The organism is Clostridium sp. K13, from assembly GCF_019734195.1.
Classification (GTDB): domain Bacteria; phylum Bacillota; class Clostridia; order Clostridiales; family Clostridiaceae; genus Clostridium.
This window is the reverse complement of record NZ_JAASHM010000009.1, coordinates 1-115,343: the sequence shown is the minus strand read 5'-3', so window position 1 is coordinate 115,343 and position 115,343 is coordinate 1. Positions and strand designations below refer to the sequence as shown.

Below are 115,343 nucleotides of genomic sequence, written 5' to 3'. Positions count from 1 at the left end.
GCAGCTGGCAAAAAAGTTTTTAACTGATAAATTAGAGCATGGAGCCATTAGTAATGATGGAGCTGTGGAGATGGTAGAGAAATATTTAGATTTTAATAAAGTTAAAGAGAAAAATAAAATATGTTATGCAGCATGTACAAAGTTACCTAATTTTAATGCTAAATATTTTAAAATAAATGATTATGATGAAGAAATAGCTAAGAAAATAGTATTAGCATCAGCTTCATTACCTTTGATATATGATAGTACTGAAGTTTTAGGAGAAAAATATATAGATGGAGGAATTGCTGATAATGTTCCAATTCAACCTGTATATGGAGAAAAGTGTGATATTATAATTGTGGTTTTATTATCTAAGGATGGTCAAATTGATAGATCACTTTATCCAAATTCAAGACTTATAATAATTGCTCCAGAGAATTTAGTTGAAAATGCTATAACAGGAACTTTAAATTTAGATACAGATGCAAAGCGTGTAAGAATAATAGAGGGATATAATGATACTATAAATAAAATAGAGCCTATTATGGAATTAATGAATTTTGTTCATAAGAAGGAAGAAGAAAGAAAAAATCCAACACTTTATAGAACATATAATTATTTAAAGGGTGTAAAAAGAAAAATAGATAAAAAGAAAAAAAAGAATTAATAATAGATTCTTAGGGAACAATTATTAAATGTGGAATTTTAAATTAAGCTTTAAAATATAAATTCACGATTGAATAAAACTGCGAAGGAAAATAAAAGTTAAAGGCCTAACGGCCAAGGTAAAGTGATTAATATAGCTCGCGCTAATTAATCATAGGTAAGGGTTTGTTAAAGCAAACGGTAAATTAAATATATATTTTAGAAACTTCTTATGAAGTTTCCTCCTTGTTCAAAAATATTTTGGAAAAATGTTGAAAAAGTATATCTTAAATAGTAAAATAAAGTTAAAAGAGAATAAAAATGCTAGGGGTGCCTTATGGCTGAGAGGGAGAAATCCTAACCCTATGAACCTGATATGGTTAATACCAGCGGAGGGAAGCGTTAAAATAAAGTATATTTAGAAATTTTATATTTGAGTTTAAAAGCTGTACCGCTATTGGTGCAGTTTTTTTTTGTTTACTAATATAGTATGCCCATGGGGCTAATGTAGATGGAGGTGAAGGTAGTGAAAGTAAATGGTAGTGAAATGAACTTTAAAAATATCAATAACATAATAGAGTTATTAGATAAATTAAAGGTAAATAAGGATAGAGTAGTAATTGAGCTTAATGGAGTGATAGTTTCTAAGGAAGATTTCGGTAATGTAAATTTAAATGAAGATGACACTATAGAGGTTATTTCTTTTGTTGGGGGAGGATAAAATCAGTTAGGAGGTGGAATGTGAGGATTAAGGTTAATGAACAGTATAGTGAAGTTTTTGAAGGAATTTCTTGTTTTAAGCTTAGAGAAGGAATTAAACCAGAAGCAGACATAATAATTTTAAATGGGTTTCCAATAAAAGAAGATAAATTACTTAAGGATGGAGATAGTATTTCATTTATTAAAAGAGGAGAGATACCTAAAAAGGAAGAGCTAGAAGCATTATTAGTAGCTAGGCATACACCAAAGGTTTATGAGATAGTTAAAAATATTTCTATAGGAATAGCAGGGGCAGGTGGGTTAGGTTCTAATATTGCATTATCTTTAGCTAGGCTTGGAGTAATAAATATTAAAGTTGTAGATTTTGATATAGTTGAGCCGTCAAACTTAAATAGGCAACAATATTATATTAAAGATATTGGGGATTATAAGGTCACTGCACTTAAAAGAACTTTAGAAGAAGTTAATCCTTTTATTGAAGTTATTCCAATTATAAAAAAATTAAGTAAAGAAAATATAAAAGAAACTTTCAATGATGTAGATATAATATTTGAAGCTTTTGATAATCCAGAATGTAAAGCAGAATTAAGTAATATTGTACTTACTGAGATGAGAGATAAGGTTTTAATAGCATCATCAGGAATGGCAAGTTATTATCCTTCAAATGAAATAATAACAAGAAAAATAAATAATAAATTTTATATATGTGGAGATGGTGTAAATGAGGCTAAAGAAGGAAGTGGTCTTATGGCACCAAGGGTAGCTATTTGTGCGAATCATATGGCAAATTGTGCACTACGAATTATTTTAGGAGAAGAGGGGGAGTAGAAAATGAGTGATAAATTAGTTATAGGTGGAGTTGAACTTAATAATAGACTATTTGTTGGAACAGGAAAGTATCCTTCAAATGATTTAATTAAAGATGTATTAGAAAATAGTGGATCACAGGTTATTACTTTAGCAGTAAGAAGAGTTGATTTAGATCATAAGGAAGAAGATATTCTTTCTAATATACCAAAGGATGTAATATTACTTCCAAATACATCAGGAGCTAGAAGTGCAGAAGAAGCTGTAAGAATTGCAAGAATAGCAAGAGCTTTAGGTTGTGGGAATTGGATAAAAATTGAGGTTATTAGTGATTCAAAATATTTACTTCCAGATAATGAAGAAACAATAAAGGCAACTAAAATATTAGCAGATGAAGGTTTTATTGTATTACCTTATATGTGTCCAGACCTTTATGCAGGAAGAAGACTTATAGAAGCTGGAGCTGCAGCAGTTATGCCTCTTGGGGCACCAATTGGAAGTAATAGAGGTATTAGAACAAAAGAACTTATTCAAATTATGATTGATGAATTAGATATTCCTATAATAGTTGATGCTGGAATAGGAAAGCCATCACAAGCTATGGAGGCTATGGAAATGGGAGCGGCAGCATGTCTTGTTAATACAGCTATAGCATCATCTAAAAATCCAGCTAATATGGCAAAGGCATTTTCAATGGCAGTTGAAGCAGGAAGACTTGCTTATTTATCTAAGTTTGGAACAGTATCTAAAGAAGCAAATGCATCATCACCTTTAACAGGATTTTTAGATTAAGGAGATGACTAAGTTTTGAGTTTTTATAGTGTTATAGAAAAATATAGAGATTTTGATTTTCAAGGATACTTTGAAAAAGTAACTCATGATGATATTAGAAGGAGTATTAATGAGAGAAGTTTAAGTCATGAGGATTTATTAAATTTATTATCACCTAAGGCAGCAACTCATTTAGAAGAAATGGCAGAAAAGGCTGTTCAATTAAGTTTACAGTATTTTGGTAGAACTGTTTTATTATATACGCCAATGTACATTTCAAATTACTGTGTGAATAAATGTAAATATTGTGGATATAATATTGAAAATTCTATTAATAGAAGAAAATTAAATATGGAAGAAATAAAAAATGAAGCAGCAGCTATAGCAGAAGAAGGATGTAGGCATCTTATATTATTAACTGGTGAAAGTCAGGAGCATTCACCATTAGATTATATAGTTGATGCAATTAATGTAATAAAAGAATATTTTCCATCAATAACTATGGAAGTATGGCCTATGACTGTAGAGCAGTATAAAGAAGTAGTTAATGCTGGTGCAGAAGGGCTTACTATATATCAAGAAACTTATGATGAAAAGGTATATGATGAAGTTCATTTAGCAGGACCAAAGAAAAATTACAAATATAGATTAGATGGTCCAGAAAGAGGAGCAATAGCTGGAATGAAGAGTATAAGCATAGGAGCTCTTTTAGGACTAGCTGATTTTAGAAAAGATGCATTTTTCACAGCATTACATGGAGAATATTTAAGAAGAAAATATCCACAGTGTGATATAACTTATTCACCACCAAGAATAAGGCCTTGTAAAGGTGGGTTATCAGAAATAAAAGGTGTTAATGATAAACAAATGGTTCAAATTCTTTTAGCCTATAGATTATTTGCACCACAGTGTGGGATGAATATTTCTACAAGAGAAAATGAAGATATGAGAAGACATATAATACCTTTTGGTGTTACAAAAATGAGTGCTGGAGTTTCTACTGAGGTAGGTGGACATACACTTAAAAATGCGGGTACAGCACAGTTTGATATAAATGATGAAAGTTCAGTACAAGAAATTATTACTATGATAAAAAAAGTTGGGTATCAGCCTATATTAAAAGATTGGGAAAGAATTTAGGGGGAGTGAAGAATGAATTATACAACACAAATGGATGCAGCCAAAAAGGGAATTATAACAGAAGCTATGAAAATAGTAGCTATTAAGGAAGGTAAGTCAGTAGAGGAAATAAGAGCATTAGTAGCAGAAGGAAAAGTAGCAATTCCAGCTAATAAAAATCATAAGACTTTAAGTCCAGAAGGAGTTGGACAAGGTCTAAGAACTAAAATAAATGTTAATTTAGGTATATCAAAGGATTGTTGTGACTGTGAAAAGGAATTAGATAAGGTTAGAACTGCTTTAGAAATGAAAGCAGAAGCAATAATGGATTTATCTAACTATGGTAAAACAGCAGAAATGAGAAAAACTATAGTAGAAATGTCTACTGCAATGCTTGGAACAGTTCCAATATATGATGCTTTAGGATATTATGATAAAGATTTAAAGGACCTAACTGCAAAAGAATTTCTTGATGTAGTTGAAAAACATGGACAAGATGGAGTTGACTTTGTAACTATTCATGCTGGTTTAAATAGAGAAGCTGTTGAAACAGTAAAAAGAAATAAAAGATTAACTAATGTAGTATCAAGAGGTGGATCACTTTTATTTGCTTGGATGGAGTTGAATAATGCTGAAAATCCATTCTTTGAATATTATGATGACCTATTAGATATTTGTGCAAAATATGATATTACATTATCTTTAGGTGATGCATTAAGGCCAGGTTCAATAAATGATGCTTCAGATGCATCTCAAATTAAGGAACTTATAACTTTAGGGGAGCTTACAAAAAGAGCATGGGAAAAGAATGTACAAGTTATTATTGAGGGGCCTGGGCATATGGCTATTAATGAAATAGAGGCTAATATGGTTATGCAAAAGAGATTATGTCATGGAGCACCTTTCTATGTTTTAGGACCATTAGTTACAGATGTAGCACCAGGATATGATCATATTACTTCTGCAATTGGTGGAGCTATTGCTGCAACTTATGGAGCTGACTTTTTATGCTATGTAACTCCAGCAGAGCATTTAAGGTTACCTAATTTAGAAGATATGAAGGAAGGCATAATAGCATCTAAAATAGCTGCCCATGCAGCAGACATTGCAAAGGGAGTTAAGGGAGCTAGAAATTGGGATAATGAAATGAGTCAAGCTAGAGCTGATATTAATTGGGAAAAGATGTTTGATTTAGCTATAGATCCAGAAAAGGCAAGAAGATATAGAGCAGAATCTAAACCACATGATGAAGAAAGTTGCTCAATGTGTGGAAAGATGTGTTCAATGAGAACTATGAAGAAAATATTAAATGGGGAAGAGTTAGTAATCAATGATTAGTATTCCTATTTATTTTATAACTAATAGAGCTTTAGCAAGTGAAGAAAAGTACTTTGAGGTAATAAAAAATGTTGCAGGTTATAATAATATAAAAATTATACTTAGAGAAAAAGATTTAAATGATGAAGAATATAAGAAGCTTTATTATAAGGTTAAGGAGTTAGCACCTAATACAGAAATAATAATTAATTCAAAGCTTAAGGTTTTTAATGAAGTTAATGAAAAGACAATTCAACTTTCATTTAATGATTTTATGGCTTTAGGAGAAGTTGATTACAATGTAGGAGTATCTGTTCATAATGTTGAAGAGGGAAAATTAGCCTATAGTAAGGGAGCTAAATATATTCTTGCTTCACATATTTTTGAAACTAAGTGTAAAGAAGGATTAGAACCTAAAGGAGTGGAGTTCATAAGTGAACTTAGAAAATATGTTAATTGCGATATAATTGCTTTAGGTGGGATAAATTCAGATAACTATATGAAAGTAATTGAAGGTGGAGCAAATGGAATTGCAGTAATGTCACTATTTTATAATGAGTATGAGTTTAGTAAATTTATCTATTAGGTAATAAACTTTGTATTTACTTATTATGTATATATTACATTAATAATAAAATCATTTAAAGTTGTATATAATAGATTTTGGATAAATTTGATTTTGAGTATAAAACTGGTATAATTTACTTAGAAGTATAAAGATGAAAGCGAGGGTAGGTTAGTTATAATAACTAACTATAATAAATATGTTAAAAGAAACATTAAAAAAAGACGAAATAGCTGCAATGAAAGCAAGAGATAAGGCAAGAGTAAGTGTTTTAAGATTAGTTAATTCAGAAATTAAAGCATATGAAGTTAATAACAGAGAAGACATTCCAGATGAAAATGTTATTAAAATTATAGAAAAAAGCATAAAGCAAACTAAAGAAGCTTTAGAATATGCTGTTAAAGCTAATGATGCAGATAAAATATCAGAAGGAAACTTTGCACTTGAAGTTTTAACTCCATACTTACCAAAGCAATTAACTGAAGAAGAAGTTAGTGCTATGTTAAAAGAAATTATTACTAATGGTAACTATACTGCTAAAGATATGGGTAAAATAATGAAAGAAATTATGCCAATGGTAAATGGTAAGTTTGATAGAGCTAAAATTAATCCTATGGTAAAGGCAATATTAGGATAAAATAATTGGTGTAAGAAGGTTGAGGATAGAAATATTCTCAACTTTTTACTTTAATTTGATTTATATTTTTAAAGATTATACAATTTAGAGGTAGATAAAAAAAGGAGATAAAATTATGAAAGGAGTATTATGGAAAAACTAAAAAAATACATAGAAAATAATAAAATAAAATTTATTATAAGCTTAATATTAGTAGTAATATTTATTGCTATATTTATATGGAGCAGTAATAATTACAATATGTATAAATCAGATATTGCAAAAGTTATAAGTATTACTGATGAATACTTAAAGGTTGAAGATGGACCTAATGGAAGAGAAGAAAAATATTTTAATCAGATTATTACAGCAAAATTAAAAAACGGAGAGTATAAAGGTGAAATTATTACTTTAAAAAATACATATTCATCATCTATGCTTAAAAATGAAAAATACAAAAAAGGTGATGATTTATTTGTAAGTATCAAAAAAGGTAATGAAGAGTTACAGGGAAGTATTAACGGTCTTAAAAGAGATAAGTATATAGTATTGCTTGTAGGAATTTTTATTATCACTATTATTTTAGTTTCGGGAAAATTTGGAGTTTATACCTTAGCCACATTAGTTGCTAATATAGCTGCATTTATATATTTTATAAAGTTATATATTAACGGAAATGATTTTATGTTGATAAACTTAATTATGATAATTTTCTTTAGTGTAGTAACTTTATTACTTCTTGGAGGATTTTCAAAAAAGAATATAGGAGCCATAATTTCAACTCTTATAACTACATTTTTAATATTTGGATTATATAAATTAGCTATTATTTATGGGGGCGATTTGCACTATGAATTAATGGATTATATTGCAGGGCCTAATGATATAGAAAATATATTTTTATCAGGAGTAATAATAGGTTGCTTAGGTGCAGTTATGGATGTAAGTATAACAATAAATTCAGCAGTTAATGAGTTAGTTAACTCATTAAATTCCATAAGTATAAAGCAATTAATTAAATCAATAAGAGAAATCGGACATGATATTATGGGAACTATGATAAATGTTTTAATGTTTTCTTATATAGGAGGAAGTTTATCAATTGTAATATTAAAGATAATTAATGGTTATAAGCTACCAAGCTTAATTCAATTTGATATTTCCTTTGAAATAGTTAGATTTTTAATAGGATCTATAGGAATAGTTATGGCTGTGCCAATATCTGCTTTAGTTGCAGTATTATTTTTTAGGAAAGGATTGAGTAAAGATGATACTGATATTAGCAGTAGTATTATTAATATTGATGATTCTCATAGGAGGGGATAGAGGAGCAAAATCATTTATTGCAGTAGTATGTAATATTATAGCTTTAATATCAGGAATTTATCTTATAATATCAGGAGTAAATCCTATATTAGTAACTATTTTAGGAACAATAGTGTTTTGTCAAATAACTTTAATATATCAAAATGGACATAATATGAAAACTTATGCAGCTGTTATTTCAGTTATTTGTGTTATTTTACTATTAAGTTTTATAATTTATTTTGTTGGGAATAAATCTAATTTTGGTGGATATAGTGAATTAGATTTAAGTTCAGATATAAGTGTTTATTTATCTCCAAATGTAAATATTAATATGAATCAATTAATGATATGTATGATTATAGTTAGCTTATTAGGAGCAATTATGGACACTGCGATGGCAATAACATCATCATTATTTGAATTTAATGAGATAAATAGTGAAGTTACTACTAATACATTAATAAAAATGGGATTCAATGTTGGAAGAGATATATTAGGAACAACAGTTAATACACTTTTCTTTGCTACCATAGGAGAAACTATGATGATTAGTATTTTATTCATGAAAAATAATTATACTTTTTCAAGTGTTATTAACTCAAAGGAGTTTTTTCAAAATTTATTTAGTTTAGCTATTTCTAATATAGGATGTTTATTCATAATACCTATAAGTATATTTATTGGAACATATATGTTAAAAGGTAATAATGAAATTATAAAGAAAATTAAGGTTCGATGCGATAAATTAGAAAGAGAAAACAATGGATAAATATAAAAAAGTAAAAAATATGTTTCCTAAAGAAAGAAAAATATTGTAAAATTGTTAGTGGAAGTAAAGATTGTGTAATATAATAATCTTTACTTTTTTTATAAGCAATAAGGGGGAAAAGACATGAGTAAACTTAATAAATTAAGAGAAATTATGAAAAAATATAATATTAATTATTATATAATTCCAAGTTCAGATCCACATCAAAGTGAATATGTAGCAGAATATTATAGAGGAAGAGCTGAAGTTTCAGGTTTTACTGGTTCTGCAGGTACATTATTAGTTGGAGAAAATGAAGCTAAATTATGGGCTGATGGAAGGTATTTTATACAAGCAGCTGAGCAATTAAAAGGCTCTGGAATTGATTTAATGAAAATAGCTACTCCAGGATATGACACTATTAATGAATGGATAGAAAAAAATGTTAAAGAGTCAGAGGTCTTAGGCTTTGATGGAAGTTGTTATAGTACTAATCAATATAAAGACTTACTAAAAATAAGTAAGAAAAATAAATTTAATATAAATATGGATAAGGATTTATTAGAAGAGGTTTGGAATGATAGACCAAGCTTGCCAGAAGATAAAATCTTTATTCATGATGAAATATATGCAGGAAAAAGTGCTAGTGAAAAAATAAGTGAAGTTAGAAAAGCTATGAAGGAAAATAATGTTGAAAATTATTTATTAACTTCTTTAGATGATATAGCATGGCTTTTTAATATTAGAGGAAATGATATTTTATTTAATCCAGTAGCATTATGTTATGCAATAGTTACAGAAGAAACAGCTAATCTTTATATAAATAAAGAGAAAGTTGATAATGAAGTAAAAGAAAAATTAGAGAGTCAATTAGTATCAATATATGATTATAATGAAATAGAAGAGGCTGTAAAAGGGCTTTCAGGAACAGTATTAATAGATCCAGCAAAGGTTAATGCTAAGTTATATTCTTTATTAACTTGTGAAATAAAAGAAAATTTAAATATAACTACTACTTTAAAAGCAATAAAAAATAAAGTTGAAATAGCTAACTTTGAAAATGCTCATATTAAAGATGGCGTTGCTATGGTTAAGTTTATAAAATACTTAAAGGAAACTGTAGGAAAAGAAAAGGTTACAGAAATAACTGCAAGTGAAAAGTTATCAGAATTAAGAAGCCAAGGAGAATTAGCAAAGGGTGATAGCTTTGGAACTATAGCTGGATATAAAGAACATGCAGCAATGATGCATTATAGTGCAACTCCTGAAAGTGATTATGAATTAAAAGAAGAGGGCTTATTCTTAGTAGACTCAGGTGGACAATACTTAGATGGAACTACTGATATAACAAGAACCTTTGTATTAGGTAATATTACAGAAGAAGAAAAGAGAGATTTTACTTTAGTATTAAAAGGTCATATTAATCTATCAAAAGCTAAATTCTTAAAAGGTGCTACTGGGTGTAATTTAGATGTTTTAGCTAGAGGACCATTATGGGAAAAAGGATTAGATTATAAATGTGGAACAGGACATGGCGTTGGGTTTTTCTTAAATGTTCATGAAGGGCCACAAGGAATAAGACCAAATGGAAATACGGTTCCTTTAGAACCAGGAATGATATTAACTAATGAACCAGGTATTTATAAAGAAGGTAAGTTTGGAATAAGAATTGAAAATATTATGGTAGTTGTTAGAGAGGAAAGTAATGATTGTGGAGAGTTCTATAGATTTGAAACAATATCATATTGTCCTATAGATTTAAATGGAGTAGATGTAACATTATTAAATAATGATGAGAAAGAATGGTTAAATAATTATCATAAAAAGGTTTATGAAAAATTAAGCCCTTATTTAAATAATGAAGAAAAAGAGTTATTAAAGATAGAAACTAGAGAAATATAAAAATAAAAGTTAGGATGGGAGATAACATCCTAACTTTTGTTTTGTAAATTATTATTAAAAGTTTTGTACCAACGATATAATATTTATAAAAATGTCATTTTGTAATTTAATATTAGCTTAGTGTAATTAGAAGCATAAGAATAGTAGTGGTAATATTAACCAATTACATCCCCAGCCACAATTTCCAAAACCACAATTATTATAGTAGCCGTGATTACCATAGTTATTATAGTATCCATAATTATTATATCCGCAGCAATTTCTATTACAGTTATTATAACATCTTCTCATAAATTTTTCCTCCTAATAGAATATGAAGACTTAACTCACATTCTGTTGAATTACTTTATAGTATAATATACTCAACATAAATAATATGGTGAATGATATTTTGAAATTTTGTATAAATAAACATATTTTAGAAAATATAATTTTGATATAATAATGATTAAGAATTTTAATTAGGAAGTGATACATATGGAAATTAGTGCTATAGGAACAAGAAAAAATGTTAGTGTTATTGATACAACTGAATATGCAGGAATGAAGGTAGAGATATTAGAATATAATAAGTTGCAGGGTTCCACTGATACAACAGCTGCAATGGATATGTATTTTATGGAACAACAAAATATAAAAGCAAGACAAGTTGCTATATACTTAAATAATGATAAGGTAAGGGTTGAACCTGGTGCTATGAGCTATTTTAAAGGGAATTTAGAAATGGTTTCTGGTGTTACTGCAGGAAACTTAATAGGAAAGATGTTTTCATCAGCTGTAACAGGTGAAGGTGTTGCTCAGCCAGAGTATAAAGGAACAGGAATGATAGTTCTTGAGCCTTCTTTTAATCATTACTTAGTTTTAACAATCGATGGTGAAGTTATAGTTGATAAGGGAATGTTTTATTGTGCACAAGGAAGTGTACAAGTTAAACCAATAGTTCAAAAAAATATATCATCAGCTTTAGCTGGAGGAGAAGGAATATTTCAATTATCATTAAAGGGAAAAGGAATAGTAGTATTAGAATGTAGAGTTCCAGTATGTGAGATTGATGAAATACATTTAGAGGATGAAACTTTAAAAGTAGATGGGAATTTTGCAATTTTAAGAAGTGGAAATATAAGCTTTACAGTAGAGAGATCAGCGAAGTCTTTAATTGGATCAGCTGTAAGTGGAGAAGGACTTGTCAACGTATATCGTGGTACAGGAACAGTATGGCTTGCTCCAACTATAAAAATTTATGATACTATAAATAGATCCAGAGCCTATGGAGTAAATAGTACAACTAGAATGGACATGAATACAAGTAATAGTAGATAAAAGTTAAAGCTATCATCTGTTAAATATAGTAGATGATAGCTTTTTTTATTTAAATCTAAACTGATATAGATTCTTTTAAGGTAGATTCTTGGAGTGATTCTTTAGATAGTTTATTAAGTCTTTTGAAAGTACTAATACTAAAGAATGCACATAATACCATTGTAATTAAATCAGCTAATGGTTGAGCAAGCATTACACCATATAATTCAGGTGCCATTGGGTTAGAACTAAGTAGTTCTAGCATTGATGGAACACTATTAGTAAATTTACAATTTCTTTATCATTAGATGTTGGTTTAAATATAGTTACAAAATTAAGTTTAATTTGTGATTTCTTACGTGCATAGAATAAAATCATAAGCACTGTTGAAATCCCTTGGCTAATAGCAGTAGCAATGGCAGCACCTTCAGTTCTAAGAAGGTTATTTAATACTAACTTAGAGATAGTGAATATAGCTCCAATTAGTAACCAGTTAGAATATGATTTGGCATAAGGTAATACTTCAGGTGAAGCACCCATTAGGAAATGAAACAGAAACAGCAGCCATAGAATTAGTATCATGTAACATACCTACAAATATAGTATCTACAAGATTATAAAGTGCAGATACAACCATACCTATCATAGAAGGAATTGCTAAAGTAAGTAGTATTTTTTTACTGGCCCATTTTTCATAAGATCCATTTTCTTATTATCATTGTTTTCCTTTTTCATATATGCCTCCTATTTATTTATTCTATAGTATAATATAAGGTGTGGGGTAACCCCAATGTCAATAAATAGATTTTATTAATTTATTATGAGGAGAGTAAAATAACATATTTAATCAAGAAGCTCTGTTAAGAAATATATATTTGCCTATAAAATCTTAAAAGCAAAGAAGAGATAAGTATATTAATAATGTTTATCTCTTCTTTTTTCGTTATTTTAAATTGATAAAGAAAAAAATACGAAAAATAATAATAATATAGTTGACAATGTTCGGCGCAGTGGGTAATATTATAGTATAAAATGTAGAAAAAGATTAAAAAAAGTCGAATTTATAGTGTTTCAGATGGAGGGAAAATATGAAAAGAAAAGGTCATTATTTACTATTTATTCCGTGTATAGTATTGGTAGCGTATTTTATGATAGTTCCGTTATTAGATATAATAATTCCTACATTTGCAAATACGAAAGATGGAATGTTCAGTGCATATAGAGAGTTTTTTACAGACTCATATATGATGTCGATATTTTGGAGAACTATTAAAATATCATTAATATCATCGTTAATCTGTATGGTTATAGGGGTACCAGTATCCTACTATATATCAAGAGTATCTAAAAAAGTAAGAGGATTATTTATAGCATTAACGGTATTTCCTATATTAACAAACTCAGTTGTGCGTTCATTTGCTTGGATGAGTATTTTAGGGAAGAATGGAATAATAAATAATTTACTTATCAAATTAAATATAGTTAATGAGCCACTTTCTCTTTTATATACAGAAGGGGCAATTATAGTTGGTACAGTATATATTTTCTTACCACTAATGATTATTTCTTTAGTAGGTGTTATGGAGAATATTGATAATGATTTATTGGAAGCAGCAGAGAGTTTAGGAGCTAACAAATTAAAAGCCTTCTTTAAGGTTATTTTTCCACTTAGTTTACCAGGGTTAATAGTTGGAACAGTTTTAGTATTTACAGGTTCTTTAACAGCATATACAACACCACAATTATTAGGTGGAAATAAAAATACAGTTTTAGCTACATTAATATATCAAAAAACTATGACACTAGGAGATTGGCAAGGTGCTGCAGTAGTTGCAACTATAATGATTGTAGTAACTTTAATAGTTATAAAGGGAATTAATTTAATAGCATCAAGTTTAGATAAGAGAGGTGTTGCATAAGATGAAAAAAAATAAATTTCTAACAGTATTTGTTATATTAACATACATATTCTTATTTGCACCATTAGTTATTATTGCTATGACAAGTATAGGAACAGAAAATTACATAGCATTTCCTCCAAAGGGATTCTCTATGCAGTGGTTTATGACAGTATTTAAATCACAGTCATTTATAAATAGCATTGGGACAAGCTTCTTTATATCAATGGTAGCTACTTTAGCAGCACTATTAATAGGGATGCCAGCAGCTTATGGATTAAGCAGATATAATTTTAAGGGAAAAGCAGCTATTAAAAGCTTCTTCTTCTCACCATTAATTGTACCTGGAATTGTAGTAGGATTTTCATTATTCCAATTCTTGTTAGTGAAGTTAAATCTTTCAGTGTATATGAGTTTATTTATTGGACATACTTTAGTAATTATTCCTTATATTATAAGAGTTGTTGGATCAAGCTTAGAAGGTTTTGATTACTCAATAGAAGAGGCAGCAATGAGTTTAGGATGTAAGAAATCTCAAACCTTCTTTAAGGTAGTATTACCGAATATAACTTCAGGAGTAATGGCAGCTTTTATGTTAGCTTTTATAAATTCATTTAATAATGTTCCAGTATCAATGTTTTTAACTGGACCAGGGGTAAGTACATTACCTATAACAATGATGAATTATGTTGAATATAATTATGATCCAACAGTATCAGCGTTATCAGTAATATTAATGATATTAACTATTGGAATTATGTACATATTAGAAAAAACATTAGGACTTAACAATTTTGCAGGATAAGGTTAGAGCTAAATAATAAGCTTGGAGGACAATAAAATGGATTTAATAAATTTACAAAATATAAATGTTTCATATGATAAAAAAAATAACATATTAGAAAACTTAAACTTAAAGGTTAAAAAGGGCGAATTAGTATCTCTTCTTGGACCAAGTGGTTGTGGGAAAACTACAACTTTAAGAGTTGTTGCAGGTTTTATTGAGCCAACAGCAGGTAAGTTTTTATTAGGAAATGAAGATTATACTAAGATACCTGTACATAATAGAAATTTTGGACTAGTATTCCAAAGCTACGCATTATTCCCACACTTAACAGTAGAGGAAAATGTAGCTTTTGGATTAAAAATGAAAAAGGTGTCTAAAGAAGAAATAAAGACTAAAGTGGATGAAATATTAGAAACAGTTGATATGAGCCACTTAGCTAAAAGATATCCTAAAGAATTATCAGGAGGACAAAGACAAAGAGTTGCTATTGCTAGAGCATTAGTTATTGAGCCAAGTCTTTTACTTTTAGATGAGCCATTAAGTAATCTTGATGCAAAATTAAGATTAAAGATGAGAGTTGAGATAAGAAAGCTTCAACAAAAATTAGGTATAACAACATTATTTGTTACTCACGACCAAGAGGAATGTTTCTCAATTTCGGATAGAGTAGCAGTACTTAACAAAGGAGTAATAGAACAGTTTGATACTCCAGAAAATATTTATTCAAATCCAGCAACAGAATTTGTTGCAAGATTTGTAGGGTTTGAAAACTTCTTTGAATTAAACAAGATATCTGAAGATACTTATGAAAACCAATGCGGAATTAAATTAAGAGTTACAAGAGCAAAAGAAAATACTAAATCTAAAGGAACAATAAGACCAGATGATATAAAAATAGTTGAAGAAACTTTAGAAAATACAATAGAAGGAACTATTGAAATAAGAACTTTCCTAGGAAAGGCTTATCAGTATGATGTAAAAACATCTATGGGCAACATTATTGTAAATAGTGAAAATACTGTTGTATATGAAAAAGGTAACAAAATAAAACTTCAGTTACCGGCAAATAAAATAGTAATATTATAAAATTTATATGAAGGCGAGGAATTAACTAATGAAAAAGAGAGTTTTAGCAGCATTATTAATAGGGGTATTATCTACGACTGCATTAATAGGGTGTGGAAAATCAGAAGATGAATCATCAAGCAAAAAGCTTGTAATTTCAACTTGGGGATTAAATGAAGATGTTTTAAAAGAAACAGTATTTGATCCTTTTGAAGAAGAACATGGAGTAGATATTGTTTTAGAAGTAGGGAACAACTCTGAAAGATTAACTAAGATGAAAAATAATCCTAATTCAGGAATTGATATAACTTACTTAGCAGAGTCTTTTGCAGAACAAGGAATAGATGCAGGAATATTTGAAGAGTTAGACTACTCAAAGATACCAAATGCTGAAAATATTAATGCTAAAGCACAAAGTACAGTAGAAAGAGGATTTGGACCAGCTTATACATTAAATAGTATAGGAATAGTTGTAGATCCATCTGCAGGAATAGAAATAAATGCTTGGGAAGACTTATGGAAACCTGAATTAGCAAATAAAATAGCTATACCAGATATAACAACTACTAATGGGCCTGCAATAGTACAAATAGCAGCAGAAAAAGCTGGTGTTTCTGTAGAAGATGATAAAGGACAAGCAGCATTTAAAGAATTAGAAGCTTTAAAGCCAAATATAGTTAAAACTTATAGTAAATCTTCAGATTTAGCTAATATGTTTGCAAGTGGTGAAATAGTAGCAGCAATAGCAGCAGATTTTGCTTATGGAAATATTGCAAAAGCAAAACCAGAAGTAAAGTACGTAGTACCAGAATCAGGAACTTACTTAAACTTTAATACAATTAACATAAATAAAAATTCAAATAACAAAGATTTAGCTTATGAATTCATTAATTATGCATTAAGTGAAGAAGTACAAGAAAGAACAGCTAAGGCATTAAGTGAATCACCAATTAATACACAAGTTGAATTAAGTGAAGAAGAAGCTTCAAACTTAACTTATGGATCAGTAGTTGATAATGCTAAAACAATTGATTTTAAATTTGTTAATACAGTAATAGATGAATGGGTTAATACTTGGAACAGAATAATGAACTAGTATTATAGGTATTAAAATGGAAGTACAATTAATTATTAAAAACTTAAATGTATATAACAGTTATTTTAAAAAGTTTATACAAGGTGATGTTGTAATAAATGATGGGAAATTTCTTCATATAGGAAGTAATTATGAAGAAAGGTTAACTTCTAAAAATATTATAGATGGTAATAATAAGTACATGATTCCAGGATTGATAGATATACATATGCATATAGAAAGCTCAATGACAATTCCAAGTGAATTTTCTAAAGCTGCAATAAAACAGGGGGTCACTACAGTTGTAGCTGATCCCCATGAAATTGCAAATGTTTTTGGAATTGAAGGAATAAAGGAATTTATTAAGTCTAAAGAAAAGCTTGATATTTTTTATGGTATACCAAGTTCGGTACCTTCAACTTGCAATGATTTAGAAACTACTGGAGGAGAAATAACTGTTAATGAAGTAGAAGAATTATTATCTTATGAAAATATAATTTGCCTTGGGGAAGTAATGAATTTTAAAGACTTAATAGAAGATGAAAATTCAGCTATAAATAATATTATTAATATTAGTAAGGATAAGAAGATTCCATTAGAAGGGCATTGTCCTAAAATAGATGGAGTTGACTTATCATTTTATATTTATAGAGGTGTTGATGGAGATCACACACAACAGTCAGTAGCATCTCTTGAAGAAAAAATTAGAAATGGTATGTTTATTGAAATGCAACATAAATCAATGACTACAGAAAATATTAAGTTTTTAGTGGAAAATAATTTATATGAACATTTTGCATTAGCTACAGATGATGTTATGGCTGATAAGTTAACTAAAGGACATCTTAATGAATTAGTAAAAGAAGCTGTAAAATTAGGGATGACTATAGAAAATGCAATATATGTAGCTACTTACACTCCTGCAAAAAGAATGAGACTTTTTGATAGAGGAACAATAGCGCCAGGAAAAATAGCAGATTTTATTTTACTTGATGATATAAAAAAAATTAATATTTATGAAGTATATAAAAATGGAGAAGTTGTATTTAATAAGTATAACGGCTTAAAAGAAGAGTATTTTATGAAAAAAAGTAATTTTCATAAGAAATTTTATAATAGTATAAAGTTCAATCAAATTACTAAGGAACATTTATTAGTTAAGGTACCCAAAAACCATAATAATAATAATAAAGTTACTTGCAGAACTATGAATATTATGAAGAACACTACATTTACAGAAGAAGGGGAAGTTTCTTTGGATGTAGTAAATAATCTTTTAAAATGGGAAAATAGTGATTGTGCTTTAATTGCTGTTTTTGAAAGATACGGAAAAAATAATAATGTAGCCTTTGGATTAGTAAAAGGTGAGATTATTAAAGAAGGAGCAGTGGCTACAACTTGGGCTCATGATCATCATAATGTTATGGTTATGGGAAGAAATGTTGAAGATATGGTTTTAGCCGTTAATAAGTTAATAGACTTTAATGGAGGATATATTGTTGTAAAGGATAATAATGTATTAGCAAAATTAGAGTTACCTATAGGTGGAATAGTTAGTGATGAACCAATCGAAGTTGTAGGAGAAAAATTAGGTGAAGTTAGAAGTGCTATGAAAGAATTAGGATATAATCATATGAATGAAATAATGTCATTTAGCACCTTATCTTTGCCAGTAAGTCCAGCTATAAAAATTACAGATAAAGGACTTATTGATGTGAAAAATTGTAAAGTTGTATCACTATTTAAATAAGTAAAAGAGACTATGTATGTGCATAGTCTTTTACTGCAGATTGGAGAATTTAAAATGAAAAAGAAGATTACTATAGTTGAAAATGCTACAGTTATTACTATGAATGAAAATAGAGATATTATAGAAAATGGAGTAGTAGTATTTGAAGAAAATAAAATAATTTATGTTGGTGATAATAAGGGAAAAGAAAATTTTATAAATAAATATAATTATGAAATTGAAATTATAGATGGTGAACAAGGTATATTAATGCCAGGAATGATAAATTGTCATACTCATGCTTCTATGGTTCCATTTAGGAGTTTAGCTGATGATTATAAGGATAGATTAAAGAGATATTTATTTCCTTTAGAACAAAAGTTAGTAGATGAAAATTTAACTTATATTGGCGCTAAATATGCTATAGCAGAAATGCTATTAGGTGGGGTAACTACTTTTTGTGATATGTATTATTTTGAAGATGAAGTTGCCAAGGCTTCTAAAGAGCTTAATATGAGGGGGATATTATGTGAAACAATAGTAAACTTTCCTGCACCTGATGCTAAAGAGCCTTTTGGCGGATTAGATTATTCAAGAAGGTTTATTGAAAAGTGGAAAAATGATAATCTTATAATTCCAGGTATAGCACCACATGCACCATATACAAATAATGATGAATCATTAAAGAGGGCATATGAAATAAGTAAAAAGTATAATGTTCCAATGACAATGCATGTTGCAGAGATGGACTATGAATATAAAGAGTGTATGGATAAGTACAATCTTACACCTGTTCAATATTTAAATAAATTAGGGATATTAGATTCTAATTTTATATCAGCACATACGGTATTAGTAAATGAAGATGATATAAAAATATTAAAGGATAATAAGGTAGGGGTATCTCATAATATAGGTGCTAATGCTAAGGGAGCAAAAGGGGTTGCACCAATAATAAGAATGAAAGAAGAAGGTATTAATATAGGTCTTGGAACTGATGGACCTATGAGTGGAAATACTTTAGATATAATTGGGCAAATGGTTCAAGTTGGGAAGATTCATAAGTTGTTTAATAATGATAGATCAGTACTACCATCAATAGATTTAGTAGAAATGGGAACTATTGGTGGAGCAAAGGTATTGGGATTAGATAAAGAAGTTGGTTCAATTGAGGTTGGAAAGAAAGCGGATTTAGCATTAATAGAAACTAAGTCAGTAAATATGCAACCAATATATGATTATTATGCAGCTATTGTTTATTCTGCAAATGCTAGTAATATTGATACTGTAGTTGTTGATGGAAAAATAGTTGTTAAAAACAAAATGTTAGTAAGTGGTGATTTTGATAAAATTAGACGAGATTTATTAGGGTTAAAAGATAAAATAAATATAATTGCAAAAGAACTATAATTTTTATATAAATAAAAAGTTAATAATAAATTGTCATATTTAATAATATAGCTGATTTTTTTGAAAATTTACTTATAATTGATTATTTAAAATAATCAATTATAAGTAAATTGCTATTAGGACAAAATAGTTATAAAATGAATTACAATCTAAATGAAAAGAATTACAATAAAAGGGGGTTAAGTGAAATCAAAATTTATTAAGGCACAGATAAGTTTATTATTAGCAGCAACATTTACTGTAACTGGGGTGGTATCCAATTTAAGTAGTGTTGTACAAGCTGCTACAATTGAACAGCAGTATTTAGAAGATTTTGAAGATGGTATAGAAGGTATAGACAAAGTTTATGGTGGGGGAATTATATCTCATGTTGATGGTGGCCTTGAAATTCAAGCAGCTAATTGGCCAGATCAAGGTCAATACACTTTAGCCGTTGACAATAATTCACCGGTTATAAAAGACGGTGTATTAGAGCTAGATATGAAAGTAAAAAGCCATGCAGGAAGACTTGGGTTAGTTTTTAGATATGTAGATACTAATAATTATAGTATGGTAGGTTATGATGTATCTGGGAAGTGGGTTTTAAAGACTGTTACTAATGGGAAAGAATCAGAAACAGTATTGGTTCAAAATGGTATTAATCTTAATAATGGACAAACTTATAAAATGAAATTAGTATTTGCAGGAACATTATTAGAATTATATGTGGATGGAAGTTTATTATATTCAGGAAATACTTTAGTTGATAGTGAAGGTGGTAAATTCGGTTTTAGACAGTGGGAATATACAGATAACTATTCTCATGCTAACTATGATAATATAAGATATTATTCTCAAAAGGCACCAGAGCAAACTGAAGATGGTCACTATTTAGTGTCATTTGATGATGATGATACTAGAGGTTGGGAAGTAAAATCTGGAGATGGAGCAATAAGTGCAGCTAATGGAAAATTAACAGCACAAGCAGATGGAAATAACTCAAATACAATTTCAAGCGATAAAAATACACCTGTAATAAAGGATGGATTTGTAGAAACAAAAATTACAGTGAATAATCATGCAGGTCGTGTTGGAGTATTATTTAGATATGAAGATGCAAATAATTTTGCTGGTATTGGTTATGATGTTGATGGAACATGGGTATGGTTAAATGGTAGCAATAATGGTAAGCTTCCATTTACTAAGGTATTGGAACAAGGAAGAGAATATAAATTATCAGTAAAATATGCAGGAGAATATATCACTGTATTAATAGATGATGAAAAGGTATATGAAGGTATAGTATCAGGAATTAAAACTACAGCAGGAAAAATTGGATTAAGAAACTGGGGATATCCAGGAAATTACTCCAATGCTACTTTTGATTATTTTGTAAACGGAGAGTTTAGTCCTGTTACTAATGCTAAGGCAAATAGCCATTTAACAGTTGAAGGTGAAAATGATGCTACAATAACTCAAACAGCAACAGGTTTAGTACCAGGACAAAGTTATTCAGCTTCAGTTTGGGTAGAAGTTAGTGATGGAAGAAAAGTAACTTTAAGTGTTGAAAATGCTAATGGTGAAGAGGTTTCAAACTATACAGATCGTACTAATGTAGTGTTTGGTGTTCATCATACAGATAAAAATAAGACAAATTATCAAAGAGTAAGAGTAAACTTTACTGTTCCAGAAGGAGAAAGTACTGCAAAGGTATCTTTAAAGGTTGCCGGTGGTGCAGGTAATTCATGGGCTAACTTAGATGGTGTAAGAATAATGAAGCTTAATGGAATTACAGATCAAGGAGAACATTATTTCTATGATGACTTTGAAAATGTTGATTTTGGATTTGGTCCATTTGTATCAACAGAATCTGATAATTCACATTACCAGAAGATAATAATCAAGGAAATAACGGAAACAATGGAAATAGGAATAATGGTGGAAATAATAATTCAGGAAATGGTAATGGTAAATTACCTCAAACTGGAGGAACTTCATCAGGAGTAGTAGCATTACTAGGTTTAGCTATAGGGGCAGTAGGATGCGTATTTTCAAAGAAAAAGAATAAATAATCATTTATAAGAAAGAAGGATTTTAATTAATCCTTTTTTTTTATTTAGAATAATAAATTGAATTCTAAGAGTTAGGTGGAATATTAAAATGGATCATTCATAGGATAAATTAATATGATATGTATAATTAGATTACATATAAGCAAGTATAAGAGTTAATTATGGTTATAATAAAAAAATAATAAATCCTACTATATTTATCTACTTTAAAATTTTCAAAAAAGTATTATAATAAATATAGGTAATAATTATTATTAAATAAAAATTACAATTAATAATGAAAGTAAAGGGAAATATTATGGAAGAATCAAAAGTTATTGAAATGATAAAGACTAATCCTATTATTATAAAAAATATAGATAATCCTACTGATGAAATGAAGTTATTAGCAATAAAGCAAAATGGGCTTTTATTGAGATATATAAAAAATCCAACACTAGAAATGAAAGAGATAGCTATGGAAAATAATCCTAGAGCTATTGAATTTATAGAAGAGCCAACAGAAGAAATGATGATAAAAGCTGTAGAAAATGGATGGAGTAATTTAAATTATATAAAAAATCCAACTGAAGCTGTTCTTAAATTAGCTATAGAGCAAAGAGGATGGGCTATTAGATATGCTAAGAATCCTAGTAAAGAAGTACAATTACTAGCAGTAAAAAAAGACTATGATTCAATAAAATATATAAAGGAACCTTACGAAAGTGTTCAAATAGAAGCTGTAAGTATAAGTTATGATGCATTAAGGTATATAAATGAACCTAGCTACAAAGCAGAGGTTATTGCTATTAAAAATAATGAAGCAGCAGTAAAGTTTATAATAAACTTAGATAAAGAAAAAATATTAAGCTTTTTAAAAGAAAATATTTTAGTTATTAGATATGTAACTAGAAATTTATTATCTCAAATATCACAAATGGAATTTGAAGAGATATTAAAAGAAGCATTATCTAAAGAAGATATAGAAGAAAAGTATGTAAGAGATTTTTTAAATTGTAGTGTTATTGATAGAGAATGTGATGTTTTATCTATGGATAAAGTTATGTTTATCTATAAGTATGGAAGCAAAAAAGCTAAAAAAATAGCTGTAGATGAAAAACTAAAGATGATGTAGGGGGAAATAAAATGAATTTTATAGATACTTTAAGAAGTGTTGAATTAGTATTAGCTACAGGAGAAGTACCTTTAGTAGTTGGGGAAAGTGGAATAGGGAAAACTGCTTTAGCAAATAGATTAGCAAAGGAAAATAATTTAAGTTTAATTGTTATAGATGGTAATCTTTTAAAAGAAGGAGAAATAGGTGGATTGCCAACAGTAGAATCATATTTTTCAATAGATTCTAATGGAAATAATATTGAAAAGAAAACAACTATATATGCTGTACATACAAAGCTTAGAGAAATCGATGAAGAAATTTCAAAGGGAAGAAAGGTTCTTTTATTTATTGATGAAATAAATCGTTGTGAACATACAGTACAGCAAGAGTTAATGAACTTAATATTAAATAGAGAAATTAATGGGTATAAATTACATGAAAATGTAAAAATATTAGCAGCAATGAATCCATCAAGTAAATATGGATCAGATTTTGATTATCAAGTAGTAGATATGGATGCAGCCCAAGAAAATAGATTTGTATGGCTTAATATGGAAAGTGATCATTCAGCATGGTTAAAATGGGCAATAGAAGCTGGAATTGAACAAAAGGTAATAGAGTTTATTTCAACGTTCCCAGAATATTTAAATAAAGTAAATGAAGATGATGTAAGAGCAACGCCAAGAAGTTATGAAAGAGTTTCAAAAGCTTATAAGCTTTATAAGGATAAAAAGGATACTATTCCAAGAGCAGTATTTTTAAATGTTATAAGGGGGAATGTAGGAAAAGTTATAGCAGAAGAATTTGTAACATTTGTAGAGTCAGAACATAATGCATTAATAGCTTTTGATGAAGTTTTTTCAGGAGATACTTTAAGTGAAGAAGTTATAGAAAAAGTTAAAAATGAAAGTCATACAAGATTATATTTAAGTGCTATTAATATTTTAAAATCTTTAGAAGAAAGTATAGAAAATAATCCATATGAATCAACTTATTATATAAATAGATTAATAGAATTTTTAAAGGATTATCCTATAGATTTAATGGTTGGAGTTATGAAGGATATGAAGAATAATTATCCTAAGACTTATAAAGAAGCTTTAGAAAATGAGGAGTTTGTAGAAGCGTATTTTGAATCTTATAGTTCAATAAGGGGATAGTGTATGGAAAGTTATTTTGAAATAGCAAAAAAAGAACTTTATAAAAAGGCAGAAGAATTTATTAATGTATCTTATATGTTTAAGGCCCTTAGAGATGGTGAGAAGTTTGATATAGATATAGCAAAAGAATTTGAAGAGGAGTTTTTTAAACTAATAGATAAAGTAAACTTAAGTCTTATGGAAGAAAAGGATAACTTTTATGGATACTTTTTATTTCAAATGGGACGAGAAATACGATTTGATATAAGCAGTCCAACTGCTGTGAATTTTAAAGGGGCTAAGTATGTTATTTATTTTAATCCAATAATATTTTTACAGCTTAATATAAAGCAAATGGAAAGTACTATTAAACATGAAATTCATCATATATTATCCTTACATTTAATAAGAGCAAAGGAGTTAAAGGGAAAGTTTAGTACACTTGCAATTAATTTAGCAATGGATATAGTTGTAAATCAGTATTTAAATAATTTACCTCCATATGCTATTACTTTAAAAGGTATAAATTTAAAATATGAACTAAATTTAGAGCCTTATAATACTTTTGAATATTATGCTGAGAATATACAAAATATGTTAAATGTATTAGAAGAAAGTGATGAAGGTGAGCTAGATGATAGCTGGGAAGATAATAGTGGATATAATCCAGAAAAAACTCATGATATATGGGATGAATATGAAGAGTTAGATGAAAAAATGCTTAAGGAGTTTACAGAGAAATTTGTAAGCAATGCTGAAAAAGGCAAACTTCCTATTTACCTAGAAGGTATGATTTCAGCCTTAAAAAATAGCAAGGGTGAATTGCCTTGGAATTTATATCTTAAGAAGTTAATGGGAACTGTAGAAAGTAATAAAAAGAAAACTATAACTAGAAGAAATAGAAGACAGCCTAATAGATTAGATTTACGAGGTGAACTTAGAAATCATAAGGCAGAAATAGCTGTAGCTATTGATATAAGTGGTAGTATTAGTGATGAAGAGTTTAAACAAGCTGTTAAAGAGGTTCTTGCTATTGTAAAAAACTATAATCATGAAATTACTATTATAGAGTGTGATAATGAAGTTAAACGTGCATATAAGGTAAAATCTATAAGAGATATAAAAGAAAGATGTTCAGCAGGTGGAGGTACTAAATTTACCCCAGCAATTGAATATGCAAATAATAAAAATATAAATTTATTAATATATTTCACTGATGGTAAAGGTGAAGAAAAACTAGGGGTTATACCTAGAGGGTATAGGACATTATGGGTTATTTCAGGAAGAGGAGATACAATTTCCTTAAAAGAACCTTATGGTGCTGTTAAAAAGCTTAGTAAGGTAGAAGTTAAAGATACAGTTGTTGATATGAAAGATGTTAGAAATGATGGATATTCAATGAATAACCAAGAACCTATTTTTTAAATAATGATATAGAGTATGCCTGATTAAAAAACAGATTTTTTAATCAGGCATATATTATTATTATAAATATTTTAAAGTGGTGTATAGAATGAAAGTCCTTTTTTTAGAGAGTTCGCAGGCATGGATTAATGGACTTCCAAATGGATTTAAAGATTTAGGGAATGATGTGAGGATCTCAGGAGAATTAACAGAAGATTCCCTTTCTAAAATATTGTCTGAATTTAAACCTGATTTAGTAGTTACGATGGCAATTAGTAATGAAATAAAACCAATAAAAATAGGTTTAATAAATAAATATATTAGACCTCTAAAAATTCCTATAATATATTGGGCTACGGAAGATCCAGCCTATACATATAGTATAACATTGCCAATAATAAAAAGATTAAGGCCAGATTTTATATTTACTATATGTAAAAGAAGAATTGATTATTATAAAAAGTTAGGTTTCAAAGTTGGTCACTTAGAATTTGGATATCATGAAAGTATTCATAAAAAAGTTGATATTTGTGAAGAATACAAAACTTCAATTGTTGTAGTTGCAAATGCTTATTATGAATTTATAAAAGAGAATCCTAATTGTTTCAGAGAGCATTCATTAAATACCTTAATAGTTCCCTTATTAAAAAATAATATAAGAGTTGATTTTTGGGGGAGAGACTGGGAAAAGATGAGTGAAATTTTAGATTTTAGTATACCTAAAGAATATATTCATGGATATTTACCATATATTGAAGCAAATAAAGTATATAGCTCAGCAGATATTGTTATTGGGTTACAGAATAAGCAAGTTACTCAAAGGACTTATGAAATTTTAGGGTCAGGGGGATTTTTAATAACTAATAATACACCAGAGATAATGGCAAGATTTAAAAATAAGGAAGGGTTAATTATATCTTCATCAGCAGAAGAAACATTGGATGCAGTGAAATATTATTTACATAATAGTGATGAAAGAAAAAAAATACGAGAATTAGCTCAAAAGGTTGTAAAACAGTATAGCTATAAAAATAGGGCTATACATGCAATTGAGATTTTAAAAAAAGAAGGAATGCTTTCTAATGAGCTTAATTAGTTGAAAAGAGGGGGTATTGAATGAAAATATTATTTTTTCTTACTGGTACTATTTGGAGGTATACATTTCCAGAAGGGTTTATAGACGCAGGGCATGAAGTGGAAATTACAGATACGATAGATGAGGATAAAATAAAGATTAAAATAAATAATTTTAATCCAGATTTTTTAATGAGTATAGGATGGGGAAGAGAGCAAAGTGTAGAAAATCAAGACATTCTTAGACGTTGTTCAAAATTTTCAAAAGTACCTCATGTGTATTGGTCTATAGAAGATCCAGCATTCACATATTCATTTTCATTACCGTTGATTAAAAGGATAAAACCAGATTTTATATTTAGTATATCACAGGATACAGTGAATGATTTTAAGAGATTAGGACTTAGTTGTGCCTATATGGATTTTGGAATAGCACCTAAAATCCATACACCAATACAAGTTGATGAGAGATATAGTAGTTCAATTGCTATAGTAGCTAATGCGTATCCGAAGGTGCTGAAAAATTATCCCCTTCATTATAGAAATAAATCTATAGAAACTCTAATAACTCCTTTACTAAGAAATAATATTAGAGTTGATTTTTGGGGACATGATTGGGATAAAATGAATTCATATTTTAATTATAATATACCTAAAGACTGGTTGCATGGGTATTTAGAATATAAGGATGCAAATAAAGTTTATTGTTCGTCTAAAGTAATACTAGGATTACAAAATTATGATAATCAACTTACACAAAGAACTTATGAAATATTAGCTTCAGGAGGATTTCTTTTAACAAATAATACAAAAGCAATTAATAATATGTTTAAGTCTAAGAAACAATTAATAACAACATCATCACAAGAAGAGACCTTAAATCTTGTAAAATATTATTTAAATAATGAAGCTGAAAGAGTGAAAATATCAAATTGTGGAAGAGAATATATAAGTGATTATACCTATAAAGAAAAAGCTAAGTATATAATAGGGATATTAAAATATAATAAGATAATTTAATAAATTTATTTATAAGAAAAAAAGTTGCTATAGAAATATATAGCAACTTTTATTTTAATATCTCACTAATTGTAACTAGATTAAAATGTCGTTTAGTCAAGTTAGAGATAGCTATGTCTGTTGCTTCAGCAGTATTTTTTCCGCCAATATGCATTAATATTTATACCTTCTAAAATTGTTATACAGGAATTTTCACCACCAATACCAGGGGAATCACTACCGCCATAAGCGTTTATAATACCTGTACCGCGAATAGTTATATTTCTACTGCTTCCACCAGAATTACTTTCGACACAGGCAGTACCAGAATTATGGAGGGATGAACCAGAGCCGATACCAGATACGTATTGTAAACCAGTAGCATTTATAGTTCCTGGAGCTAATAGATTAATTGATATATCTATAGTATCACCACCATATCCAGAACCAATGCCAGCACCACCATCATTTCCAACTGCAGTTATATTGGCAGAAGAATTTATTAATATTACTCCACTATCGCAATAACTACCACCACCGATGCCAGCACCACCATCAGCAATATTATTAGGAGATAAAGTTTCTGGTAGTTTTAATCCCCCAATGGCATTTAATTCACCAGGATATATTTGTAATAGTGAAATTGTTCCGCCATTACCGTTAGCACCGCCGCCAACACCAGCAGCATAACTTCCACCAGTAGAATTAATAGTGCCATTACCTTCAATTACAATACTTCCAGGAGTTTCAGATTCACCTGAGCCTATTCCAGAACCATGATCTGATGCAGTGCAAGTTAGGGTTGATGAGCTTGATGTAGATGTTATTATTAGGGAAGTATTAGAAGCAACTCTAATTGCTGGTTCATTAAGAGTAATATTATTTATAGCATTAGTACTAGAAAAAATTAATATATTTTTACCTAAAGTATATGAGTTGTTGTTGCCAAAATCAATAAAGCCTGAAGTAGAAGTGCCATTTCCAAATATTAAGTTATCAATAGTAAGAGTAAGGGGAGAAGTCCTATTAGAAGCAACAACAATTTTACCATAATAATCTCCAATGCCATTTGTTCTTATAGTAGCATTAGTAATTGAAATAGGAATAGTTATATCAGTGTTTTCATTAGGATTAATATCAATATAATAAATAGTATCAACCTCATAAAAATAATTATTATATATAGTATGAATATAGTATTTTTATTGATAGAATATAATTAAAAATAGATAAAAATATTAGGATAAGTAGATATAAAGTTGGATAAATTATATTTAATTAAATAGACATGACAGTTGTTTAAAATTATTATATAATAATAAATATTAGATAATAAAAAATAAATAAAAGGAGAGAAGTTATGGGGATATTAGAGAAAAGTATAAAAAATAAAGTAGTTATAGTAACTGGGGGTACTAGAGGGATTGGGTTTTCAACAGTAAAATCTTTTCTTGAAAATGGAGCAAAAGTTGCATTGTGTGGTTCTAGAGAAGAAACAGTAAATAAGGCTTTAGAACAATTAAAAGAAATAAATTCTGATTTTGAAGTTTTAGGATTTTCAACAGATTTATTAAATATAGAAGATATAAAAAAAATGATGGATGAAGTAGAAAATAAATGGGGAAAAATTGATGTATTGATAAATAATGCTGGTATAAGCGATAATGTAAGTATATATGATCAAGATGATAAGCATTTTGAAAATGTTATTGATATAAATGTGCAAGCTGTATTTAATTGTAGTAAGATAGCAGCTGAAAAAATGAAGAAGAATAATTATGGTGTTATTTTAAATACAAGTTCAATAGTAAGTATAAATGGTCAAAAGTCTGGAGTTGGATATCCAACATCTAAATTTGCAGTAAATGGATTAACTAAATCATTAGCAAGAGAGTTGGGCACAGATGGAATAAGAGTTAATGCAATTGCACCAGGAATAATTGCAACTGATATGGTAGCAGCTCTTGATCAAAATATGATAAAAGCAATGGCTGCTAATGTTCCTGTAGGAAGACTTGGAGAAGCTGAAGATATAGCAAATGCATTTTTATTCTTGGCTTCAGATATGGCAAGTTATATTAGTGGAGCTATCCTATCAGTTGATGGAGCAACTGTAATCTAAAGGGTATAATATATATTTAGGAAGCATAAGTATGGGGTTGTAAACTAAGATGTTTAGGACTCCTCATTTTTTTATTATTATATATGAAGAGTATTATTTTGTTGATAAAGATATATTATGAAAACAATACATTATGCTATAATTGAAATGTTTAAATAGTAATAAAAAGATACTATATCAATAAAATGAAGTTTTTATTTAGTTAAGTATATAGAGTATTAAAGAGGGAGAAGATATTTTGGAAAAAACATATATGTTTGATAATTACATATCAATAGGGCGTAATTTTATGACGGAAAAAAATTATTTAAAAGCTTTGAAATTCTTTAAAAAGGCATATAATTGTCCAGAAGGAAAAGAAGATATAGATTTAATTTTAGATTTAGCATTTCTTTATGATAAAATAGCAAATTTTGATTTAGCTGAAAATATGTACAGAAAAGTATTAGAATTAGATGCTACTAATGCAATAGCATATTATGGCCTAGGAATTATTTTAGATGATGACGGATTATATGAAGAAGCTATAGAGTATTATAAAAAAGCTATTGAAAATGATAGTAAATATGAAAAAGCTTATTTCTTTTTAGCTAATGCTTATGATGAATTAGGAAATAAAGATGAGGCTATAAAAAATTATAAAACTGTATTAAAGCTAAATCCAAAAGATTTATGGGCAAATGCTAATTTAGGATGTATTTATGATGAATTAGGAGATATAAATCTTGCTTTAGAATATATGGAAAAAGCACTTGAAATAGATAAAAATCATTTTAGAATACTTTTTAATATGGGAGTATTTAATAAAAAGTTAGGGAATTTAGAATTAGCAGAAGAATATTATAAGAAATCGATAGAACAAAATCCTTATTATCCATATAGTTATTTAAATTATGCTGTAATGTATAGGGAAAAGAATGATTATAAAAGAGCTATTGAAATAATTAATGACGGAATAGCAGATAATGAAGATGAAGGCTTCTTATATTATAATAGAGCTTGTTTTTATGTAGGAATTAATGAGTTAGAATTAGCTTTAGATGATATTCTTAAGTCTATAGAATTAAATGACTTCTTTGAGGAGTATATGAAGGAAGATGAGGAACTTAATTCTATTAGAGTTTTAGAAGGGTATACAAAGTTATTTTGTTAATTTATAAATAAAATCGTATATTATGTTAATAAGATATTCTAATAATAGAAATAATGATTTAATTGAAGAGATATAGATAGCATAATTAAAAGGAACATTTTAATTTGTATGAATTAAAATGTTCCTTTTGTTATATATTAATAAAATTATATTTTTATTATTTCTTAATAATTTTGTAATAACTTCCTTTTATAATAAAAATAAATTAACAGATTGGGGGAGTTATAATGAATAAAAAAAGCATTATATCAATACTAATGGCATTAGCAATGACATTAAATATAGGATGTACAGCAAATGGAGGAGGGAACAGTTTAAAAAGTAAGGAAATTGTATTTGAAGAAAATGTTATGGATAGTTCAAATAGTAGTATAAAAATAACTCAAGAGGAAATTAATTTTATCGTACCAGAAGGATATAAATTTGATTTTGGCTTTTATAATAGTGGAAAGCTTTATGGAAGTTTATCAGATGAAAGAGTTACTCCTTATAGAATAGGGGCAATGGTAAATTTACCTTTAGAAATTAGAGGAGAAGATCAAAAGTTATATGTAGCTAATGATGAATTTGAGGTAGAAGAAACAGAGCAAAGTATTCTTGTTTACAACGAAGATGAAGGTGTTAAAGGGTTAAATTCAGAATGGGTTGGGGAAGACAGACATTCTGTAAATTACTTTAATTATGAAACTAATGAATTTGAGTCATTATTTAGAAAAAAATATGAATCAAATTTAGGTAGAATGTACTATATACCTGATGGTAAGGAAACAACTACTGAAAAATTAATTGAAGGAAATAATAACTTTGGATATTCATTATATAATTATGCATTTGGTGATGAAAAGTTGGTTAGTATCAGAATTGTAGATTTAACTACAAAAGAAGTATATGAGTATGAAGATAAAGGTACTGAATGTAACTTTATAATTGACATATTATATGATAATGTAACAGAAAGCTTTTATGCTATTAATGAGATAGGAGTTATTTATGAGTTAACCTTTAAGAATAATGTAATTAATTTTAAAGAGTTTGATACAATAGATCTATCAGGAATAGCACTTTTATATGAAAATCAAGTTACTATAAATAAAGATGGAGAAATTATTTTAATGTATCAATTTAAATCAAATTCATTTATTTCAGATGGAAGTACTACATTTAAGCCATTATATGATGAGAAAATTATGAAAAATGCAAAAGATAGTAGTGAATTATTAGTTATATATAAACCATCTGTAAAAACAATTGAAAGAATAATGCAAGGTGATAGTAAGAATTTTGAAGTTGTTGAATTCTGGAGAGAATCTAATCTATGCTTACTCGAAAAAGGTAAACAGGAAGGGCAAGGGCAAGAATACTACATTGGAGAGTTAAAAGATGATAGAATAGATATATACCATAAAGTTGAATTAGATGTAAAAGAAGATGATTGTATATGGATATATAATGTGCTTATGAATGATGATGATACAGAATTAATAATTCAGTTTAAGGCTACAGAGAGCCTAAATGGATCAGAAGAATATTTTAGTGAATATTATTATCCTTATGGTTACAAAGATTATGTTGTTAAATTAAATATTGAAAGGTAAAAATTAAGGGGAATATGAGGAAAATACTTATAGTAGAAGATGAAGTATCAATAAATGATATTTTGACAACATCTTTAAAAAGAGAAGGATATGATGTAGTATCAGCATTTACAGCTAGAGAAGCATTAATATTATTTGATGGTTTTAAGCCCGATTTGGTCTTATTAGATTTAATGCTACCAGATGGTAAAGGTGAGGAAATTTGTAAGGAGATTTATAAGAAAGCATGTGTAATTATGATTACAGCAAAAAGTAATATATTAGACAAGCTTAATGGTATGGAAATTGGAGCTGACGATTATATAACAAAACCCTTTGATATTAGAGAGGTAAAAATGAGAGTTAAAGTGGCTCTTAGAAGATTAGAAGATACTGCAGTTATAGAAAATAATAAAAACCTTGAAAAAGGATTGTTTATAGATATTCAAAAAAGAGAAGTAAGAAAAGATGGAGAAGTGATTAAGTTAAGTAAAAAAGAATTTGATATTATTTGGTTGCTTTATAGTAATAAAGAAATGGTATTTTCTAGGGAGCAATTATTAAATAATGTTTGGGGAATAGATTATTATGGAGATGATAGAACTATAGATGTTCATATAAGAAGGCTTAGAGAAAAGCTTGGTGAGGAAAAAGGACAATCTATAATAGAAACAGTATTTGGGGTTGGATATGTGATGAGGTAATTATGAAGATAACTTTAAAAGGAAAAATTTCAGCTGCATTATTTGCTGGATTAATATCAATAATAACTATTTCATATATAGTTATTAATATAGTTTTAAATAATAATTTAGAAGATTATATAAATAACGATATGAGAGGAATAATTACTTATGCTAAAGAAAGTTGTTCTTCATTAGTGAAATTAGAAAATACTAATAATGCATGGCTTACGTTGAATAAAATAAGTTCATTATTTGATATATATATTAGTTGGAATGATGAGAATGTTGGGCAAGTTATCTATGAAGATGATATTGAAATGTATAAGGGGTTAGAAGGTGATAATAAATCATTATTAAGATTAAGTTGTGATGATGATATGTTTTTTGCAACTTTATATTATCCCTTATATGTTAATGGTGAACATGAAGATAATTTAATTATACAGAAAGATTATTCTAAAATCTTTATGACAAACAATAGGGTTTTAAAAATAGTTATAGGGACAGAAGCTATATTACTGTCTATTCTATTTATAGTAATATACTTAATAATAAATAAGTCTACTAAACCATTAAAGAAATTAGTAATAGCCATGGATTCTTTAGGAAGGGGAGAAGTTGTAAGTAATCTTCCTATAGAAACAAAAGATGATATTAGCATTATTACTGAAGGTTTTAATGATATGAAAAATAATATAGTAGAAATGAAAAATAATACTAAAGAGTTTTTTAATAATGCAACTCATGAACTAAAAACACCTCTAACAGCTATAAGGGGATATTCTCAAATGTTACAGGATGAGAATTTTGAAGATGAATTTGTACTTAGAGCTGTAGAGAGAATTGAAGAAGAAAGTATTAAGATGAATAAGTTAGTAGAAAAATTACTAATGATTTCAAGAGAAGAAGCATTAGTTCAAGTATATTCTGAAGAAGTAAATATTAATAAAATGACTAAAAGGATTATAGAGGCTTTCCATAATCAAATTAGAGATAGAGGTTATAATATCTCTTTAAGTGAAAAGGCTGAAATTAAGATTATTGTAATTAAGGAAGAGGTTGAAAGTGTATTAACTAATCTAATAGAAAATAGTTTAAAGTATTCAACAACTAAAGATATTAATATTGAAATAGGAATAGATGAAGGAAAGGGTCATTTTAAAATTTATAATGGTGTTGATAAGATAAAAGATGAAATAAAGGATATTTTACTTGAACCATTTATAAAAGGTGATAATAAAGATAGACAAATATCTAGTTCAGGACTAGGATTATACATTTGTAAGAGATTATGTGAAAAAAATAATTTTAATATATATTATAATTTAGAGAAAGATTACATTGAATTTGTTGTAAAGTTTGATAAGAATTAATAAACGTTAATGTTTATTTAGTATAAAATATTTAATGGTTTACAGTTTGTTAAGAAAATATTAACTAATATATAATTGAATATATTTCCTAGAAGGAGTAAAATGCCTCTTATAGCTTTTTTTAGCTAGAAAGAGGAGGATTTAAGAGGAAATGATGAGTATTATAGAAAACAGATTTAAAGATTTAGTTATGATAGTAACAGGTGCAGCTGGTGGAATAGGAAAGGCTATTGCATTAAGAGCAGCCAAAGAAGGCGCTAAATTAGTTTTAGCAGATATGAAAGAAGAAATGAGCAAGGAAACTTTATCAGAAATTAGAGAAATAACTCCAAATGTAGAGTTTTTAATATTAGATTTATCAGTAGCTGAAAACTGTAAAAAGGTTGTAGATACTGCAGTAGAAAAGTTCGGCGGAGTTGACATATTAATAAATAATGCAGGGATAACAGGAATTCCAGCTCCAGTACATCAAATGCCAGAAGAAATGTTTAGAAGAGTATTTGACTGTAATGTTATGACAGTATTCCATATGTCTAAAAACTTTATTGGACAAATGTTAAAAGATAATAAGGGTGGAGCAGTAGTTAATGTTTCATCAGTAGCTGGATTAACAGGATTCCCAGGACATTCAGCATATGTTACATCTAAACATGCTTTAAATGGATTAACAAGAAATATGGCATTAGATTATGCTAAGAATGGAATAAGAGTTAATGCAGTTAATCCAGGAACTACAGATACACCAATGTATCATGAAGCATTAGAATTCTTAAAGTCTAAGAGAGAAGCAGCTGATAAAGCTGGAATTAAACAAGAGGTCGGAATAGTATCAGGAAAAACTGTATCTCCACAAAATAGAGTTGCAAAGGCAGAAGAAGTGGCAGATGTATGTTTATTCTTAGCATCAAAAGAAGCTAGTAATGTAACAGGAATATTTATGCCTGTAGATGGTGGATTTACAGCATTCTAGTTAATAATAAATTTATATATAATTAAAATAAATGGAGCAGTAGATAACTTTGATTTTATACAAGGTTTTATACTGTTCCTTTTATTATTTAAGAAAACATATTTAATTTAGTAAGAATATATTAGTGAGTTTGTATGGATACAATTGTCATAAATAGAGATGGTGGTATAAAATGGATTTAACGTTTTATAATTAAGGAGGCAATTATTAATGAATAACCAAATAAGATTTAAAAAATTAATACAAACTGCTTTACTTGCAGCATTATGCTTTGTATCTTTTACTTATTTACAAATAAAAATTCCAGTGCCAGGTGGAGATGCTACTTCACTTCATATTGGGAATGCATTTTGTGTTTTAGCAGCTTTATTACTTGGGGGGTGGTATGGAGGATTAGCAGGTGCCATAGGTATGACAATTGCAGATTTGCTTGATCCTGTATATATATTGGTAGCACCTAAAACATTCGTGTTAAAATTGTGTATTGGCTTAATAACAGGGTTAATAGCACATAAAATTGCTAAAATAAGTGAAAGTAATGATAAAAAATATATTTTTAAATGGAGTTTAATTGCATCAATAGGAGGACTTGCTTTTAATGTAATTGCAGATCCTATTGTGGGATTTTTTTATAAACAATATATTTTAGGACAACCACAGGATGCAGCTATGATTTTAGCTAAGCTAAGTGCAGCTACTACATTTATAAATGCAGTTGTGTCAGTTATATTAGTAGCAATTATATATAATGCTATAAGACCAATTTTAAAGAAGTCTGGATTATTATTACCTGTTTAATATAGTTATTAAAATACCTGAAAATTTGCAGGTATTTTTTTATTTTATAGAGAAGTCTTATCCATAAGCACATTTATAAAATGTTTTTCTTAATATAGTTGACAAGCTTTTTAATAGTAGTATAATAGTTCGCATAGGAACTAAAAGGTTTGTATGCGAACTATTAAAGGAGGCATAATTTATGAAAGAATCTAAAAGTGGAATTTTAGCAGTTAGTAAAAGAACATTACTACTTGTAGCAGGGTTAGTATGGGGAATAGCAGGATTTAGAGTTTTTACATTAGGAGAAGGAGATGTATCATCATATAATGGAAGCGTAATTATAAGTACAGCTATTTCTTTTATAATATTTTTTATATTCTTTAACTTTATATTTAAAAAAATGTCTGTTAAACACACAAAAAGAATAGTAAATAGTAAGTTAAGAAAGCAATGTGTATTTTCTTTCTTTGATGTGAAAGGATATATAATAATGGGATGTATGATGACATTCGGAATTATTGTTAGAAGTAGTGGAATTTTTAATCCTTTTTATATTGGTATATTTTATATTGGATTAGGAGCAGCATTATTTTTAGCAGGTATTCTATTTATAATAAATTTTATAAAGTTTGAAGATACTAAAATAAAATATACAGTTTAAAGTTTGGAGGACGAGGTTATGAAGCAATATGATTCCTTTGAAATTGCTATGTTAATAAAAGAAATTTATTCAAGTACTATGGGGATAGTAAGTGAAAGCTTAAAGGACAGTGGGTTAACCCATCAACAGATAATGATAATTAAATTAATTGCTCATAGTGGACAAGTTACTATATCTAAATTGTGTGACGAAATGCATTTGGCAAAGGGAACTGTTTCAGGAATAGTTTCAAGAATGGAAAGTATGGGATATATAGAGAAGATCAAGAATGATGAGGATAAAAGAAATACGTATATTACATTTTCTTATAAGGGAAAAGAATTTGCCAAAGAGTTTAGAAAAACTATAAATGACAGCTTTGATAAGATATTTGAAAATTTTACTGAAGAAGAAGTTGAAGAAGTAAAGAAAAATTTAATTGATTTAAGAAATAAGATAAAAAGAGTCTAATTAATTTATAAAAATAATGGAGGAAAATAAAATGAATGGGATTTTAATATTTGCAATAATAACTATAACATTAGCATTAGTATTTTATACAATTGGTGTATTTGGAGAAAGAAAAGCAAAAACACTAGGAAAAAAACATGTAATTATATTTTGGATAGGATTAATATGTGATACAACTGGTACTTTAACAATGTCACAAATTGCAAAGTCAGGTGTAGAAACAATAAGTAAAACAAGTCAGATGCTTCATAGTGCTACAGGACTTTTAGCTATAGTTTTAATGTTATTTCATGCAGGTTGGGCAACTTGGGTATTAGTTAAAGGTAATGATGTACAAAAGGCTAAATTCCATAAATTTAGTATACTTGTATGGGCGATATGGCTTATTCCTTATGTAATAGGTATGATTATAGGAATGGGTGCATAATAAATTATATAAAGAATTAAAATAACTCTGATAAAATTTTAATTTTATCAGAGTTATTTTACTATAAAAAAAGCAGGTAATAATATAAGAAAATACATGGAGTTTACTTCGAATTTGTAATAATATATAGTTTGAAAAATGTAATATTTTAGAAAAGTAATATGTGAAGAGGAAATAGTTATGAGAAAAAATGAAGTAAAAGATTTAACACAAGGAAATGTATTTAAACTTATTTTAGGATTTTCAATTCCCCTACTTTTTGGAATGCTATTTCAACAATTTTATAGCATGGTTGATACAATTATTGTTGGAAGGTATTTAGGGGTTAGTGCTTTAGCGGAGGTTGGTTCTACAGGGTCTATTAACTTTATGATAATTGGGTTTTGTATGGGGGTTTGCAATGGATTTGCAATACCGGTAGCGCAAAAGTTTGGAGCACGAAATTATAAACTTTTACGTAAGTATGTATTCAATAGTGGAGTAATGACAGTAGTGTTTTCGTTAGTTATGACACTTATAGTTTGTTTATTTTGTAGAAATATTTTAGTTTTTATGAATACACCGAATGATATAATTGATGGAGCATATAGTTATATATTTGTTATATTTTTGGGTATACCAGTTACTTATCTATATAATTTATTAGCAGGTATAATACGATCACTTGGTGATAGTAAAACGCCACTTATATTTTTACTTATATCTTCAATACTTAATATTATTTTAGATTTAGTATTTATAATAGTTTTTCATATGGGAGTATCAGGTGCGGCTTGGGCAACTGTTATATCACAAGGGATTTCAGGAATAAGTTGCTTGATTTTTATGAAAAAAAGATATAGTATACTTAAGTTTGAAAAAGATGAACTAAAAATTAATAGACATTGTATAAGAAGATTATGCTATATGGGAATTCCTATGGGTTTACAATATTCTATTACTGCAATAGGAAGCGTAATACTTCAAACGGCTGTAAATGGATTAGGATCACTTGTAGTTGCGGCAGTTACTGCAGGGGGAAAAATTTCTATGTTCTTATGTTGTCCATTTGACGCATTAGGATCTACAATGGCTACTTATGCAGGGCAAAATGTTGGTGCAAATAAATTGGATCGTGTAAATGAGGGAATTAAAAAAAGTATAATAATAGGATCTATATATTCTATATTTGCGTTTTTAATATCTATCTTGTTTGGAAAAACTATAGCACTACTTTTTGTAGATGGAAGTCAGGTAGAGTTGCTTTCAATGGTAAATAAACAGTTAATAATAACAGCAGCATTTTATATTCCACTATGTTTTGTAAATGTTGTACGTTTTACTATTCAAGGAATGGGATATTCAACTTTTGCAATATGTGCAGGTGTATGTGAAATGATAGCTAGAGCAATATGTGGTTTTGTTTTAGTTCCTATGTTTGGATTTACTGCAGTATGTTTAGCGAGTCCGATTGCCTGGATAGCAGCAGATGCCTTTTTAATACCTGGATATATAAGTGTATTTAATAAAATGAAAAGAATAGTAAAGATTTTAGATAATGAAAAAAATAATAATTCATTAGAAATCAATAAGGTTATGAATTAGTTTAATATTAAAAATAAAATTTTAAAAATTAAATAATTATATAAAAATACGTTGAATTATAGGTTGTACAACTTAATATTAGTTCAACGTATTTTTATTTATTATTTAATAATAATATTAAATAATAAATAAAATTGGTAAAAAATATTGAAATTTAGTAATATATATATAGTAAAAAATAATAAAGGTTTTACTGGTATGTTTTTATAGCATTAAATATAGGAAATATTACAATAACAATAAAGTTTTAAGTGGTGGTTTTAAGAAATGGGGGACTAAAGAGATGAAATTTAGAGTAGTAATAAGTTTATTGATAGTATGCATTATAACAAGTATTTTGATTCCTATTGAAGTTTCAGGAGAGATGTTAGAAAGGGATATGTTTGATAAGTTATCTATTGATGATGGACTTTCAAATGAACATGTTACATCAATATTTCAAGATAGTAGGGGGTATATATGGATAGGAACAAAGGATGGACTTAATAGATTCGATGGAGAAAGGATAAAAATATATAATTGTAATAGAGATGAAAAAAAGTCCTTAAGTTCAACATATATAAATGCAATAGAAGAAGATGTTTATGGGAATATATGGATAGGGACTGACAGTGGTTTAGATATTTTAATTAGAGATACAGATAATATAGTAAGGGTTAAAGATATAGAGAACGGGGGAACTTATTTAGGGCAGATAAAAATTACAACCTTATTACGTAGCAGTACTGATAATGATATTATGTGGGTTGGTACTGAAAATGAATTAATGAAAGTAAATATTAAAGATTCAAGAATTGAAAGTGTATATAATTCAGAAGATGAGAATAATTTATTAACTAACTCATATATAACACATTTAGAGGAGGGGGAAAGTGATGGTTTTTTATGTGTAGGCACAGCATATGGAATAAACATAATTGATTCTAACTCAAATGTAATTTATAATTCAGCTGATCTTTTGGATGAAAAGCTATATATTTATGATATTGAAAAAGATGTAAATGGAAATATATGGATATTAACTAAAGAAGGAATTATATTGTTTAATTCAATAGAAGATGATAAAGAAATTTTAACGATAATAAATAGTGATAAAATAAAAAAATATAATATATATACAGGAGAATTATATAGTGCTGTTGATAATCTAGAAAGTATAAAGGTTAATAATATTCAATGTATTTTAGGTGATAGAAATGGGAATATGTGGATATCTAGCAATGATGGGATTGTAAAATATTCTGTGAATAGCAATAAGTTAGAGCTTATAAAAAAAGATAGTAATAATAGTAATTCACTAATAAGTAATTATGTAACTTGTTTTTATGAGGATTCTAATGGTACTATTTGGATTGGAACTGAAAAAGGTATAAGTATTTTAAATTTAAATAAACAGTTTAGCTCTATTAGTGGAATGATTAATGAAGACGGAGAATTAGATGATAGCAATGTAATAAGTATATTACAGAATAATGAAGAAGTATGGATAGCAACTAAATTTAATGGTATATATATATATGATATAAAAAGTGGTAAGTTAATAACTAAAATATATGAAAATGATAATTTAAGTTTAAAAAATAGGTATATAAAAAATTTATTTAAGATAAATGATAAATATATGGGATTAGTCACCAATAAAGACATAATTTTAATAAATATAAGAAAATACGAATTAGCAGAATATTTTATGGAGAATGAATATTACTGTGATTTAAAATATTCATATAATGATGGAGAAAATCTTTGGTTAGCATCAACTGAAGGATTTTATACCTATAATATAGAGGAAAATAAATTAACCACTAATAATGAAAAATTAATAAAATATAATATTAATCCTACTACTATAACTTATATATTAGCTGATAATAATGATTCCAATGTTATTTGGTTAGGTGGAGTAAATACTGGAGTAATAAAGTATCATAAAGAAAATGGTGTTATTGAGCAATATTTCAATTATGATTCTTATAAAAATTCAGTAATTAGCAGTTTTATAACTTGTATGGTTTTTGATTCGTTTGGTGATTTATGGATAGGAACCAATGTAGGCTTAGGTAGGCTTGACATAAAAAAGAATACTTTTACTTTTTATACTAAAGAAGATGGATTAACAAATGATTTTATAAATTCAATTTTAATTGATGATAATGATAATCTTTGGATAAGTACAAATAAGGGATTAAATAAATTTAATTCAAAAGATGGATATATAAATGCTTTTACAAAGATGGATGGTATAATAGGATATCAATTTTGTTTAAATTCTAGCATAAAACTTTATGATGGTAATATGATATTTGGTAGTACAAATGGTATTACTTATTTTAACACTAATAATATAGAAGATACTAGAGTCGGTGTGAATGAGGTTGTAATTGGAGATATTTCTGTAGGTAAGAATAGAGTTGTTTATGATGAAGAAGAATTAGTTTTAGATTACAATAATAAAGATTTATATATAGAGTTTTTCGTACCTAATTATGAAAATTTAAACAACATAACATATCAATATATGATTGAAGGCATAGATACAGAATGGGTATACTTAGATTCTATTAGTTATCTAAGTATTAAGTTTTTGGATCCAGGCAAATATAAATTAAAATTGAGGGCTAGAGATGGACATGGTAATTTAACAGAAGAGACAACTATGAATTTACGAGTTAAAAATCCTATTTGGAGGAGTCCAATAGCCTATATTATATATATAGCTACAGCATTAATATTAATTATTTATATAGCAAATTATGTTAAGATATTACGAAAATTAGTGGATCAAAAAACTGTGAAGCTTAATAAACAGTTAGAGGAAAATAAAAAACTAAGTGAAGAAATAATAAATAAAGAAAAATTTAAAAATAATTATTTTGTAAACTTATCTCATGAGCTTAGAACACCTATAAATGTTATATCATCAACAGTACAGTTAATAAATTCTCTTAATAAGGAGGATTCTATGACTAAGGATAAAGCAGTTAAATATATGAATATTATAACTAAGAGTTGTAATAATCTGCTAAAAATAATAAATGATATAATAGATAGTTCTAAAATAGAAACAGGACATTATAAAATTACTAGAAAAGATAATGATATAGTATATATAGTTGAGGAAGCAGCCCTTAATATGAGTAAATTTATTGAGGAAAAGGGGTTATCCCTTATAGTAGATCCTGATATGGAAGAAAAGGTAATTTATTGTGATGAAAATGAAATAGAGAGATGTATAATTAATCTATTAGGTAATGCAGTTAAATTTACCCCAGAAGGTGGAGAGATTAGAGTATATATTAAGGAAGTTGATAGCTATATTGAAGTTAGCATAGAAGATACAGGTATAGGAATATCAAAAGAAGATCAAGAATTTATATTTGATAGATTTTCACAAGTTGAAGGAAGTGGTGCTACAAAGGTAAGTAGTAGTGGAATCGGTCTCACACTTGTTAAGTATATTGCAAAGTTACATGATGGATATGTTAAGCTTGAAAGTGAACCAAATAAAGGTAGCAGATTTACTATAGGGCTTCCAGATATAACAGTAAAATGATTTTATAGTTAGTGAACTACCAAATCAATATATACTTAGTAAAAATATAGATTATAAAGATAATACTATAACACTAGTTAGTGTTGGTGATGTTATTACAAGTGAAAAGCTAACAGGTTTGAATAATGATATGGCCAATTATGGCTTGAAGAATAAAAAGTTAATAATAAAGCAAGAGGGGATTGATTTAACAAACCTAGAGTAATATATGGAGAGTTTGAAAAATAATCAAAATAATGGAAGTAATAGTAAGGTTGTTAGTGAAGTTGATAAAAATGAGATATTTAATGAACTAAGAGCAATATATCCAGAAATAAAGCAAATATATTTTGGTTATATTGATGGGAAAAATAACAATAATATAGATGTACTTATAATATATAGTGATAATATTGATTTAAATAAAAATATAAATAATATTTAAAGTTGGTTTAAGATAAGAGTTAATTCGGATAATGCAAAGGTATATATGGAAATTTTAAGTGAATAAATTATAAAGATGGGATGTATCAAAACTATAAATTCAAATAATTAATAAATTGCTAACTACAGCTTAGATGCTGTGATACCGAAAAGTAATATTTTATGTTTCGTTCTAACAGTGGTTAGTAGATTTATTAAATTGTGAAAATAGAATTTTGATGTATTCCATTTTTAATTAACATAATACTATAAAGTTAAAGGGATTTATATTATAATAGTAATAAAATGCGTAAAGTTAAAAGGACATTGAGGTGAAGGAGAATAATGGCTACGTTAAAGGAAATAGCAGATAAAGTAGGGGTATCTTTAGCCACAGTATCTAGAGTTCTAAATAATGATAGTGGAATTTTAGTGGCTGATGAAACAAAGGAGCAAATATTCAAGGTAGCAGATGAGTTAAATTATAAGACAGCAAAACAAAGAAAAGGCAAAAAACTATCAAAAAGAATAGTAACTATTGGAATTGTAGAAATGTATGATGTAGTTAAACAATTACAGGATCCATATTATTTACTTTTAAGAAATATAGTAGAGAAGAAAGCTTTTGAAAATGATATAAAGTTAGTAAGACTTTTTAAAAAAGAAAATGATTATGAATTACTTGAAAATGTTGAATTACAGGGAATTATTGCTATAGGGAAATTTACTTCAGAAGAAGTAGATAATTTATCAGATAGAACAGATAATATAGTGTTTATAGATTCAGCACCAAATGATGAACTATATGATAGTGTTAAAATTAATTATAAATTAGGTGTAAAACAAGGCTTAGAACATTTTATTAATCTTGGTCATAAAAATATTGGATTTATTGGTGAAAAATATACATTAGGTGATAATAAACTTCCTAGTTTTGATGATAGATTAAAATTCTTCTATGAATATATGGACAGTAATAAATTATTGAAAGAAGAATATATAATTAATAGTGATATGACAGCAGAAGGTGGATATAAAGCTATAATTAATTATATTGATAGTAAAAATGAAATGCCAACAGCGTTTTTTACAGCTAATGATGCTATAGCTAGTGGAGTAATTAAAGGACTATATGAACGTAATATAAGGGTACCAGAGGATATAAGCATAATAGGGTTTAATGATACTATAATATCACAATATACTCATCCACCATTAACGGCTATAAGGGTACATATTGAGTATTTAGGAGAAGTTGCTGTAGATCTTATGCTTGAAAAATTAAAGGGCAGAAGTTATGCAAAAAAGGTAATAATACCTAGTGAATTTATATTAAGAGATAGTGTTAGAAAAATATAATATAAAACTACGAATAAGAAAGTATTTTTAAGGAATTAAGGTACTTTCTTTATTTTTTATTTTATTATTTTTTTACAGTAAAATTGTAAGTAAAATATAAATGATATATTATATATATATTAAAAAATAAGAATAGGAGAAAAAGAAAATGCATGAGAAAAGCAATAAATTTATTTGCAATTATGGTTATGATAAAGAGATAGTAGAAACTACAAGGAATAAGTTAAGAGAAATAAAGGAATCCGGATATTTTATAGGAAAAAATAATAAAAATATATATTATGAGAAATATAGTATAGATAATGAAAAAGGAAGAATAGTTATATCACATGGGTTTTCAGAATGTATAGATAAATTTACAGAAATGATTTATTATTTTATGGAAATGGGATATTCAGTATATGCAATTGAACATAGGGGGCATGGAAGGTCAGGCTCTTTAAGTAAAAATGATAAAAGTCAGGTTAATGTAGAGAAATTTAAATATTATGTAGAAGATTTAAAGATGTTTTTAGATAAAGTAGTAGTTGAAAATGGTGTTGATTTATATTTATATGCTCATTCAATGGGGGGAGCTATAGGAACTATGTTTTTGGAAGAGTATAATGGGTACTTTAAAAAAGCTATTTTAAGTGCTCCTATGATGGAAATAAAAACTGGAGATTTTCCGAAGTGGATGTCTTATATAATAAGTAGTTTATATATAGCAGTTGGAAAGGGTGAAGATTATTTGTTTGGGCAAGGGCCCTTTGATGGTAAATATGATTTAGATAACTCTGGAACTAGTAATAAGTATAGATATGAAAATCATTTATCAGAATTAAGAAGTAATGAAGAACTTCAAAGATCAGGGGGATCATTTAAATGGGTTTTTGAATCGTTAAAAGCTAGTGATAAAATAGTTAAAAAGAAAAATGTTGAAAAAATAGATATACCTATATTGCTTTTCCAAGCTGGAAGAGATACTTTTGTAAAAGATGGGGGGCAAAATAAATTTTGTGAAAGGGCCAAAAATTGTAGAAAAGTAAGGTTTGATAATGCAAAACATGAGATATTTGGAGAAAATGATGAAATACTAATGGAGTATCTAAAAATAATAAAAGAATTTTTAAAATAAAATTTTACTAAAAATATTGAAAATTTTACTGTGAATATATATAATAACATTAAGAAAACGTTATCTAAAGTTTTGGAGTAAAAGGAGCAGTTAAATTTATGGGAATTATAGTTGATAAATCAGAAAAAATATTTAATATTCAAAGTAAAAATACTTCTTATGTATTTGGAGTAGATAATGAGGGGTTACTTAGACATTTATATTGGGGAAAGAAAATTGAAAATACTGAAGAGTTTGATATGCCTATATTAATTGAAGTATCAACAAATGATCCAGTATATGAAATTACAAAAGAAGAGTACCCAGTATACGGTAGTTTAAGGTATAAAGAGCATTGTTTAAAGGCTACCTTTGCTGATGGAAGTAGAGAGTTAGTTTATAAATATCATGGATATGAAATTAAGGATAATGAGTTAGTAATAAAATTAAAGGATGCTTATTATGACTTTGATATTAATTTACATTATAAAGTTTATGATGAGTATGACTTAATGGAAAGATATGTAACTGTTAAAAATAATTCTGAAGATATTATTGAAGTTGAAAAGATACATAGTGGACAGTTCCATATTCCATATGAGGATTTAAACTTTTCTAATGTTCATGGACACTGGGGAGCAGAACAACAAAGATTTGTTCAAAAAGTTAACTATGGAAAAATAGTTATAGAAAACAGAAGGGGTATATCAAGTCATAATCATAATCCATATTTCATATTAGACAAAAATGCAACTGAAACTACAGGAGAAGTGTTTTTTGGAGCATTAAAATTAAGTGGTAACTTTAGTGGGGTAATTGAACAAACACAGTATGGAGAAACTTTAGTTCAAATGGGTATAAACTCACATGATTTCTTAATGAAACTTGAGCCAGGAGAGGAATTTGTTTCACCGGGAATTATATCAGGGTATAGTGATTCAGGTTTTGAAGTTATGACTCATAACCTTCATAATTTTGCTAAAGATAGCATATTAAGAGAGGGATTAAGACCGGTATTATATAACTCTTGGGAAGCAACTGAATTTAAAGTTAATTGTGATGAGCAGATAAATCTTGCGAAAAAAGCTAAAGAAATAGGGGCAGAGTTATTTGTCGTTGATGATGGGTGGTTTGGAGAAAGACATGGAATAGACAATGGATTAGGGGATTGGTATGTAAATAAAGAAAAGTTCCCAGAAGGGTTAGATCCATTGATCAAAGAAGTAAAAGATATGGATATGATGTTTGGAATTTGGGTTGAACCAGAAATGGTAAATCCGTTATCTCAATTATATAAGGATCATCCAGAGTGGATATATCATTTTGCAACTAGAGAAAGTGATACATCTAGAGGGCAATATGTATTAGATTTAACTAAGAGTGAAGTGAAAGAATATATTTATAATATGTTAGATGAACTTCTTTCTACTTATGATATTGATTATATTAAATGGGATGCAAATAGACCTATATCTCAAAGTAACCTAGAAAAAGATATTTGGTACAAGCATATAGAAGCAGTTTATGATATTGTAGAATGGTTAAAAGTTAAACATTCAAATGTTTTGTTTGAAGCATGTGCGTCAGGCGGGGGCAGAATTGATTATGGTATTTTAGGTATATTCGATGATTTTTGGACAAGTGATAATACTGATGCTTATGATAGGTTATTTGTTCAAGAAAGTTATTCTTATATATATCCAATTAAGGCTATGAGAGCTTGGGTTACAGATTGTCCGAACTTCTTATCAAAAAGGGGTATACCATTAAGATTTAGATATCATAGTGCTATGATGGGTACATTAGGTATTGGTTGTAATATATTAAAATTTAATGAAGAGGAAGTAAAATTATCTCAAGAATTAGTAAAAGAATACAAGGAAATAAGACATATTGTTCAAGAAGGAGACTTCTATAGAATAGAAAATACATCAAAAAATAATTATAGTATTTATCAATATAATAAAGATGATGAAAGTTTATTGTTTGTATTCTTACCTCAAAGTTTAATTGGACATAGAGGTGTAACTGTTAAACTTAGAGGGTTGGAAAATTATTCTAAATACTTAATAAAAATTAATGATGAAGAAATAATTAAAAGTGGAAGTTACCTAATGAATAGAGGGTTAGATATAAAATTAAGTGGAGATTATTCTAGTGATATTATAAAGATTAATAGAATTTAGTAAAAAAACAATATAGATTATTAATTTCTGATTAGAATGTAAGAGTTCTTTAGAAGTTAATAATCTATTATTTTTTTATTTTGGATCTGATAAATAAAATATATGGTTCAATAAGGTTCAATGATACTAAATGGTAAAAAATTAATAAAATTAGTAAAAATTAAGTAAAATTTTACTGTAAAAATACTTGTAAAACGTTTTCTGGTATGTTATTATATAACCATAAGATGTGAAAACAATTACAAAGTGTTGAAAATTAAAGGCTATAATGGAGGTAGAGGATTATGGGATTATCATTTAAAGAAAAGTATTCTTTTGGGATTGGAGCATTAGGAAAGGATTTATGTTATGCAATAGTATCTAGTTACTTAATGATTTATTTTACTGATTTAGTTGGACTAGCGCCTGCTTTTGTTGGTAGTTTGTTCTTAGTAGCTAGGTTGTGGGATGCGCTTAATGATCCAGCTATGGGAATGATTGTTGATAATACAAGAACAAAATGGGGAAAATTTAGACCTTGGATTTTAATAGGAACAGTAGTAAATGCAGTTGTGTTAGTATTTTTATTTAAAAGACCAGAAGGGTTACAAGGAGCTTCTTTATATGCATATTATTCAGTGATGTATATACTATGGGGAATGACTTATACAATAATGGATATACCTTATTGGTCAATGTTACCTTCTTTATCTAAGACTAAAGAAGAAAGAGATCAAATGTCAGTTATACCAAGAATATTCGCAAGTTGTGCATGGTTAATAATGGGTGCTTTTGGACTTGCAATAGTAAATAAGCTAGGAAATGGTGATCAAACTAAAGGATATGGAGCGTTTGCAGTAGTAATAGCAGTAATTTTTGTTGTGACTTCTATAATAACAGTTGTAAATGTTAAGGATAGAAGCAGCGAAAAGGTAGATTTAAATAAAAAAGCAGAAAAGACAAGTTTAAAGAAAGCATTTAAGCTTATAAAAGAAAATGATCAGCTTATGGTATTTATAGGAGTTGTACTTGCATATAACTTAGTTGCTCAATTATCAGGTGGAATGGCAATTTACTACTTCAAATATGTTGTAGGTAATGAAAATATGTATCCAGTATTTACAGCCTTTGCTGGACTTGCTGAAATAGGTGCACTTATGTTATTCCCAATGATATCTAAGAATATGAGTAAAAAAGGTGTGTTTAGATTAGCATGTTATCTACCAGCAGCAGGATTAATAATATTACTATTAGGTGGAATATTTATCCCAGGAAATGCATTTGTAATAGCTTTATCAGGAATAATAGTTAAATTAGGTTCAGGATTTACTTTAGGTGCAACAACAGTTATGCTTGCAGATGTTATAGATTACGGTGAAGTAAGATTTGGTTCAAGGAATGAAAGTATAATAGCTTCATTCCAAACTTTATTAGTTAAGACAGCATCAGCAGTTTCAGGTTGGTTAATAGGTGTTGGGTTAACAATAGTAGGTTATGTTCCAAATATAACACAAACACCAGGAACTATATTTGGTATGAGAGTACTTATGGTAGCGGTACCTTCAGCAATAACAATATTAGGATTTATTATTTATGCTAAAGGGTACAAGCTACATGGTGAATATCAAGAAAAAATAATGGATGAGTTAAATAAAAAGAGAGAAGTAATTGCTTAGAATAGAAAAAAATATGTAATTACAATTTAATAAATGGCAAATTGAAGTTTATATTCTCCGATTTGCCATTTGTTATATAAAAATATATTAATATAATAGTATTTTTGATATAATATTTTAGTAAAATTTACAGTAAAAAGGATGAGGTAAAAATGTTTTTAGGGGTAGATTATTATCCAGAGCACTGGAATGAAGATATGTTACAAGAAGATTTAAATAATATTATAGAATTAGGAAGCAATGTAATAAGAATTGGTGAATTTGCATGGCATATGATGGAAAGTGAAGAAGGAAAGTTTGATTTTTCTTACTTTGATCATGTAATAAATGAAGCTAAGAAAAAAGGACTAAATGTTATATTTGGTACGCCAACAGCAACTATGCCAGCTTGGCTAGCCAAAAAGCATCCAGATGTTTTAGGAGAATTTGAAGATAATACTAAGAGAGTATTTGGTGGAAGAAGACAATATTGTTTTAATAGTAAAACTTATCATAAATATAGTGAAGTAATAATAAGAGAGCTTGCAAATCATTATAAGTATGAAGAAGCTATAGTAGCATGGCAAATAGATAATGAATTTGGACATGAAGGTAGTGATGTATGCTATTGTAATGAATGTAAAAATGCTTTTAGAGAATATTTAAAAAAGGCTTACAATAATGATATAAGAAAATTAAATGAAACTTGGGGAACTAGGTTCTGGTCTCAAACATATAACGACTTTGATGAAATACCAGTTCCGGCAAAGACAGTAACAACACATAATCCAAGTCTTAGAATGGAATGGGAGAGATTTAGAAGTGTAAGTGTTGAAAATTATGCAGCACTTCAAGTAAAAATATTAAAACAAATACTAGGTGAAGATTCAGTAATAATTCACGATTTCTCAGGTGGATATTTTGATAAGAGCTTTGATTTCTCAAAGGTAGCAAAGCATATAGATGTAGTTGCATATAATAATTATCCTGTATGGGGAGGGCAAAGGGAACCAATTCCTGCTCATGAAATTGCTTGTGGATTAGATTATATGAGAGGTGCTAAAAGAAAGAATTTCTGGATTACAGAAGCTATAATGGGAGCGCAAGGTCATGATGTTATAGGGTATTTACCAAGACCAAACCAAGCTAAGATGTGGTCATATCAAGCAATGGCACATGGATGTAATTCTCTTATGTATTTTAGATATAGAGGAGCAACTCAAGGGGCAGAGCAATATTGTTATGGAATAATAGATCAAGACAATAAAAAGAGAAGAAAGTTCTATGAAGTTCAAAGCTTCTTTAATGATATGAAGAAAAATGAAGAAGTTATAAATAGTGAAATAAAATCAGAAGTAGCAGTTATTTACGATTATGAATCTATGGCATCATTTAGAATTCAAAAACAAAGCTTCTTAATGGATTATAAAAATGAAGTATATAGATTATATAGACCTTTCTATGAAAATAATGTAAATATAGATGTAATACCATCATATGTTGATTTTAGTGAGTATAAGGTTTTATTAATACCTACAATGATAGTATTTAAAATTGAAGTACAAGAAAGAATTAGAGAATTTGTTAAAAATGGTGGTAAAGTAGTATTTAGCTTTAGAACTGCTATTAAAGATTATTATAATAATTTAGCATTAGGACAGTTTAATCCAAGTTACTATACTGATTTAGTAGGAGGATTCGTTGAAGAAATAGAATCTCTTCAAGAAGATCAATATGTTGAAGTTAAAGGGATAAATGAATTTGAAGGTATTATAGGTAGTGGAACTGTATTTAGAGATATGCTAAAAACTACTACCGCAGAAAGCTTATTTATGTATAACGATGAATTCTACAAGGAGTTTTCAGCGGTAACTTTAAATAAGTATGAAAATGGAGAGGTTTATTATATTGGTACAGGAGTAGATAAGACTATTATGGATGTGTTAGCTAAGAAAATATTAAAAGAAGCTAATATAGAAATTATAGAATCAGAACTAGGTATTGAGGTTGTTAAGAGAGTAGTTAATAAAGAGGAATATTATTTTGTTATGAATCATACTGCTATGAAAAAAGAATTTAATGGAATTTCTTTAAGTCCTTATGAAAGTAAAATAATTAAGAAGTAATATTATAAAGTTATTTTAGAATAAAATTAATAGCTTTAACCATTTATTTAGTGGTTAAGGCTATTTTTATGTTTATTATATTTTAATAATAAATTAACTATAAATAAATTAATTTATTTATATAGGGGGAATATTATTATAATTAATTGCTATTAGAATGGAAAAATAATTATGATAAAAATAATATTATTAATAATTTATTTGGCATTAATATTAGGGGGTATATTTTTAGAAAATAAAAATCCTGCAGAAGCAATTTTATGGGTAGTTGTACTGATATGTTTGCCATATTTATGGACATAAGAAGTTTACAAGTGGATGATGAAATTTGTGGTGTTTTTTATAATAATAAAATTGTTGAAGAATATAGTAAAATATATATAAATGATATAAAAAACTATAAGGAATATACAATAGAAGATTTTGAGATGAGAACAGGGAATGATAAGTTAAAAGAGAAATTTTTCTTATTGTTTGCTCCTTTGATGTAAATATATAATATACAGCCTTAAAAGGAGTTATAATGACATGGGGGGAGTTTATTTAATTATAATTAGGGAGGAAAAAATATGAAATTAAAAAAGATGATAGTTTGTATAACAAAAGGTGATATAAGAAATTTTTTGAAGTTGCAAAATAAAATTAATATAAGTGATATTTTTATTAATGATGATTTAAGATTAATAGGAACTGTACAAGTATTTGGAATGAATATAAATATAGAGGCTGAATTGAATTTTTCTAAAGTTGAAAACAATAATATTTATGTGAATATAAAGAGCTTTAAGCTTTTAAAAATGAACATAGTAAACCCAATATCTAAAAAGGTATTTAATTATGTAATTAATGCCTTTACTGATATAGAAGGTGTTACATTTGAGGGAAATGACTTTAAATTAGAAGTTGCAACACTAGTTAATAAATACTATAAGGAACAAAGGTTTATTGATTTAAATAGAGTACAAGTTATAGATGTATCAATAGTAGATAAAGAAGTTGAAGTAGCTTTTGGGGGAATAGATATAGATACTGAAGTAATTAGAAAAGAGTATGGAAAAAATGAAGTTCCTTATGTTGAAGCTGAAATAGTAAGTGATGGAGAATAATATAAACAATTTAAAATATAAAATTTTGGAGATATACGATTAATGAATACAGTGATATATTTAACAAGACATGGACAAACTATGTGGAACATAGAAAAAAGACTACAAGGAAGAGGAAACTCACCATTAACTGAAGATGGTATAGAAAGAGCTAAGGAGCTAAGAGATAGAATAAAAGATATAAAATTAGATGTTATATATTCTAGTCCTATAGAGAGAGCACTTACTACTGCAAATATAATTAAAGGTGATAAAAGTGTAGAAGTAGTAACAGATGATGGGCTTATGGAAATGTGCTTTGGTGATTATGAGGGTAAAATAACAGATGAGGTTATGAAGGAAAATCCTAATTGGGATATAAGCCTTATTATGAAGGGAAATACTGAACTAGCAGCACCAAATGGGGAAAATTTAGCAGAAGTTAGAGATAGAGTAGCTAATGCAATGGACAGAATCATTGAAGAAAATCGAGGGAAAACTATTTTAATAGTAGCTCATGGAATAACATTAAAGGCTATTATGTATTACTTTAAGGATGAAGAAGTTAATTCGGAAGTTATGGGGCAAGCTACTTTAACAAAAGTAAATGTAGATGAAAATAATAGATTTTATATAGAATTTAAAAATGATAATAGCCATTTTTCTATAAAAGAGCAGAAGTTAGGCTGGTAATTGTATAAAAAAATTCCTACAGTAGTTTTACTGTAGGAGTTTTTTTATTGAGTAAAATATAATACTACCTAGAAGCTTTTCTATAGCCAGCATCAATTGCTTCTTGTTCACTATTAAAATTAACAAGGAATTTAGAATCAGCCATGTTTTCATAATCTCTTTGACCAGGGCAGTGATATATTTTTGAATTAGAGTTTCCTCTTATTACAGTTTTTTCAGTAGAAGAGGTAGACGTATTTGAATTATTAGTAGTAGGATTACTTGAAGTATTTGATGGTTCCGTTTTAGTTATTTCCTCACCACTAAGTGCACTATCACCAGTTACATAGTCTATTGTGATACCAGGTTGTATATTATAGATAAATACGTTAAATTCAATACCTTCACCATTATCTTCTACAGATTTAGCTTCTATTTGAACACCAGTAGCAACAAGGTTATTACCTTTAAATACAGGAGTTACTCTATATAAAACATGATTGTTTGTTTCTTTTATATAGTCAGCAACCATATTTTCATATGGCAACATTAAAGTTGCATTAAAGTATCTTGTCCCAGTAATTAAGTTTCTTTCATTAGCATTTTCAGCAGTTAATTGGAACCCAATTAAGTGAGATCTATTATAAAGATATTTTCCTTTTATAACATCTGTAGGATATTCAGCTGATTTCCAACCACTTGGTTTAACAGAACTAATAGATTCTCTTTTTTCTGTTGGCATTATATCAGTTCCTATATTTGCAAATGCAACTCCACATCTTCCTAAGCTATCTAGTGGACTATATTCTTCAAATGAAGTAGTTGTTAAGTCAGAATCAGAAAAATTAGGTATATTATTATTTAATATTATATAATCTTCGCCAGAGTATTCTGGAATATTTGAAATACTAATATCATCATTAGTATTTGGATTAGTTAAAAGTATATTGTTAGAATTAGAATCTTCAACTGATTGTCCCTTTGAATCAGTAGATGGATCATAAGTTGAAGAACAACCCATAAATCCACTTAAACATAGTAGAACACCAATTATCATAATAAGTGTTTTCTTAAATTTAAATAAGTTTTTCATTAATGTACTCTCCTATAGGTTTCTTTTGTTATTTTGTCATGAGATGATCCTTGAAATTCTTCTATGTTAATTATCTTCCAAGAATCATTATTTAGATTAATATCAAAATGAAAATCGGCAGGGTAAAGACGATTCCATTTATAAATAATTATAGTATTTATTTTATTTAGATAATTTTTTAATTCTTTATTTTCAACTAAAGAAAAATCATCATTAGAACATTCATTTAAAAAATTTTCACTAACAATTATATTTCCAGTATCAATATCTTTATAAAGTTTATAAGAGTATTCATTCATAAAAAGAGTTTTATCTTTAATAATTTCTTTTATATTCTCTCTAAGAACTTTATCTTGACTTTGTCTTCGTTTATTAAACATCATTCCATTTTTATCATCTAAACAAACAATTATATTCATTTACTATCCTCCTTTAATTATTCTTTGTAATATTATATCAAAATTTCATAGATATAGTCATATATGAATTAAATTATCACTAAAAAGTAAATAATAATAATAATGAAAAGAGGTGTAGAAAATGGAGAAAAAATTACTATATATAAGTGTTAACTCCAAGCCAGAAGAATTATCAGCATCTAAGACTGTAGCCAGAAGTTTTATCAATAGTTTTTTAGAAAAATATAATGATTTTAAGGTTGAAGAGGTAGACTTATATAAAGAGCATATACCAAGATTAGAATATCAATATTTCCAAGATAGAAATTGTGTTATTAGTGAAGAGGATGCGAAAAAATTACCAGAAAAGGATCAAAAGGAAATAAGAAAAATAAGAGAATTATGTGATCAATTTATAAGTGCAGAAATGTATGTAATAGCAGCACCAATGTGGAGTTTATCATTTCCAGCACCTTTAAAAGAATATATAGATTGCATAGTTCAAACAGATAAAACAATTTCTTTAGAAAAAGGTAAAAAGCCAAAGGGATTATTAAATGATAAAAAAAGATCATTAGTATATATAGAATCTTCTGGTGGTAATATACCTTGGGTATTGGACCCTATAATGGATAAGGGAGAAAACTATATAGCTAAAATAATGAAAGTTATTGGAATTAAGCATGTTCAAGAGCTTAAGGTAGATGGTACAGGCACAACTGAAGAAGAAAGAAAAAATGCTATAAATAAAGCCAAGGAAAAGATTGAGTCAGTATTAGTTGAAATAGACTTAGAATAATTAATTATAATATGTTTACTGATAAAATAAACTGAATCCTATAAAATAATAGGTTTCAGTTTGTTTTTTATGTAAATAAAAAAACTCCATTAGGAGTTATTAAGAAAAGTTTATTTAGATGCTGGTTCCCATTTACAACGAACTGGAGAAACGATAGCTTCTTCTTTTTTTAATTCTTTGAAAGCTTTGTCTATATCCTTACGATCAAGTCCAGATAATTTTTCTACTTCACCAGCACTAACAGGTTTTCCTGCTTCTCTCATAACATTTAAAATATTTTCTTTAATATCCATTCCAATATCCTCCTTGAATAATAATTATTATTTAATATTATATATTCATTATTAACATAAATCAATAATTATAATCAATCTAAAAAGAAAAAATAATATATTTTGGTAATTTTAAATCAGATAAAGTTATAAAAAATAAATATATTATTTTTTACTTGCTGTTTTTTTGGTTCTGAACATTAAATGCTTTAATGCATCCCAATTAAAAGGAATTAATGGATAAAGGTAGCTTTCACCAGTAAGTGTTTTAGTTGAAGCAACTACTGCAATGCTTATAATTATACCAATAATAAATCCCAAAGTACCGAAAAGCCCAGTAGTAACAAGTAATAATAATCTAACAAATTTTAATGCAAATGTTAGCTCTACACTTGGTTGAACAAAGCTTGAAAGAGCAACAATTGCCATATATAAGATACTTTGAGGAATAAACCAGCCTGATTGAACAGCATAGTCACCTAAGATTAAGCCACCTATAATTGATAAGGATGTTCCAAAAACATTAGGCGTATTTAAAGAAGCTAGTTTAAGACCGTCAATTGCAAATTCACCAATAATAAATTGCAAAAATAATGGTATTGTATATGAATCCTTAGGTAATAAGAAGCTAAGGGGCCCAATAAGCTAATTAGGATTATCAGTTATTAGTACATATATTGGTGTTAAAAATAAATTTACTAAAAGTACTATAGCTCTAATTAATTTTTGATAGTTGCCAGTAAATACAGGCATATAATAATCATCTATAGATTGAATAAAATCAAAAATATTTGAAGGAAAAATTAAAGCTGACGGCATATTATCTACTAAAATAACAACGCTTCCTTCAATTATTTGTGCAGCAGCAACATCAGGTCTTTCAGTAAATCTTACTTTGGGTAATGGGTTAAGCCAACTAGAAGAGTTTAATAATTCTATTAAGCTTTGAGCTCCTAAAGTTAATGATTTTACTTTTAAGTTGTCAATCATATCTCTAATTTTACTTAGTGTATTTTCTTTGACTGTTCCAGCTAAGAAGCCAATAGCAATATCAGTTTTTGAAATACTTCCTATGTTATGCATTTCAAAAGTAAGATGAGGATCACGAATTCTTCTTCTAATTAGAGCTGTATTAAAAACAATTGTTTCAACAAAACCATCATGAGAGCCTCTAAGAACCTTTTCTTTTTCAGGTTCTTCTACGCCCCTAGCAGGATAGGTTCTATAATCTAAAATTACTGCCTCATTAAAGTTCTCACATAACATAGCAGTTTGCCCACAAAGAATAGCGGTAATAATATTACCAATATCATCATCAGTAGAAGCTTCAATTGATGATAAAGCTTTTTCTATTAGTTCATTAGCTGTTTTTATACTAGTAAAATCTTTTTCACTTAGAGTATAAATATCTCTACGAACATATTCCATATTAGTATCTTTTACAAAACCGTCAAGAAAATAAAAGTAATATTTATGATTATGAATCTCTATGATTCTTTCAATTACATCAAAGCTCTTACCTAAATTTAGTTCTTCTCTTAGCTTTTTAACATTTAAATTAATATCATTAGTTAATTTCATATTTATCTCCTTTGTATAATAATCACACTATATATGTTTTGCTATTTTTTTCTAATATACAAAATTAAAGTTGGTATTTTTGGATTAAAATAAGTAAAATAATGGTAAAATTAAAATATAAAAGAGAGGGGGAAAGAAAATGAAAAAAATATTTATATTTTTAGCAATTACTTTTTTAGCTACATGGACCTTAGCATTTGTATTAATGGCAAATGGAGGATATAGTAATCAACTTACTACATTTATACTTAGTTTATGTATGTTAGTACCTGCAATTTCAGTAATTATTACTACATTAGTTACTAAAGAAAAATTTAAGGATGTATGGATTAAACCCAATTTAAAAGGTAATATAAAGTATTATATTTTAGCGTGGTTTTTACCAGCAATATTAGTAGTGTTAGGAGCAATATTATATTATTGTATCTATCCAGCTAACTTTGATGCAAATATGACTTTAATGATTAATACACTTAAAGAGCAAACAGCAAATTTAGGTCAAGTAATTACTGATGAACAAATAAAAATGACATTATATATTCAAATAATAACAGCATTATTATTAGCACCAGTATTAAATATAATTACTACAATGGGAGAAGAATTAGGATGGCGAGGATATTTGCTTCCTAACTTATGTAAAAAATATTCACCTTTTATTGCAACAATAGTTACAGGAGTAATATGGGGAATATGGCATGCTCCATTAATAGCTATGGGACATAATTATGGATTAGGATATAAATTTGCTCCCTGGGGGGGAATGCTTGCAATGATAGTATTTTGCATTTTTGTAGGTAGCTTTTTATCCTATATAACATTAAAAGTAAAAAGTTCAATACCAGCTGCCATTTCTCATGGAATGATAAATGGTTTTGCAAGTGTAAGTACACTATTTTTATCTGTTAATAATAATGCTAATCCATTTATTGGACCACTACCAGTAGGAATAATAGGGGGAAGTGGTTTTATTATTGTAGGAGTTATTTGTTTCGTATTAATAAAAAAAGAATCTTTAATAAAATGTTTATCAGTAAAAGAAATATATAAGTAAACACAATGAAACAAATATTTGTGATAAAACAGTTAAAGTTATTATAATTAACCAAAAAATAAAGAAGTAGTAAGTAAATTCTTAGGTTGTGGAATAAGCTCTTTAGTAATTTCTATATTAAGATTATGTGTTATAGTAATACCACTTGCAGTGGTATTTTATATGTTTACTAATGCAATAGATATTATTTGCTTAGCAGTCCCTATTGCAGAACTAGGTGCATTAGTAATAGTAGTAATTCTTATTTCTGTTATGAAAAAGTATAGTGAATCAGCATAAAAAAATACTATTGCCAATATAAATCTAATTGGCAATAGTACTTTTTAAAATTTCAATTATATCTAATAAAACAAGATCAATTCTATTATTAGCATTAATAATAAAATCTGCTTTATCTTTATAATTCATAATATGTAAATTAGTAGTTCTTGTTATTAATGATTGAATATCATCATTTCTAAAATTCATTCTTTTTTCCATAATATTTACAGGAACGTCTAGATAAATAGTAATTGCTTGTGAATTTAAGAGTTCTTTCATCTTAATAGCACCTTTATCATCTAAAACAATAATTGAATTTCCAATAGTTAAAGAAGTTTTTATAGATTCTAAACAAGTACCATAGTAATTTCCAAAGTTTTCAACATATTCTAGAAAATCACCATTATTTATTTTTCTTTCAAAATTATCTCTATTATAAAAATAATAATCAATTCCATGAGTCTCTTTTTCTCGTGGATTTCTTGATGTAGAGGTAATAATTTTATTAAAGGGAGAACTTTTTAAAGCGTTAGTAATTATATTTAAATTTTCTAACATTGATAATCTATCAAAGTCATTAACTTCATCAATTAGATTTTTTAAGATAGAAATATCTTTATGTACTAAAAAGTTGGATATTAAAGTTTTTCCTGCAGCCGATGGCCCAACTAATACAAATAATTTATTCATAATAAGCACCTTTTTTATTTTTATAGTATTTGATTTGTATATTATAGCATGTTTCAAATACATAGTGAAAATTATATTAATATTATTTGTAAGATTGTAGCTAAAGAGAATTATGTATAAAGTTATAACTTATTTTGTAGATTCTTTAAGTAAATCACGAATTTCCGATAATAATTGAATGTTTTGTGGAATAGTTTTTTCTTCTACTTCTTTACGGATATTTATTTTATTTTCTATTTTAGTAACTAATTTAATAGCTAAAAATATAGATAAAGATATGATTAGAAAATCAGCTACGTTTTGAATAAATAGGCCTATATTTAATGTTATGGCACTAGTATTTTTAGTAGCTTCAACTAGAGTTATTCTATACTCTGCAAAATTTATTCCACCAGTTAAAAAACCTATTATAGGCATAATTATGTCAGTAACTAAAGAGGAAACAATTTTATTAAAGGCTCCTCCAATAACAACACCTACAGCAAGATTGAAAATATTACCTTTTAGAGCAAAACTCTTAAATTCGTTAAAAAATTTCTTCATAATATGTACCTCCATGAATATTTATATATTTAATATCAGCGTTTATTATAATATAAATTAAAGATAAATAATAACACCTAAAAAGGAGAATTCGAATTTGAATTCTCCTTATATTAAAAAAGTAGTATTAAAAGCTATTTTAATATATTATTATTTAATTTTAAATAGGTAAACTTATATCAAAGCAACTTTTACCTGGATATAAATTAAAACATCCTGTATTAACATATTTATCTACTTCATTATTTAGGTTGCTAAATAATAAATAATAATTACCTGGATCTATATCTATAAAAAAATATCTACCTAGTGAATCAGTTAGTGTTCTACTTATACATATATCATCATAATTATATAAATCAACTATTACATTTTCCATTCCTTTTTCACAAGCTTCCTTGCATCTATTTTTATTACAGTCATACCACACAATTCCTTTAATACAACACAAGCAATTGGTATTTCTACAACTATGCTTACAATTTTTTACTTTACCTGGTACACATGATTTATGGTGGGGGTATGGTCTGCCAGGTATAGTTGGAATAGGGTGTTTATCTGGTATACTAGGAGTAGGGTGTTTATCTGGTATACTAGGAGTAGTATTAAGAGGTCTTTTGCAATTAACATTAGGTAAGCAGCCATTAAAAGGAAAGTTATGAAGTTCTGTATGATTATTAGAATCCCCATCATTAGGCATAAAGGATTGAACTATAACATTTCCTTGTATATTTCCATTAACTGCTTTCAATTCAGCAAATGGTGCAAGTAAGCTACCTTGTAAGCTTATAGTAGACATAGTTATAGATGTAGCTTCATAGAAGTTCCATAATATTTTTCTAATTTGTGAATTAGAAGGTGCAACACCTTCTTTTAATAAATTACATCCTGTTATATCGCTAGGCGGTAATATATTTGGTACAGAAGTATTCCTAAATATACTATAATCACCAAATTTTATATCAGTACCTGAAATGTTTAATATATTAGTAGAGTCTTCTGGAGTCAAAATAGTTAAACTAGATATACTATTTAATGAATTTCCAGAACTGCCAACTATATTAGGGGGATCTGCTATAAAATTAGCATTGAATTTGAAAATATTAATATCTGATGAGTTTCCTATTAAGAATATATTTCCAAAGCAGTTTAAGATTAATGTGTCTCCTAAACTATTTTCCTTAAATAAATTTTTGGATAAACATTGTGCATATTCATAGATTTTAGTGAAATCAATCGGTAAGGTAGATTTTCGTATAGGCTGATAATTTAAATAAGCATTAGGATAACTAACATCTGTAACATTATATTGAGTTGTAGGCAACATTACTGTGTTACCAGCAAAATTAGTTCCACCATTCCATGTTAAATTTCCCTTAACAATTAGAGTTGAATCAGTTCCTTTTGGAGGCAATGGTGAAATGTTTTTTCCTATTCCAAAGTTAGTTAGTGTTGCATTACCTCCTATGGCACCTCTTCCTTGCCAATCTACATCAGATTGTACAACATCGCCTATTGTAAATAAGTTATATTCATCAAATGGACTAAAACTTTGACATTTATTATTATTTATATTAGATACTATTGACATAAAACTATCTCCTTTTAATATTTTTTCATTTGTTTAAATATATTATACAATATGTATTTTTTTATATATTTGTGATTGGCTTTGTTTAGGTCAATACAATACATTAATAAAAAAAGGAGCTATATCATATTAAATACTTTAATTAAATCTGAATATAGCTCTTTTTACATATTAAACTTATTAAATTTTTATTAGTTTTCAATTTCTAATGGAGTTAATTTTAAATTATTTCTTCTATTATCAAGGGGGTTATTATTTATGTGTTCTATTTTATGATTTTCTATAACTGAGATAATAATATCCTCAAGATGAATTCTTCCTTCAGGAGTATTAGCTACTACAGAAAGTTTATTATGAGTTTTATGAAGTACCCAGCTATATTTATCATTGATAAGGAACTTAAGTCTTCGTGAGAAATTAATGCAACCCCTTCTTTTTTACCATACTTATCTTTTAAAATAATTGAAATAACACCATCTTTTTCTTCATATTTATTGATAGTATTTTGATTAAAAATTTCTAAATTACATTTTCTATTATCTAATGTATCGCCATTAATATATCTTATTGGAGCTTTAGGATTTACTATATTTTTATTCATTAAATTGAAGATAAAAAGCATATCATGTATAATTATTCCTGGCAGTGACAACATAGGAGGAATAATAATGTTAAGTAACTTTTTAGAAATAGCAATACCAGAAATTATTCATTTACTTGAAGCTATGGGAGTAATTATAATTTTTATAGGAGCTATTAAAGCATTTTGGAAGTATTTTTGTAATTTAATTAATAAGACAAACTATCCAATAAAAATTCAATTTGCAGAAGCATTAACTTTAGCTTTAGAATTTAAAATGGGGGCAGAGATATTAAAAACAGTAATAGTAAGATCATTAGATGAAATGTATATATTAGCAGCTATAATTTTACTAAGGGCGATATTAGCCTTTGTAATTCATTGGGAAATAAAGGCTGAAGGACATGTAAAAAAAGCTTAATAGTTAAAATACTGAAAGTATTAACTAAGAAATGAGGAATTAGTAATGGCAAATAGTAAGAAACGTAAGAATAATACAAAGAAGAAAACTAATAATAAAAAGGTTGTTAAAGAAGAAAAGAATATAAAAGTAAGTGGAGCATTTATGACTTTTATGACTAAAAAATGGGTAAGAGTAACTTTACATGTTATTACAGCAGCAATATGGATATTCTTTTTATCAGACTTTTTAACATTCAAACAATTAGGTACATTCCCTAATCCAATATTATCAATTTTAGCATTAGTTACATTAGTTTTAGAGGGATCAGTTTCTAAAGCATTAAAAAGTAAATAAATTTAGAAATTGTTAGATTTTAATAGTTAAAGAGAGTCAAAGTATTATGAAAGTTATATTTTGACTCTCTTTAATTATTTATTATTATTACGATATTTTTGAGGAGAAATTCCATTATATTTACGAAATATTCTACAGTAATAGCTAGCATCTTGGAAACCACAAGAATAAGCTATTTCTGAAATAGTTTTATTACTATTAATTAATAATTGTATGCTTTGATTTATTCTAAAACTAAGTAGATATTGAAAAGGCGTCATTTTTAATCTTTTATTAAAAATTCTATTACAACTACTTTTACTAATATTTGCTGAATTTGCAATATCTAATAAAGTAATTGTTTCAGAATAATGCTCTTTAATATATAGCATAATTTTCATTATGCTATAATTTTCGCTGTTATTAGAGTTAAAGGACTTATCACAAATGTTAGGTATGTTTTCAATAATATCTATAAATATAGACTGTAAATAATGTTTAACTTTAAATTCACGAGATATATTTTGTGAACTTGCAGCATTATTTAATTTATGAATATTTAATAGACAGTTTTTTTCCCAAGCTATACTATTATGAAATATATAATAAGGGAAATTACTATTATGTATTATAGGAAGTATATATTTTGTTGATATTAAGCTTTCCATGGATTCACAAATTAGTTCAGGTGCAAATGCATAGCTATAGTAAATAGGCTTTTCATTTTTTAATGGTTTTACCTGATGAAGAGATTTTGAATTAATAAAAATAGCTTCTCCTGGGTTTAGTATAAAGGTATCAGAACCTACAGAGAATTCAAGGTGACCAGATTCAACATAAGTTAGCTCGAAGTCATTATGCCAATGCCAAGAAACTATGCCTCTATCTAAGGATAATGTAAGACCACATGAAATTAGTATTGGATAATCCTTAGTTCCATGTTCAGTTAATTGTTTTAAAGTATGATCAGTTTCAATAAGTGATTTCTCCATAAAGAGTCTCCTATAAAATATATAATATGAGAATATAATTATATAAAAAGAAGTTATATTCCTATAAAATTAAGTTCAAATGTTAATATAATTATATTAACATTTTGATTGTTTTTGGAAAACAAAAAAATAAAATAATCAAGTGAAGAATTGTTTGAAAGTGAGAGGATATTTGTATGAATAACATAGAAAGAAGAGATTTAGAGTTACCATACATTTCTGATGAAATGGTATTTGAAGAGCAGAAGGTTACGAGAAAATTAATGCAAGCATTTAATGAGGCAGATCGCTCAGACTTTGATACCCTAACTAAGATGGCAAAAGAATTACTTGGGAAAACGGGAAATGGAGTATTTATAAATCCACCATTTTTCTGTGATTATGGAAAACATATTGAAGTAGGAGATAACTTCTTTGCTAATTATAATTGTACAATTATTGATGTGGCAAAAGTTAAGATAGGTAATAATGTAATGTTAGCTCATAATGTTGCAATTTATACTGCAGGCCATCCTATTCACCCAGATTCAAGGAATTCAGCTTATGAATATGGAATTGGAATAACTATTGGTAATAATGTATGGATAGGCGGAAATGTTGTAATAACACCAGGAGTAAATATAGGGGATAATGTAGTTATTGGAGCTGGAAGTGTTGTTACACGTGATATCCCAGCTAATGTAGTAGCAGCAGGAAATCCTTGCAGAGTAATTAAGGAAATTACAGAAGCTGATAGAAAATATTATTATAAAGATAGGGTATTTGATGAAGAGGCTTGGGCTAACATAAATAATAAAAAATAATATAGTAAATTATAAGGCTAGCATTTTATGTCTAGCCTTATTTATTTGCATGAACTTAATTAAATAATGTTATAATTAATAATAAATGTTATAAAAGGTGATGATATTTTGAGAATAGGAAATTCAGAATTAACAAGAAATATAGATAATTATTGTATAAATGAATTAAAGATTCCTTCAATAGTTCTTATGGAAAATGCAGCAATAAAGATTGTTAAAAATATAGATTTTGAAAAGTTTAAATCATTTACCATAGTTTGTGGAACTGGCAATAATGGCGGAGATGGTCTTGCTGTTGCACGTCAGCTTTTTAGTATGAATATGCAGATTGATGTATTCATAGTTGGTAATAACTCTATGAGTAAAGATTGTAATGTAAATTATGATATATTAAAAAATATGGGGATAAATATTAATCATATTATTAAAAGTGAAGATATAAAAGCATTAAATGAAGCTTTATGTAAAAATGATATGACTATTGATGCAATTTTCGGTATAGGATTAACTCGAAGGGTTGAAGGAATATGTGAAGAAGTTATTAACATTATAAATAAAAAAAGTAAATCTACACTTGCAATAGATATACCTTCAGGAATGAAATGCGATAGTTTTGGAATTTTAGGAGTTGCAGTTGAAGCAGATATGACTATCTCATTTGAAACTTATAAAAAAGGATTTTTAGATTATAAAGGTGAGAAATATACAGGAAATATAATAGTAGAAAAGATTGGGGTACCTGATTATGTTGTTGATAAATTTCATTCTAAAGAATATTTAATTGAAATAGATTATATAAAAAGTATTATAAAAAAGAGAAAGAAATACGAACATAAAGGTGATTTTGGAAGAGTAACTATTATGGCAGGATCTGAAAGTTTTACAGGTGCAGCATATATTTCAACACAGGCAGCAGTAAGAAGTGGTGGTGGTCTTATTACACTTTGTACTAAGAAGTCTATAGTAGATATTTTAAAAAGTAAATTAGTAGAAGCTATGACTATGTCATATGAAGATGATAGATTTGAAACTCTTATATTAAATAGTGATAGTATTGCAATGGGGCCAGGTATGGGAAATGATGAATTTACTTTTAAACAGGTAAGTAAAATTCTTTCTATGGAAGGATGTCCAGTAGTTCTTGATGCCGATGCCTTAAATGTACTTAAAGATAATTTAGACTTATTAAAGAATAGTAAGAGAAAAAATGTAATAACACCTCATATGGGAGAAATGTCTAGGCTTACAGGTATTCCTATTAATGAATTAGTTGATAATAGAATAGCTATTGCTGTTGATTTTGCTAAGAAGTATGGAGTTATTGTATTGTTGAAGGGATATAATACTATAATAACTGATGGAAAAGAAGTTTATGTAAACTCAAGTGGAAATAGTAAAATGGCATCTGGTGGAATGGGAGACGCACTTACAGGAATTATTACTTCTTTTATAGGGCAAGGATATGAACCTTTTAAAGCTACAATATTAGCAGCATTTCTTCATGGTTATTGTGGAGATGTGTTATCAAAGGGTATGTTTTGTGTTAATGCCTCTCATGTTGTTGAAAAACTTCCATACGTAATTAATGATATAAATTATATATAATATACTTAAGCTATCATTTAAAAAGTATTAATAGAGAATCAAGAATAAAAGTAAAAGCTGTAACTAAAGTTACAGTTTTTTATATTTTTTTACATTTAAAATCTCAATTATATCTAACAAAACAAAATCAATTCTAAAGTTATAATTTTAGCAGATTATATTTAGCTAATAAAACACATAATTAAATAATAGATAAAAAATAAAATGGAGATGAGATAGTGACTTTATATAGTAAATATTTAAAAAGATATAAGATTCCTTTTTTTTTTACAGCTATTATTTGTGTAGCACTTGAGGCAATATGTGATTTACTTGGACCAACACTTATGGCCAATATAATTAATTTAGGAATAGAGGGAGGAAGTCTTTCAAATGTTTATTATTGGGGCACATTAATGCTTATAGTTACAGCTTTTGGTGCTTGTTTTGCCATAACTCGTAACATTCTAGTATCTAAGGTTTCTCAAAGAGTGGGTGCAGATTTACGCTATAATTTATTTGAAAAAATTTTATATTTTGCAGAAGAGGGTGCTGACAAAATTGAAAGTGGCTCTTTAATAACTAGAATGACTAATGACACTTCTCAAATTGTTCAATTTATAAATGGAATTATGAGAATATTTTTAAAGGCTCCTATAACATGTATAGGAAGTATTATTCTTGCAACCATTCTTAACTTTAGATTAGCTTTAATAATTTATGTAGTTGTAGCTATAGTTTCAATACTTATAGTAGTTAGTATGAAGTTTAGTTATCCTAGGTTTTATAAGTTACAAAAATCTATGGATAAGGTAAATTCAGTAGTTCAAGAATATCTTATAGGCATTAGATTAGTTAAAGCATTTGGTACTTATGATAAGGAGAAGGAGAAGGAGAAGTTTGGAAAAGCTAATGATAATTTAATGGAAACTGGTATTTCATCTCAAATGATTATAACTTTAATATCACCTATTATAACATTTACTGTTGGAATTGGGACTGTAATTGTACTTTTTATAGGTAGTAAGCTTTTTTCTTTAAACCTTGCAAATCCAGGAGATATAACAGCATTTACAATTTATATGTCTCAAATACTTACATCTTTAATAATGATAACTAATATTTTTAATGTGTTTGTTAGAACAAAAGCCTCTACTACCCGTATTAAAGAAATTTTTCAGTGTGAAGGAGATTTTAATAATAGTAAAGATGTTTTCGAATTAAATGGAAAAGTAGAATTTAGAGATGTAACCTTTGCTTATCCAAATGGAAGTGGAGTACCTGCTATTAATAATTTAAGCTTCTCTTTAAAACTAGGTGAAAATCTTGCAATTATAGGACCTACAGGTAGTGGTAAATCTACAATAGCCTGGTTATTATTAAGATTTTATGATGTTAATAAAGGTAGTATTTTAATTAATGAAAAATTATATGAAAGTAGTAATAAGACTCAAATATGGTCTGGATATATGATGCCTTTAATAAATGTTATTAATAATCTTATATTTACTATAGTTGCTATTGTAGGAGGAATTTTATCAGTTGGATATGGTTTAGCTGTAGGAACTGTTGTTAGTTTTCTAAGTTACTCAAAGCAGTTTGCTCGTCCTCTAAATTCAGTAGCTGGAATGTTTAATACAATTCAATCTGCACTTGCAGGAGCGGAAAGAGTTTTTGAAATTTTAGATACACTAGAAGAGAAAAAAGATGATGAAGATGCAATAGAATTAAAGTTGCCTAAAGGTGAAGTAGAATTTAAAGATGTAAGCTTCTCTTATGACAAATCAAAATCTATATTAAATAATATTAATGTCAGAGAATACTTAAGCAATCACCAACTAAAAGTATACCTATAAAAAAGTCTAGAGCCTTAAGAAGAAAGTCATAAATTATAGGAAGTAATTATTATGATTTTGAAGTATTATAGTATATGTAATAATTAAGATTAAAAAAATACTAATTTTTAGAGTAATATAAACTATAGGAATAATAAAAATAGATATACATAGAAAATTATTTAATAGAGCAAATGATTATAAGTGAGAGGTTAAAGAGTATGGATAATATAAAACTTAAGGAAGATATTAATCATGGAACAGTTAGATTCCCGTTAGCATCTTATAAATGGAATAAGAAGGGTACATTTTTTGTTAATTTTCATTGGCATGATGAAATGGAGCTAGTATATTTTAAAAAGGGAAAGTTTACTGTACATATTAACATGATGAAGTATGAAATAGAAGCTCCTGCCTTTATGTTTATTACATCTGGAGATACTCATTATATTGTAGGGGAAGAGGGATGCACGGAAAGTGCTTTAGTATTTGACTTAAAGATGCTTAGTTTTGAGTATTTTGATGGGATTCAATATGAAATTATTAGACCGTTAATTGAGCAGAAAATATATTTTCCACCATTAATTAATAATGATGATTCTATATGGAATGAGTTAGTAAAGATATATAAGAAAATAATAAAAGAAGCAGATAAGGATGGTTTAACTAGATTTATTAGAGTTAAATCATATTTATATGAATTAATTGCACTTTTATATGAAAATAATAAGTTTAATTATTTAGATGGCAAAGATAAAGCTAATGATTATAAGATAGATAATGTAAAGAAAGTTCTAAGGTATATCCATGATAATTATAAGCAAAAGATATATTTAGATGATATGTCCAAGCTACTTGGAATGAATACTCAATATTTTTGCAGATATTTTAAGAAATTAGTTGGGAAGACACCTACAGAATATATAAATGATGTACGGATAGAAAAAGCTAAAGAGCTTTTAGCTGAAAGTGATGATAAGATTATAGATATTGCCATAGCTTGTGGATATGACAATATAGGATATTTTATTAAACGTTTTAAGGAGCAAAAGCATATGAGTCCTTCTCAATATAGAAAACAAATAAAAAAGTCAAAATAGTGTAATGTTTTGTCAAAATTAAATAAGAAAACCTCTTTCTATGTATTTATAATGAAATTAATAAGTGTGAAAGGGGTTTTTATTTATGGAAAAGAAATGGTGGCACAATAAGGTGGCATATCAAATATATCCAAAAAGTTTTTATGATACAAATGGAGATGGAATTGGAGATATTAGAGGTATTATAAATAAATTAGATTATTTAAAGGATTTAGGAATAGATATTATATGGATATCACCTATGTATAAATCGCCTTTTGTAGATCAAGGTTATGATATATCTGATTATTATAGTATTGCTGAAGAATTTGGTACTATGGAAGAGTTTGATGAACTTTTAGTAGAGGCAAAAAAAAGAGACATGTATATATTAATGGATTTAGTAATAAATCACTGCTCAGATAAACATGAATGGTTCCAAAAGGCATTAGCAGATCCAGATGGAGAATATGCAGATTACTTCTATTTTAGAGAAGGGAAGGATGGAAATCCACCTAGTAATTATCGTTCTTATTTTGGGGGTAGCGTATGGGAGAAGATACCTGGTACTGAAAAGTACTATTTACATTTCTTTGCCAAGGAGCAACCAGATTTAAATTGGGAGAATCCAAAGGTGCGCGAAGAATTATATAAAATGATTAATTGGTGGCTAGATAAGGGGTTAGCAGGCTTCCGTATTGATGCTATTATAAATATTAAAAAGGTTTTAGATTTTCCTAATTATGAAGCAGATGGAGATGATGGGCTTGTTCATGTTACTAAAATGGTAGAAGAAGCAGAAGGTGTAGGAGAGTTTCTTGAAGAATTAAAGCATGAAACCTTTGAAAAATATAATGCACTTACTGTTGGAGAAGTATTTAATATTACAAATGAAGAGTTAAAAGAATTTATAGGAAATAATGGACATTTTTCTACTATGTTTGATTTTACAGCAACTTCACTAAAGTTTGATGAAACAGCTTGGAGTATTGAAGAGGGAATGGATTTTTATAAATGGAGAGATGCATTATTTAAATCTCAAATTGATACAGAAAGGATTGGATTTAAAGCTAATATTATAGAAAATCATGATGAACCAAGAGGTGCATCAACATACTTGCCAGAATATGCTCAAAATGAAGATGGTATAAAAATGATTGCAACAACTAGTGTTTTATTAAGAGGTCTTCCATTTATTTATCAAGGTCAAGAAATTGGTATGAGAAATTGCATGATGGAAAGTATTGATGAATATGATGATATTTCAACAATTAATTCTTATAATGAAGGAATAAAGAGCGGCATGAGTGAAAAAGAAGCTCTTTATATGTGTTACAGAATTAGCAGAGATAATGCAAGAACTCCAATGCAATGGAACTCTAGTAAAAATGCAGGATTTACAGATGGTAAACCATGGCTTAAAGTAAATCAAAACTATACAGATATAAATGTTGAAAATCAATTAGAAAATGAAAATTCAGTTTTAAGATACTATCAAAAGCTTATAGCTTTAAGAAAATCTGAAGAATATAGTGATATTTTTACTAATGGACATTTTGAACCTGCTTATTTAGAAGAGCATAAAGTATTTGCTTATTATAGAAAGCTAGATAATAAAAAGATATTAGTAGTTGCAAACTTTGGAGAAGCAGAAGTTTCATTAAACTTAGAGGAACGTGGGGAAGTTATTTTATCTAACATGGATAAGGTAGGAGAAGTTGAAAATAAATTAGTAGTAAAATCTTGTGAAGTATATGTTATACATTTTTAAGAATAGTTATTGGTTATATGTGGTAAAATGTTTGGTGAAAGTATTAAATAAAAATATAAGGGGAATTAGAAATGTTAACAATTTTATTAGTAATAATTTATATAGCTTTTATTAGCTTAGGGTTACCAGATGCTATATTAGGTTCTGCGTGGCCTATGATTCATCAAAACTTAAATGTTCTAATTTCTTTACTTATTAAAAGAAAATGGCTGGAGAATGGGATATGCAACTATAGGAACAGTTCAAGCTATATTAGTTGTTTGTCTATTTTTATCATTACCATTATGGAAAAAGTTTGAGGTAAGTAATGAGGCAGATGAAGAAGCTCATAGTGATGTTAAGGTATCTACACTAATAAAGCTACCAGGGGCAAAACCAGCTCTTATTTCATTTTTCTGTTATTGTGCAATTGAATTAACAACAGGATTATGGACAAGTTCTCTTTTAGTTACTAACAATGGTTTATCTGCAGAATCAGCAGCAAAATGGGTATCTCTATATTATTTAGGTATTACAGTTGGGAGATTTTTATCAGGCTTCATTGCTATGAAATTAAATAATAAACAAATGATTAGAATGGGACAAGTTATATGTATTATGGGGGCTGCATTATTAATTATGCCAATACATAATAATCTTCAATTGGCAGGATTAGTATTAATAGGTTTAGGATGTGCACCAATATATCCTGCAATGCTTCATGAAACTCCAAATAGATTTGGAAAAGAATTATCACAAGGAATAATGGGAATTCAAATGGCTACAGCCTATGTAGGAAGTACTTTAGTACCACCATTATTTGGAGCATTATCAAGAGTAACTGGATTTGGTATATTACCATATTTCTTATTAATATTAATGATAATAATGTTACTTTCATCAGAGAGAGTTAGTAAGGTCTGTGAAAAAGTAAAAGTTGTATAAGTGTAAGAAGATTTAAATAAAAGAGATTAAATTATAATGTTTTTCAAGTGGAGCTACTTGCGCATATTTAGAGCAAATTCCACAGTATGAAAATGGAATAAAGGTTATTGATGTTTTAAAGATGGCTTTTAATGAAATTTATGATATAGAAGAAAAAATGCATAAATTAGAAGAAGAGATGAAGTAAAAAAGAGAGAAAGTGAAATAAAGAAGCTTGAAACTAGGATTCATTAAGGGGATAAATCAAAGAAGCACCTACATTTAAGTAAGTGCTTTTTTGATTTATATTATTATCTAAGTTAAAGTGATGTAACTATTTTTTCTAACTGTTCAGATAATTCTTTTGCAAGAATAAAATTATTATCTCTTAAAGCTAATTCAATTTTTGTTTCAACTTCTTTTTTCTTTTGTTCAAGTTTTAAATAGTCTTTGTTAAAGTGATTCATATAAATCATATCTCTAAAATGTTGAATATTAATTTTTCTAATTTTCTTATCTTCAACAAGTAAAACATAATCCATACAATTTGATATAGTATAGTAATCATGGGAAATCATTAAAATAGCACCTTTATAATTTTTAATAGCTTTTTCTAAGGCTATTTGTGAATATGTATCTAAATGGCTTGTTGGCTCATCAAGAAGTAAAAGGTCTGCTCCAACTTCAGAAATTTTAGCTAATTGAAGTATATTTTTTTCTCCGCCAGATAAAGTTCCTATTTTTTGATTAAGTAATTCTTCATCAAAATTATATAGTTCTAAATATGATTTAATATCATCATAAGTTTTAAAACCAATATCAAAGAACTCTTCAAGTATAGTATTAGAATAATTTAATGTTTGGCCTTGAAGTTGAGAGAAATAACCAACTTTAAGATTACTATCTATTTCAATAGAAGGATTATTATTTTTTAATATTTCTTGGAATAGTGTAGTTTTACCTGTACCATTTGCTCCAACAATAGCTACTTTATCAGTAGAATTAATTTCAAAGCTAACATTTTCTAAAAGTACATCATCAAAAGTAACACTATAGTCAGTAACTTTTAAAGCAGTTTTTTCTTCTATTTCATTAGCTGTAGTAAACATTATATTAGGTTGTTTAATATCTACAAATGGAGCTTTAATTCTACGCTTTTCTAATCTTTCTTGGAATTTAACTCTAGCTCTTAAAGTTTTTCCTCTAAATTGTTCTTTATTTTCACTTGCTAGTTCTCTTAATCTATCTATTAATATTTCATTTCTTTCAATTTCTTCAGTATCAGCAGCTGCAAGTTCTTGCAATTCAATTTTAGTTTGAAGTAATGAGAAGTTATATTCAACATAACCACCATCAAATTCTTGTAATTCCATATTTTCAAGGTGAATAATTTTATTGAAACAATGATTTAATAAATATCTATTATGAGTAATAACTAACATTGTTCCTTTATGTGAATTAATTAAGTCTTTAAGAGCCTTAAGATTTTTAAAGTCTAAAAATACATCTGGTTCGTCCATAATAAGTAAGTCAGGAGTAGTTAACATTGATTTAATTACTTGAATAAGCTTAAATTCTCCACCACTAAGTTCAGAGATAAGTAAGTCTTTAGATTTAATTAATTCTATAAGATTTAATTTTTTATCAATAATATTTTCAAAATCATCACCATTGATTGCTTCAAAGGCATCTAAAGCCTCTTGATATTTTTCAAGTAATGTTTCAATATCAGAAGATGTTTCCATTTCAGTACATATAGCTGCTATTTCATTTTGTAGTTTAATAAAATCTTCTGCTAGGTATTCAAAAACTGTAATGTCTTTTGTTTTATCTACTTCTTGGAATTGACGTACATAGCCGATTCTACAATTTGGAGATATTTCTAATAGACCATCATACATATATTTTTCAGGATCCATAATTATATCTATAAGTGTACTTTTACCAGTACCATTTGATCCTATAAAGGCACAATGTTGACCTTCTTCTAATGTAAAGGAAATATCATTATATAAATTTTTTTGTGGAAATGAGTAGGATAATTTATCAACTTTTATCATATCAGTACCTCTCTTTATCAGTAAAAAAGAGCCTATAAAAATAAGCTCCTCAATATTATTATTTTATCAATTTAAACTCTATAGTTGATTTTCTTTAGTAAAAATTTATTAATTTTAATATTGATAGAATAACACCTTTTTTGACTAAGTTCAATGATTTCATATAAGTAAAAAAATGAGAATTTACAATAGTATATATTCCTTATTGTAAATTCTCACTTTCCATTAATATTTAAGGTTATAAATTTTCAATATCTTTAACTAGTTGTTCTACATCTTCATGTTTTGTTGCCCAACATGTACAGAAACGAACTGCACTATGGTTATCGTCTATTTTTTCCCAGAATGAGAAAGAATATTTTTCTTTTAGTATTCTAATTTTATCATTTGGAATAATAGGGAATTGTTGATTCGTTGATGAATCAATAAAGAAAGAATATCCCTTATTCATAAATGCATTTTTAATTTTCATTGCAAGTTTATTTGCATGAACTGAAATTTCATAATAAAGATTATCCTCAAATAAAGCTAAAAATTGAAGCCCAAGAAGTCTTCCCTTAGCAAGAAGCCCACCATTTTGTTTTATGTAATATCTAAAATCATTTTTAAGTTTAGGATTAGTTATAACAATAGCCTCACCAAATAATGCACCTACTTTAGTACCACCAATATAAAAAACATCACATAATCGAGCAATGTCAGGTAAAGTTAAATCAGTACCTTCTGCAGTAAGTCCATATCCAAGTCTAGCCCCATCTAAGAATAAAGGTAAACCTAAAGCTTTACATGTTGTGCTTAGTTCTTCTAATTCATTTTTGGTATAAAGTGTTCCAACTTCTGTTGGATGTGAAATATAAACCATTCCAGGTTGAACAAGATGCTCAGGGCTACTATCGCTAAAATGTTCATCATATGCTTCTTTTATTTGAGTTGCTGTGATTTTACCATTATCACTATGTAGAGATAAAACTTTATGTCCAGAGCTTTCTATTGCACCAGTTTCATGTACATTTATATGTCCGGTATTTGCAGATAAAACGCCTTGATATGGACGAAGTATAGAATCAATGACTGTTTTATTAGTTTGAGTTCCACCAACTAGAAAGTGAATATCAGCATTTTGTGAATCACATTTTTCTCTAATAATAGAGCGTGCTTTTTCACAATATACATCTTTTCCGTAGCCAGGTGCTTGTACAAAATTTGTTTCTAATAAAAGTTCTAAAATTTTAGGGTGAGCACCTTCCAAATAATCGCATTCAAATCTTATCATAGGTATTTCCTCTTTATTGTATATATAATGCATAATTATACCTATTATACTATACATGAATTGATAGTTATTGTATATAGAGTGGATTGGTAATAATTATGAAATGTTAGTGTTTAAATAATATTTATAGTTAGAAATCAGTATATAAATTAAAGCATTATTAGTTTTTATATATAAAAACTAATAATGTAAGTAGTTGAATTTAAAATAATAAATGTATATAAATTTATATACATTGCATATTGATTTAGACTTAACAGTAGAATTTATTAAATATGTTATAATTAATAAAGATAAGACAAGTAGATAGATTATATTAATTTAAATATAAATTGGGAATAAAAAAATCCTTGTAGTGCAGATAGATTAAATTTTTTATTATAAAAGGAGGAGAAGTATATAAAAAAGACAATAGCTATATTTATGATTTTAGTGTTTTCTATATTTTATAGGGGACACTTTAATTTTATAATGATATGTATGTAAGTGTTATAATATATTTATAAAGAAGAGTTATATAACCTATTTAATTTTGAGGAATATGGGGGTAATTGAAGTGGAAAGACGAGCAATAATAGATATTGGATCAAATTCTTTAAGGCTAATAATTTATGGAATAAATGATGGCTTAACATTTAAAATAATTAATGAATCAAAAAAAACTATTAGATTAGGTAGTTACTTAACAGAAGATAATTATTTAACTGATGGAGGAATAGATATAGCTCTTAATGTATTAAGCAATTTTAAGATGATTTGTGAAATTTATAAGGTTACAGATACTTATGTAGTTGCAACAGAAGCTGTTAGAAAAGCAACTAATAGAAATGAGGTTTGTAATAAAATTAAAAGAGAGCTTGGATATGTAGTAAATATTTTATCAGGTAAAGAAGAAGCTAGATATGGATATTTAGCAATTAAAAATTCTATGATGGAAAAGAATGCTATATTATTAGATTTAGGTGGCTCAAGTATGGAAATTACCCTTATGGAAAATGGAGAGTTAAAGGATAGTATAAGCTTATCATTAGGATGTATTCCCCTTACAAATATGTTTAATAATATTGAGACAGAGGAGAAAAATATAGAACTTAATTCATTTATCAATAATAAGCTTGAAGAAATACCTTGGATTAAGAAAAATAATAAAATGAATGTAATAGGTATTGGTGGAATTGCGAAGCATATAGGAAGGGTATCTAAAGGTGATGAAAATTATCCAAAGCAATTGCTTCATAGCTATAGTATGACAAAAGCTGAAATCTCACAAATATATGATGAATTTTTAAAACTATCAATGAATGAAAGATATAATTTAAGGGGCTTATCAAGAAATAGGGCAGATATATTTGCAGCACCACTTGGAGCTATTTTAACAATACTACAATATTTAAATTCAGAAAAGTATATTATAAGTGCAGTAGGACTTAGGGAAGGTATAATTTACGAAAGCTTACTTTAATAAATATTATTTTTATCATGTAACGTTACTATTTATAATTATGAGTATTATTGCCGTTGTATTTAGTAGTATATTTATTAAATTTTTAAGTGAGAATAATAAAACTAGCTATGTATAGATTTTACGCATAGCTAGTTTTTAATGTTAAATTCAAAGATAAATGAGATTTATTGTATCATTTCTAAAATTTCCTCTTCAGGAGTTGAAGAATCACAACGAACTTGAATATCTCCATTTTTACCAACAATAAATCCAGGAACAGTTACAATATTATATTTTTCTCTAAAAGAATTAATATAATTATCTGAACTATTAGAACTATCTATATAATAAATAATTGTATTAATTTCATTAACTAAGTCACTTAGCTTTTTAGCAAATTTACGGCAGTATGGGCATGTTTCTCTACCTATATAAACAATGGCTAAATTTTCATTACATAGTAGTTTATCTGCTTCTTCAGAAAGAATATTTTCAAATAGTTCTACATTTTCTTTGTATGAATTTTCTTCAAACATAAAAAACCTCCTAGTTTTTTTAGACTATCATATCAAAATTAATATTCCCCATCAACCTTGAAATATAATATTACAATAATTATTTAATAAATAAGGGTAGTTTGAAAATTAATATCTCTACTACTTATTTATAGTATAAGGTTATTAAATTGGTTAAGGGTTAATTATATAAAATTATGAATTAATAATGCATTTTGAATATTAACTCTAAATAAATGATTGTTTAAAGAAGACTCACAAATAGTTTCAACTTTCTTTAGTCTATATTTTATAGTATTTCTATGAGTAGATAATTCTTCAGAAGTTTTAATAATATTACAATTATTATTAAGATAAATTTCAACTGTTTTTAGAAGCTCGCCTTTATGCTTTTTATCATAATCAATTAATCCACCTAACACTTGATTAGAAAATTCCTTTAGAAGATCTTTTCTATCTAATTCAAAGAATAAAGAAAGTATACCAAGTTCTTCATAATAAAGTATATTATTTGTTTTATTTAGTTTAGCTGCTATTTCCATGCATTTTGAAGCTTCCTTAAAGCTTTTTTGAATGTTTGAAGCACTATTATAGGTTTTACCAATACCTATAGTAATTGATAGCTGTGGAATTTTTTTTGCGGCATCTAAAATAAAGGAATTAAAAATGCTATTTAAGATATTAGTACCTTTATTAGAGGAAAAAAGTCCTATTATGTTATTTCCATAAGATGAAATAATAATATTCATATCATTACTTTCAAATAAAGAGGTAATATAAGAAGTAAATTCATTTATTTTAAATTCATTTAAGGATATTTTATTAAGTTTAGAATTAATATTATCATGAAAGCGAATTAAAAAAACAGTTTGAGGATTTTCTAAATTATAATTTAAATTATCAGCTTTTAATAAAAGCTCCTCTTTTGAATATTCTTTTCCAAAAACAATATTAGCAACAAAGTTTTCATTATTTTTATTCATATTGCTTGTTACAATTGCATGACCTAATTCCTCAAAAATATTTACAAGAGGAGTACTCCAGGGAATTATAAAAATAGGAAAATTACTTTTATTGCAAAGGTTTAGTAATTGCTTAGGAATTGATTTAATATAATTATCACCTACTAGTAACAAAGCTCCACTTAGTTTTAAATTAATTGCTAAATTTATTAAAGTTGATAGATTAAAATCATTTCTTTCAATAACAGCACCACTAACTATAAGAAGCTCGCCACCTTTAACCCAGTTAGATAAATCAAGACTTTCCGCTTTATATGCCCAGCGAATTATGTTATTAAGACCGTTATTGCCACAAATTAACTTAATATTTAATAAAGATGGTAGAGTAAATAAATCTTTACACTGAAACATTAGTAAACCTCCTAGTATAAATTTTATATTAATTATTGCTTTTATTTTATAATGTATTTATAAATATTTCTATGGTAGTTAATGATAAATAAATAATATTATTTTTGTTATATATGAACAAAAAGTAGTGATAAGTTTGACTATGTTCCTTAATTTAATTATCATTAATTCATAAAGAAAGAACAATTTGGTTCTAAGTGATTTATTCGCTTAGAGCCTTTTTCATTTAATTAATAGAAAAGCAAAAAAAGTAAAATATTAAACAATGTAGATTAAAAATATACGAAAGGTAGATGAGAAAAACAATGAGTTATTTTATGAATGATATGACATGGAGTGAATTTGATAAAAGTAAGGATAAGGTTATTATTTTACCTATAGGTGCAACAGAGCAACATGCAATGCATCTTCCATTATGTACAGATAGCAAAATAGCAGAAGGGTTTGCATTAAGTTTAGCAAAAGAGATTGATGGAGTAATTATGCCAACTTTAAGCTATGGATACAAATCAAAGCCTTTAAGTGGGGGTGGCCCTTTATTTCCAGGAACTATAGATTTAAATGGAGAAACAGTAATAAAACTTGTTTATGATATTTTAATGGAAATAGTTAAAGATGGATTTACAAAGATTTTTATTATGAATGTTCACTATGAAAACGAAGCATTTGTAGTAGAAGCCATGGATTTAGTAAATAGAGATACTAATGGTAAAGCTACAATGGTTGCTTCAAATTGGTGGGATCCACTACCAAAGAAAGCTATTGATGAAATATTTGATGAAGTACCATTTCCAGGATGGGCTTTTGAACATGCTGCAGTTACAGAAACATCATTAATGATGTATTTTGCACCAGAATTAGTTAAGTTCGAAAGAAATGTTGAAGTCGAAGAAACAGAAGCCCTTCCTTACTTTAGATATCCATTATATAAGGATGATGTACCTGAAACAGGCGCTTTAGCTAGCGCAAAATCATCATCAAGTGAGAAGGGTAAAGTAATAGTAGATAATGTTATTCCAGAGTTAATTAAGATATGTAAAAGAGAGTTTAAATAAAATTCTTATGAAAATTTGATTTTAAGGGGGATATTTATGAATTGTGTATATAAAAATGTTAGATTAAAGGGTAAAAAAGATTTAATTGATATATTAGTAGAAGATGGTGTCTTTAAAAAGATAGGCAATAATATTCAAGGTGATAAAGAAGTTGATTTAAAAGGAAATTTAGTACTTCCACCTTATGTTGATCCACATATTCATTTAGATTATGTTTTTACAGCAAGGAAAGATGGGGCATTAAATGGAACAGGAACATTATTTGAAGGAATTCAAAGATGGAGTGAAACAAAATCAGATTTAACAATAGAAGAAATAAAAGAAAGAGCAAAGCTTGGTATAAAGAAGGAAATGTTAAATGGTGTTCAGTTTATAAGAACTCATGCAGATGTAACAGATCCATCATTAATATCTCTTAAGGCATTATTAGAGTTAAGAGAAGAGCTTAAAGATATAGTTACTATACAAGTTGTAGCATTTCCACAAGAAGGTATGTATGCATATAAAGGTGGAGATTTATTAGTAGAAGAGGCATTAAAAATGGGGGCTGATTGTGTAGGAGCTATTCCACATTTTGAATTTGCAAGAGAATTTGGAGAAAAATCAATACACAAAACTGTGGAGCTTGCATTAAAGTATAATAAATTAATAGATGTTCATTGTGATGAAACAGATGATGATCAATCAAGATTTTTAGAGCTTTTAGCAGCTTTAGCATATATGAATGATATTGGGCACTTAACAACTGCTAGCCATACTTGTTCTTTTGGTTCAGTAAATAATGCTTATGCTTTTAAGCTTATGAAGCTATTAAAACAATCTAAAGTAAATTTCATAGCTTGTCCAACAGAAAATATTTATCTGCAAGGAAGACAAGATACTTATCCAAAGCGTAGAGGATTAACAAGAGTAAAGGAATTAAATGATGCAAATATTAATGTTTGTTTTGCTCAAGATTCAATGTCAGATCCATGGTATCCTTTAGGTAATGGAAATATGATGATGATTTTAGATCATGGAATTCATATAGCTCAAATGATGTCTTTTGAAGAAATAGATAATGCTTTAGATTTAATAACAACTAATGGTGCAATAACAATGAATATTCAAGATCAATATGGAATAGAAGAAGGAAAGCCTGCTAACTTTATAGTTTTAAATGCAAAATCAGAATTTGAAGCAGTATGTGAAAGGGCAGGAGTATTAGCATCTATAAGAAATGGAAAAACTTTATTTTGGAAAGAACCAGAGGTAGTTAAAACTGAGGTTGAAATATTAAAACAAATATGATGTATGTACTATAATTAAAATTATAGTATCAATAGAAGGGGAGCTTCAATATTTTGAGGCTCCTCTTGTGAATTTAAGGGATATCGTGTAGATTGTATTACTGATTATGCTTTAGAGTTTTTAGATGGATATAAAGTTGAACAAATTACTCAGAATTTTGAGGATTCTGTAGTGATAGGTGAAGTATTTGTTAAGGAAGGGCAGACAATTAAAAAAGGAGATAAGATAGCAAGTATATCAGAATCATTTATCAATGATAAATTAACAGAGTTAAATTAACAATTAAAACAAGCCACAGCAGCCTTAAATTCTGAAAATAATAATAAGCAAGCAACAGTTTTGACACAAAAAAAGGAATGGGAAGAGAAGGTTCAGGCTTCAAAGAATCAGTATGAAAGCCAGAGAGGTTCTATTATTAATAATATTAATAGTTTAAATGAAAAAGTAAATTTTAAGTTCTTTAAATGATGATAGAAACAAAGAGGTAAGTTTAGAATCAAAAGAAGCATCTACTAATACTGAAATAAATGCACTTTCAAACAGTTCTTTAGATGAATCTATTAGTAATACACAAAAGGAAGTTGATAAGATTAATAATGAGATTTCTAAAGTAAATAAATTGAAGGAAAATTCTACGTTATATGCAGAAGCTGATGGTGTTGTTCTTGCTCTGAATTATGCTGAAGGTTCTACTACATCAATTGACAATCTAGTTATTGCAATAGGTGAAAGTAATAAGATATTAGCTGAAGTTAATGTATCTCAAAATGACATAACAAAAATAGAAGAAGGACAAGATGTTTATATGCTTTGAAATAAAGCTATTACATTAAAGGATGGTAAGCAAGTAGTTAATTTAAGACAAAAAGATGGAACATTAAAAGAGTTAGAAATTACAACTGGCTTTTCAGATTAACATCATTAGGTATTATTGCAGGAGCTGCAACTGTGGTGGCAGTAATAGCGATAGGAAAAGGTGGTGAGGAAGAAGTTAAGGCGCAGTTTAGCGGACTAAGTGCAGAAACCATTTATATTAATCCAGATTATTCGAGTGGAGCTAATGTTTTTGAAGGTAATTTTAAAAAGATTACTCCAGAGCATATGGATTTTATTATGAATGAGAGTACAACATTAAAGGGTATGTATCTTAGAGGAAGTTCATATAAAGAAGCTGTAATAAATAACATAAAGGAAAATATTTCAGTTACAGGAGTTACAGAAGCGTATAGTACTGTATCTAACCTTAAGGTTACTCAAGGCTATGATATTGATAAGATTGATGTTGAAGATGGTACTAATGTAGCTGTAATTGGTGATGGAAATGAAGCACTAGAGTTTTTGAGTTTTAATATATATGATTTAGTTGTTCTTGATATAAATATCCCAGGTGTTGATGGATTTTCAGTATTAAAAGCATTAAGAGATAAAGATATTAATACTAGGGTAATAATTGTATCTGCAAATAGAGAAATTGAAGATAGAATAAATGGATTGGATTTAGGGGCTAATGACTATTTAGTTAAGCCTTTTGACTTTTTAGAGCTGATTTAAACTATAAAAGGAGTAGGATATTTATTTGGAGGCAATAGCGATGAGTAGATTTAAGCTATCAATAAAATGGAGATTTACATTAATGGTGGTAATAATAGTAACTATAACTAGTGCTGTTCTTATTACTGCAATTAATTATGATATAGGTAGGAGTATGCCAGAGTTAACAGAAAATATACTCTCTCAAACACAGTTTGAAATTCCAAAAGAAGATTATTATGTAGGTAATGATAATAATATAATATTGTAGAAAAATCAATTTTAAGGATGAATACCATGATAGAAGCATTGCTAGATATAATTAGACAAGAGAATGCTCCTTTAAATGAAAGTATTATTATTAATGAAATAATTGAGGATGTAGTTGATGATTTAACTATAATTGCTAAGAAGAATGACATAAGTATATATGTAGAAATTGATAAAATATCAAGTAGTGGAATGGGATTAGGTTTATCTTTAACAAAATCAGTAATAAATATGCATGGAGGAGAAATCAAAGTAGAAAGTGAGGTAAACAAAGGAACAAAGTTTATGATAATATTACCAATAAATATATAATAGTAATGTATAAATTTTATAATAAAATTAAATTTATAGGTAAATAAAAAATGTTTAAGAGAATTTAATTGTAGTGATTTTATAATAATACATATTATAATTAATAAGAAGGTAAGTAACTAATATATTTAAAGGTGAATAAATATATATAAGTGCTATATTTAAGTACTCAACTATAAATTAAAAGGATATTTTTGAATAATGAAGTATAAAATGATTTGTATAGATATGGACGGAACCTTATTAGGAAAAAATAAAAAAATTTCACAGTTTAATAAAGACATAATAAAGAAAGCTCATGATAAAGGTGTAGAAATTATTGTGACTACAGGGAGGTTATACAATAATGCAGCTTATTTTTCAAATATTTTAGGGGTTAGCTCTCCTGTTATAGCAGCTAATGGAGCAGTTGTTATTAATAAAAAAACAAATGAAATCATTTATGAACGTGAAATTACAAAAGAGGACTGTATAAATATTTATGATATATTGACAAAATGCAAATTGCCATTTAATTTTCATACAACTAATAAAATATATTGTAGCAATTGGATTAATAGAATAGGAACAGAAATTTTAATGAGTAAGCAAAAATTTTTTGAACATTTGAATATAGAATATATTACTGTTAAATCTAGAGATGAGTGGATAAAGGTTTTTGAAAAAGAAAATGGGTCTATGGCAAAGTGTATAGCATTGAGTACTAATACAAAAAAAGTTATAGAAGCTAGAGCTAAGATTGAAAAGTTAAGCAATGTTGTAACTTTTGCATCAGGTGGTCATAGTTTAGAAATTAACTGCAAGGGAGTATCTAAAGGTAATGCAGTTAAGGTCCTAGCAAAAAAGTTTGGAATAAATAGAGAGGAAGTTATATGCATTGGAGATAATGAAAATGACATCTCGATGATAGAATTTGCAGGATTAGGAATAGCTATGGGTAATGCAATTGATAAAGTAAAAGATGCTGCAGATTATATTACAGATACAAATAAAAATAATGGAGTTGGAAAGGCTATAGAAAAATTTATATTAAATATAGATACCACAAGATATGGATAAGCAACTATAGGAAATTACATTAAAATCATATTAGGTTAATTGCTAGATGTTAGAGAACCAATTAAATTTGGTTCTTTTTTTGTGTTAAAATTACATTTTTTTATTGTAGTAAAAAGATATATTTTTATTTCGTAGGAGTAATGGGTTATTAAATATTCTTTAAGTGTGATTATTAGAAAAAGTTGTAATTAAATGGGAAATAGGAGTAGAATTATAGTGTTAGGTTAAAAATTATATAATATAAAAGAAATGGAGAAGAGGTATATGAGTAAGATTCAAAAAGTAGAAAATATGTGTGGAGGAAAAGGTCATGTAATAATTGAACACATATTAGGTGAAAAAGAATTGAATGGGAAATGTGGACTATATGCAAAGGTAATAATAGAACCAGGATGTACATTAGGCTATCATGAGCATAATGGAGAAAGTGAAACTTATTATATTTTAAGTGGAGAAGGAAATTATAATGATAATGGAATTATACGTCCTGTTAAAGCTGGAGATATAACATTCACACCAAGTGGAAGTGGTCATGGGTTAGATAATACAACAGACGAAGATTTAGTATTTATGGCGCTAATAATATTTGATTAATTTTACATCTTTTATTTATTCAATTAGTTGTCTTAATTATTAGAAAAGAACACTATATCTGTATTGGATTAAGTGTTCTTTTATTTTTCTAGATAAGAAAGTATGTGGGTGATATAATGATTAATAATAAAGTCGATTTTTAAGGGGTGAAGTTATATGGCACAAAAAACAAAAAAAGCATTTGCTACATCTTTAAAGAAATTATTATCACAAAGACCGCTAGATAAAATAAAAATTTCAGATATAACAGAAGATTGTGAAGTAAATCGTCAAACATTTTATTATCATTTTAAGGATATATATGATTTATTAGAATGGACTTATACTAATGAAGCTACAAGAGCTTTAGGAGATAAAAAAACATATGATACCTGGCAAGAAGGCTTTTATGAAATTTTTGAATATATTTTAGAAAATAAAGTTTTCGTATCAAATACTTATAATTCTATAAGTAGAGATTATTTAGAAAGATATTTATATAATGAAACTTATTATTTGCTTTTAGGTGTAATTGAAGAAAAATCAAAGGGTATGTCTGTTAGAGACAAAGATAAATCATTTATTGCAGATTTTTATAAATTTGCATTTGTAGGGTTAGTTATTGATTGGATAAGAAAGGGAATGAAAGAAAATCCAAAAGATATAATTGAAAGATTAAATACTTTAGTTTCAGGAAATATTGAAACTGCATTAGAAAGATATAGAACTGATAGACATAATATTAAATGAGAAATAAAATAAAATTTAAGTATAAAATTTGGACAAACTTTAAGGTTTGTCTTATATTTTTACAATTTTAAGAGTTTGTTTAAAAATAGGACATAAGCAGGGTTTTGTCTATAGAAGCTATCATTAGAAAGTAATACTATAAAATCATAAGTTAAATAAATTTCAAAAAATGTGTTATGTAATTAGGAGGAATTTATATGTATTATAGTAATGGGAATTATGAGGCATTTGCTCGTCCACAAAAACCAGCAAATGTAGACAGAAAATCAGCTTATTTAGTAGGGGCAGGACTTGCATCTTTAGCAGCAGCTTGTTTTTTAGTTCGTGATGGACAAATGAAGGGAGAACATATTCATATATTAGAAGAAATGAATATTGCTGGTGGAGCTTGTGATGGAATTAATGATCCAACAAAGGGTTTTGTAATTCGTGGTGGACGTGAAATGGAAAATCACTTTGAATGCTTATGGGATTTATTTAGATCAATTCCATCATTAGAAACTGAAGGAGTATCTGTATTAGATGAATATTATTGGTTAAATAAAAAAGATCCAAACTACTCTTTAATGAGAGCTACAGTAAATAGAGGTGAAGATGCTCACACAGATGGTAAGTTTGGATTATCAGACAAAGCAGCTATGGAAATAGTAAAATTATTCTTCACTAAGGATGAAGATTTATATGATAAAAAAATTGAAGATGTATTTACAGAAGAATTTTATGTATCTAACTTCTGGTTATATTGGAGAACTATGTTTGCTTTTGAAGAATGGCATAGCGCTTTAGAAATGAAGCTTTATATTCAAAGATTTATCCATCATATTGGAGGTCTTCCAGACTTCTCTGCATTAAAGTTTACTAAATATAATCAATATGAGTCTTTAATATTACCAATGGTTAAATATTTGGAGTCACATGGAGTTAATTTTCAATATAATACACAAGTTACTAATGTAATATTTGAAAAAGAAGGAAGTAAAAAAATAGCAAAACAAATTATTTGTATTCATGATGGAAAAGAAGAAACTATTGATTTAGTAGAAGATGATTTGGTATTTGTTACAAATGGAAGTTGTACAGAAAATGCTACATTAGGAGACCATGATACAGCACCAGTTTTAAATACAGAAGAAGGTGGTTGTTGGAAGCTATGGAGAAACATTGCTGCTCAAGATAAAGACTTTGGACATCCAGATAAGTTCTGTACAAATATTAAGGCTACTAATTGGGAATCAGCAACAGTTACAACTTTAGATGATAGAATACCACCATATATTGAAAAAGTATGTAAGCGTGATCCTTTTAGCGGAAAAGTAGTTACTGGTGGAATAATAACTGCAAAAGATTCTTCATGGTTAATGAGTTATACATTAAACCGTCAGCCACATTTTAAATCACAACCTGGTGATCAATTAGTTGTTTGGGTTTATGGTTTATTTACAGATGTTCCTGGTGATTTTATTAAGAAGCCAATGAAGGAATGTACAGGATATGAAATAACTCAAGAATGGTTATATCACTTAGGAGTTCCGGTAGATGAAATTCCTGATATGGCTAAAAATTCTGCTAGAGCTATTCCTTGTATGATGCCATATATAACTGCATTCTTTATGCCAAGAACAGCTGGTGATAGACCAAAGGTTGTACCAGAGGGATGTGTTAACTTTGCATTCTTAGGACAATTTGCAGATACAGTTCGTGATACAGTATTTACAACTGAATATTCTGTAAGAACAGCTATGGAAGCAGTATATACATTATTAGATGTTGATCGTGGAGTTCCAGAGGTATTTAATTCTTGTTATGATATAAGAGTATTATTAGATTCTACTTCTAAAATGATGGACGGTAAAAAATTAACAGATATTAAATTACCTTTAAAAGCTAAAATGGTAGAAAAGAAATTATTTAAAGAAATTCATGGTACTGTAATTGAAGAATTATTGGAAAGATATAAATTAATATAAAGGGAGTAAAATTAATTAATTTTTTCTACAAATATCACCTCCTATTAGTATAAATTATACATCTAAAATGGAGTGATTTATAAATAATTCCTTTTGAGTAATTGAGAAAATAAAAAAATAAACCCTATAGTAAGAATAAGATCTATTTATTGGTTGCGGGGGCAGGACTTGAACCTACGACCTTTGGGTTATGAGCCCAACGAGCTGCCAACTGCTCCACCCCGCGATATTATGTTTTAAAATATATTAATTAACTTGTTGAACATAATATATCAAATGTAATTAATAAAGTCAAAATATAATTACTCCATATTTAGTCTTAAGAGTATAAGGGGTAGAGTATAAGTATATATTCGACAATATAGTAGCGTATGCTATTGAAGCCTAATTAGAAAGTAAATTTAAAAGTTTAATTGATAAAAATAGATATTGTTATGTATAGCTTATTTATGTTATAATATATGAATTAATAATATAGAAGGTGATTTGAATGAAAGAGTATAAAACTTTCATATGTAAATTAATTTGCTCCTTTCAAGGCCTACAATAAAGTAAGCTAAACTTTGTCTGGAGCTAAAAGTGTTTTTTAGCTGAAATTAGTATTCCTTGATTATAAAGTTATAGTTTTATTATTTGAAATTGAGGAGTAAATATATGAAAGAATTTATAAAAAAACAACAATTTAATTATATAAAAAGATGCTTAAATGATTTAAATAATGCCTTTAGAAACTGTGTAGATGTAAATATAGTAGAAACTACTAAGTTATGTTGTCAAGATAAGATAGTATCACAATTTGAGAGTTTATCACTAGCTCAAAGAGAGATTTTGAATATAGGAAAAATTAATGAACCATTACAGATTGAACCATTTTTAAAAGCAATGGATAAATATGTCTATGGTATGAATAAATTAACAAAGGCTGATATTAATAAGGTTTTTAAAAAAGAGAAAAAACTTAAATTACCTGATTTGAATTCAGATGAAAAGGTAGTATATACTGGATGGATTGATGAAGGTACTAAGAAGTTATTTATTGTTTATAATTTGGAGGGCAAGCTTTTAGGTATGGCTTGTAGATTACCTAAAACAACAAAAAAGAGTAGTAATATTTGTGCCATCTGTAATAGGATGGGAAATGAAAGTGAAGTTGAATTTGTATCTCCAATATGTAAGCCACTTAGTGAAGAGGATTATAAATCATTAGGTTTTTATATTTGTTTAGATAGTAAGGAATGCAATGAAAGAATTGAATCAGTAGAAAAGCTAGAGGATATTTTAAAAGTTGTTAACAGAATAAAATAATACTATTAAGTAATAAAGTCAGTAGAATTTTTTTTAGTTCTACTGGCTTTTTTTATGAGAAACTTTAATATTTAGTAGCTTTTGATGAAGAAGTAGATTACCTGGATAATGAGTTTAAAATTAAAATAATATATGAAATTAACATCAACTTTAAAATTAACGTAAAGAAGTAGTAAAATGTATATTGTTAAGTTAAAGAAAATACAAATATAAAAGAAATGGAGAAGGGGTATATGAGTAAGATTCAAAAAGTAGAAAATACGTGTGGTGGAAAAGGCCATGTAATAATTGAACACATATTAGGTGAGAAAGAATTAAATGGTAAATGTGGACTATATGCAAAGGTAACAATAGAACCAGGATGTACATTAGGCTATCATGAGCATAATGGAGAAAGTTAAGCTTATTATACTTTAAGTGGAGAGGGAAATTATAATGATAATGGAACTATACGTCATGTTAAAGCTTGAGATGTAACATTCACACCAAGTGGAAAAGGACACGGATTGGAGAATACAACAGATAAAGATTTGGTATTTATGGCATTAATTGTTGATAAAGTATTAAGCATGTAGTAAAGTTAAATGAAAATATAAAGGATATAAATGAAAATAACTTAACTGCTAATTTAGAGGTTAAAGGAGCAAATGATGAGATAAAAGAACTTATAATTTCCTTTAATAAAACGCTTGCTAAGCTAGATAATGCCTTTGATTCACAAAAAAGGTTTAACTCAAGTGTGGCACATGAGTTAAAGATTCCGCTAGCAGTAATTAAGACGAATATAGATGTTTGTTGAACATAATATAATAAATGTTATTAATAAAGTCAAAGTGCAATTACTCCATATTCAGTCTTAAGATTATAAGGGCTAGAGTATAATCTTATATTAAACAATATAGTAGAGTATGCTATCGAAGTCTATAAAGTTAATAGTATTCTTTGCTTTATATAAAGTTTTTCTATAGTAAAAATAATAAGGAGCTGATATACATGAAAAAATTATATAGACATTCTTTAAGTATAAAAAGTAATCAAACTATGATAGATATTACAAAGATAATTAAAGAGGATATTAAAGAAAGTGGAGTTAAAGATGGAATTATAGTAGTGTATTGTCCCCATACTACAGCAGGGATAACTATAAATGAAAATGCTGATCCTGATGTAGTAAGAGATTTAATTTATGGTTTTGAAAAAGCATATCCAAGTGAAGATGGTAATTATAGACACTTTGAAGGAAATTCACACGCTCATATGAAATCATCAACTATGGGAGCTTCACAAACTCTTATATTAGATGATGGAAAGCTTATATTAGGGACATGGCAAGATGTATATTTTTGTGAATTTGATGGGCCTAGAAATAGAAGTTTTTATGTTAAGATTTTAGAAGGATAGATTAATTAACTAGTGGGGGGAAAGTGATGGCTAAACTAAGAAAAATGTTAGGAAATATTAATGACAAGGTAATAATTCAATTAATGAGAACTATAGAAACACAAAGTAAAACAACTATTTCATCATGGGCAGTTGATTATGTAGAAAAAAATATACTAAGTATTTATGAGAAGGAATGTAGTGAAGATTTAAGATTAAGTAAAATAATTTCATCTACAAAGGAATATTTAGATGATAAGATTAAGCTAAAGGAAATAAAGGAAATTTTAAAAGAAGTAAAAACAATTCCTAAGGAATTAGAAGAAAATCCAGTAGCACAAGCTTCAGCAAGAGCAATTTTAACTGCATGTGGAACAGTTCAAACACCAACAAATGCATTAGGATTTACATTTTATGCAGTAGCGGCGATAGTATATAATGAAGTAGGATTAAATGAAAACACAGAAATTTATGATACTCTTGCAGCTAAGGAGTTTGTAAAGGTGTTGGAATCATTACAATCAGTGGCCATAGATAATGAAGAAAATCCAGTTAAGATAAACTGGAATTGTTAAATATTAATTTAAAAGTTTTTATGTATTGAAAATATAACAGGTATGGGGGTAAGCAACGTCTCGCCTCCACCACAAAATCCACGATAATATTTTAGTGATATTATCGTGGATTTTTATTATATAGAGAAAAAGAGTGTAATGTATTTAAGATGTGTGAATCTGCGAGAATAGCGTTAAAAACAATTAAAGGCAACTATTATGATTCAATAGCATTTTTTGATGATAGTATGAGAAAAGAATTTAATAAAAAAGTATCAATAATTAATGATATGAATAAGGTGTTAAATCAGAAGGAGTTTGAGTTATATTTACAGCCTAAATATAATATAGTAACAAATTATTGTGTTGGAGCTGAGGCTTTAGTAAGATGGAATGATCCTGAAAGAGGTATAATTCCTCCAGATGAGTTTATACCTATATTTGAGGAAAATGGATTTATAATAAAGCTTGATGAATATATGATTGAGATGTGTTGTATGAAGATAAAGCAGTGGATTGATTATGGCAAATAAAATGGATAAAAATCAAGAACTTTTAAAGATTGCATATAAAGGTGCAATAAGTTATGGGATTGTTTATGTAGATTCTAATAGTAATTTGACGTGTAAAGAAATCTTATCTAAAGCTGATAAAAAAATGTATATATATAAGCAAAGAAAGAAAATAGATGTTATAAATAATATTTAAGTACCTAGGAATAAGCCAGTGTATGTATCTTACAGATGTTCATATAGCACCATTACGACACCCGGGTGTACTAATTCTGGAAGTTTACTTTCAGAATTTGTTTAGTTTAGTGAATTATATAAATAATGATAAATTATATTCAAGCTTTAGTGTTTGCAGATAAAATCTAGGAAAATAATAATTTTGATTTTTATGTTTTTTTTATTGATTTCAATACTAAAATGGAAAATAATATTGAGATAATACTACTTAGTAATTAATTGGTCATTGAATGTACTATTAATATTTTTAATATCCCAACTGATTTAATAATTGGTTGGGATTATTTTATAAAATTAAAGACTTTAAATTGGTTAAACTTAGAGTATTAGTATAAAGTTATTTAATTGAGGATAATATAATCGAAGTAAAAGTTTTATTAGGAGGAAATAAAAATGTGCACAGCATTAACTTTAAAAACAAAAGATGGATATAATCTATTTGGAAGAAATATGGATTTAGCATATTCATTCAATCAAGCAGTTACCTTATTACCTAGAAATTATGAATATAGAGATAGAGTTACTGGAAATATGAAAAAAAATAAATATGCAATAATAGGTATGGCTAGTATTATAGATGATTATCCAGCATTTGCAGATGCAATGAATGAAAAAGGATTAGGGTGTGCAGGTCTTAACTTTCCTGGATACTTTCATGTAGAAGAAAAGGCTATTCCAGGTAAGAATAATTTAGCTCCATACGATTTAATTCTGTGGATATTATCAAACTTTAAAACTGTAGATGAGGTTTTAGATGAAATTAGAAATGTAGAATTGGTTGCAGTTCCAATTAATGAGAAAACACCACTTCCAACACTTCATTGGATAGTAGCAGATACAAATGGAAAATCTATAGTCATAGAAAAAACAAAAGAAAGTTTAAAAGTTTATGAAAATCCAATTGGGGTTATGACTAATTCTCCAACATTTGATTGGCATTTAACTAATTTAAATGAATATATGAAAACTACTTCTATTCAGCCAGAACCTGTAAAATGGGGAGCTAAGGAATTAAAACCACTAGGAGTAGGTCTAGGAACTAATGGATTACCAGGAGGATGTTCAGGAGTAGATAGGTTTGTAAGAATAGCATATTTAAAATCAAGGCTTTCAGAAACAGAAGACTTAATGACTGGAATAAGTCAATTTTTCCATATGTTAAATAATGTAGCAATGCCGAAGGGAGCTGTTATATCTGATGGTTTAGATGATATAACATTGTATACTTCATGTATGTGTCAACAAAAAGGAATATATTATTATTCAACATATAATAATAATGGAATAAGTGCTATAGATATGAATAAAGAAGATTTAGATGCTAAGGAAGTTAAACAATTTGAATATTTAGATAAATTACATATTACATATCAAAATTAATGTCTACTTAATATATATTTTATATTTAACTTAAACATAGAAAAATAACCTTTATAAATAATATTATTTTAAAGGTTATTTTTTGTATAATATATATAGGTAATGGAGGAGAGATTAAATGTTTAATACTTTAAGTTATATAGGTAAAAAGTTAAATGATGCAGATATAACATGGGGAGTTGGTGCGTCCATACTGTTGAATAGGTTTGGGCTTATAGATAAACCTAATGATATAGATATTTTTGTAAGTATTAATGATATTGAAAAGACTGATGAAATTCTTAAAAGTATTGGTGAAAAGAAAAAATGGGAAAAGACTACAACATACTCAACAAAATACTTTTATGAGTATGTAATAAATAAAGTTGATGTTGATGTAATGGCTGGTTTTGTAGTTAATCATAATAATGGAGCTTTTAGATATATATTTGACAAGGGCTCTATTTCAGAATATAAAGTTATCAATGAAGTTAAGATACCATTTACTTCTTTAGAAGATTGGTATGTTATTTATCAGTTAATTCCTAATAGAAAAGCAAAAGTAGAAATGATAGAGAAATACATTGTATCAAACGGGATTAAAAAATCAATTTTATTAGAAAGAGCATTACAGGGATATTTACCCATAGATGTAAGAGGAAAAGTTGAGGATATATTAAATCAGTACAAAAACTAGAGGATATTTCAAAAGTTGTTACAGAATAAAATAATACTATATTAAGAAATAAAGCTAGTAGAATTTTTAAAAGTTTTACTGGCTTTTTTTGGTTATAAACTTCAATACACCTACCAAGCTATAGGTTAGTTTTTTTTATATTATAGATGTACTTAAAATTGTAATAAAAATCCTTTCAATAACTTTAACTGGAAATTAAATACTAAAAATGGAAAATATAACTTGCTAAGCAAAAGGGTCAAAAGTTAAGATAAACACTTAAAAAATAAGTTAAATTTAAATAATTGAGAATATAGATTTTTACTTATATTGATATTAGTAGTAATATTTATAGAAAGACTGGTCTGGTAATAATTGTGTATAAATTTTTTAATTAATAAGAAAAATTAAGGAGTGTAACTAGTGGAAACTATTAGTATAAAGCTAAGTCGAGAGGTATATAAATGTGATGCAGAAAAAATGGCTAATTGGCTTAGCGATAAAGAAATATCAAGTAATTTAAATGAAGGGGTAAATGCAAGAGAAAATATAATTAATATTATAAATAGAATAGATATGCCTATATTAACTCATTTATTTAATAATAATTGTAGTTTTTTTACTATTAAAAACGCATATGAAACAATAGGTTTTTTAAGATTAATACCGAAAAATGATGGAGTTGAGATAGTAATTGCTGTTGGAAAAAAAGATTTGTGGGGAAAAGGCATAGGGCATAAAGCTGTAGTCGAAGCTTTAAAAAAAGCTTTTTTTGATATGAGAACAGATAAAGTAGTTGCAAAAATAAAAAAGACAAATAAAAGATCAAGAAATTTATTTAAAGGAATTGGATTTATGGAAGTTAAAGAGTTAGAAAGAGAAATTGAATATAGAATAACTAAAGAAATTTTTTTTGAAATGGCTTCATAATGATATAAGTATTAAATTAAGAAAATTAGTATTAATAAAAACAATAAGTTTAACAAAAAATTCTTTGGTGTAGAAAGATATAAAAAATAATGCTATTAGATAAGAGTGGCGAAAGCCACTTTTTTATTATATAAAAAATGAAATTTTATTAGGTATAGATTTAAAAATCTATATCTGAAAAGTAATATAAATTGTATATATCATTAAATATGTAGGGAAAATCTACAGTTTTAATGTTATTAAGGAGGATGATTTTTCATGTTTAAGGTTGATGATTATATAATGTATGGTATGACAGGTGTATGTAAAGTTATAGATATAACTAATGAGAAAGTTGTAAATGGTGAGAAAAGAGACTATTATGTGTTAAGTCCTATTCACCATGATAATACAATAATAAAAATTCCTTTAGATAATAATAAAATTCCAATGAGAAAGATAATTTCTAAAGGAGATGTGACTTCATTGATAAATGATATGCCTAATATGGATACATTATGAATAGATGATGAAAAAAAAAGAAACAACCAATTTAAAATGATGCTTAAAAGTGGCAAATGTGAGGAGCTAATTAAATTAATATTTAATAAGAGGTATGCAAAATCAACTAGTAAAAAATTAAATAAAGCAGACAAGGAGATTATAAAAGAAGCAGAAAGATTATTACATGAAGAGTTTGCAATTATTTTAAATATTTCTCCTAATGAAGTGAATTCATATATAGCAAGTCAAATAGCTTATTGAACCATTTTTAAAAGCCTTAGATAAATATGTTTATGGTATGAATAAATTATCAAAGGCTGATATTAATAAGGTTTTTAAAAAAGAGAAAAAACTTAAATTACCTGATTTAGATTCAGATGCAAAGGTAGTGTATACTGGATGGATTGATGAAAGTACTAAGAAATTATTTATTGTATATAATTTGGATGGTAAGTTTTTAGGGATGGCTTGTAGATTAGCAAAAACAACAAAGAAGAGTAGTAACATTTGTGCTATTTGTAATAGGATGGGTAGTGAAAGAGAAGTTGAATTTCTATCTCCAATATGTAAACCACTTAGTGAAGAGGATTATAAATCATTAGGTTTTTATATTTGTTTAGATAGCAAAGAGTGTAATGAGAGAATTGAATCAGTTGAAAAATTAGAGGATATTTTAAAGGTTGTTAATAGAATAAAATAATAGTATTAATATTGGGATTTAGAAAGGTTGGAGCAAAGATGATAAAACCCATAGTTAAAGATGTTGTGTTTTTATGACAGAAATCAGAGGATGCAACTAAAGCAGATATAAATGTTATTAATGATTTAGTTGATACATTAAAAGCTAATTTAGATGCTTGCGTTGGAATGGCAGCAAATATGATTGGTGTTAAGAAGCGTATTTTAGTGTTTACTATAGGAGGAAGTATTATAGTTCCTATGGTTAATCCAGTAATAATAAAGAAAGAGAATAGATATGAGATAGAAGAAAGTTGTTTATCATTAACTGGATTTATGAAAACAACAAGGTATGAAAAGATTGAAGTTGAGTATTTAGATAAAGATTTTAAAAAGAAAAAACAGGTATTTAGTGGTTTTACAGCTCAGATAATACAACATGAGATAGATCACTTTGAGGGAATAATAATATAGTGAAGTTATAAATTAATAGACATAAAAGAGCAGATTCAAGGAGAAAATCTTTGAATCTGTTTTTTTATTAAAAATATTTCACTTTAATAATATTTTACTATAATCCAATAATATTACTTAAAAAATTTTTTGTATAGCTGATATTATTTTAGTAGAATAAAAAGTTTATTAGGAGATATGAGTATGTGTAGTTATAATAGAAAAATATGTTTTGTAAAAGGTGCTGATATAGGTTGGCTTAAACAAATGGAAGATGAAGGATATAAATTTTATAATGATAATGGAGAAGAAGAAGATTGTCTTAAGATCTTACAAAGTCATGGTATAAATTCTATAAGGTTAAGAGTATGGGTTAATCCAACAGATGGACATTGTAGTAAAGATGAAGTAGTAGAAATGGCAGAGCGTGCTAAGAATATGGGATTTAAATTAATGATAGATTTTCATTATAGCGATTATTGGGCAGATCCAGAAAAGCAGTTTAAACCTAAGGCATGGGAAAAGCATAGTTTTAAAGAGTTAGTTAATGATGTATATAATCATACAAAGGAAGTTTTAAGTGCATTAAAAGAAAAGAGTGTATATCCAGAATGGGTCCAAGTAGGTAATGAAATACCGAATGGAATGTTATGGCCAGAAGGAAAGACAGAAAACTTTAATCAGCTTTCAGAACTTCTAAATAGTGGATATGATGCTGTTAAAGAAATATTCACAGATACAAAGGTAATAATACATCTTGATCAAGGTGATGATAGAAATAGATTTATAGAGTTTTTTGATAAGCATAAAGCTAATGGTGGGAAATATGATGTAATTGGAGTATCGTATTATCCATATTGGGTAAATAAAAACTACAAGGAAACAATAGATAATCTTATGAATAATCTAAATGAGTATATAGATATATATGGAAAAGAAGTTATGGTTTGTGAAATAGGGGGAGAAGATACTGAGATAGAAGATACTTATAATATGTTAAAAGAAGTAATTGAAAGGGTAAGAAGGATTCCACAAGGGAAAGGATTAGGTGTTTTTTATTGGGAACCACAAGGAGCATTTAGCTGGAGTAAATATAAATTAAGTGCATGGGGAGCAGATGGAAAACCTTCAAAAGCATTAGATGCATTTATTTATTAATATGAATAATAGTCAGTTATTATGTTCTCTAGAGTACATTCAACTACTAGTGAAATTTCAGGTGTAAGCATTAAAAGGAGCTTATTGCAATTAGAGGTTTTTGGGCAGTTAAGATTGATAAATATGGAGAAGATATATTAGATATAATTAAATTGTAAGTTTAGATAGAATATATTTTGAGAATGTATAATGAAATAAGTTATGGGGGTAAGTAACGACTCATCTCCAGCAAATAAAAAGCTGCAGATAACTGTAGCTTTTTATTATGTCTAAATATGATAAAATATATAATATAAAGAAAGTATAATGGGGGTAGCGATATTGAAAGAAGGACTCTATGAACAAGTAATAAACAAGGAAATACTCAAACAATTAAATAAAATAGAACAAGAAAATTTCATTATAGATAAAGATAAAATGGACAAAGAAGAAGCCAAAGTAATACTTTCACAATACATTACACAAGTAATAAGAAAATCCCTAAACTACATCAGAGATAAAGAAAAGGAGGATAGCGGAAAACTTATAAAACAAATAGAAGCTTGTAATGACATAATTAACATATTAAGTCAACTATCAAATGAAGAAGATATTAAAAAATATGAAATAGATAAAAATGGAGAAATGCTTAATGCTCTATACTCAAAAATAAATAATAAAAGAGCAATAAATAATAAAGTAGCAGTAAGACCAGTAACTCCATTATCACAAAGTTCACTATTTACAGGATCAGGTCAAGAGCCAAACATGCTAGGAGAATTAAACAAAGAAATACTATCTTGTGATTCAATTGATTTACTAGTTTCATTTGTAAAATGGAGTGGTATTAGATGTATAATGGAAAGTCTTACAGAAGCAACAAGAGAACATAATAAAAAGCTAAGAATAATTACTACATCTTACATGGGAGCCACCGATGAGAAGGCTATAGAAGAATTAAGTAAGCTACCTAATACTGAAATAAAGATTTCATATGATACAAAAAGGACAAGACTTCATGCAAAAGCTTATATGTTTAAAAGAGATACAGGGTTTACTACTGCATATATAGGTTCATCAAACTTATCAAATGTAGCATTAACTTCAGGGTTAGAATGGAATCTGAAGGTTACAGAGCAAGATTCCTTTGATATTATAAAGAAATTTGAGGCTACATTTGAAAGTTATTGGAATGATTCAGAATTTGTATCTTATACTGGAACAGAAGAGGATAAGATACAACTAAGAATTTCTTTAAAATCAGAAAAAAATTATAATGATGAAGATACGTCGTTTGGATTTGATATTAGACCATATGCATATCAAAAGGAAATACTAGAAACTCTTCAAGTTGAAAGAAAGATACATAATAAGTATAGAAACTTAGTAATTGCAGCTACTGGTGTGGGTAAAACTGTTATTTCAGCTTTTGATTATAGAGATTTTTGTAGAGAAAATAAGGGGAAGGCCAATAGACTTTTATTTGTAGTTCATAGAGAAGAAATATTAAAGCAAGCTAGGTCAACATTTAGAGCAATATTAAAAAATAATAACTTTGGAGAATTAATGGTTGGTGGAAGAAAACCAGAAAGCTTAGATCATTTATTTGTTTCTATTCAAAGTTTAAATAGTAAGGATTTATGTGAAATAATATCAGAAGATTATTATGACTTTATAATAGTAGATGAATTCCATCATGCAGCAGCTCCATCTTATCAAAGATTATTAAGTTATTATAAACCAAAAGTATTACTAGGTTTAACTGCTACACCAGAAAGAGCAGATAATAAAGAGGTATTTAGTTACTTTGAAGATAGAATATCAGGAGAAATAAGATTACCTGAAGCTATAGATAGAAAATTATTAAGTCCATTTCAATACTTTGCAGTATCAGATTCTGTAGATTTATCAAAGCTTAAATGGCAAAGGAAAGGCTATAATGTAAGTGAATTAGATAAGGTTTATACAGGAAATGATATAAGAGTTAATAATATAATAACTAGTTTAAATAAATATATTACTGATATAAATGAAGTTGTAGGATTAGGCTTCTGTGTAAGTAAGGAACATGCCAAATTTATGGCTTTAAGATTTAATGAAGCAGGAATTCCATCACTGGCATTAACTGATGAAAGTAAAAAGGAAGATAGAAATACAGCTAAAGAAAGATTAGTTAATGGAGAAATAAAGTTTATCTTTGTTGTTGATATATATAATGAAGGTGTTGATATTCCAGAAATTAATACTATTTTATTTTTAAGACCTACTGAAAGTTTGACAGTATTCCTTCAACAGTTAGGAAGAGGATTAAGATTACATGATAAAAAAGAATGTTTAACAGTTCTTGATTTTGTAGGGCAAGCACATAAAAACTACAGTTTTGAAGATAAGTTTAGAGCATTAATAGGTAAAACAAATAAACCAGTAAAAGATTATGTTGAAAATGGATTTTTAACACTACCAAAGGGATGTTATATTCAACTAGAAAAAGAGGCTAAGGAATATATACTAAGAAATATTAAATCTGCTAGCAATACAAAGACAAATTTATTAAGTAAGTTAAGAAGCTTTAAAAATGATACAGATTTAGAATTAACATTAGAAAATTTCTTAGAGTATCACAACTTATCATTAGTAGATTTCTATGGAAAAACTAGAGATAGAAGTTTTGCTAGAATGTGTGTAATGGCAGAGCAAAGAGAAGATTTTGTAGAGGAAAATGAAATTCAAATAACTAAAAAGTTATATAACTTATTGTTTGTAAACTCAAGAAGATTTATTGAATTTGTTATAAGAGTAATAAAAAATAATGACAATATTTCTAATATAGAACTTACAAGTGAAGAAGGTTTAATGTTAAATATGATGTATTATATTTTCTATAATGATGCACCAGAAAAGATGGGATTAACTTCAATAAAAGAAGGAATAAATAAGTTGTTAAATAATAAAGTAATGATGAATGAAGCTTGTGAAATACTAGAATATAACTTTAATCATCTTAACTTTGTAGATAAGAAAGTAGACCTAGGATTTGATTGTCCTTTAGATTTACATTGTGATTATTCAACAGATGCTATAATGGCTGCCTTTGGATATTATAATGAAGAAAAGAAGCCTGCCTTTAGAGAAGGGGTTAAATATTTTGAGGATAAGGGGATTGATATATTCTTTATTACATTAAATAAAAGTGATAAGGATTTTTCACCATCAACATTATATGAAGATTATGCAATTAATGAAAAGTTATTTCACTGGCAGACTCAAAGTAAAACTTCAGCAGAAAGTACAACAGGAAAAAGATATATTAATCATTTGAAAACAGGAAATAAGATTGCTCTTTTTGTTAGAGAATATAAGAGTAGAGATGGACTTACATCCCCATTCACTTATTTAGGAACTTGTGAATATAGAAGTCATACTGGAAATAAACCTATTAGTTTTGTATGGGAGCTTAATGAAGAAATTCCACCAAGTATGATTAATAAAGCTAATAAGACAATAATTATTTAAAGAAGAGGTAAAGCAAATGAAAACAATAGAAGTAGTTGCAGCAATAATTAAAAAAGAAGATAAAATATTTATAACTCGTAGAAGCTATGGTGAATTTGCTAACATGTGGGAATTCCCAGGTGGAAAGATAGAAGCAGGAGAAACTAATGAAGAAGCATTAATACGTGAAATAAAAGAAGAGCTTGAGTTAGATATTAATAAATTAGAATTTCTAACAACAGTAGAATATGATTATCCTACATTTCATTTAACAATGCATTGTTATACTTGTGAAATATGTGGAGGAACATTAAACTTAAATGCTCATAATGATGCAAAGTGGGTTTCTATACAAGAATTAAGAGGAGAAAAGTGGGTTCCAGCAGATATAGAGGTAGTTAAAAAGTTGATAGAATCTACTAGATAACAATTAGTATGGTTTAAATAAATTATAATTTATTTAGTTGAAGATATGCATGGGAAAGTAAATAAAGAAGCCTCTGGTTAAGTTTACAATCAGAGGTTTTTTGATACCTATTATTAAGTATTTAATAATTTTCTAGCAAACAAAATAATGAGCAAACCACTCATATACATAATTTGGTTTATAAAGATAAGATTGTAATATATAATAAATATATAGAATTATATAAAAAAATTTAAGTAGGGACTAATATTAATAATTGATATTATTATAGGGGATTTATATGGATAATTATGAAAGAGTAGTTTATTTTGATAGACAAAAAAATGCATTTAATCGTGAAATATTGGAAGAATATTTTAAAGAACTTTGTGAATATGAAAGTGAAATTAAAAAAGTAAAAGCTAATGTATTTGATGAGTTAAATCATAAATATAATAAATATGAGTACGATGGCGTAGAGAATAGATATGTACAATTATCACTAGATGAAATTTATGTTAAAAGTAATGGGGAAGGATATATTGGAGCGTTGACAGCTATACTTGGAAAAGAATTTATAAATTCTTACTATAAAGAAAATGGAACAAATGATTTAAGTAATTTAATTACAATATTAAAAATATTGGTTTCGGATGATTATATAATAGAAAGTAAGGATAAGAAAAGTGATTATGAAAAGCAGAAATTAGTATTAAAAAATATTACACTAGGTAAGGTAAATAAGTTTATTTCTAATAATATAAAAAATTTATATATGTTAAAAAATAAAAGTATGGGTTTTAATTTTACTCTTTATAGTAGAAATAAAAATAAATTATTAAAAAATTATATAATAGATCTTATGAAAATTACTGAAGATATAGATATTAGAATAAAGTTGAAAATTATAGTTGATATAATTAAGGGGTAGTGTATGAAGTACAGAGTTTTGAATAAATGCAATCAGTCTAATCCGCCATTTAGAAAGGCAATGTTAAATTTATTATCTTTAAAGGCAAATAATTTATTATTAGGTTATGGCTATATGAGTGACATAATAGTAACTGATAATGAATTTATTAAAGCTATTAAGGAAGGATTTAAAGATGTTGAAAATCCTAGTATTACAATAATAGGGAAGTATGGTTTTAATGAAAAGTGTACTATTGAGGTACTTGAAAGCAATGCAGATAAAATAAGAGATTATTTAAAAGCTGATGGTATAGATGTAGATATTAGAATATTAGTTGCAAGAAATGAAGACTATCATAAAAAGATTGCAATTAAAAAAAATAATTATTCAATACCAGAAGCAGTTATAATAGGAAGTAGTAATTTTTCAGCAAAAACTATAGCTATTAGTAATAATACTAATCAAGAAGTAGATATTTTATTTTGGAGAAGCAATGATCAGTGCAATAAAAGATTCCTTCTAACTAAAGAGGAATTAGAGCAGGAAAATAATTTGTTAAAAAAAGAAATTAATGAATCTATAGAATATATATATGATAGTGCTGTAAGTAGTGGATTTATAAAGGGGTTTACAAATATAAGTATTTTTAAGAAAAGACAAGCTATAGAAAATATGAGCCATAATGATAAAACAAATGTATTAATAGAGCAATATAGAAATATCCAGAGATTAGGGGATTATTTAGAAGAAAATAAATTAAGGTTAAATAACTTTAATTTAGATATTCAATTTAGTGTTGATATAAATATACTAACTTTTGTTCAGAAAGTATCAAATGAAATATATGATCCCAAAAAGAGGTTTGATAAAATATATCCAGTTAAGGATTCTAGTGCTAAAATAGATGAATTAACTAAATATTATGATGATTTTAGAAGTAGGTATATTAAAGTTAATGATAAAAATGCTAAAATGTTAGATTTAAATAGGTAGTTATTTCAAATTGCAATAAGAAGTTGTAGTAAGGAGGAATTAATAAAGATTTTTAATGGAGAAGATTATCATTGGAAGTTTAAGTCTATGGGGAAATATAGTATTGAAACGGAAAATCTATTTCGTAATTTGAGAGATATATGTAAATGCTCTTCATAGTCATAGGCATCAAATGTTTTCTTATAAAAATAAGTACAAAAAAATGATGTCCATATTTAAACTATCCCATGTATTTTTATTAATAGCAAATAGGGGTAGTTCAGCTTGGACATCATTTTAAATCATAATATATTAGAAATTATTATGTATAAATCAAATAGCTGCACTTAATGAAGGCAAAATATTCATTATAGAATGAAGTATCCAGCTGGGAATAATTGAACCAGAACAAAATTTTACTTTTTAGATATAAATTGAAAATGGAAAGTATTTTTACTTGTAATTTGGATAATATTAGTTTATAAGTGAATATATGTTTAATATGCTATAATAGGTAAAAAGGGAGGGGTAAAATGAGAGCTATAAAAGAAAAATGGAATGAAAAACAAACAGAAGAAAAATAAGGTAGTGTACCTAGTTGCTTTAGGAGCTGCTATATTTATTTTTTTAGTTGCAATTTTTGCTTTTCCAATTAAATAAAGTGCAATTAAGCTCTTATTTATTTCAGAATAATATGGTAAATTGGGGTTAGATTATGAGAAGAAACAGGTTTTTATACTTAATATTAATAATAATAACAATAATTTTAGGATTATTATCAAGAAAAGTTTCAGGATTACCACATGTAATATCAACATATTCAGGAGATGTATTATGGGCAATGATGATATTTTTTATTATTGCATTTATATTTAATAAAAAATCGACAATATTTATTATTTCCTGGGCAATAATTTTCTCCTATAGTATAGAAATAAGTCAGTTATACCATGCACCATGGATAGATTCTATAAGAAATACAACCTTAGGAGCATTAGTACTAGGATTCGGGTTTTTATGGAGCGATTTATTTTGTTATACAGTTGGAATTATAATTGGAGCAATTATAGATAGGTTAATAAATTATAAGAAAATTTAACTTTAAATATAGGATAAGCCTACTATATGCTTATCCTATATTTTTTAATTATTTATCTAATAATAATCTTCTCAATTCTGTATAATCACAAATTTCATAAGTAGGCTTTAAATCAGTTTTATTTTCTAATTTATTTGGATTATACCAACAAGTATCTATATTATAATTAATGCCACCTCTTATATCAGAATTTAAATTATCTCCAATCATAAGAACTTCATCTTTATTAAAGGTACCAAGATTGTTTATAGCATGTTCAAATATATCAGGATGAGGCTTGGATATACCTATACTTTCTGAAATTACTATATCTTTAAAATGTTTAGCTATTGTAGATTTTTTAAGTCTTCTTTCTTGCACAGAAGTAAGTCCATTAGTAACAATAGAAAGTATATATTTAGAACTTAAATCTTCTATAAGCTCCATTGCTCCATCAAATAAAAATGATCCATTACCTAAGTGTGTCATATAAATATTTGCAAAGTCATTTTCATCAAAGGTCATATCTAGTTTATCGATTAATCTTTTAAATCTTTCTGTCTTTAATTTTTCCTGAGTAATAAGGCCTTCTTCAAGCTCTTTCCAAATAGCTGTGTTTATTTCTTTATATGTAGCAAAATGATAATTTTCATCGTACTCAATATCTAATTCTAACATAGAATTTTTAAAGGCTTCTTTTTCAGCTTTTTTAAAATCAAATAATGTTTCATCTGCATCAAATAATATAACTTTATACTTCATAAATAAAATTCTCCTATAGTATATATCTAAAATTTCAAACTAATGGAATTATATCCTTTAATGAAAAAAATATCAAATAATTTTAAGGCTATATATTTTTATAGAATGTTATATTGGAAATAATATATAAAGAAATTATAGATAAATTAGAAAGTATAACAAAAACCTTTGTTGTAAGAGGTAATAATGATAAAGACGAATGGGGGCTTACTCTTCCAGAGTATAGAGAAATAGAAATGGATGAAGTTTTAATTTATGTTGCTCATAATAAAGAAGATATTCCTAAAGATTTAAAAGAAGTAGATTTAGTTATCTATGGGCATTCACATAAGTTTTATAATGAGACTATTGATAATATTGTTTATCTAAATCCAGGTGCATGTGGAAGAAAAAGATTTTCATTACCTTTATCTATGGCTATAGTTGAGATAAATTTAGATGATATAAAAATTGAAAAATTTGATTTAAATTAAATAGAAGAAATCTTAGTTGAAAAATAAATAGCTAAGATTTTTTATTATAAGGTATTGGTTATAAATATCTAATAGTTGTATAAATTTGTTTAATAAAGATATATATTGAAATTTAAAATGAAAGTTAGTATAATTTGCTAGTATAAAATATTATCTGGGGGGATAAATAATGAGAAAAAGTTTAATTTTATTATTATCAACAGTATTAACTTTAGGGGGTGTAGGATGTAGTAATAATGATTCAAAAACTATTGATAACAAAATTCCTTATCCAAAAAGCTATGATATTTTAGAGTCAGGAGCATCTTCTTATAATAATATTGGAGATAATGAAAAGAGTACATACTTCACAAGTGTTGATTACTATAATTTAAAATCAAATGATACTTTAACAATTTTAGAGAAATTTAAAACATATCAACAAACTAAAGAATATAGCTGTGGCCCATCAGCAGCGCTAATGGTATTAAATCATTTTGGTGAAACAGGTTATGAAGAATTACAAATTGCAGATATGATGGATTGCCATAAGGATTTAAATGGAAATAATACCGAAGTTCAAGGTGTTGCAAATGAAAGAGGAGAATATGGTACATCAACAGATAGAATGGTACAGTTCTTTGAAGCAATTAATTGGGATGTAACATCAAGTTTAACAGAAGGTACTTTAGAGGGTGGATATACTTTTCAGGATCCAATAGAGTTTAGAGATTGGGTTATAGATAACTTAAAGAATAACACACCTATTATGGTTGAATGGATAGATTGGTCAGGACATTGGCAAGATATTATAGGATATGACACTATGGGAACTGACAACTTTGGAGATGATGTTATAATCTTCGCAGATTCATATGATACATCAGACCATAAGCAAGATGGATATTATATTTATCCAGCAGAAAGATTCTTCTACATGTGGTTAGATAATAGTGTTTTACCAGAAGACCAAAGCGTTCAGCAATGGCTTATAGCAAAACCTAAACAATAGTAGAATAAATAATAATAAGGAGTTAAATCACTAAGGTGGTTTAACTCTTTTTATAATTAAATCAAAGTTTAAGTTAAGTTTTTTTGTAGATTTTAAACTACAAGTTTAATGATTAATTTTTTTCTATACTTTAGAATAGATATATAAAGTTTAATAATTAACTTAATTTGATTGGAGGATGGAATTATGGAACAAATATTAGTGACAAAAGGTCTAAATGAATTAAAACTATTAGATAGTCGTATAAATAGAAAAATAGAAGAAGGTGAATTTATAGCGGCTGCAAAGTTATCAGTACAAAATGTAAATGGAAAGATAACTAAAGAAGCATATAAAGCAAATGCAAAAGCAGATTATCAATCTATAGTAGATTTAATTAAAAGAAGAAATAACATAAAATCAGCTATAATCCAATCAAATGCAGTTACAAAAGTAGATATTGCAGGTAAGATAATGACAGTAGCGGAAGCTATAGATAAAAAGAGTTCTATAGAGTATGAGATTTCATTACTTGAAAAATTAACAATGCAGTATAAAACATCTTCAGATATAATAATAAAAGAAAATGAGAAGGTTGATTATAGTATAGAACAATTACTAAATACAGCTTATGGTAAAGAAGGGAAAGAAAAAATAACTCAAGCAAGCTATGATGCAATTGCTGAGCCTTATCGTAAGGCTAATGAATATGGATTAGTAGATGCTTTAGATGGAGAAAAGCTTATAAAAGAAATGAAGGATAAAATAGAAAGATTTTTATCAGAAGTTGACACAGCTCTTCAAATTTCTAATAGTACAACCATTATAAATATAGAGTAAAGCAATATTGCAATTGTACGTAAATTCTAAATTAAGCCCCCTCCATAAAGGGTTATTATGGAACAATTGAAAATCAGATTTATTATGATGATATTTTAATATAGGATATAGATAATAAATGTTTAATTTTCAATGGTTAATTATCAATTATAAAGAATCAATTCTCTTTTGGATAAATTCTTAAGGTTTAGGATATAATTTTCGATAAAATCCATGAAATAGGTTTTGACAGGATGGCTTATTACTGCTGAATTTTATCCATGGCTGTACAGTTGCAATTTTTATTAATAAAATTGTTGAGAAATTTTTACATATAAGTTAGTATAGATATATGAAATATTAAAATATAGTGGAGGTAGATAATATGGAATTACCGGTTATTGATATGAAAGCTACAGGTGCCAATATTGCTAGGATCAGGAAGTTAAGAGGTTTATCAGTAAAAGATTTGCAGGGATATTTCGGATTTGATGGGCCACAAGCTATATATAAATGGCAATGGGGTCAGTGCCTTCCATCTATTGATAATTTATTTGCATTAAGTAGAATATTTAATATATCTATAGAAGAAATCTTAGTTGAAAAAGGGACAACTAAGATTTCTTTTTTTGTTATAAAAATATAAATTTATTTTAATTTATAAGCAAGGAATTCACCAGCTTGTCCTATTCTCTGGAAGGTTAATAACTTACATACTTTTTCAGAAAGCCTTCCAAATTTTCTATACAATAAGTTAAAGGCCAAATAAGGCATAACTTGTTTCTTACTTTTAGGTATTCTTTTAATTATATTTTTAAAGCTATAAATTTTATTATAAATATCAATATATCCATTATACAATTCATCAGCAGTCATATTTTTAGGTTTAAAAACTACATTAGCTGTATTATAATTTGATAAATTAAAGTCAGTAATTCTACCAGCTTTAAGCATATCATCATAAAGCTTAGTACCAGGATAAGGTGTTAAAATATGAGATGTAACAGTTTCGATTTTATTATCAACTATCCACTTTAAGGTAGCATCAAAAGTTTCCTTGGTATCACCATCTAATCCAAAAACAAAACTAGCATTAATCATAATACCTCTTTTATGAATTTCTGATACTAACTTTTCAAATTGGGTAACATTATTTTGTTTTTTATGAACATTACTTAAAGACTTATTATTTATACTTTCAAATCCAATAAATAAGCTTTCACATCCAGTTCTAGACATAAGATCTAAAAGTTCTGGCATATTAGCAATATTAGCAGTTACAGCAGCATTCCATTTAATTTTTAATGGCTCAATAGCTAATAAAAACTCCTTAGTCCATTTAGGGTTTCCTATAAAATTATCATCTATAAACATAATATGTTTTTTACCAATAGTTTTAATATCTTTAACAACATCTTCTATAGGTCTATTAACATAAAAGTTACTATAAGAATTACAGCTATTATAGCAGAAATCACATTTAAAAGGGCAACCTCTGCTTGTACTAACTACATTACTATACAAATAATCTTTTTTATTTATTAAATTATAAGCAGGTGATACTATTTTACTTCCAGTAATCTTAGTATTGCAGTAATATATCTTTTTTAGACTTTTATTTTCTAAATCTCTTATAATATCAGGCCAAGTTGTTTCGGCCATTCCTACACTAATTACATCAAAGTAATCTAAATAATCTTGGGGAACAGCAGTTATATGTATTCCCCCTACAACTACAGGAATGTTTTTTTCACGGAATATTTTAGCTACTTCGATAGCTCTTGGAAGAACATCAACAGTAACAGTTATTCCTACAATATCAACAGGTTCATTAAAATTTATATCTCTTATATTTTCATTTTCCATAATTATATTATGATCCTTATTTAGTATATTAGCTATTGTAAGCAATCCTAAAGAAGGAGACATTCTAATTTTTAGGTCAGTATCCATAGGTCGTTTATTCATTTTAAGTTGAATCAGCTTAACAATCATAATATTTAAATCCTTTCATATGGATGTATATACTTAATAAATAAATTTTATTATTAAATTTATTGAAAGTCAATAAAGTATTATTAAATAACGGTAATTATTTATTGTTTATACTCTTAAGGACTAAAACTTATTAATAAAAAAATAAAGAGAAATATACCAGGAAAAAATTGCAACATATATAGGAATAGACTTTTTTAATATATAAATTGTAAAGATATTACAATTTATAAAGAATTGTATTATAATATAATTAATATATACATAGTTAGTTCATTAAAAAATTGTAAATTAAGAAACTATGATAAGAAAAATAAAGAATATACAAAATGGTATGAGGATTAGGGGAGAAAAAATATGAAGGTTATTAGTGTATGTAATCACAAAGGGGGATGTGCTAAAACTACAACTGTAGTAAATATAGCAGCAGAATTAATTAATTCAGGTTATAAAGTCTTGATGATAGATAATGATTATCAAGCAAATTTAACAACAAGTGTAGGATTTAAGACAGATAAAGAGTCACTAGTTAATTGCCTTAGAGGAAAAAAGTCCTTAAGAAAAACAATAAAAAATTGCACCATATTAGAGGGGTTAGATATTATCCCTAATAATTCAGAAATTGGTAACGCTGATTTATCTTTAATAAAAATAAAGAATTGTAAAAGAATATTAAGTAAAATGATAGAAGATGAAAATTTAAAAGATGATTACGACTTTATATTAATAGATTGTCCTCCAAGTCAGTCTATTACAACAGTTAATGCTTTAGTTGCTAGTGATAGCGTAATAATACCTATGGAACCATCTTTATTTAATATGCAAGGACTTAAAAACTTATCAAAGACAATAAAGATGATTCAAAAAACATTTAATAAGAAATTAAAGGTTGAAGGAATATTATTAACAAGAGTAGACTCAAGAACAAAGCTAAGCGAATCATTTAGAAAAGAGATAAAAGAGTTTTATTCATATAAGGTTTTTGATACAGAAATTCATCAAAGTAGTATAATAGTAAAAAGTCAAACAAATGGATTACCAGTATCTTTATATGATCCAAGATGTAAAAGTACAAAGGAATATAGAAGTGTAACAGATGAAATATTAAATACATCAATTACTAAGAAAGTCACTAGTATATCAACTATAAAAAGCAAGAAAAATATTAATAGTGAAATACCTAAGGTGGGTTAAGGGTTAACACTAACTAGAGCAGCAGAAATGTTGCTCTTTTTTTATTTATATAGATTAGTGAGTAAGATTATTTATGTAAAGATTAATATTTTTTTATTTTAAAGAATAAATTTTATAGAGAAATAATCTTTTTATAAATAATTAAGGTGAGGATATATGAATTATGATGTTATTGTAATAGGAGCAGGAATATCAGGACTTACGGCAGCTTCTTTATTAGCAAAACGTAACTTAAAAGTATGTGTAGTAGAAGCTCAATACAAACCAGGGGGTTCTTGTGGAATATTCAAAAGAAAAGATGTAGTATTTGAGCAAGGAGCAGCAATGATATATGGATTTAATGAAAGAGGATTCAGTCCACATAGATTTGTTTTTAATGCATTAGAAGAACCCATAGATATAATAAAACATGATGAACTTTATGCTATTAACTTTGGAGAGCATAGAATAATATTTTATCAAGATATAGATATGTTTATAGAAGAATTAGCAAAAGTATTTCCTAAGGAAAAAGAAAATTTTAAAAGATTTTATAGAGATTTATCAAATCAATATATGAAAATAATTGCAGAACATCCAAACTTCATATCACCAGATGCAATGAAAAAAGAACAGGGATTACAAGCTCTATTAAGACATCCAATAGATTATATAAGATTTTTAGGATATATGAATAAAAATACTGAAAGTATATTAAGAAAGTACTTTAAAAATGAAGATGTATTTGATTTATTTGATAAATTAACATCTACATATTGCTATACAAATGTTAAAGAAACTCCTGCAATACTTTCTTCAGTAATGTTTGTAGATAATCATTTTGGAGGAAGCTACTACCCTGCTGGTTCAACATTAAACTTAGTTGGAAAATTAGAAAAAGTAATAGAAGAAAATAATGGACAGATGATTTATAACACTGAAGTAGAAAGAATAATAGTAGAAGATAATAAAGCAACTAAGGTTAAATTAGATAATGGAACCACATTAAGTGCTAAATATATAGTTAATTCAGGTAATGTGTGGAATTTATATAATAAGTTGTTAAAAAATAGTGTAAGGGAAGAAAGTAAGGAGTGGGCAAATTCACTAGAACCATCATATCCATCTGTAGTTTTATTTGCACTTGTAAAGGAAGAAGCAATTCCTAAAGGCACATTACCAATTGAAATGTTAATTGGTGATAAAACTAAGTTAGATGAGGATGAAATAACTGTTTACATTTTAAGTATAGATGATAAAACTCTTTGTAAAGAGGGCTATCATACCATTATGGCAATAGGTCCTACTTTCAAGGAATGGCCAAAGGGATTTAAGAATGAATATAATACTGAAAAATATAGAGAAATGAAAGCAGCAGAGGAAAATAGGGTATTAGATGTTTTAGAAAAAAGATTTCCAGGATTTAAAGAAAATATATGTCATGTAGAAATTAGTACTCCTACTACTTTAAATAGATATGTATTAAAAGAAGGGGGCAGTGTGGCTGGCCCTAAACAAAAACTTGGTCAACATATGTTAAAAAGATTAAAGACTAAGAGTGAGATAAATAATCTTTTTAATTGTGGAGAATCAACGGTTATGGGAACTGGAACACCTGCAGTTACTATATCAGGAATAAGTGCTGCTAATCTTATACTTAGAGAATTAGGACTAGAAGAGTTTGAGTATAAGGATGATATGAAAAATTACGTAAATATAGTTAATAAGCCATTTAAATATGAAGAAATAAAAATAGGTAAAAATGAAGAGGAAGATACAATAGCTAAATTAGCATTAAAGTGTCAATTTTGTGATAAGCCATCATGTGAAAGAGTATGTAAATATAATATTCCTATAAGAGATATAAATAGGAGAGTTGCAGCAGGTAATTTTTATGGAGCTAAGAAGCTTATAAATAATAATCCTTGCTTAAATTGTGAAAGTATTGAATGTGAAAAAAATTGTATTAGAAAAGCCTTTGCTAAGCCAGTAAGTATAAAGGAAATAAATACAAGGCTTTAGGTTGCTCCTTATATGGATATAAGGGGAAGGAGTTAAGGGAAAGAGTTAGTAAAGCACTAAAATTTGTTGGACTTTTAGATGTTGAAAATAAAAAATCTAGTGAGTTTTCAGGAGGAATGAAAAGAAGATTAAATATGGCTTGTGCAATAGCACATAGTCCAAAATTGATAATAATGGATGAGCCAACTGTTGGAATAGACCCTCAATCAAGAAATCATATTTTAGAATCAGTAAGAAAGTTAAATGAAGAGGGAGCTACTATAATCTATACATCTCACTACATGGAAGAAATAGAAGAGTTGTGCAATAACATTTCTATTATGGATGGTGGAAAAATAATAGCAAGAGGTACTAAAGAATATTTAAAATCAAGTATAGTCAGTCAAAATATATGTACCATATATCTGAAAAAAGAGATTCATAATATAAAAAATCAAATAAGTAAAATTGATGGAGTTCAAAAGGTAGAAACACATGATAAGGAAATTAAATGTTACTATTCTCAAGAAGCATATATACTTCAAAAAATTATAAATACAATATCTAATAATAGTGGAATTATAGAAAGTATAGAAAGTGAAATGCCTACATTAGAAAAGGTGTTTTTAACATTAACAGGAAAGCAATTAAGAGATTGATGTAACTGAGGTTAAATATGATATTAATTAGTTTAATAAAAAAAGAAGTCTTACACTTTTTTAGAAATAAATCTAATGTAGCTACAATGTTTATATTCCCAATAGTTCTTATAGTTGTAATGGGATTTTCATTAAATGGTCTTATGAATGTTGATCATAATATATTTGAAAATGAAAAAGTATATTTTAAAGTTAATAATTTAAATAAGGATAATAGGTATTTACAAGTCTTTAATAGTTTTAAAGAAAACTGTGAAAATAATATGAAAATAGAATTTGAAGAAATATTAAATGATAATGAAGCTAAAAGTAATGTTAATAGCTTTCAAGGTCTTGCTTTTATAAATATATATGAAGATAAATATGACTTTTATAGAAATAAAGATAAGGAAAGTACAGCTCAAAAAATATTTAAAAGTGTTTTTAATCAATATCTAGATAGATATGCTGTTATAGATAGATATGCTGTTATAGATAGTATGGTAAGTGAAAATCCTAATATTTTAAATGATATGGTAAAAGAAGCAAGTAGCACAGTAGTAAAGGAAGAGGGAATAAGTAGTAATGGGATAAATTCATTTACTTATTATACCTTTGCAGAGCTTGTATTAATTATATTGTATATATCTCAAATAACTAGTGTATCAGCTTATAATGGAAGAGTTGAAAATACATTATCTAGACTAAAAATATCTAAATCCAGTGATTTTAATATTATATTATCAAAGATAACTTTAGGGATAATAGTAGGTATAATTCAAATAATTATAGTTTATTTTGTTAGCACCGTTTTTCTAAACATTAATTGGGGAGAAAATCTAGTAATAATGTTAATGGTTTTAGTATCTTTAATAATTTTCAGCTCCATTTTAGGAGTTGCTATTAGTTTTATGTTTAAAGATAATAAAGCAGCATCAAGTGTAATCAATACCTTATTAATAGTTTTAGGTTTTTTAGGTGGAGCATATGTTCCAATATCATTAATAAGGGCAAATGAAGTAACTAATATATTATGTCAGATGACTCCAACTTATTGGGCAAATATATCATTATTAAGTTTAAGCTCTGGAATTACAACTAATTATTCAACAATATCAATAGTTATATCTTTGGAATTATCTTTAATATTATTAGTTATATGTATTATTAGCGGTAACATGAGAGCTGGTGATAATATTGTTTAGGATAATGATAAATACTACAAAATTATTACTTAAGAAAAAGAGTTTTATTATTATGGGAATAATAGCTCCTGCAATTGTAATTGTATTTTTTAGTTTTGCTTTTGGTAAGGATATGAATTATAAGATTGGAATAATTGATAAAGATAATAGCTATATTTCAAAAGAGATAATAGATGTTATAAATGATATAGAAGATGTAGATATAACACATATAAGTAAGGATAATTATGAAATTTTACTTGCATCTCATCAGATACAGATAGCAATTATAATTGAAGATAATTTCAGTAATAATTTATTAAATTTAGAAGAGAGTAAAATTACTATAAAATCAATTTCTAATAGTGATGTTAAGGAAACTTTAGTATCTATTATAAAATCAAAAGTAAATAATTTAAGTTTAATAGCTAAAGTAAGTAATAAGAATATAGATACCTTTAAAGAAAAAAATGAAGCTTATAAAAATAACTTACTTGAATATAACTTAAGTGAAGTTGAAGAAAGTAAGCCTGTTATAGAAAACTCTATAGGAATAGTTATAATGATGATATTAATAAGCGGGGCTGCTATAGCTAATTTTTTAATTGAAGATGAAGAACATAATACTAAATCAAGGGTTTTAGTTAGTGGTATAAAGCAATATAAGTATTATATGGCTTTGCTTATAGTATTTTATTTAGTATCTTCTATAAGTAGCCTTATATATTATGTTCTTTGTAAGTTGTTAAATTTGGATTTTGGTATGAATAATACTAATAACTTTTTATTAGTTATGTTATTACTTAATTTAGTAGCTATATCTTTGAATTTATGTATTGTTAGCTTTAGTAGAAATAGATATATTGCTAGTACTGTTAATATATTAATAGTCATACCAACTTGTATGATATCAGGAGTATTTTGGAATTTTGAAATTATGCCAGATTACTTGCAAAAGATAGGAAGCTTAATGCCACAGAGATGGATATATAAATGTATAGAAAATTTACAGATATATGGTAGTTTAACCTCAATACATCAATATATTTTTTACATGATAACTATATCTTTGTTATTGTTTAGTTTTAGCTTATTTATGTTTAGAATAAAAAAAGTATAAAAAGTGAGAATAAAAATATTAAAAATAGTTGAAATTAAATCTATGGAATAATTAGATAATGAAAAGGAAAGTTTAGTTATGGCTAGATTTACATGGAAACAAATATTAAATAACTATAATAGTGCAGTTTTCCTTGAATAATTTTACAGTTAAATAAAAAATGAACTTTAACAAGCTATTTTTAATGA

The 115,343-nt window shown here is 27.2% G+C and carries 114 protein-coding genes, 1 tRNA gene, 3 pseudogenes and 1 riboswitch (1 of these 119 running past the window's edge); of the genes and pseudogenes, 98 read left to right on the top strand and 20 right to left on the bottom strand.

The annotated features are described in order from the left end of the window. The 11 genes from HCG76_RS07770 to HCG76_RS07720 form a co-directional block, all read left to right on the top strand. Window positions 1–649, top strand: the 3' portion of a protein-coding gene (locus HCG76_RS07770) for a patatin-like phospholipase family protein (RefSeq protein ID WP_221699556.1). Its footprint begins 272 nt before the window's first position; 649 of the gene's 921 nt are visible here — the last part of the coding sequence; its start codon lies beyond the left edge, outside the window; the stop codon is at window positions 647–649. 294 nt (window positions 650–943) lie between these two features. Next, window positions 944–1,042, top strand: a riboswitch (TPP riboswitch). A gap of 111 nt (window positions 1,043–1,153) precedes the next feature. Beyond that, on the top strand, window positions 1,154–1,348 hold the full coding sequence (thiS, locus tag HCG76_RS07765; protein WP_294173594.1) for a sulfur carrier protein ThiS: 195 nt from the start codon (window positions 1,154–1,156) through the stop codon (window positions 1,346–1,348). Window positions 1,349–1,368: 20 nt separating this feature from the next. Beyond that, entirely contained in the window at window positions 1,369–2,175 is an 807-nt protein-coding gene (thiF, locus tag HCG76_RS07760) for a sulfur carrier protein ThiS adenylyltransferase ThiF (protein WP_221699558.1), read from the top strand. 3 nt (window positions 2,176–2,178) lie between these two features. Further along, window positions 2,179–2,946, top strand: a complete 768-nt coding sequence (locus HCG76_RS07755) for a thiazole synthase (RefSeq protein WP_221699559.1) — start codon at window positions 2,179–2,181, stop codon at window positions 2,944–2,946. A 15-nt stretch (window positions 2,947–2,961) separates the two neighbouring features. Continuing rightward, window positions 2,962–4,065, top strand: coding sequence for a 2-iminoacetate synthase ThiH (gene thiH, locus HCG76_RS07750; protein ID WP_221699560.1), 1,104 nt, complete (start codon window positions 2,962–2,964; stop codon window positions 4,063–4,065). 12 nt (window positions 4,066–4,077) lie between these two features. Beyond that, window positions 4,078–5,382 (top strand): phosphomethylpyrimidine synthase ThiC, encoded by a 1,305-nt coding sequence (gene thiC, locus HCG76_RS07745; protein WP_221699561.1) that lies wholly within the window; start codon window positions 4,078–4,080, stop codon window positions 5,380–5,382. Next, on the top strand, window positions 5,375–5,947 hold the full coding sequence (locus tag HCG76_RS07740) for a thiamine phosphate synthase (RefSeq protein ID WP_260458058.1): 573 nt from the start codon (window positions 5,375–5,377) through the stop codon (window positions 5,945–5,947). The genes thiC and HCG76_RS07740 overlap by 8 nt, the downstream gene beginning before the upstream one ends. Before the next feature lie 178 nt (window positions 5,948–6,125). Beyond that, the gene (locus tag HCG76_RS07735) at window positions 6,126–6,563 is read left to right on the top strand and encodes a GatB/YqeY domain-containing protein (protein WP_221699563.1); all 438 of its coding nucleotides are present in this window, start codon (window positions 6,126–6,128) and stop codon (window positions 6,561–6,563) included. Window positions 6,564–6,692: 129 nt separating this feature from the next. Continuing rightward, the gene (locus HCG76_RS07730) at window positions 6,693–7,868 is read left to right on the top strand and encodes a YibE/F family protein (RefSeq protein ID WP_221699566.1); all 1,176 of its coding nucleotides are present in this window, start codon (window positions 6,693–6,695) and stop codon (window positions 7,866–7,868) included. Beyond that, window positions 7,810–8,619 (top strand): YibE/F family protein, encoded by an 810-nt coding sequence (locus HCG76_RS07725; protein WP_221699568.1) that lies wholly within the window; start codon window positions 7,810–7,812, stop codon window positions 8,617–8,619. Before HCG76_RS07730 ends, HCG76_RS07725 begins: the two co-directional genes overlap by 59 nt. 123 nt (window positions 8,620–8,742) lie before the next feature. Beyond that, the gene (locus tag HCG76_RS07720; RefSeq protein WP_221699569.1) at window positions 8,743–10,500 is read left to right on the top strand and encodes an aminopeptidase P family protein; all 1,758 of its coding nucleotides are present in this window, start codon (window positions 8,743–8,745) and stop codon (window positions 10,498–10,500) included. 126 nt (window positions 10,501–10,626) lie between these two features. Here the strand turns inward: HCG76_RS07720 and HCG76_RS07715 are convergent, their stop codons facing one another. Then, entirely contained in the window at window positions 10,627–10,791 is a 165-nt protein-coding gene (locus HCG76_RS07715; RefSeq protein ID WP_221699570.1) for a hypothetical protein, read from the bottom strand. Window positions 10,792–10,977: 186 nt separating this feature from the next. Here HCG76_RS07715 and HCG76_RS07710 point away from each other — a divergent pair, with 186 nt between their 5' ends. Next, a complete protein-coding gene (locus tag HCG76_RS07710) occupies window positions 10,978–11,820 on the top strand; it encodes an AIM24 family protein (RefSeq protein WP_260458059.1) in 843 nt (280 codons plus the stop codon). A gap of 55 nt (window positions 11,821–11,875) precedes the next feature. Here HCG76_RS07710 and HCG76_RS07705 read toward each other — a convergent pair whose 3' ends face one another. From HCG76_RS07705 to HCG76_RS19050, 3 genes are read right to left on the bottom strand one after another with little or no spacing between them, the layout of a single operon-like run. Beyond that, the gene (locus HCG76_RS07705) at window positions 11,876–12,064 is read right to left on the bottom strand and encodes a hypothetical protein (protein WP_221699571.1); all 189 of its coding nucleotides are present in this window, start codon (window positions 12,062–12,064) and stop codon (window positions 11,876–11,878) included. Beyond that, window positions 12,058–12,339, bottom strand: a complete 282-nt coding sequence (locus HCG76_RS07700) for an MATE family efflux transporter (protein WP_260458060.1) — start codon at window positions 12,337–12,339, stop codon at window positions 12,058–12,060. Before HCG76_RS07700 ends, HCG76_RS07705 begins: the two co-directional genes overlap by 7 nt. Then, window positions 12,323–12,445, bottom strand: a complete 123-nt coding sequence (locus HCG76_RS19050; protein WP_260458061.1) for a hypothetical protein — start codon at window positions 12,443–12,445, stop codon at window positions 12,323–12,325. The genes HCG76_RS07700 and HCG76_RS19050 overlap by 17 nt, the downstream gene beginning before the upstream one ends. 442 nt (window positions 12,446–12,887) lie before the next feature. Between HCG76_RS19050 and HCG76_RS07695 the strand changes: the two genes are divergently transcribed. From HCG76_RS07695 to HCG76_RS07520, 36 genes and pseudogenes are all read left to right on the top strand, one after another. Next, window positions 12,888–13,718 (top strand): ABC transporter permease, encoded by an 831-nt coding sequence (locus HCG76_RS07695; RefSeq protein WP_221699577.1) that lies wholly within the window; start codon window positions 12,888–12,890, stop codon window positions 13,716–13,718. Window position 13,719: 1 nt separating this feature from the next. Next, window positions 13,720–14,502 carry an ABC transporter permease gene (locus HCG76_RS07690; protein WP_221699579.1) on the top strand — a complete coding sequence of 261 codons (783 nt, stop codon included), beginning with the start codon at window positions 13,720–13,722 and terminating at the stop codon, window positions 14,500–14,502. A gap of 36 nt (window positions 14,503–14,538) precedes the next feature. After that, complete coding sequence (locus tag HCG76_RS07685) at window positions 14,539–15,570, top strand: ABC transporter ATP-binding protein (RefSeq protein ID WP_221699580.1); 1,032 nt, start codon at window positions 14,539–14,541, stop codon at window positions 15,568–15,570. A 28-nt stretch (window positions 15,571–15,598) separates the two neighbouring features. Continuing rightward, complete coding sequence (locus HCG76_RS07680; RefSeq protein WP_221699582.1) at window positions 15,599–16,645, top strand: ABC transporter substrate-binding protein; 1,047 nt, start codon at window positions 15,599–15,601, stop codon at window positions 16,643–16,645. Between the two features lie 16 nt (window positions 16,646–16,661). After that, entirely contained in the window at window positions 16,662–18,374 is a 1,713-nt protein-coding gene (locus HCG76_RS07675) for an adenine deaminase C-terminal domain-containing protein (protein ID WP_221699583.1), read from the top strand. Between the two features lie 54 nt (window positions 18,375–18,428). After that, entirely contained in the window at window positions 18,429–19,763 is a 1,335-nt protein-coding gene (locus HCG76_RS07670) for an amidohydrolase (protein WP_221699585.1), read from the top strand. Between the two features lie 183 nt (window positions 19,764–19,946). Continuing rightward, window positions 19,947–21,749, top strand: coding sequence for a carbohydrate binding domain-containing protein (locus HCG76_RS07665; RefSeq protein WP_294173565.1), 1,803 nt, complete (start codon window positions 19,947–19,949; stop codon window positions 21,747–21,749). A gap of 2 nt (window positions 21,750–21,751) precedes the next feature. Then, window positions 21,752–21,814 (top strand): annotated as a pseudogene (locus HCG76_RS19510) (hypothetical protein); the annotation flags it as partial. A gap of 298 nt (window positions 21,815–22,112) precedes the next feature. Next, complete coding sequence (locus HCG76_RS07655; RefSeq protein WP_221699587.1) at window positions 22,113–22,928, top strand: hypothetical protein; 816 nt, start codon at window positions 22,113–22,115, stop codon at window positions 22,926–22,928. 11 nt (window positions 22,929–22,939) lie between these two features. Continuing rightward, window positions 22,940–24,070, top strand: coding sequence for an ATP-binding protein (locus HCG76_RS07650; RefSeq protein WP_221699588.1), 1,131 nt, complete (start codon window positions 22,940–22,942; stop codon window positions 24,068–24,070). 3 nt (window positions 24,071–24,073) lie between these two features. Then, a complete protein-coding gene (locus tag HCG76_RS07645) occupies window positions 24,074–25,474 on the top strand; it encodes a vWA domain-containing protein (protein WP_221699589.1) in 1,401 nt (466 codons plus the stop codon). Window positions 25,475–25,562: 88 nt separating this feature from the next. Continuing rightward, window positions 25,563–26,549, top strand: a complete 987-nt coding sequence (locus HCG76_RS07640; protein ID WP_221699590.1) for a CgeB family protein — start codon at window positions 25,563–25,565, stop codon at window positions 26,547–26,549. A gap of 20 nt (window positions 26,550–26,569) precedes the next feature. Beyond that, window positions 26,570–27,547, top strand: a complete 978-nt coding sequence (locus HCG76_RS07635; protein ID WP_221699591.1) for a CgeB family protein — start codon at window positions 26,570–26,572, stop codon at window positions 27,545–27,547. Between the two features lie 519 nt (window positions 27,548–28,066). Then, window positions 28,067–28,216 (top strand): hypothetical protein, encoded by a 150-nt coding sequence (locus tag HCG76_RS07630; protein WP_221699592.1) that lies wholly within the window; start codon window positions 28,067–28,069, stop codon window positions 28,214–28,216. Window positions 28,217–28,315: 99 nt separating this feature from the next. Further along, complete coding sequence (locus HCG76_RS07625; protein WP_221699594.1) at window positions 28,316–28,579, top strand: hypothetical protein; 264 nt, start codon at window positions 28,316–28,318, stop codon at window positions 28,577–28,579. A gap of 307 nt (window positions 28,580–28,886) precedes the next feature. Beyond that, a complete protein-coding gene (locus HCG76_RS07620) occupies window positions 28,887–29,648 on the top strand; it encodes an SDR family NAD(P)-dependent oxidoreductase (RefSeq protein ID WP_221699595.1) in 762 nt (253 codons plus the stop codon). Window positions 29,649–29,883: 235 nt separating this feature from the next. Next, window positions 29,884–30,801 (top strand): tetratricopeptide repeat protein, encoded by a 918-nt coding sequence (locus HCG76_RS07615; protein ID WP_221699748.1) that lies wholly within the window; start codon window positions 29,884–29,886, stop codon window positions 30,799–30,801. Between the two features lie 227 nt (window positions 30,802–31,028). Next, window positions 31,029–32,396: a hypothetical protein gene (locus HCG76_RS07610; RefSeq protein WP_221699597.1), complete on the top strand. Its 1,368-nt coding sequence runs from the start codon at window positions 31,029–31,031 to the stop codon at window positions 32,394–32,396. A gap of 14 nt (window positions 32,397–32,410) precedes the next feature. Further along, on the top strand, window positions 32,411–33,079 hold the full coding sequence (locus HCG76_RS07605; RefSeq protein WP_221699599.1) for a response regulator transcription factor: 669 nt from the start codon (window positions 32,411–32,413) through the stop codon (window positions 33,077–33,079). Window positions 33,080–33,081: 2 nt separating this feature from the next. After that, entirely contained in the window at window positions 33,082–34,434 is a 1,353-nt protein-coding gene (locus HCG76_RS07600) for a sensor histidine kinase (RefSeq protein WP_221699601.1), read from the top strand. Window positions 34,435–34,585: 151 nt separating this feature from the next. Beyond that, window positions 34,586–35,404, top strand: coding sequence for an SDR family NAD(P)-dependent oxidoreductase (locus HCG76_RS07595; RefSeq protein ID WP_221699604.1), 819 nt, complete (start codon window positions 34,586–34,588; stop codon window positions 35,402–35,404). Between the two features lie 210 nt (window positions 35,405–35,614). Further along, on the top strand, window positions 35,615–36,202 hold the full coding sequence (locus tag HCG76_RS07590) for an ECF transporter S component (RefSeq protein WP_221699605.1): 588 nt from the start codon (window positions 35,615–35,617) through the stop codon (window positions 36,200–36,202). A 181-nt stretch (window positions 36,203–36,383) separates the two neighbouring features. After that, the gene (locus tag HCG76_RS07585; RefSeq protein WP_221699607.1) at window positions 36,384–36,845 is read left to right on the top strand and encodes a hypothetical protein; all 462 of its coding nucleotides are present in this window, start codon (window positions 36,384–36,386) and stop codon (window positions 36,843–36,845) included. An 18-nt stretch (window positions 36,846–36,863) separates the two neighbouring features. After that, entirely contained in the window at window positions 36,864–37,295 is a 432-nt protein-coding gene (locus HCG76_RS07580) for a MarR family winged helix-turn-helix transcriptional regulator (RefSeq protein ID WP_195988113.1), read from the top strand. A gap of 31 nt (window positions 37,296–37,326) precedes the next feature. Further along, the gene (locus HCG76_RS07575) at window positions 37,327–37,722 is read left to right on the top strand and encodes an HsmA family protein (RefSeq protein WP_221699608.1); all 396 of its coding nucleotides are present in this window, start codon (window positions 37,327–37,329) and stop codon (window positions 37,720–37,722) included. A 180-nt stretch (window positions 37,723–37,902) separates the two neighbouring features. After that, entirely contained in the window at window positions 37,903–39,306 is a 1,404-nt protein-coding gene (locus tag HCG76_RS07570) for an MATE family efflux transporter (RefSeq protein ID WP_221699610.1), read from the top strand. Between the two features lie 283 nt (window positions 39,307–39,589). After that, window positions 39,590–42,859 (top strand): sensor histidine kinase, encoded by a 3,270-nt coding sequence (locus HCG76_RS07565; RefSeq protein WP_221699612.1) that lies wholly within the window; start codon window positions 39,590–39,592, stop codon window positions 42,857–42,859. 208 nt (window positions 42,860–43,067) lie between these two features. After that, window positions 43,068–43,283, top strand: coding sequence for a hypothetical protein (locus tag HCG76_RS07560; RefSeq protein WP_221699613.1), 216 nt, complete (start codon window positions 43,068–43,070; stop codon window positions 43,281–43,283). A 323-nt stretch (window positions 43,284–43,606) separates the two neighbouring features. Next, window positions 43,607–44,620, top strand: coding sequence for a LacI family DNA-binding transcriptional regulator (locus HCG76_RS07555; protein WP_221699619.1), 1,014 nt, complete (start codon window positions 43,607–43,609; stop codon window positions 44,618–44,620). Window positions 44,621–44,768: 148 nt separating this feature from the next. Then, on the top strand, window positions 44,769–45,737 hold the full coding sequence (locus HCG76_RS07550) for an alpha/beta fold hydrolase (protein ID WP_221699621.1): 969 nt from the start codon (window positions 44,769–44,771) through the stop codon (window positions 45,735–45,737). Window positions 45,738–45,835: 98 nt separating this feature from the next. Further along, on the top strand, window positions 45,836–47,902 hold the full coding sequence (locus tag HCG76_RS07545; RefSeq protein ID WP_221699623.1) for an alpha-galactosidase: 2,067 nt from the start codon (window positions 45,836–45,838) through the stop codon (window positions 47,900–47,902). Window positions 47,903–48,186: 284 nt separating this feature from the next. Then, window positions 48,187–49,557: a melibiose:sodium transporter MelB gene (gene melB / locus HCG76_RS07540; protein ID WP_221699625.1), complete on the top strand. Its 1,371-nt coding sequence runs from the start codon at window positions 48,187–48,189 to the stop codon at window positions 49,555–49,557. A 152-nt stretch (window positions 49,558–49,709) separates the two neighbouring features. Next, a complete protein-coding gene (locus HCG76_RS07535; protein ID WP_221699626.1) occupies window positions 49,710–51,662 on the top strand; it encodes a beta-galactosidase in 1,953 nt (650 codons plus the stop codon). Between the two features lie 260 nt (window positions 51,663–51,922). Next, window positions 51,923–52,153, top strand: a complete 231-nt coding sequence (locus tag HCG76_RS07530; RefSeq protein ID WP_221699627.1) for a hypothetical protein — start codon at window positions 51,923–51,925, stop codon at window positions 52,151–52,153. A 78-nt stretch (window positions 52,154–52,231) separates the two neighbouring features. Next, entirely contained in the window at window positions 52,232–52,768 is a 537-nt protein-coding gene (locus tag HCG76_RS07525) for a hypothetical protein (protein ID WP_221699628.1), read from the top strand. Window positions 52,769–52,810: 42 nt separating this feature from the next. After that, the gene (locus tag HCG76_RS07520; protein WP_221699629.1) at window positions 52,811–53,440 is read left to right on the top strand and encodes a histidine phosphatase family protein; all 630 of its coding nucleotides are present in this window, start codon (window positions 52,811–52,813) and stop codon (window positions 53,438–53,440) included. A 64-nt stretch (window positions 53,441–53,504) separates the two neighbouring features. Here the strand turns inward: HCG76_RS07520 and HCG76_RS07515 are convergent, their stop codons facing one another. Both HCG76_RS07515 and HCG76_RS07510 read right to left on the bottom strand, forming a co-directional pair. Continuing rightward, entirely contained in the window at window positions 53,505–54,512 is a 1,008-nt protein-coding gene (locus HCG76_RS07515; protein WP_221699631.1) for a DNA/RNA non-specific endonuclease, read from the bottom strand. Next, window positions 54,512–54,931, bottom strand: a complete 420-nt coding sequence (locus HCG76_RS07510) for a ribonuclease Z (protein ID WP_221699632.1) — start codon at window positions 54,929–54,931, stop codon at window positions 54,512–54,514. The genes HCG76_RS07515 and HCG76_RS07510 overlap by 1 nt, the downstream gene beginning before the upstream one ends. Window positions 54,932–55,052: 121 nt before the next feature. Here HCG76_RS07510 and HCG76_RS07505 point away from each other — a divergent pair, with 121 nt between their 5' ends. Next, the gene (locus HCG76_RS07505) at window positions 55,053–55,709 is read left to right on the top strand and encodes an FMN-dependent NADH-azoreductase (protein ID WP_221699634.1); all 657 of its coding nucleotides are present in this window, start codon (window positions 55,053–55,055) and stop codon (window positions 55,707–55,709) included. Window positions 55,710–55,819: 110 nt separating this feature from the next. On the opposite strand, the gene HCG76_RS07500 is transcribed toward HCG76_RS07505, so the two are convergent. Both HCG76_RS07500 and HCG76_RS07495 read right to left on the bottom strand, forming a co-directional pair. Then, window positions 55,820–56,002 carry a transcriptional regulator gene (locus tag HCG76_RS07500; RefSeq protein ID WP_221699636.1) on the bottom strand — a complete coding sequence of 61 codons (183 nt, stop codon included), beginning with the start codon at window positions 56,000–56,002 and terminating at the stop codon, window positions 55,820–55,822. Between the two features lie 144 nt (window positions 56,003–56,146). Next, window positions 56,147–57,562, bottom strand: a pseudogene (locus tag HCG76_RS07495) (spore germination protein). A gap of 139 nt (window positions 57,563–57,701) precedes the next feature. Here HCG76_RS07495 and HCG76_RS07490 point away from each other — a divergent pair. Further along, complete coding sequence (locus HCG76_RS07490; protein ID WP_221699637.1) at window positions 57,702–58,616, top strand: CPBP family intramembrane glutamic endopeptidase; 915 nt, start codon at window positions 57,702–57,704, stop codon at window positions 58,614–58,616. A 303-nt stretch (window positions 58,617–58,919) separates the two neighbouring features. Here the strand turns inward: HCG76_RS07490 and HCG76_RS07485 are convergent, their stop codons facing one another. From HCG76_RS07485 to HCG76_RS19045, 4 genes are all read right to left on the bottom strand, one after another. Further along, window positions 58,920–59,567, bottom strand: coding sequence for a guanylate kinase (locus tag HCG76_RS07485; protein WP_221699639.1), 648 nt, complete (start codon window positions 59,565–59,567; stop codon window positions 58,920–58,922). 129 nt (window positions 59,568–59,696) lie between these two features. After that, window positions 59,697–60,110 carry a large-conductance mechanosensitive channel protein MscL gene (mscL, locus tag HCG76_RS07480; RefSeq protein WP_221699640.1) on the bottom strand — a complete coding sequence of 138 codons (414 nt, stop codon included), beginning with the start codon at window positions 60,108–60,110 and terminating at the stop codon, window positions 59,697–59,699. Between the two features lie 160 nt (window positions 60,111–60,270). Further along, window positions 60,271–61,701, bottom strand: coding sequence for a choice-of-anchor A family protein (locus HCG76_RS07475; protein ID WP_221699641.1), 1,431 nt, complete (start codon window positions 61,699–61,701; stop codon window positions 60,271–60,273). 337 nt (window positions 61,702–62,038) lie between these two features. Continuing rightward, the gene (locus HCG76_RS19045) at window positions 62,039–62,323 is read right to left on the bottom strand and encodes a hypothetical protein (RefSeq protein WP_260458062.1); all 285 of its coding nucleotides are present in this window, start codon (window positions 62,321–62,323) and stop codon (window positions 62,039–62,041) included. Between the two features lie 46 nt (window positions 62,324–62,369). Here HCG76_RS19045 and HCG76_RS07465 point away from each other — a divergent pair, with 46 nt between their 5' ends. Both HCG76_RS07465 and HCG76_RS07460 read left to right on the top strand, forming a co-directional pair. Continuing rightward, entirely contained in the window at window positions 62,370–62,702 is a 333-nt protein-coding gene (locus HCG76_RS07465) for a DUF1622 domain-containing protein (RefSeq protein ID WP_195988086.1), read from the top strand. 45 nt (window positions 62,703–62,747) lie between these two features. Beyond that, window positions 62,748–63,038 carry a hypothetical protein gene (locus HCG76_RS07460; protein ID WP_221699643.1) on the top strand — a complete coding sequence of 97 codons (291 nt, stop codon included), beginning with the start codon at window positions 62,748–62,750 and terminating at the stop codon, window positions 63,036–63,038. Between the two features lie 74 nt (window positions 63,039–63,112). On the opposite strand, the gene HCG76_RS07455 is transcribed toward HCG76_RS07460, so the two are convergent. Further along, a complete protein-coding gene (locus HCG76_RS07455; protein ID WP_221699645.1) occupies window positions 63,113–64,009 on the bottom strand; it encodes a helix-turn-helix domain-containing protein in 897 nt (298 codons plus the stop codon). Between the two features lie 176 nt (window positions 64,010–64,185). Between HCG76_RS07455 and HCG76_RS07450 the strand changes: the two genes are divergently transcribed. The 6 genes from HCG76_RS07450 to HCG76_RS07425 all read left to right on the top strand — a co-directional run bounded on the left by HCG76_RS07450 (window position 64,186) and on the right by HCG76_RS07425 (window position 72,005). Continuing rightward, window positions 64,186–64,812 (top strand): sugar O-acetyltransferase, encoded by a 627-nt coding sequence (locus tag HCG76_RS07450; RefSeq protein WP_221699646.1) that lies wholly within the window; start codon window positions 64,186–64,188, stop codon window positions 64,810–64,812. Window positions 64,813–64,920: 108 nt separating this feature from the next. Beyond that, window positions 64,921–66,417: an NAD(P)H-hydrate dehydratase gene (locus tag HCG76_RS07445; RefSeq protein WP_221699647.1), complete on the top strand. Its 1,497-nt coding sequence runs from the start codon at window positions 64,921–64,923 to the stop codon at window positions 66,415–66,417. A gap of 218 nt (window positions 66,418–66,635) precedes the next feature. Further along, window positions 66,636–68,252, top strand: a complete 1,617-nt coding sequence (locus HCG76_RS07440) for an ABC transporter ATP-binding protein (protein ID WP_311776385.1) — start codon at window positions 66,636–66,638, stop codon at window positions 68,250–68,252. A 200-nt stretch (window positions 68,253–68,452) separates the two neighbouring features. Then, window positions 68,453–69,331, top strand: a complete 879-nt coding sequence (locus HCG76_RS07435) for a helix-turn-helix domain-containing protein (RefSeq protein WP_221699648.1) — start codon at window positions 68,453–68,455, stop codon at window positions 69,329–69,331. Between the two features lie 85 nt (window positions 69,332–69,416). After that, window positions 69,417–71,081, top strand: a complete 1,665-nt coding sequence (locus HCG76_RS07430) for an alpha-glucosidase (RefSeq protein ID WP_221699650.1) — start codon at window positions 69,417–69,419, stop codon at window positions 71,079–71,081. 216 nt (window positions 71,082–71,297) lie between these two features. Then, the gene (locus HCG76_RS07425) at window positions 71,298–72,005 is read left to right on the top strand and encodes an MFS transporter (protein WP_308747515.1); all 708 of its coding nucleotides are present in this window, start codon (window positions 71,298–71,300) and stop codon (window positions 72,003–72,005) included. A 299-nt stretch (window positions 72,006–72,304) separates the two neighbouring features. Here the strand turns inward: HCG76_RS07425 and HCG76_RS07420 are convergent, their stop codons facing one another. Then, complete coding sequence (locus tag HCG76_RS07420) at window positions 72,305–74,044, bottom strand: ABC-F family ATP-binding cassette domain-containing protein (protein ID WP_221699652.1); 1,740 nt, start codon at window positions 74,042–74,044, stop codon at window positions 72,305–72,307. 238 nt (window positions 74,045–74,282) lie between these two features. Continuing rightward, complete coding sequence (locus HCG76_RS07415; RefSeq protein ID WP_221699653.1) at window positions 74,283–75,317, bottom strand: threonine aldolase family protein; 1,035 nt, start codon at window positions 75,315–75,317, stop codon at window positions 74,283–74,285. A gap of 556 nt (window positions 75,318–75,873) precedes the next feature. Here HCG76_RS07415 and HCG76_RS07410 point away from each other — a divergent pair. Continuing rightward, window positions 75,874–76,779, top strand: coding sequence for a Ppx/GppA family phosphatase (locus HCG76_RS07410; RefSeq protein ID WP_221699655.1), 906 nt, complete (start codon window positions 75,874–75,876; stop codon window positions 76,777–76,779). Window positions 76,780–76,946: 167 nt separating this feature from the next. Here HCG76_RS07410 and HCG76_RS07405 read toward each other — a convergent pair whose 3' ends face one another. Next, window positions 76,947–77,297 carry a thioredoxin domain-containing protein gene (locus HCG76_RS07405; RefSeq protein ID WP_221699657.1) on the bottom strand — a complete coding sequence of 117 codons (351 nt, stop codon included), beginning with the start codon at window positions 77,295–77,297 and terminating at the stop codon, window positions 76,947–76,949. 164 nt (window positions 77,298–77,461) lie between these two features. Next, on the bottom strand, window positions 77,462–78,649 hold the full coding sequence (locus HCG76_RS07400) for a PucR family transcriptional regulator (RefSeq protein ID WP_221699658.1): 1,188 nt from the start codon (window positions 78,647–78,649) through the stop codon (window positions 77,462–77,464). A 305-nt stretch (window positions 78,650–78,954) separates the two neighbouring features. Between HCG76_RS07400 and HCG76_RS07395 the strand changes: the two genes are divergently transcribed. The 11 genes from HCG76_RS07395 (at window position 78,955) to HCG76_RS07345 (ending at window position 87,455) form a co-directional block, all read left to right on the top strand. Next, on the top strand, window positions 78,955–79,704 hold the full coding sequence (locus HCG76_RS07395) for a creatininase (RefSeq protein WP_221699659.1): 750 nt from the start codon (window positions 78,955–78,957) through the stop codon (window positions 79,702–79,704). A 36-nt stretch (window positions 79,705–79,740) separates the two neighbouring features. After that, window positions 79,741–80,994, top strand: coding sequence for a cytosine deaminase (codA, locus tag HCG76_RS07390; RefSeq protein ID WP_221699664.1), 1,254 nt, complete (start codon window positions 79,741–79,743; stop codon window positions 80,992–80,994). 171 nt (window positions 80,995–81,165) lie between these two features. After that, entirely contained in the window at window positions 81,166–81,273 is a 108-nt protein-coding gene (locus tag HCG76_RS07385; protein ID WP_221699666.1) for a biotin/lipoyl-binding protein, read from the top strand. A gap of 169 nt (window positions 81,274–81,442) precedes the next feature. Next, on the top strand, window positions 81,443–81,808 hold the full coding sequence (locus HCG76_RS19380; RefSeq protein WP_311776388.1) for an efflux RND transporter periplasmic adaptor subunit: 366 nt from the start codon (window positions 81,443–81,445) through the stop codon (window positions 81,806–81,808). A gap of 62 nt (window positions 81,809–81,870) precedes the next feature. After that, the gene (locus tag HCG76_RS07375; RefSeq protein ID WP_311776387.1) at window positions 81,871–82,545 is read left to right on the top strand and encodes a response regulator; all 675 of its coding nucleotides are present in this window, start codon (window positions 81,871–81,873) and stop codon (window positions 82,543–82,545) included. Between the two features lie 40 nt (window positions 82,546–82,585). Beyond that, window positions 82,586–82,795, top strand: a complete 210-nt coding sequence (locus HCG76_RS07370) for a hypothetical protein (RefSeq protein WP_221699673.1) — start codon at window positions 82,586–82,588, stop codon at window positions 82,793–82,795. 26 nt (window positions 82,796–82,821) lie between these two features. Continuing rightward, window positions 82,822–83,106 carry an ATP-binding protein gene (locus HCG76_RS07365; protein WP_260458064.1) on the top strand — a complete coding sequence of 95 codons (285 nt, stop codon included), beginning with the start codon at window positions 82,822–82,824 and terminating at the stop codon, window positions 83,104–83,106. Window positions 83,107–83,307: 201 nt separating this feature from the next. Further along, a complete protein-coding gene (locus tag HCG76_RS07360) occupies window positions 83,308–84,165 on the top strand; it encodes a Cof-type HAD-IIB family hydrolase (protein ID WP_221699676.1) in 858 nt (285 codons plus the stop codon). A gap of 264 nt (window positions 84,166–84,429) precedes the next feature. Further along, a complete protein-coding gene (locus HCG76_RS07355) occupies window positions 84,430–84,759 on the top strand; it encodes a cupin domain-containing protein (RefSeq protein ID WP_221699677.1) in 330 nt (109 codons plus the stop codon). Window positions 84,760–84,915: 156 nt separating this feature from the next. Continuing rightward, a complete protein-coding gene (locus tag HCG76_RS07350) occupies window positions 84,916–85,488 on the top strand; it encodes a TetR/AcrR family transcriptional regulator (protein WP_221699678.1) in 573 nt (190 codons plus the stop codon). 197 nt (window positions 85,489–85,685) lie between these two features. Continuing rightward, window positions 85,686–87,455, top strand: a complete 1,770-nt coding sequence (locus HCG76_RS07345; protein WP_221699679.1) for an oleate hydratase — start codon at window positions 85,686–85,688, stop codon at window positions 87,453–87,455. A gap of 150 nt (window positions 87,456–87,605) precedes the next feature. Here the strand turns inward: HCG76_RS07345 and HCG76_RS07340 are convergent. After that, a tRNA-Met gene (locus HCG76_RS07340) sits at window positions 87,606–87,681 on the bottom strand. Between the two features lie 428 nt (window positions 87,682–88,109). Here HCG76_RS07340 and HCG76_RS07335 point away from each other — a divergent pair. From HCG76_RS07335 to HCG76_RS07250, 19 genes and pseudogenes are all read left to right on the top strand, one after another. Beyond that, window positions 88,110–88,760 carry an FBP domain-containing protein gene (locus HCG76_RS07335; protein WP_221699685.1) on the top strand — a complete coding sequence of 217 codons (651 nt, stop codon included), beginning with the start codon at window positions 88,110–88,112 and terminating at the stop codon, window positions 88,758–88,760. A 233-nt stretch (window positions 88,761–88,993) separates the two neighbouring features. After that, complete coding sequence (locus tag HCG76_RS19505) at window positions 88,994–89,161, top strand: hypothetical protein (RefSeq protein ID WP_365941406.1); 168 nt, start codon at window positions 88,994–88,996, stop codon at window positions 89,159–89,161. A 592-nt stretch (window positions 89,162–89,753) separates the two neighbouring features. Then, the gene (locus tag HCG76_RS07325) at window positions 89,754–90,161 is read left to right on the top strand and encodes a secondary thiamine-phosphate synthase enzyme YjbQ (RefSeq protein WP_221699690.1); all 408 of its coding nucleotides are present in this window, start codon (window positions 89,754–89,756) and stop codon (window positions 90,159–90,161) included. 26 nt (window positions 90,162–90,187) lie between these two features. Continuing rightward, a complete protein-coding gene (locus HCG76_RS07320; RefSeq protein WP_221699691.1) occupies window positions 90,188–90,715 on the top strand; it encodes a putative immunity protein in 528 nt (175 codons plus the stop codon). A 149-nt stretch (window positions 90,716–90,864) separates the two neighbouring features. Then, window positions 90,865–91,227 carry an EAL domain-containing protein gene (locus HCG76_RS07315; protein WP_221699692.1) on the top strand — a complete coding sequence of 121 codons (363 nt, stop codon included), beginning with the start codon at window positions 90,865–90,867 and terminating at the stop codon, window positions 91,225–91,227. Then, on the top strand, window positions 91,217–91,402 hold the full coding sequence (locus HCG76_RS07310) for a hypothetical protein (RefSeq protein ID WP_195244956.1): 186 nt from the start codon (window positions 91,217–91,219) through the stop codon (window positions 91,400–91,402). The genes HCG76_RS07315 and HCG76_RS07310 overlap by 11 nt, the downstream gene beginning before the upstream one ends. A gap of 434 nt (window positions 91,403–91,836) precedes the next feature. Further along, window positions 91,837–92,823 (top strand): choloylglycine hydrolase, encoded by a 987-nt coding sequence (gene bsh / locus HCG76_RS07305; protein WP_195244955.1) that lies wholly within the window; start codon window positions 91,837–91,839, stop codon window positions 92,821–92,823. 118 nt (window positions 92,824–92,941) lie between these two features. After that, window positions 92,942–93,499 carry a nucleotidyltransferase gene (locus HCG76_RS07300; RefSeq protein ID WP_221699694.1) on the top strand — a complete coding sequence of 186 codons (558 nt, stop codon included), beginning with the start codon at window positions 92,942–92,944 and terminating at the stop codon, window positions 93,497–93,499. Window positions 93,500–93,901: 402 nt separating this feature from the next. Then, complete coding sequence (locus tag HCG76_RS07295) at window positions 93,902–94,408, top strand: GNAT family N-acetyltransferase (protein ID WP_221699699.1); 507 nt, start codon at window positions 93,902–93,904, stop codon at window positions 94,406–94,408. A gap of 258 nt (window positions 94,409–94,666) precedes the next feature. Continuing rightward, window positions 94,667–94,909, top strand: coding sequence for a CarD family transcriptional regulator (locus tag HCG76_RS19040; RefSeq protein ID WP_260458065.1), 243 nt, complete (start codon window positions 94,667–94,669; stop codon window positions 94,907–94,909). Next, entirely contained in the window at window positions 94,910–95,152 is a 243-nt protein-coding gene (locus tag HCG76_RS19035; protein WP_370778862.1) for a hypothetical protein, read from the top strand. It abuts the gene before it with no gap. A gap of 37 nt (window positions 95,153–95,189) precedes the next feature. Beyond that, on the top strand, window positions 95,190–95,591 hold the full coding sequence (locus HCG76_RS07285; RefSeq protein ID WP_221699701.1) for an FBP domain-containing protein: 402 nt from the start codon (window positions 95,190–95,192) through the stop codon (window positions 95,589–95,591). A 38-nt stretch (window positions 95,592–95,629) separates the two neighbouring features. After that, a pseudogene (locus tag HCG76_RS07280) lies at window positions 95,630–96,043 on the top strand (peptide deformylase). 183 nt (window positions 96,044–96,226) lie between these two features. Next, a complete protein-coding gene (locus tag HCG76_RS07275; RefSeq protein WP_221699703.1) occupies window positions 96,227–97,180 on the top strand; it encodes a glycoside hydrolase family 53 protein in 954 nt (317 codons plus the stop codon). Window positions 97,181–97,501: 321 nt separating this feature from the next. After that, window positions 97,502–100,672, top strand: a complete 3,171-nt coding sequence (locus HCG76_RS07270; protein ID WP_221699705.1) for a DEAD/DEAH box helicase — start codon at window positions 97,502–97,504, stop codon at window positions 100,670–100,672. Window positions 100,673–100,688: 16 nt separating this feature from the next. Continuing rightward, a complete protein-coding gene (mutT, locus tag HCG76_RS07265) occupies window positions 100,689–101,078 on the top strand; it encodes an 8-oxo-dGTP diphosphatase MutT (protein WP_221699707.1) in 390 nt (129 codons plus the stop codon). Window positions 101,079–101,358: 280 nt separating this feature from the next. Next, a complete protein-coding gene (locus tag HCG76_RS07260) occupies window positions 101,359–101,988 on the top strand; it encodes a hypothetical protein (protein ID WP_221699710.1) in 630 nt (209 codons plus the stop codon). Between the two features lie 3 nt (window positions 101,989–101,991). Continuing rightward, window positions 101,992–102,963, top strand: coding sequence for a hypothetical protein (locus HCG76_RS07255; protein WP_221699717.1), 972 nt, complete (start codon window positions 101,992–101,994; stop codon window positions 102,961–102,963). A gap of 694 nt (window positions 102,964–103,657) precedes the next feature. Continuing rightward, window positions 103,658–104,041: a ribosomal maturation YjgA family protein gene (locus HCG76_RS07250; RefSeq protein ID WP_221699719.1), complete on the top strand. Its 384-nt coding sequence runs from the start codon at window positions 103,658–103,660 to the stop codon at window positions 104,039–104,041. A gap of 48 nt (window positions 104,042–104,089) precedes the next feature. On the opposite strand, the gene HCG76_RS07245 is transcribed toward HCG76_RS07250, so the two are convergent. Continuing rightward, on the bottom strand, window positions 104,090–104,782 hold the full coding sequence (locus tag HCG76_RS07245) for a YjjG family noncanonical pyrimidine nucleotidase (protein ID WP_221699721.1): 693 nt from the start codon (window positions 104,780–104,782) through the stop codon (window positions 104,090–104,092). Between the two features lie 113 nt (window positions 104,783–104,895). Between HCG76_RS07245 and HCG76_RS07240 the strand changes: the two genes are divergently transcribed. The 4 genes from HCG76_RS07240 (at window position 104,896) to HCG76_RS07225 (ending at window position 107,690) form a co-directional block, all read left to right on the top strand. Then, a complete protein-coding gene (locus tag HCG76_RS07240) occupies window positions 104,896–105,255 on the top strand; it encodes a metallophosphoesterase family protein (RefSeq protein ID WP_221699722.1) in 360 nt (119 codons plus the stop codon). Window positions 105,256–105,424: 169 nt separating this feature from the next. Further along, window positions 105,425–106,246 carry a C39 family peptidase gene (locus HCG76_RS07235; protein WP_221699724.1) on the top strand — a complete coding sequence of 274 codons (822 nt, stop codon included), beginning with the start codon at window positions 105,425–105,427 and terminating at the stop codon, window positions 106,244–106,246. A gap of 186 nt (window positions 106,247–106,432) precedes the next feature. After that, window positions 106,433–107,065, top strand: a complete 633-nt coding sequence (locus tag HCG76_RS07230; RefSeq protein WP_221699726.1) for a hypothetical protein — start codon at window positions 106,433–106,435, stop codon at window positions 107,063–107,065. 364 nt (window positions 107,066–107,429) lie between these two features. Then, window positions 107,430–107,690 (top strand): helix-turn-helix domain-containing protein, encoded by a 261-nt coding sequence (locus HCG76_RS07225; RefSeq protein ID WP_221699728.1) that lies wholly within the window; start codon window positions 107,430–107,432, stop codon window positions 107,688–107,690. A 2-nt stretch (window positions 107,691–107,692) separates the two neighbouring features. Here the strand turns inward: HCG76_RS07225 and HCG76_RS07220 are convergent, their stop codons facing one another. Further along, window positions 107,693–109,039, bottom strand: coding sequence for a B12-binding domain-containing radical SAM protein (locus HCG76_RS07220; RefSeq protein ID WP_221699731.1), 1,347 nt, complete (start codon window positions 109,037–109,039; stop codon window positions 107,693–107,695). Window positions 109,040–109,396: 357 nt separating this feature from the next. On the opposite strand from HCG76_RS07220, the gene HCG76_RS07215 reads away from it, so the two are divergent. From HCG76_RS07215 to HCG76_RS07195, 5 genes are all read left to right on the top strand, one after another. Further along, window positions 109,397–110,233 (top strand): ParA family protein, encoded by an 837-nt coding sequence (locus tag HCG76_RS07215; RefSeq protein WP_221699732.1) that lies wholly within the window; start codon window positions 109,397–109,399, stop codon window positions 110,231–110,233. 156 nt (window positions 110,234–110,389) lie between these two features. Continuing rightward, the gene (locus HCG76_RS07210; RefSeq protein ID WP_221699736.1) at window positions 110,390–112,234 is read left to right on the top strand and encodes a phytoene desaturase family protein; all 1,845 of its coding nucleotides are present in this window, start codon (window positions 110,390–110,392) and stop codon (window positions 112,232–112,234) included. Between the two features lie 116 nt (window positions 112,235–112,350). After that, window positions 112,351–112,872 carry an AAA family ATPase gene (locus tag HCG76_RS19025; RefSeq protein ID WP_370778585.1) on the top strand — a complete coding sequence of 174 codons (522 nt, stop codon included), beginning with the start codon at window positions 112,351–112,353 and terminating at the stop codon, window positions 112,870–112,872. Window positions 112,873–112,889: 17 nt separating this feature from the next. Next, window positions 112,890–114,056 (top strand): ABC transporter permease, encoded by a 1,167-nt coding sequence (locus HCG76_RS07200; RefSeq protein WP_221699739.1) that lies wholly within the window; start codon window positions 112,890–112,892, stop codon window positions 114,054–114,056. Window positions 114,057–114,060: 4 nt separating this feature from the next. Next, window positions 114,061–115,155: an ABC transporter permease gene (locus HCG76_RS07195; protein ID WP_260458071.1), complete on the top strand. Its 1,095-nt coding sequence runs from the start codon at window positions 114,061–114,063 to the stop codon at window positions 115,153–115,155. Window positions 115,156–115,343: the final 188 nt, after the last annotated feature.

Excerpts from the sequence above, each read along its gene's own strand:
- HCG76_RS07520 (WP_221699629.1), top strand. The coding sequence starts at position 52,811 with ATGAATACAGTGATATATTTAACAAGACATGGACAAACTATGTGGAAC.
- HCG76_RS07725 (WP_221699568.1), top strand. The coding sequence starts at position 7,810 with ATGATACTGATATTAGCAGTAGTATTATTAATATTGATGATTCTCATA.
- HCG76_RS07715 (WP_221699570.1), bottom strand. The coding sequence starts at position 10,791 with ATGAGAAGATGTTATAATAACTGTAATAGAAATTGCTGCGGATATAAT.
- HCG76_RS19045 (WP_260458062.1), bottom strand. The coding sequence starts at position 62,323 with ATGCTTTTTATCTTCAATTTAATGAATAAAAATATAGTAAATCCTAAA.
- HCG76_RS19050 (WP_260458061.1), bottom strand. The coding sequence starts at position 12,445 with ATGATAGGTATGGTTGTATCTGCACTTTATAATCTTGTAGATACTATA.
- HCG76_RS07475 (WP_221699641.1), bottom strand. The coding sequence starts at position 61,701 with ATGTCAATAGTATCTAATATAAATAATAATAAATGTCAAAGTTTTAGT.
- HCG76_RS07215 (WP_221699732.1), top strand. The coding sequence starts at position 109,397 with ATGAAGGTTATTAGTGTATGTAATCACAAAGGGGGATGTGCTAAAACT.
- HCG76_RS07680 (WP_221699582.1), top strand. The coding sequence starts at position 15,599 with ATGAAAAAGAGAGTTTTAGCAGCATTATTAATAGGGGTATTATCTACG.
- HCG76_RS07560 (WP_221699613.1), top strand. The coding sequence starts at position 43,068 with ATGGAGAGTTTGAAAAATAATCAAAATAATGGAAGTAATAGTAAGGTT.
- HCG76_RS07310 (WP_195244956.1), top strand. The coding sequence starts at position 91,217 with ATGGCAAATAAAATGGATAAAAATCAAGAACTTTTAAAGATTGCATAT.
- HCG76_RS07525 (WP_221699628.1), top strand. The coding sequence starts at position 52,232 with ATGAAATTAAAAAAGATGATAGTTTGTATAACAAAAGGTGATATAAGA.
- HCG76_RS07490 (WP_221699637.1), top strand. The coding sequence starts at position 57,702 with ATGAAAAAAATATTTATATTTTTAGCAATTACTTTTTTAGCTACATGG.
- HCG76_RS07535 (WP_221699626.1), top strand. The coding sequence starts at position 49,710 with ATGTTTTTAGGGGTAGATTATTATCCAGAGCACTGGAATGAAGATATG.
- HCG76_RS07300 (WP_221699694.1), top strand. The coding sequence starts at position 92,942 with ATGTTTAATACTTTAAGTTATATAGGTAAAAAGTTAAATGATGCAGAT.
- HCG76_RS07555 (WP_221699619.1), top strand. The coding sequence starts at position 43,607 with ATGGCTACGTTAAAGGAAATAGCAGATAAAGTAGGGGTATCTTTAGCC.
- HCG76_RS07755 (WP_221699559.1), top strand. The coding sequence starts at position 2,179 with ATGAGTGATAAATTAGTTATAGGTGGAGTTGAACTTAATAATAGACTA.
- HCG76_RS07195 (WP_260458071.1), top strand. The coding sequence starts at position 114,061 with ATGATAAATACTACAAAATTATTACTTAAGAAAAAGAGTTTTATTATT.
- HCG76_RS07695 (WP_221699577.1), top strand. The coding sequence starts at position 12,888 with ATGAAAAGAAAAGGTCATTATTTACTATTTATTCCGTGTATAGTATTG.
- HCG76_RS07485 (WP_221699639.1), bottom strand. The coding sequence starts at position 59,567 with ATGAATAAATTATTTGTATTAGTTGGGCCATCGGCTGCAGGAAAAACT.
- HCG76_RS07200 (WP_221699739.1), top strand. The coding sequence starts at position 112,890 with ATGATATTAATTAGTTTAATAAAAAAAGAAGTCTTACACTTTTTTAGA.
- HCG76_RS07370 (WP_221699673.1), top strand. The coding sequence starts at position 82,586 with ATGAGTAGATTTAAGCTATCAATAAAATGGAGATTTACATTAATGGTG.
- HCG76_RS07260 (WP_221699710.1), top strand. The coding sequence starts at position 101,359 with ATGGATAATTATGAAAGAGTAGTTTATTTTGATAGACAAAAAAATGCA.
- HCG76_RS07245 (WP_221699721.1), bottom strand. The coding sequence starts at position 104,782 with ATGAAGTATAAAGTTATATTATTTGATGCAGATGAAACATTATTTGAT.
- HCG76_RS07590 (WP_221699605.1), top strand. The coding sequence starts at position 35,615 with ATGAATAACCAAATAAGATTTAAAAAATTAATACAAACTGCTTTACTT.
- HCG76_RS07635 (WP_221699591.1), top strand. The coding sequence starts at position 26,570 with ATGAAAATATTATTTTTTCTTACTGGTACTATTTGGAGGTATACATTT.
- HCG76_RS07250 (WP_221699719.1), top strand. The coding sequence starts at position 103,658 with ATGAGAAGAAACAGGTTTTTATACTTAATATTAATAATAATAACAATA.
- HCG76_RS07275 (WP_221699703.1), top strand. The coding sequence starts at position 96,227 with ATGTGTAGTTATAATAGAAAAATATGTTTTGTAAAAGGTGCTGATATA.
- HCG76_RS07605 (WP_221699599.1), top strand. The coding sequence starts at position 32,411 with ATGAGGAAAATACTTATAGTAGAAGATGAAGTATCAATAAATGATATT.
- HCG76_RS07285 (WP_221699701.1), top strand. The coding sequence starts at position 95,190 with ATGAATAAATTATCAAAGGCTGATATTAATAAGGTTTTTAAAAAAGAG.
- HCG76_RS07640 (WP_221699590.1), top strand. The coding sequence starts at position 25,563 with ATGAAAGTCCTTTTTTTAGAGAGTTCGCAGGCATGGATTAATGGACTT.
- HCG76_RS07545 (WP_221699623.1), top strand. The coding sequence starts at position 45,836 with ATGGGAATTATAGTTGATAAATCAGAAAAAATATTTAATATTCAAAGT.
- HCG76_RS07720 (WP_221699569.1), top strand. The coding sequence starts at position 8,743 with ATGAGTAAACTTAATAAATTAAGAGAAATTATGAAAAAATATAATATT.
- HCG76_RS07675 (WP_221699583.1), top strand. The coding sequence starts at position 16,662 with ATGGAAGTACAATTAATTATTAAAAACTTAAATGTATATAACAGTTAT.
- HCG76_RS07515 (WP_221699631.1), bottom strand. The coding sequence starts at position 54,512 with ATGAAAAACTTATTTAAATTTAAGAAAACACTTATTATGATAATTGGT.
- HCG76_RS07315 (WP_221699692.1), top strand. The coding sequence starts at position 90,865 with ATGTGTGAATCTGCGAGAATAGCGTTAAAAACAATTAAAGGCAACTAT.
- HCG76_RS07405 (WP_221699657.1), bottom strand. The coding sequence starts at position 77,297 with ATGTTTGAAGAAAATTCATACAAAGAAAATGTAGAACTATTTGAAAAT.
- HCG76_RS07580 (WP_195988113.1), top strand. The coding sequence starts at position 36,864 with ATGAAGCAATATGATTCCTTTGAAATTGCTATGTTAATAAAAGAAATT.
- HCG76_RS07565 (WP_221699612.1), top strand. The coding sequence starts at position 39,590 with ATGAAATTTAGAGTAGTAATAAGTTTATTGATAGTATGCATTATAACA.
- HCG76_RS07350 (WP_221699678.1), top strand. The coding sequence starts at position 84,916 with ATGGCACAAAAAACAAAAAAAGCATTTGCTACATCTTTAAAGAAATTA.
- HCG76_RS07450 (WP_221699646.1), top strand. The coding sequence starts at position 64,186 with ATGAATAACATAGAAAGAAGAGATTTAGAGTTACCATACATTTCTGAT.
- HCG76_RS07600 (WP_221699601.1), top strand. The coding sequence starts at position 33,082 with ATGAAGATAACTTTAAAAGGAAAAATTTCAGCTGCATTATTTGCTGGA.
- HCG76_RS07510 (WP_221699632.1), bottom strand. The coding sequence starts at position 54,931 with ATGAATATAATTGTTTGTTTAGATGATAAAAATGGAATGATGTTTAAT.
- HCG76_RS07320 (WP_221699691.1), top strand. The coding sequence starts at position 90,188 with ATGGCTAAACTAAGAAAAATGTTAGGAAATATTAATGACAAGGTAATA.
- mscL (WP_221699640.1), bottom strand. The coding sequence starts at position 60,110 with ATGAAGAAATTTTTTAACGAATTTAAGAGTTTTGCTCTAAAAGGTAAT.
- HCG76_RS07585 (WP_221699607.1), top strand. The coding sequence starts at position 36,384 with ATGAAAGAATCTAAAAGTGGAATTTTAGCAGTTAGTAAAAGAACATTA.
- HCG76_RS07655 (WP_221699587.1), top strand. The coding sequence starts at position 22,113 with ATGGAAGAATCAAAAGTTATTGAAATGATAAAGACTAATCCTATTATT.
- HCG76_RS07505 (WP_221699634.1), top strand. The coding sequence starts at position 55,053 with ATGGAGAAAAAATTACTATATATAAGTGTTAACTCCAAGCCAGAAGAA.
- HCG76_RS07460 (WP_221699643.1), top strand. The coding sequence starts at position 62,748 with ATGGCAAATAGTAAGAAACGTAAGAATAATACAAAGAAGAAAACTAAT.
- HCG76_RS07690 (WP_221699579.1), top strand. The coding sequence starts at position 13,720 with ATGAAAAAAAATAAATTTCTAACAGTATTTGTTATATTAACATACATA.
- HCG76_RS19025 (WP_370778585.1), top strand. The coding sequence starts at position 112,351 with ATGAAAAGAAGATTAAATATGGCTTGTGCAATAGCACATAGTCCAAAA.
- HCG76_RS07670 (WP_221699585.1), top strand. The coding sequence starts at position 18,429 with ATGAAAAAGAAGATTACTATAGTTGAAAATGCTACAGTTATTACTATG.
- HCG76_RS07630 (WP_221699592.1), top strand. The coding sequence starts at position 28,067 with ATGCCAGCACCACCATCAGCAATATTATTAGGAGATAAAGTTTCTGGT.
- HCG76_RS07365 (WP_260458064.1), top strand. The coding sequence starts at position 82,822 with ATGATAGAAGCATTGCTAGATATAATTAGACAAGAGAATGCTCCTTTA.
- HCG76_RS19505 (WP_365941406.1), top strand. The coding sequence starts at position 88,994 with ATGAGTAAGATTCAAAAAGTAGAAAATACGTGTGGTGGAAAAGGCCAT.
- HCG76_RS07730 (WP_221699566.1), top strand. The coding sequence starts at position 6,693 with ATGGAAAAACTAAAAAAATACATAGAAAATAATAAAATAAAATTTATT.
- HCG76_RS07325 (WP_221699690.1), top strand. The coding sequence starts at position 89,754 with ATGAAAAAATTATATAGACATTCTTTAAGTATAAAAAGTAATCAAACT.
- HCG76_RS07435 (WP_221699648.1), top strand. The coding sequence starts at position 68,453 with ATGGATAATATAAAACTTAAGGAAGATATTAATCATGGAACAGTTAGA.
- HCG76_RS07500 (WP_221699636.1), bottom strand. The coding sequence starts at position 56,002 with ATGGATATTAAAGAAAATATTTTAAATGTTATGAGAGAAGCAGGAAAA.
- HCG76_RS07530 (WP_221699627.1), top strand. The coding sequence starts at position 51,923 with ATGGGTAGTTGTACTGATATGTTTGCCATATTTATGGACATAAGAAGT.
- HCG76_RS07645 (WP_221699589.1), top strand. The coding sequence starts at position 24,074 with ATGGAAAGTTATTTTGAAATAGCAAAAAAAGAACTTTATAAAAAGGCA.
- HCG76_RS07430 (WP_221699650.1), top strand. The coding sequence starts at position 69,417 with ATGGAAAAGAAATGGTGGCACAATAAGGTGGCATATCAAATATATCCA.
- HCG76_RS07740 (WP_260458058.1), top strand. The coding sequence starts at position 5,375 with ATGATTAGTATTCCTATTTATTTTATAACTAATAGAGCTTTAGCAAGT.
- HCG76_RS07570 (WP_221699610.1), top strand. The coding sequence starts at position 37,903 with ATGAGAAAAAATGAAGTAAAAGATTTAACACAAGGAAATGTATTTAAA.
- mutT (WP_221699707.1), top strand. The coding sequence starts at position 100,689 with ATGAAAACAATAGAAGTAGTTGCAGCAATAATTAAAAAAGAAGATAAA.
- HCG76_RS07650 (WP_221699588.1), top strand. The coding sequence starts at position 22,940 with ATGAATTTTATAGATACTTTAAGAAGTGTTGAATTAGTATTAGCTACA.
- HCG76_RS07705 (WP_221699571.1), bottom strand. The coding sequence starts at position 12,064 with ATGCTAGAACTACTTAGTTCTAACCCAATGGCACCTGAATTATATGGT.
- HCG76_RS07465 (WP_195988086.1), top strand. The coding sequence starts at position 62,370 with ATGTTAAGTAACTTTTTAGAAATAGCAATACCAGAAATTATTCATTTA.
- HCG76_RS19040 (WP_260458065.1), top strand. The coding sequence starts at position 94,667 with ATGTTTAAGGTTGATGATTATATAATGTATGGTATGACAGGTGTATGT.
- HCG76_RS07685 (WP_221699580.1), top strand. The coding sequence starts at position 14,539 with ATGGATTTAATAAATTTACAAAATATAAATGTTTCATATGATAAAAAA.
- HCG76_RS07210 (WP_221699736.1), top strand. The coding sequence starts at position 110,390 with ATGAATTATGATGTTATTGTAATAGGAGCAGGAATATCAGGACTTACG.
- HCG76_RS07355 (WP_221699677.1), top strand. The coding sequence starts at position 84,430 with ATGAGTAAGATTCAAAAAGTAGAAAATATGTGTGGAGGAAAAGGTCAT.
- HCG76_RS07360 (WP_221699676.1), top strand. The coding sequence starts at position 83,308 with ATGAAGTATAAAATGATTTGTATAGATATGGACGGAACCTTATTAGGA.
- HCG76_RS07735 (WP_221699563.1), top strand. The coding sequence starts at position 6,126 with ATGTTAAAAGAAACATTAAAAAAAGACGAAATAGCTGCAATGAAAGCA.
- HCG76_RS07230 (WP_221699726.1), top strand. The coding sequence starts at position 106,433 with ATGGAACAAATATTAGTGACAAAAGGTCTAAATGAATTAAAACTATTA.
- thiC (WP_221699561.1), top strand. The coding sequence starts at position 4,078 with ATGAATTATACAACACAAATGGATGCAGCCAAAAAGGGAATTATAACA.
- HCG76_RS07710 (WP_260458059.1), top strand. The coding sequence starts at position 10,978 with ATGGAAATTAGTGCTATAGGAACAAGAAAAAATGTTAGTGTTATTGAT.
- HCG76_RS07400 (WP_221699658.1), bottom strand. The coding sequence starts at position 78,649 with ATGTTTCAGTGTAAAGATTTATTTACTCTACCATCTTTATTAAATATT.
- HCG76_RS07595 (WP_221699604.1), top strand. The coding sequence starts at position 34,586 with ATGATGAGTATTATAGAAAACAGATTTAAAGATTTAGTTATGATAGTA.
- HCG76_RS07700 (WP_260458060.1), bottom strand. The coding sequence starts at position 12,339 with ATGGGTGCTTCACCTGAAGTATTACCTTATGCCAAATCATATTCTAAC.
- HCG76_RS07425 (WP_308747515.1), top strand. The coding sequence starts at position 71,298 with ATGGGATATGCAACTATAGGAACAGTTCAAGCTATATTAGTTGTTTGT.
- codA (WP_221699664.1), top strand. The coding sequence starts at position 79,741 with ATGAATTGTGTATATAAAAATGTTAGATTAAAGGGTAAAAAAGATTTA.
- HCG76_RS07220 (WP_221699731.1), bottom strand. The coding sequence starts at position 109,039 with ATGATTGTTAAGCTGATTCAACTTAAAATGAATAAACGACCTATGGAT.
- HCG76_RS07255 (WP_221699717.1), top strand. The coding sequence starts at position 101,992 with ATGAAGTACAGAGTTTTGAATAAATGCAATCAGTCTAATCCGCCATTT.
- HCG76_RS07225 (WP_221699728.1), top strand. The coding sequence starts at position 107,430 with ATGGAATTACCGGTTATTGATATGAAAGCTACAGGTGCCAATATTGCT.
- HCG76_RS07335 (WP_221699685.1), top strand. The coding sequence starts at position 88,110 with ATGAAAGAATTTATAAAAAAACAACAATTTAATTATATAAAAAGATGC.
- HCG76_RS07550 (WP_221699621.1), top strand. The coding sequence starts at position 44,769 with ATGCATGAGAAAAGCAATAAATTTATTTGCAATTATGGTTATGATAAA.
- HCG76_RS07455 (WP_221699645.1), bottom strand. The coding sequence starts at position 64,009 with ATGGAGAAATCACTTATTGAAACTGATCATACTTTAAAACAATTAACT.
- melB (WP_221699625.1), top strand. The coding sequence starts at position 48,187 with ATGGGATTATCATTTAAAGAAAAGTATTCTTTTGGGATTGGAGCATTA.
- HCG76_RS07235 (WP_221699724.1), top strand. The coding sequence starts at position 105,425 with ATGAGAAAAAGTTTAATTTTATTATTATCAACAGTATTAACTTTAGGG.
- HCG76_RS07420 (WP_221699652.1), bottom strand. The coding sequence starts at position 74,044 with ATGATAAAAGTTGATAAATTATCCTACTCATTTCCACAAAAAAATTTA.
- HCG76_RS07395 (WP_221699659.1), top strand. The coding sequence starts at position 78,955 with ATGAGTTATTTTATGAATGATATGACATGGAGTGAATTTGATAAAAGT.
- HCG76_RS07415 (WP_221699653.1), bottom strand. The coding sequence starts at position 75,317 with ATGATAAGATTTGAATGCGATTATTTGGAAGGTGCTCACCCTAAAATT.
- HCG76_RS07345 (WP_221699679.1), top strand. The coding sequence starts at position 85,686 with ATGTATTATAGTAATGGGAATTATGAGGCATTTGCTCGTCCACAAAAA.
- HCG76_RS07575 (WP_221699608.1), top strand. The coding sequence starts at position 37,327 with ATGAATGGGATTTTAATATTTGCAATAATAACTATAACATTAGCATTA.
- bsh (WP_195244955.1), top strand. The coding sequence starts at position 91,837 with ATGTGCACAGCATTAACTTTAAAAACAAAAGATGGATATAATCTATTT.
- HCG76_RS07620 (WP_221699595.1), top strand. The coding sequence starts at position 28,887 with ATGGGGATATTAGAGAAAAGTATAAAAAATAAAGTAGTTATAGTAACT.
- HCG76_RS07610 (WP_221699597.1), top strand. The coding sequence starts at position 31,029 with ATGAATAAAAAAAGCATTATATCAATACTAATGGCATTAGCAATGACA.